The following is a 114,023-nucleotide window of genomic DNA, read 5'->3' on the forward strand; positions in this document are numbered from 1 at the left end:
ATCGTCGTGTCCCACGTACGTGTCATGGCCCCTCAGACTATGGCGATCAGTAGGTCAGCTGTCCCCGCAGACCATCCGCCACCGGGTCGCTCCGCGAGCCCATCCGCCACCGGGTCGCTCCGCGAGCCCATGGGCTTGCGGAGCGACCCGAGGACCGGTCCCGCATCGGAGCGCGGCAGAATGCCTCGCGAGGTCCTTCATTCGTGCCGTCATCTGCGGCTTCCCGGTCGACGCCGTCCGTGGGCTCGGCTGGTGGAGCGCGTTCGGCAGGAAGCGTGGCCGCAACCCCTGTCGGCTCGCGGGGGAAAGCCAGCAGTGGGGCGGGGTGGGTTGAACGATTCGGCGCGCCGAGCCCACCTGGCGCCATGCGCCGCTTCGTTGGCGCCGAATGTGCGCAGACACAACGCCGCCCCGCTCGACGTGGTGGGATCGGCAAGCGGGGCGACGTGTGCGCCAACGACTTTGTGCCTTGACGGGGCGCGAGAGGGGGTCTCCCGCCGCGGAGAAGGCATAAACCCCGGCGTGTCAAATGATTACCAAAGATTACAAGCCCGCTCGCCGTAACCGTGTGTTTCTTTGATGGTTGACTGCAACGGAGGTCGGTGGTCCGGACCGTGGGGGGACGGATCACCGACCATTCCAGATTGAGCGACACAGTGACGCCGAACAGGCCGGCGGAGGTTGGGAGTGACAGGCATGGCTCTTCTTGAGTCCAGGCGCTCGCGGTGGTTTGACTCCCGCCCAAGTTGTGACGAGCGAGTTCAGCTGGGTGAATCTCACGGAGAGCGCCCAGCCGCAAGTCAACCTCAATCCTGCAACCCGTCTAGTAACCCTTATGGGGTGCTGCCGTCGCCGTCGCCGTCGCCGTCGCCGTCGCCGTCGCCGTCGCCATCGCCGTCGTAGGTTGGTCAGTCCGGTCGCAGGCACGGGCCGAAGGCGGCTTCGGTCTCGAAGTGTTGCTCGGGTTAAGCGGCGCGTCGGCGGGTTGCGGGTGACCCGCCGACCCGGTCCGGCACGCATCGCCCGGCACCTGAGCTCGAGATCGCCGTCGCTGAAGAGATGCCCTCGACCGCTGACCACCCCCGCAACTCGGGTGCAGGCCTCACCTCAAGATCCGATCATGCTGATCAGTCCCGCGCAGGGGCGGGCCAGAGCGGTTTCTGGCAGACAGCCCGAGTGGTCGCGGCGTAGCAGTGGTGACGTCGTGCTTCGGGGAGCGCCAAGAAGGCGGCAGGACCCTCCGCCGACCCGATGCGGCGGGGGGTCTCCATGTCGAGGATGACGGGGACCCCGCCACGGCAATACTGCGTCCACCGCTGGCTCGTCAAGAGCCTGACATGGTGGACACTTGGCGTCATGAGGTCTGTCGAGCTCGGTAACTGACCCGCGATGTCCACCCACGACGACGAGTCCGGCCCGAGGCCCCAAGGGCCAGCAGGTCGCCGGACTCAGCTGCTTGAGCCGATCGTCATGACCGTGCTGATCGTTGCGGCGTTCTTGGCCGCCTTCATTTTGTTCGGGCGCTAGGCATCACGGGCGTTACGCGTCTCGAGTTCGTCAGCCGGTCGCCGTCGAGTGGAATGGTGCAGCGAGTGCGGCTCGCGACGGACTCGGCAGACCAGCTACTACCTAATGGCGGAGGACGGTCGCGACGCTGTGCTTACTGCCGATATCCCTGCTGGGCATTTAATGTGGACATGCGGCTTTCGGACCGATCAACACCTCGATGGTCTTGTCGGCAGGACGTCCAGTGACGCGGCACATCGAACTTCGATTGCCCGATAGGCGTTCAATCGGCCAACCTCTCGCGCTCCTGTGATGGATTGTGGGTGGTGGGGCGGATCTGAATTAGGAGCACGTCGCTCCCTGTTTAGGTTCCTGAGCTGCCGAAGAAGATCCAGCGGCGTCGCCGGACAGCGGCGTGCGGGACGGCAGCCAGTGGCGGGCTCTGATCGGAGCGAGGACACCGTGATCGACGGGTGTCGAGCTCGACCCGGATGCGCGGCGGTGACCCTCGCGGAGCGGAGCGACCCGGTGCGGGATCGTCACGCTCCGCGTGACGATCCGGCTGTGGTCACGCTCCGCGTGACGATGGGCTCGCGGGCGGTTCGAAGGGCGCCGGGACCGTCGCCTCAGAGTTCCTCGGTGGTGGCGTGCGGTGGTCGTTTGAGCAGGAGGGCCCGCGGGTCGTCGTTGGTGTTGGGCCGTGTCACGACGGCGAATCCGGCGCGTTCGAGGATGTGAGGCGACCTTGTGTTCGCCCGCTGCACTAACGCCGACTGTGGTGTGCAGGGCCATTGGGACGCGCAGATCTGCAGGGCAAGGTGGAGTATGCGGCTCGCGTGTCCGGCGGTGCCAAGCCGTGGGCGCCACCCAGTAGCCGATCTCCGTGGCGTCACAAGTAGGCGTTAGTGAGAGCGGACCGACCCGGACACCGTGGTCGTCGCGGCCGATGAACCAGTGTTCGGCAAGGCCGGCGCTCATCGCGTCGTCCCACCGTCGCTGCAGGCCGCGCTCGAGGTCGAGATGGCCCAGCGCCTGGGCTATGAGAAGGGCGACCCGCTCGGACGGGCGCTGCGCGAACCTGCGCAACGGCACCAGCACGAAGACGGTGCGGACCGAGGTCGGCGAGATCACCATCGACGTCCCGCGGGACCGGCTGGGCGCGTTCGAACCGCAGATTGTGGCCAAGCACCAGCGGCGCCTGGCCGGGTTCGACGAGGCTGTGATCTCGCTGTACGCCAAGGGTATGACCACCGGTGACATCGTCGCCCACCTTGAGGAGGTCTACGACACCGAGATTTCCCGCGACCTGGTCAGCCGGGTCACCGACCAGGTCTTGGTCGACATGCGGGAGTGGCAGGCCCGACCCCTGGACCCGGTCTATCCGGTGATCCTGATCGACGCGATCGTGCTCAAGGTCCGCGCCAACGCCGGCTCCGCCTCAGGCGCGGCAACGGTCGGCAACCGGCCGGTCTACGTGGCGATGGGCATCATCCTCGACGGGGAACGCGACATCCTGGACATGTGGGTCGGCCCCACGGGCGGCGAAGGAGCCAAACAGTGGCTGAACATGCTGACCGAGCTGAAGAACCGTGGAATCCTTGACGCATGCATCGTGTGCTGCGACGGCCTCAGGGGCCTGCCGGACGCGATCACCGCGACCTGGCCTATGGCGTCGGTGCAGACCTGCGTAGTGCACCTGGTCCGCAACACCCTGCGGTATGCCTCGAAGAAGTACTGGCCCACGATCATTAAGCAGCTGCGGAGCATCTACACCGCCCCGACGGTCGAGGCCGCCGAGGTGGCGTTCGAGGACTTCGCCGAGCAGTGGCAGCCGATCTACCCGGCAATGATCGAGATGTGGCGCCGCTCTTGGCCGGAGTTCACACCCTTCTTGGCGTTCCCGGTCGAGGTCCGCAAGATCATCTACACCACCAACGCCATCGAGTCCCTCAACGCCAGATTCCGGGCCGCGACCCGACGTCGTGGCCATTTCCCCGACGAGCAATCAGCGCTCAAGGTGCTCTACCTTGCCGCCCGGCAGCGCGAGAAGAACCGTCCCAACCCCTCGGGTCGGATCTCGGGCTGGAAGAGCGTGCTCAACGTCTTGTCCAAGACCCAGGCTTCCGCTCGGGATCGACGGTCAGTGCACAAGAGATGCGTGCGCTAGCCGCCGGACAGCCCCAGCAAAACCTGACCGATCGGCTCGTGGAAAGCATCACAGCGCACCGCCGGTGCCGCGGCGGTCCGATCAGCGGCAACCCAGGCGGGGGAGCGGGTACTCTGAGCGCGCCTCACACTCGCCTCTCCCAAGGCACAGAGGCGGGGCTGCCCGCAGTCAAATTGGGGTTGTGGGCAGCCCCTCAGCCACTCGCGCCGGCCCCCACCGATTAGGGCGCGGTGACTTTCGCAAACGACCACGGTTATCGACGAGATTCCGACACTGAGCCTTCAGCTCGTCCGATAGCGATCGCTAGGTATACCGCACGGAGAGCCTGCCACAGCGGGAGCGCGAACCGTGGCGACCGGGCCGGCAGGTCCGAGGAGTTCACACTGGCTTCATGCGGCACACTGCCGGCATGGCCGACCACATCTCGGACTCCCGCTGGCTGGCGCGGGCGGGTGTCGTGCTGGTCGCCATGGGCCTCGCGCTCGCGGCGTACGTCGCGTGGCAGGTCTGGGGCACCAACGTCGTTTCGCAGCGCATCCACCGCGACCTGGTCGAGGAGGTCGAGCGCACCTGGGCGCGCGACGGTGGTCGTTCGGCCCTGACGGCCGTCGACACCGATCGGGGTCGGGTGTCCGCGATCGTGCGCATCCCCCGATTCGGCGACGACTACGCCGTCCCCCTGCTCGAGGGGACCAGCGCCGACGTGCTGGCTGCGGGCTTCGGGCGTTTCACGAACGGCGCCGAGCCGGGCCGGAGGGGCAACTTCGCGGTGGCGGCCCACCGCGTCACCCACGGGGAGCCGTTGCGCGCGATGCCCGACCTCGAGCCCGGCGACGAGATCGTCGTGGAGACGCGTCGGTGGATCTTCACCTATGTCCTGGACACCGGCGGAGCCGACCTGACGGTGCCCTTCACCGCCGGGTGGGTGCTCGACGAGCTGCCGAAGAATCCCAGCGGCGGTCCGCAACCCGACCAGTCCTCCGGCCAGCGGCTGCTGACCCTGACCACCTGCTCGGAGCTGTTCCACACCGACGATCGGTCGGTCGCCTTCGGGCACCTGGAGTCACGCGAGACGGCCGCTCGCTAGGCAGCAGACCGGGGTTGACGAGGGCATCCCGACGGCCCGGACGTCGCCAACCGGCGGATCACGGTCATCGAGGACGCGATCACCAAGGGTGGCGCGGTCCGCGACGTTACGCGCACTCGCGCGAGCTGCGAGCTGCGGGCGGCGGGCGGCGGGCGGCGGGCGCGACGGTCGAGGTCGTGGTCTGTGCGATCGACCGGTCACCGGCGGGCGAGAACCCGCTCGCCGACGTCGACCTCGAGGTCCGCCTGGTGCTGACATGAGCGGACCTCGACGCCGCCAGTCGCTAGTCCGGGCGGCCGCTGACGCGCGACCTGCGCATCATCCACAACCCGAGGGCGAGCAGCAGCACGCTGAGCGCGGCGAGCGGCACCACGCCCGCGGGCAGGCCGGTGTCGGGGAGCACGCCGTCGTCGTCGGGCTGGGCCTGAGGGGTGTCGTCGTCCCCGTTGTCCCCGACATCGCCCTCCTCGGGCTGGCCGGCGACTTGCACGTCGACCACGTCCTGCACCTCGACCTCGCCCCCGCCCGGTGACGGGCTGGTGGCGACGGCCACGTTGCGGACGGTCCCCGTAGCGTCGTCGGCCAGGCGCGTGACAATCCTGACCACGCCGTCCTCGCCCGGTCGGAGCGTGGCGAAGACCGCGGTGACGCGCCGCTTCCGGGTGGTGAGGTCGGCTGCCCCCGTCGTGACGTCGGTTGAGAGGAGCACGAGCCGTCGCTCGAGCTCGTCGACGACCTCGACGTCGCGCGCCGTGGACGGACCGGCGTTCGCCACGGTGATCGTGAAGGTCACCTTCGAACCCGGCGCCGCCCTGCGGCTGGCGGCTGCCTTCGTGATGCTGAGGTCCACCTGTGGAGCGGCCTCTCCGACCACGGTCGCGACGTCGTTGGCCGGGGTCGAGTCGGTCGGCGACGCGACGCGCGCGGTGTTGGAGAGCTGCCCGGTAAAGTCCGCGTCCAGGGTGCCGCGGATCGTCACCACGCGCGTCTCGCCCGGCGCCAGCTGCCCGATGTCGCAGGTGACCTGGTTGCCGGTCGCGATGCGGCACACCTCGGGGCTGGTGCCGGACGTCGCCACCAGCCCGCCGACGGCGTCGTCGACGTCGTCGGTGAGCACCACGCTGCGCGCGGTCGACGGCCCGGTGTTGGCCACCCGGACCGTCCAGGACACCTCCTGGCCCGGCACGGGGCGCGCGGGGTCGAGGGTCTTGGTGACGCTGACGTCGGCCCGCGCACCGGTGTCGCCGCTGGTCGTGGCCTCGTTGTTGCCGGGCGTGGTGTCGGTCTCCGACTCCACCGAGGCCGTGTTGTCCACGGTGCCTGCGTGGTCGGGATCCAGGCGGCCCGTCAGCGTGATGGTGGCGGTGTTTGCGGGGCCGAGGTCGCCGAGCGCGCACGTCACCACGTTGCCGGCGGCGATCGTGCACGGGTTCGGCGTGGTCCCGGTGGTCGCCGTCAGGCCCGTGACGGCGTCGAGGACGTCGTCGGTGACCTCGACGGCGCGGGCCACCGACGGGCCTGCGTTGACGACACCGATCGTCCAGGTGACGTCCTGACCAGGGACGGGGACGGGCGGCACCATCGTCTTGGTGATCGACACGTCGGCCTCGGGCGTCGCCACGCCGCCGGTGCTCGAGGAGTTGTTGTCGGTGTCGGTGTCGTCGGTCGGCGACGCCACGGTGGCGGTGTTGTCCACCGGTCCCGTGTACCCCGCCGGTAGCCCGCCGCCGAGGGTGAGGGTCCGGGTCGTGCCGGGCCCGAGGTCCCCCAGCTCGCAGGTCACCTCGTTGTCGTCCGCGATCACGCACGGGTCGCTCGCGGTGAGGTCGGTGACGGCGTCGAGGACGTCGTCGGTGACCACGACGTCGCGGGCGACGGAGGGTCCGGCGTTGCCGACCACGAGCGTCCAGGTGACGGCCCGCCCGGGGACGGGGGCTGTCGGCACCATCGTCTTGGTGATCGACACGTCGGCCTGCGGGGTCGCCGTGCCGGACGTGCTGGCGGAGTTGTTGCCCGTCCGGTCGTCGACCGGGGACGACACCGTCGCGGTGTTGTCGAGGTCGCCGGTGAAGTCCGCCGGTAGCCGGCCGGTGATCGTCACCGTCAGGGTGGCGCCGACCGCCATCGTCGGCACAGGGCAGGTGACGACGTTGCCGCTCGCGACCGAGCAGGGCTCGGGCGACCGGTCGGAGGAGGCGCTGACCCCGGTGAGCGCGTCCGCGACGTCGTCGCGGACCACCACCCCCGTGGCGACCGAGGGTCCGGCGTTGGTGACGGTGAGGGTCCACGTCATCTCGGTGCCCGGGACGGGCACTGCCGGCGTCGCGGTCTTGGTGATCGAGAGGTCGGCGCTCGGCTCGGCCGTCCCCTGCGTCGCGGAGGAGTTGTTGGCCGTGTTGGTGTCCGTCGGTGAGGCGACGGTGGCGGTGTTGTCGACGTCGCCGGTGTATGCGGGCGGCACGCTGCCGGTGATCGTGACCGTGCGGGTCGCGTCCACTCCGCCGACGCCCACGTCACCGAGCTCGCACGTGACCGCGTTGCCCGCGCCGACCGTGCAGGGAGCGCTCGCGGTCACGTCGGTGAGGGCGTCGAGGACGTCGTCGGTGATCACGACGTCGCGGGCGACCGAGGGGCCGGCATTGGTGATCGTGACGGTCCAGGTGACGTCGGTGCCCGGTACCGGGTCGGCGGGTGTGGCCGTCTTGATGATCGACAGGTCCGCTCCGGGTGCGGTCGCGGGGTTGGCCGTCGCGGTGTTGTTCGCGGGCGTGCTGTCGGTGGGCGAGGAGACGGTGGCGGTGTTGTCCAGGTCGCCGGTGAAGTCGGCGGGCACCCCGCCGCCGAGCGTGATCACCACGCGCTCGCCGTCCCGGAGGTCGCCGAGTGCGCAGGTGACGTCGTTGCCGGCTGCGATCGTGCAGGGGTTCGGCGTCGCACCGGTCGTGGCCGTCAGCCCCGTGATCGCGTCATCGACGTCGTCGCGCACGATGACGTCGCGCGCCACCGACGGCCCGGTGTTCCCCACCACGATCGTCCAGGTGACGTCCTCGCCCGGCACGGGGTTGCTGGGCGCGACGACCTTGGTGACGCCGACGTTGGCGTCGGGGGCGGCCGTCCCGCTCACCGTCGCGGTGTTGTTGCCCGGTGTGGTGTCGGTGGGTGAGGTGACGGTGGCGGTGTTGTCGAGGTCGCCGGTGAAACCGGCGGGGAGTCCGCCGGTGAGGGTGATCGTGGTGCTGGTCCCGGGGGCGAGGTCGCCGAGGTCGCAGGTGACGTCGTTGCCGCCCGCCACGTCGCACCCGGGGCCGTCGGCCACGAGCCCGGTGACGGCGTCGTCCACGTCGTCGGAGACCTCGACGTCGCGGGCCACCGACGGCCCGTTGTTGGTGACCACGAGCGTGTAGGTCAGCGGCCGCCCGGGGACGGGCGGGTCGGGGGTCAATGACTTGGTGATCGACACGTCGGCACGTGGGGCGACCGTCGCGTCGGCGGTGGCGGTGTTGTTCGCCGGCGTGCTGTCGGTGACGGAGTCGACGAAGACGGTGTTGTCGAGGTCGCCGGTGAACCCGGCGGGCAGCCCGCCCGTGATCGTGACGACGACGCGCGACGCGGCCCCGGACGCGGCGAGGTCCCCGAAGGCGCACGAGACGTCGTTGCCGGACTCGATCGTGCAGGGGTCGGGCGTGACCCCGGTCGACACCTGCAGGTCGGTGAGCTCGTCGGCCAGGTCGTCCTCGAGCGTCACCCCGCGGGCCGCCGACGGCCCGTTGTTGGTCACGACCACCGTGTAGGTCACGTCCTCGCCGGGGACCGGGGCGATCGGCGACACGGACTTCGTGACGGATACGTCGGCCTGGGGGTCAGTGGAGCCGCTCGCGGTGGCGGTGTTGTTGCCCGGAGTGGTGTCGGTGGGCGAGCGCACCGTCGCGGTGTTGACGAGGTCACCGGTGAACCCGGGCGCCAGGGCGCCGCGGACGGTGATCGTGACCGGCTCGTCGGGCGCGAGGTCGCCCAGGTCGCAGTCGACCTGGTTGCCGGCGACGGTGCAGCGGTCGGCGGTCGGTGCGCTGGTCGCGGTGACCCCGGACAACGCATCGGGCACCGCGTCCGCGACCTCGACGCTGCGGGCGACCGAGGGGCCGCTGTTGCTCACGTCGAGGGTGTAGGTCACCTCCTGTCCCGGGACGGGACGCGTCGGGAAGACGGTCTTGGTGATGCCGACGTTGGCTCGGGGCCCGGTGGTGCTCGCGGCCGTGGCGGTGTTGTTCCCGGGCGTGTCGTCGGTCGGCGAGGTGACCGTGGCGGTGTTGTCGAGGTCGCCGGTGAAGCCCGCGGGCACGTCACCGCGGAGGGTGACGGTCACGCTCGATCCGGGAGCGAGGTCGCCGAGGTCGCAGGTGACGTCGTTGCCGGCGGCGATCGCGCAGGGCTCCGGCGTCGTACCGGTGGTGGCGGTGACCCCGGTGATGTCGTCCTCGACGTCGTCGGTGACCACCACGTCGCGGGCGATCGACGGCCCGTCATTGGTCACCACGACGGTCCAGGTGACCGGCTCGCCGGGCACCGGCGCGGACGGCGCGACGGCCTTGGTGATCGACACGTCGGCGTCGGCGGTCACCGCGGTGGTCACGGTCGACTCGTTGTTGGCGGCGTCGATGTCGATGGTGTCGGAGCTGATGCGGGCGGTGTTGGTGAGCGAGCCGGTGAACCCCGGCGCCACCGTCGCCTCGATGCTGCCGATGACTCGCTGGGGCAGGCCCGCGCGGAACACCGGACCGTCGCAGAACACCGTCGGGGCCGTCGGGTTGTCCGCCGTGCCGGGGTCCGTGGGTGGGCGGAGCTCGCAGGCGGCGGTGGCCGGCTGGCCCAGGAGGGTCGGCCGGTTGACGACGACGTCGACGAGTCCGGAGGGGAGCTGGTCGATGAACTGGGGGTCGAGGGCGTCGGACGGGCCGTTGTTGTAGGCCGACAGGGTGTAGGTGATCCGCTGCCCCGCCACGGGGGTCGGGTCGTCGATGGTCTTGACGATCTCGAGGTCGGTCTGGCGCACGATCCCCGTCGTCGCGGTGGCGGTGTCGTTGCCGGGGACAGGGTCCGTGGACGTGGTGGCGGCTCGCGCCGTGTTGGCCAGCGTCGAGCCGGTGTAGCCGGAGGCGAGCGTGCCGACGATGGTGATCACCCGCTGGCCCGGCACCCGGTCGCCGAGGTCGCAGGTGACGACCTGACCGGCGACCGAGCAGGGGGTGGCGGTGCCGTGGAACGCCGCGGTGATGGTGACGGCGTCCGGGAGCGTGTCGGTCACGACCACCCCGCGGGCCGTGGAGGGGCCGAGGTTGTTGACCACGATGCTCCACCCGACCTGCCGCCCCGGGACGAAGGTGTCGCTGTTGGCCAGCTTGGTCAGCTGCACGTCGGCCTCCGCGCCGATCGTGACGGTCGCGGTCGCGGCGTCGTTGCCGGGCGCCGGGTCGGCGGTCGCGGACGTCACGGTGGCGGTGTTGTCGCGTGCGCCGGCGGTCGCCCCCGGAGCGGTCGAGGCGGTGATGGTGACGGTCACCGGGGCGCCCGGTGCGACGTCGCCGAGGTCGCACTCGACCAGCTGTCCGGTGATCGCGCACGAGCCGGCGGTGGCGGTCGCGGCCGCCGGCACGATCCCGGCCGGCATCGTGTCGGTGAGGGTGACGTCGGCGGCGAGGGAGGGCCCGTTGTCCACGACCGTGAGCGTGTAGGTGACACCTTCTCCTGCGGAGATCCGGTCACGGGAGGCGGTCTTGGTGACGGTGAGGTCGGCGCTGGGCGCGACGTCGCTGGACAGCGTGCCGGAGTTGTTGCCCGGCGTGGTGTCGCTCGCGCTCGCGACCTCCGCGGTGTTGTCGAGAGGTGCCTGTCGCTCGGGGGCGACGAGCACCCGGATACGCGCGGTCGTCGTCGCGTCGACGGGAAGCAGCGCCCGCGTGCACGTCACGAGCTGGCCCGTGACGTCGCACGTACCGCCCTCGATCGTCGCCTCGAGCACGGTGAGGTCGGTGTCGAGCGTGTCGGTGACGACGACGTCCCGGGCGTCGGAGGGTCCGTCGTTGGTCACGGCGAGGAGGTAGGACGACTCCGCGCCCGGCACGAGGGTGGCGGGGTCGGACGTCTTCGCGATGCGCACGTCGGAGGACTCGGTCACGTCGGTCGAGCTGGTCGCCGTGTTGTTGCCGGGAGTGGGGTCGGGCGTGCTGGATGACACGCCGCCGGTGTTGGTCAGCGAGGTGCCGTCCGCCAGGCCGGAGGCGATGTCCGCGCGGACCGTCACCTCCACCGACGCACCGGAGGCTAGGTCGCCCACTGGGCACGTGACGAGGCCGTCGGCGGCCGTGCAGGTGACGCCGGCGGGGACGCTGGTGGACGAGGCGAACGTGACGCCGCTCGGGAGCGCGTCAGTGAGCACGAGGTTCGCGGCGGACGACGGCCCGTTGTTGGTGACGGTGAGGACCCAGCTCGCGCGGGCGCCCGCGTCGGCCTCGGCAGGGCCCGTCTTGGTGACGGACACGTCGGCGCGCGCGACGACGTCAGTGGAGGCGGTCGCCGAGTTGTTGCTCGGCGTGGGGTCGACGGGCGTGGTCGAGGTCACAGTGGCGGTGTTGCCCATCGGGCCGGTGGCGGCCCCCGGCGCGACGGTCCCGGTGACCGTGACGGTGAAGGACGCGCCACTGGCGAGGGTCGCGCTGGTGCAGGACACGGCGTTGCCGGTCGTCGCCGCGCAGCTCGCGCCATTGGTGGCCGTGGCGCTCACCCCGCTCACGCGTGCGGGGACCTGGTCGGTGACGGTCACGCCGGTGGCGTCGGACGGCCCGTTGTTGCGGGCGGTGATCGTGTAGGTGACCTGCTGCCCGGCCACGACGGGGTTGGGGGAGACGCTCTTGGCGAGAGACACGTCGGCCTGCGAGGTCGTCGGCAGGACGTAGGTCGCGGAGTTGTTGGCCGCCGTCGGGTCGGGGGTGGGAGAGGACACGGTGGCGGTGTTGGACGCCCCCCGGCCGCTCCCGTCGGCCGGCGTCTGTGCGCGCACGGTGATCGTCACGGTGTCGCCGACGGGGATGTCCCCGACGTCACAGGTCACGGTGCCAGAGGCGAAGCTGCAGGAGCCCTGCGTGCTCGACGAGCCGTTGTGGACGAGGGGAGCGGGGACCGGGTCGGACACCGTCACCGAGCGGGCGACCGACGGTCCGTTGTTGGTCACCACGAGCGTGTACGTCGCCTCCGCGCCGTCGGCGACGTCGTCGGCGGTCTTGGTGAGGGCGAGGTCGGCGCTAGTGGCGATCGGGTCGCTCGCGGTCGCCTGGTCGTTGCCCGGCGTGGGGTCGGTCGTCGAGGTCGAGGCCGCCGCGGTGTTGAGGAGTGTGCCGGTGGCGCCGGGTGCGAGCTGGCCGTCGATCCGCACCTGGACGGACTGGCCCGAGGGCAGCGACCCGAAGGCGCACGAGACGGTGCCGTCGGAGACCGTGCACGACCCGGCGTTGCTGGTGGCCGAGATCCCGGTGATGCTCGGCGGCAGCGGGTCGGCGAGCGTCACGGTCGCGGCGTCGGAAGGCCCGTTGTTGGTGACCGTCACGAGGTACTGCAGGGGGCGGCCCGCGACGACCGGGGTGACCGCCTGCTTGGCGACCGCGAGGTCCGCCCGACGCGCGGCCGGTGTGATGGTGGCGGACCCTGAGTTGTTGGCGGCGGTGGGGTCGGGGGTCCCCGAGGTGACCAGGGCGGTGTTGGTCAGAGGCGCGGTGCCGGCGTCGGACGGGACGCGGGCCACCACGGTGAAGGTCGCCGACTGGCCGGGGTCGAGGGCTCCGGCGGCGCACGAGACCTGGCTGCCGGTGACCGTGCAGGTGCCCTGGGGTCCGGTCGCGGAGCGCACCGCGAGCCCGGCCGGCAGGGTGTCGGTGACGGTGACGTCCACCGCGCGCGAGGCGCCGTTGTTGGTCGCGACGACCGTGTAGGTGACGTCCGTGCCCGGGACGGGGTTGGTGGGCGCCGCCGACTTGGTGAGCGCGAGGTCGGCCTGGCGCACGACCGTGCTGCTCGCGGATGCCGTGTTGTTGGCCGGGACGGGGTCGGAGGTCGTGGTGCTGATCGCCGCCACGTTGGTGATCGAGGTCGCCGAGGAGCCCGGTGGCACGCGGACGACGACGGGGACGGTGACGGTGGCGCCGTTGGCCATCGTGCCGAGGTCGCAGGTGAGGGTCTGGCCGCCCAGCGAGCACGAGCCGGAGGAGGGGTTGCTGGAGACGTAGGTGACGCCCGGGGAGAGCGGGTCGGAGATGCGCACGCCGGCGGCCGGGTTGGGCCCGTTGTTGGTGGCGGTCAGCGTGTAGGTGATCTGGTTGCCGGCGGCGACGGGCTCGGGGGAGGCGGTCTTGGTGAGGGCCACGTCGGCCTCGTCGGCGACCGGGGTGGTGACGGGCGCGGTGTTGTAGGAGTAGTCGCGCCCGATCGTCTCGGCGCGGTAGGCGAGCGAGGCCGTGTTCGACAGCGTCGTGCCGGCGGCCGCGGAGTCGACCCGCACCCGGAAGGTCACCGTCGTCGTCGCCGACGGGGCCAGGCGCCCGCCCGCCGTCGCGTTCGCGCCCGTGCCGGCCCGTACGCGCACGGTGCGGCTGGCGGCGACGTACTCGGCCTGGTCGTCGCCCGTCGCGTCGGTCTTGGTGCCCTGGTTGGCCCCGGCGGTCACGCGGACGGAGCCGGGCACGAAGGTGGTGTCGGCGGGGATCGGGTCGGTGATGACGGCGTTGGTGGCCGCGTCGTCGCCGATGTTGCTGAAGGTCATGGCGTACTCGAGGACGTCGCCCACCTTGGCCGGGCTGTTGCCGGAGAGGTTGGTGACGGACTTGGAGCCCTGGATGGTGGGTGCGTAGAGGTCGATCTGGGTCGTCAGCGCAGCGGGGTAGTAGAAGTCGCCGCTCGTGGCGAAGCGCAGGTTGGCCGAGGTTGCGCCGTTGGGCACCACGCCCGGGGCGTCGACGACCTTCGAGTCCTGGCTGAGGGTGTTCACCCAGCTCGGGTTGCGGTTGGTGATGTTGGAGCCGTTGGCGCTGATGCGGCTGGAGAAGAAGTTGGCCGACGGGCTGAGTGAGTCGGCAAGACGGGTCGAGTTGACCTGGAAGTAGTCACCGGTGATGCCGTAGTCGCCCTCATAGGTCACACCGCCGAACTTGGCACCGACCGCCCCCGACGGCGGGGCGAGGAAGCCGGAGATCGAGGTGTCGATGACGTCGTTATTGGTGACGGTGGCGTAGCCGCTGAACACCGTCAGGTCGCGCAGCGGAGCGCTGGGGTCCTCGACCGCCACGACGAGGCTCCAGCCGGCGTAGCGGTCCACGCCGGTCGCGGCTGCGATGTCGGCGCCCCAGTAGGTGCCGGCGCCCGCTCCCTGCACGATTGAGGTGACGTCGCGGTAGGCCGAGTAGTCGAGGTTTCCCGTCGTCTGGTTATCGATGCGGTCGGCGGCGAGCGTGGTGTAGGTGGAGGCGCCCGGCGCCCGGAACCTGATGTTGCCCGGCGTGCCGGCGGCGGCGGAGCCGCTGTTGCCGGCGTTGCGCGCGGCTCCCCAGAACAGACCGGCGTAGAGGACCCGGCCGCCGGTCGGGATCGTCAGGTTGGCCGACGACGACCGCGTGGTGCTCGCATCGGAGTCGACGTCGAGGTAGGTCATCGTGAAGTTGTTGTTGGAGGCGTTGCTGGCTCCGCTCTGGGCCTGCGTGCAGGCCGTGGCGGTGCCGCACGTCATCATCGTGTTGCCGGTGATCTGGATCGCCCCGTTGGTCTGCTGGGAGAAGACGGTGGTGAACGGGCGGATCACCGCGGCATCGGCCCTCACGGCCGGCACGACGACGGCGAGCGCGAGGCTGACCGCGACGAGCACGAGCGCGCTGCTGATGCGCACGGCGGAGTGGAGGGGGGAGCAGGCAGCCAGCATCGAGGGGTCCTCGTGGATACGGAGGAACCCGTCCCGGACGCCGCGATCTCCCCCACGAAGAACAGAGGCCGTCCGAGATGGACTCCTGCGGATGTGATGTTGTGAGCGGGCTCACGGTAAACCAGTGAACAGTCGTTTGGGGAGGCCTTGTCCCACCCTCGCTCGCCCGACGGGGGCCTCAGCCGAGGTCGCGACAGGATCGGCTCGCGGAGCGCGCCAGTGCAGGATCCGTTTGCGGCGATCCAGTCGACAAGTCCTCCGACCGTGGCCGTACGAAGTTCTGTACGGCGGTGCCTGGGTGGATCACAACAGCTTCGAGTAATCGGTTGGTAACACGTCGCCTGCCGCTCGTAGAGTCCGCACCATGAGTTTCTGTGCGAAGCCCTGGTTCGTCCGCTGACGGCGGCCGAACCCGACTGAGTTTCTCGTCCGCCGTCCTGGCCTATGCCGGGCGGCTACGCGTGCTGCCCGGCTCCCTGACGAGCTGAGAGAACACGCATGCTTCGCACTGACCCTTCTTCCCTTTCCTCCGACGCTCCTGCCTGGGTAACTCGCGGATTGCCTGCGGGTACCGCTGCCCACGTGCGCGCCGAGGGCATCGCTGTGTCCCTTGGTGAGCGCTCTGTCCTGGCCGGCGTCGACGTGACGGTCTCGAACGGCTCACGGTTGGCCGTGGTCGGCGAGAACGGCCGCGGCAAGACGACTCTGTTGCGCGTCCTGGCCGGCGATCTCTCGCCGGACGGGGGCGCGGTGACGCGCATCGGCACCCTGGCCCTCGTCGGGCAGACCCTCGACGTCGACAACGATCGCACCGTCGGGGACTTGCTCAAGGATGCCGTCGGCGACTCCCTAACCGCTCTTGACCGACTGGACGCCGCGACCGAGGCGCTGGCCGCCGGCGAGGCTGGAGCCGAGGACGCCTATGCGCAGGCCCTCGAGGTTGCCACGGTCCTCGACGCGTGGGACGCCGAACGACGTATCGACGTCGCTCTCGACGGGCTGGGCGCCTGCACCGACCGGAGTCGGCGACTGGCCACACTCTCGGTGGGGCAGCGCTATCGAGTGCGTCTGGCCGTCGTGCTCGGCTCGAGCACGGACCTGCTGCTGTTGGACGAGCCGACCAACCACCTGGACGCCGAGGCGCTTGCCTTCCTGACCCGACGACTCCGCGAACACCCCGGCGGACTGGCCGTGGTCAGTCACGACAGGGCACTTCTGCGCGAGGTCGCCACGACCTTCCTCGACCTGGACCCAAGCCGCGACGGTCTTCCCCGCGAGTACTCCGGCGGGTACGACGGCTGGGCCGAGGGCCGGCGCCGGGAGCGCGAGCGCTGGGAGCAGGAGCACGTAGCCCAGCAGACCGAGCGCGCCGAGCTCCAGCAGGCCGCGGAGGACGCACGCGGCCGTCTCCGCACCGGTTGGCGCCCGGACAAGGGGACGGGCAAGCACCAGCGAGCCACCCGCACCGCCGGGGTGGTGCAGGCCTTCAACCGCAGGGTGGAGGATCTCGAACGCCACCGCATCACCGTGCCCGAGCCCCCGCGGCACTTGTCCTGGCCAGATCGGCCCATCCGGGCCAATCGCCCAGTCCTCGACGGCCATGGGCTGGTCGTCGACGGTCGACTCGAATCCCCGGTCGACGTGTCGCTGACGAGCGGCGGCCGGCTGCTGCTCACCGGACCGAACGGCGCCGGCAAGTCCACTCTCCTCGCCGTACTGGCTGGTCAGGTCGAGCCGACACATGGACAGCTCCGCGTGCACCACGGAAACCGAGTGGCGCTGCTGTCGCAGGAGGCGCCCAGATGGAACCCGGACATTACCGCCTACGAGACCTACCGAGCGCACACGGACCGCTTCCAGGCACACGGAACGCCGGGGCAACCCCCGTCCCTGTCCGCCCTCGGGCTACTGGACGCGGCGACGCAGCGTGTCGCGGTCGGCCGGATGTCCCAAGGCCAGCAGCGCCGTCTGCACCTGGCGATGTGCCTGGCCGCGAAGCCCGACCTGCTGATGCTGGACGAACCGACGAACCACCTCTCGATCTCCCTCGTCGACGAGCTCACTCAGGCGCTGACAACAACCTCCTGCGTGGTAGTCGTCGCAACTCACGACCGGCAGATGCTCGCCGACCTTGCGACGTGGCCTCGTCTCGACCTGGGACAGCAGGAAGTCGACGACGCGTTCCCGAACGAACAGTGCGACGGGGGTTAGTCCGCAACGGGTCTGCGTGCCAGTCGACGTCGGGAGGCGCGAACCGTCCCGCAGGCCGAACCTCCTACGACCAACGCCGCTCCCCTTCAGCCGCGTGAGCATCCGGACGTCCCGATAGACCCGTCCGGAGGTAGTAGCCGGGACCGGGGCCTTCTACGGGAACCGTCAGCGGCCGGGTCGAAAGCTCGCGGCGACGGCCGGCGACCCAGCACCGGTGCGGGGTTTTTGGGACCCAAAGCGCGGCATAAGCCTGAATGGCTCAAATCTCAAGTGGCCCCTGATCTGCGTTTGCACAGGTCAGGGGCCACTTTTTTGTAGCGGGGGCAGGATTTGAACCTGCGACCTCTGGGTTATGAGCCCAGCGAGCTACCGAGCTGCTCCACCCCGCGTCGGTGAACAGAACATTACAGGGGTGATGGGCCGAGCCCAAATCGGGGTGCCCGACAGGGCTGGAAACCTGCAAGAACCGCGGCCGTACGACGCATCCGGACGGATCCGGGCGTCGTACGGCCGCAGTTCTCCAACCAGCTGAGGGGTCGCGAGCGGACCCCGATCAGCCCAGCTGGCGCACGGCCTGGTCGACGAGCCGGCGTCCCTGCTCCATCAGCCGGGCCCACCGCACCGTGTCGCCCTCGCGCTGCGCCTCGTCGGCCTCGGCGAACTTCTCCCTCGCCTGCTGCAGCAGCTCGGAGACGTTGGCCTCTCCCCCGGGTTCCTGGGTCGGCTGCGAGCCGGGTGACTGCGACGGCTCGCTGGTCGGCCCGTCGGTCGGGCTGGGCTCGTCCGTGGGCTCCGGGGACTGGTCCTGGTTCTGGTTCCGGCCGCCGTCGTCGGCGAGGATCAACGCGTCGGCGATCGCCCCGCGCAGGGTCTCCCCGATGCCGACGTTGCCTTCGTACGAGACCAGGACGAAGCGCAGGATCGGGAAGTTCGACTCGCCGTCGCGGCGGGTGTAGACCGGCTGGACGTACATGAACTCGTTGCCGATCGGCACGGTCAGCAGGTTGCCCGGCACGCGGTCGGCGTCACCGGTCGTGTAGGGCAGCAGCGACTCGCTGACGTCCTCGTTGGTGGCGAAGGTGTTGGCGATCTGCAGCGGTCCGCCCGTGGGCTCGTTGGGCAGCTGCAGCACCGAGACCTTGCCGTAGTCGTCAGTCGTCGCGTCGCTGTTGACCGCCATGTAGGCCGCGAGGTTGTTCTCCTTGTCGCGCGGCACGTAGACCGAGGTCAGCGACCACGTCTCGCCCTCGCCGGTGTCGGTGAACAGGCGGTAGGGCGGCTGCAGGCGCGTGGTGCGCTGCGGGTCGCTGGGCACCTCCCAGCGGCTCGACCCCTCGAACCACGCCGACGCCGAGGTCTCGTGGTAGCGCTGGAACTGGAAGCGCTGGGCCTTGAAGAGGTCCTCGGGGTAGCGCAGGTGCTCCTCGAGCGCCTCCGGGATGTCTTCCTTGGGCTGCACCGAGTCGGGGAAGACCTCCGCCCAGGCCTGGAGGATCGGGTCCTCCTGGTCCCACTCGTAGAGCGTCACCGTGCCGTCGTAGGCGTCGACCGTGGCCTTGACCGAGTTGCGAAGGTAGTTGATCTCGTCGGTCGGCAGGGTCTGGAAGCCGGTGTTCTCCTGCAGGGAGTCGTCGGTCATCTCCTCCAGCGACTCGCGCTGCGAGAGCGGGTACTTGTCGGTGACGGTGTAGCCGTCGAGGATCCACTGGATCCGCCCGTCGACGACGGCCGGGTAGGGGTCGGAGTCGACGGTCAGCCACGGGGCGACCTTCTCGACCATCTGGCGCGGGTTGCGGTCGTAGAGGATCTTCGAGTTCTCGTGCACGCGGCTCGACAGGATCAGGTTGGGCTCGCTGAACCGAACGGCGTAGAGCAGCTGGCTGAAGATGTTGCCGATCGGGACGCCTGCCTCGCCGTCGTACGTCGTCGCGACGTCCTCCTCGCTGCGGTCCCCACGCGGCAGGTCGAACTCCACCGGCGCGCCGCCCGGGCGCTGGCCGACGATGCTGTAGGTCGGGCTCTGCTCGCCGAAGTAGACCCGCGTCTCGTAGCCGTCCTCGCCGCCGACCCTCGACAGGGTGTCCTCGTCCTCCTCCGCACCCTCGGCCCACTGGATGCCGGTCTGCTGCGTGGAGTCGTCCTCGGGCCGCTGGTTGGCGAAGGCTGCGATCACGCCGTTGCCGTGCGTGTAGGCGGTGTGGAGGTTGGACCAGTTCTGGTCGTTCTCCGCGAGCCCGCTCTGGTCGAGCTCGCGCACGCCGAGCACCACGGCCCGGTCGGTGCCGTCGATCTCGTAGCGGTCGACGTCGAGCACGTTGGGCACCGAGTAGTAGGCACGGACCTGCTGCTGCTGCTCGAAGATCTCGCTGACGATCTGCGGGTCGACCAGCGGGATCCCATCGGTGAGGCCGTCGAGCGCCTCGAGCTCACCGTCGTCGGCGACGGCCGTGCCGCTCACGTTGCGTACGTCGATCTGGTCGAGCTGGTAGGCCGCGCGCGTCGCGTCGATGTTGGCCTTGATGTAGGGGCCCTCGCGGTCCGGCACGTTGGGGTTGACGCGGATCGCCTGGACGAGGGTCGGGACGATCAGGCCGAGGATGATCGCGGAGAGCGCGAAGAGGGCGACGCCGACCGACGGGAGCAGCCAGGTCCGCCGCCAGATGTTGGCCAGGAAGAGCAGCGCGCAGACGATCGCGATGCCGGCGAGGATCTCCTTGGCGGGCAGCACCGCCTTGTCGTCGGTGTAGCCCATGCCGGTGAAGATCGAACCCGAGTTGGTCACCAGGTCGAAGCGGTCGAGCCAGTAGTCGACCGCCTTGGCCAGCACGAAGAGCGCCAGCAGGGCCGAGACCTGGATCTGCGCGGCGCTGGTGAGCCGCTCACCGGGGCGGGCCGAGAGCCGGATGCCGCCGAAGAGGTAGTTCATCAGCAGCGAGGCGATGAGGCCCACGACGGCCAGGGCCATCACGAAGTCGACGATGTAGTGCCAGAACGGCAGGTCGAAGACGTAGAAGCCGACGTCCTTGTTGAAGTAGGGGTCGGTCGTGCCGAAGTCCTGGCTGTGCCGCCACAGGGAGTAGCTGCGCCACTGCCCCGACGCCGAGGCGCCGGCGAAGAGGCCCATCACCGCGGCCGCGCCGCCGATGACCCAGCCCATGCGGGGCGCCAGCAGCTGGCGGTAGCGGTCCATCCCGTCGTCGGGCATGCCCGGCATCCCGGGCCACAGGACGGGCCGGTAGCGGTAGGCCATCGCCATCGTCACCGCGACGACGGCGGCCATCAGCCCCGCGAAGACGAAGAAGAGGCCGACCCGGGTGAGGAGGAGGGTGGTGAAGACCTCCTGGTAGCCGACCGAGCCGAACCACAGCCGCTCGGTCCAGAAGGACGCGAAGGCGCTCAGCAGCATGAAGGCCAGGACGAGGACGATCGCGGTGATGACCAGCGCGCCCGGCCGGCGGGACGTGTTCGTGGGGCGCGCCCCGCCCGCGCCGCCCGGTCCGCCCGGCCGCTGGGGGCCGTCGGGTCCGGTGGGTCCGTTGGGTCGGTCGAAGGGATTGCTCATGGCCTCAGGGGTTCTCGTGGGGGTGGGGCTGGGTGTCGTGCGCGAGGTCGTGGAGGGGGTCGTGCAGCGTCGCGTGGAGGAGGTCGAGGAGCCCCGGGACGAGCTCGGTGCCGTTGACCACCGACTGCTCGTCGTCGTGGGCACGCAACCGCAGGGCGCAGTACGACGCACCGGCGCGCGTCACGCCGGCGACCATCCGCACCTCCTGGCGCTCGGGGTGCTCACGCGCGAACAGCTCGGCCGCCGTGGGGTCGTCGGGGATCTCGTCGTCGACCTCGGGGGGCAGCACCAGCCGCTCGATGACGGCGGCGCACCCGGTGACGCTGTCGGGCCACGCGATGGTCTGCAGCGCGTCCTCGAGGACCTGCCCGGGCGGCAGGCCGTCCTGCTCGATGGGCGTGAACGACCCGTCGTCGCCGGGACCGTCGATCGCCATCGCGGCCGCGAGCGCGGGCTCCTGGGCGACGAGCGTGGCGGTGTCGACGAGGGCGTAGAGCCGGGCCGGCTGGTCCCACCCGTCCTGGGCGACGTGCGCCTCGATCTCGAGGACGGCCGCGGCGAGGGCCGGGTCCTCGGGGAGCGCGTCGGGGGAACCCGGGTCGGGCACGGCGTCGGGGGTCGGGTCGGTGGGGCTGGTCATGAGGCGGTCTCCTCGCAGCTGGGGAGGTCGGCGTCGGGGTCGGCGACCCAGTCGTCGAGGGTCGTCACGGCACCGTCCATCGTCGTGGCCTTGGCCAGGCGCATGTCACCGGGGTCCACTCCCCCGATGCCGTCGCAGTTGTCGGCCGGGACGAGGAACAGCTCCGCGCCGGCGTCGCGGGCGGCGGCGATCTTCTGCTGGATCCCCCCGATCGGGCCGACCTTCCCGGCCGGCGTGATCGTGCCGGTGCCGGCGATGTCGGCACCGCCCGTCAGGGAGCCCGGGGTGAGCGTGTCGTAGATGGCCAGCGACATCATCAGTCCGGCGCTGGGTCCGCCGATGTTGTCGGCGATGTCGACGCTCACCTCGAACGGGAAGTCGAAGCCGATGCCGGGGGTGATGCCGATGCGCGGGTCGCCGTCGACGTCCTCGGGGGTCACGTCCACGGCGACCTCCTTCTTCCCACGGCGTACGACGAACTCGACCGGCTCGCCGGGGGCCGCGGCGTCGACGGCGTCGACGACGTCCTGGGCGTCGGTGACCGGCTTCCCGCCGGCCCGGAGGAGCACGTCGCGCACCTCGAGCCTGCCGTCGGCGGGCAGCCCGGGGGTCACGTCGAGGACCTCCACGATCGGGTCGACCTCCTCACCGAGCTGGGTGAGCGCGGCAGCGACCGCGGTGTCCTGGGAGGAGACCATGGCGGCATCCGACTGGCGGTCACTGGACTCGTCGGTCTCGTCGGGCGCGTAGATCGAGGAGCGCGGCCAGACGGCGGCGTCGGGGTCGAAGTAGGCGCGCAGGAGCTCGGGAAGGCTGACGTCCTCCTGCGGGGTGCTGACGTAGACGGTCGTCATCCGCAGCTCGCCGTCGTCGTAGAAGGCCTCGTGTCCGTTGACGCGGACGATCTCGTCGCCGTCGCTCTCGGCGAGTATGTCGACGGTCGGACCGGGGTAGTAGGTGACGTAGGGAAGCGGCACGAACGCGGCCGTCGCCCACAGCACGGCCAGGAGGCACAGTGCGAGCAGTCCCGCCCTGGTCCGCTGAGTCATGGGCGCAACTCTCTCAAACGACGGCAACTGCGCGGCGACAAGCCGTCGATCAGGAGGCGCGGCGGGTGGTGCCGTCGCCCGGTCCGGCACCGTGGCTGGGTCGGACGGCGATGCCGGTGCTGCGGTCGCGCGCCGGTGCCGACGTACGTCGCGTGCCCGCCGGCAGCTCCTTCGTGATCGCCCGGCCGAGACGCTCGACGGCGACGTCGCGGTCGACCTCGCCGCGGCCGTCGCGGCCCGCCCACGACACCCACGCCATCGCTGCCAGCGCGACGACGGCCGAGGGCACGAGCCACAGCAGGATCTCCACGCGACGAGCCTAGGGGCCGGCGCGGTCCGCGACGGGGAGGCCCTACGGCGTGCCGACCCACTCCTCGGTCCGGTCGTCGAAGACCTGGTGCTTCCAGATCGGCACCTCGGCCTTGAGCGTGTCGATGAGGGCCCGCGAGGCGGCGAAGGCGTCACCGCGGTGCGCCGCCGTGGTCGCGACGACGACCGCGAGGTCGCCGATGCGCAGCTCGCCCACCCGGTGCACCGCCGCCACTCCCCTGACGTCGTGGTCCTGCGCCACCTGGCGGCAGACGTCGCGGAGCCGGGCCAGGGCGGTCGGGTGCGCCGAGTAGTCGAGCGCCGTGACGCCCTTCCCGGAGTCGTGGTCACGCACCTGGCCCACGAAGAGGGTGAGGCCTCCGGCGCCGTCGTCACCGAGCGCGTCGAGGACCTCCGTGACGTCCAGCGGAGTGTCGCGGATGTCGACGAGGCGCACGGGGTCGGACGTGGGGTCGCTCACGCGGTCGAGTCTAGGGGTGCCGCGCTGCTGGGCGCGGTGAGTAACGTGGAGGCCATGAGTGACACCCCCGGAGGTCCCGGATCGTCCGGTCAGGGCCCCGACGACAACAACCCCTTCAAGGGCACGCCGTTCGAGCAGATCTTCTCGCAGATGGGCGGCTTCGGCCCCGGCGGCGGGATGCCCGACCTCAACGCGCTGATGGCCCAGATGCAGTCGCTGTTCGCGCCGCACGACGGCCCGGTCAACTGGGAGACGGTCACCGACCTCGCCCGCCGCGCCGCTGCGCAGGAGCCCGACCCGACGGTCAGCCCTGCCCAGTCGGGCGCCGTCGCCGACGCCGTACGCCTGGCCGACCACTGGCTCGACACGACGACCGGGTTTCCCTCGGGCGTCACCACCACCGCCGCGTGGTCGCGGGCGGAGTGGATCGTCGAGACGATCCCGGTGTGGAAGGTGCTGGTCGAGCCGATCGCCGGCTCCGCCACCCAGGCCCTGGGCCAGGCGATGCCCGAGGAGATGAAGCAGCTCGCCGGCCCCCTGATGGCCATGCTCGGCAAGGCCAGCGGCGCCATGGTCGCCTCCCAGGTCGGCAGCGGCCTCGGCGCGCTCGCCGGTGACGTCCTCAGCGCCTCCGACATCGGCCTGCCCCTGGGCCCGATCGGCAAGGCGGCCCTGCTCCCCACCAACGTCGCGGCCTTCGCCGAGGAGCTGCCCGACGTCTCCGCCGACGACGTGCTGCTCTACCTCGCGCTGCGCGAGGCCGCCCACCAGCGCCTCTTCGCCGGCGTGCCGTGGCTGCGCGACCACCTCATCGGGGCGGTCTCGGAGTACGGCGCCGGCATGGACTTCGACACCTCCGGGATGGAGTCCAAGCTGCGCGAGGTCGACATGACCAACCCCGAGGCGATGCAGGACGCCCTGGCGGGGGGGCTCTTCGACCCCGAGCCGTCGGCGGCCCAGAAGGCGGCGCTCGAGAAGCTCGAGGTGACCCTCGCGCTCGTGGAGGGCTGGGTCGACGAGGTCGTCAGCCAGGCCACCGCCGAGCGGATGCCGGCGGCCGCCAAGCTGCAGGAGACCGTACGCCGTCGGCGCGCCGCCGGCGGCCCGGCCGAGCAGACCTTCGCCACCCTCGTCGGGCTCGAGCTGCGGCCCCGCCGGCTGCGCGACGCCTCCACCCTGTGGGGCTCGCTGCGCACCCGTCAGGGCGCCGAGGCCCGCGACGGCGTCTGGATGTCGCCGCACCTGCTGCCCACCGCGAGCGACCTCGACGACCCGCTGGGCTTCCGCGAGGACTCCGTGACGCCCGGCGAGCTCTCCGAGGAGGAGTTCGACGCCGGCCTGCGCGACCTGCTCGACGGTGGCACCGACGGTGGCTCCGACGGCGGCTCCGACGGCGGCACCCGCCCGACCGAGTGACCCTTAGAGACGGGCGCGGGGCGCCCTCCTCAGGACAGGCCCTCCACGCGAGCGCGGTCGCGACGCTGTCGGACTGGGTCGCCCCGACGCCCGGGCAGGAGACGCTGCGCGAGCGCTACCTCGCCCACCTGGCGGCGCACCCCGACGGGCTGGCCAAGGCGTGCTTCCCCGACCACCTCACCGCGGGCGCTATCGTCGTGTCGCCCGACGGCGGCGCGGTGCTGCTCAACCACCACCGCAAGGCCGACGCGTGGCTGGCCTTCGGCGGGCACCTGGAGCCGGGTGACGCGTCGCTCGCCGACGGCGCCCGGCGCGAGCTGGTCGAGGAGTCGGGCCTGACGTCGTTCGCCTTCGACGAGGAGCCACTGTCCCTCGACTCCCACGCGGTCGAGTTCTGCTCCGACCGCGGCACCGTCCACCACCTCGACGTACGGTTCCTCGCCACGGCCGAGCCCGACGCGGCGCACGCGACGAGCGAGGAGTCGCTCGACGTGCGCTGGTGGCCCGTCGACGCGCTGCCGGTCACCTTCGACGACATGTACGCCCTCATCGACGCCGCCGTGGCGCGGGTGCGGGCGGCTCAGTCGTCGTCGAGTCAGTCGTCGTCGAGTCCGGGCGGCGGCTCCAGCCGCGCGGCCGCGGAGTAGCCCTCGAGGTAGCCCTTGGCCTTCTCCGCGCGGGGGTAGCGGTCGACCCAGGCCCAGAACGCGGGCGTGTGGCCCGCCTCGAGCAGATGGGCCAGCTCGTGGACCAGGACGTAGTCGACGACCCAGCCGGGCACCTTCTGCAGCCGGTCGCTGAGCCGGATGGTGCCCTCGCCCGGGGTGCAGGAGCCCCAGCGGGAGTTCTGGTTGGTCACCCAGCGCACCGAGGCCGGGATCGCCAGGCCCCCGAAGTAGAGGTCGTTGAGCTTGGCGGCACGGGCGACGAGGTCGTCGTCGGAGCGCAGCCGGCGCCGCTCCTGCCGCTCGATGCGGGCCACCATGTCGGCGACCCACGTCGCCTCGTCGCGCTTGCTCATGGTGGCCGGGATCAGCACGACGATGCGGTCGCCGTCACGATAGGCCGAGACCGTGCGACGTCGGCGGCGCGAGCGGCGCACCTCCACGTCGGGCGGGCTGGCCGGGCTGCTCATGTGCCGAACCTAACGCCCGCCACCCACACCGAGGGGTGGGCGCGCTGGCCGGAGCCGCACTCAGAGCCGGGCGGAGGCCCACTCGAGCAACCGGTCACGCTCCCAGGTCGTGACGATCCGGTCGGGGTCGATCCCGGCCTCGGTAGCCCGGACGGCGCCGTGGTCGAGCATGTCGAGCTGGCCGGGGGCGTGGGCGTCGGAGTCGATCGAGAACAGGCAGCCGAGGTCGCGGGCGAGCTCGAGCAGCTTCGTGGGCGGGTCGCGGCGCTCGGGCCGGGAGTTGATCTCGACCGCCACCCCCTCCTCCGCGCACGCGGTGAAGACCGCCCGCGCGTCGAACTGGCTCTGCGGTCGCACGCCCCGGTTGCCGGTCACCAGGCGGCCGGTGCAGTGGCCGAGGACGTTGGTGTGCGGGTTGCGGACCGCGGCGACCATCCGCTTCGTCATGGGGGCCGCGTCCATCCTGAGCTTGGAGTGGACGGACGCGACGCGGACGTCGAGGCGGCCGAGCATCTCCGGGGTCTGGTCGAGCGACCCGTCGTCGAGGATGTCCACCTCGATCCCCTTCAGCAGGGTGAACGAGCCGTCGAGGTGCTCGTTGACGGCGTCCACGACGCCGAGCTGTCGCGCCAGGCGCTCGGCGCTGAGCCCGTTGGCGACCCGCAGGCGCGGGCTGTGGTCGGTGAGCACGAGGTAGTCGTGCCCGAGCTCCATGGCCGTCATCGCCATCTCCTCGAGCGGCGACCCGCCGTCGGACCAGTCGGAGTGCGAGTGCAGGTCACCGCGGAGGCGGGCCCGCAGCTCCTCCCCGCCCTGCGCCAGGGGACCGGCGGTTTCCTCCAGCCTCACCAGGCGCTCGGGCACCACGCCGTTGCACGCGTCGGTGATGACGGCAGCCGTGCTGGGGCCGATGCCGGGCAGCTCGGTGAGGGTGCCCTCGGCGGCGCGGCGGCGTACCTCCTCCTCGGGCAGCGGCAGGATCGTGCGCGCCGCCTTGCGGAAGGCCTCGATCCGGCGGGTCTCCTCGCGCTGGCGCTCCATCAGGAACGCGATGCGCCGCAGCGTCGCCACGGGACCGCGGGCGGCGCCCGCCGTCGACTCCTCGCCCACTTCTTCTCCTCCACAGCCCCGACGCAGGTGAAACCGCTGGTCACCCGCACAGTACGGCGCCCGCGCCGGGCGTGTCGCGCACAGGGTCCTCCCCATCCCCGGCACCGTCCTCCACGGTCATCGGTCCGCGGTGCACACCGTCTCCACAGGTCTGTCCACAGGCGTGGACACCGAGCCGTTGACCCCGCACGCGGCCGGCCCTCGGTTTGCGCCCAGAAGGGCCCCACGGCTCCTCGACGCACGCTGGGGAAGGCAGGCGTCGGGGCTGCGGGGCCCCTTCTTCGTCCTCGTCCTCCCCACCCGTGCCGCTCAGTGGCCGCGGAACTGCGGCGCCCGCTTGTCCTTCGCGGCCGCGATGCCCTCCTGCAGGTCGGCGGTCGCGAGCGTCATCGGCTGGGCGAGGGCCTCCCACTGGAGCGCGGACTCGAAGTCGGCGTGGCCACCGTCGGCGAGCGCCACCTTGGTCAGCCGCGCCGCGATCGGCGCGGTGGCGGCGATGCCCGCGGCCGTCTCGAGCACCTCGTCGAGGAACGCCTCGGGACCGATGACACGGGAGACGAGACCGAGCCGCAGCGCCTCCTCGGCCTCCACGACGCGGCCGGTGAGCAGCAGGTCGCGCGCGTGGGCGGGGCCGACCACGTCGGGCAGCAGCCACGTGCCGGCCATCCCGGCGTGCATGCCGAGCTTGTTGAAGGGCACACCCATCTTGGCGCCGGCCGCGGCGTAGCGGATGTCGCAGGCGAGCGCGAGGCACAGCCCGGCCCCGATGGCGGCGCCGTTGACAGCGGCGATGGTGGGCACCTCGAGGCGCCGGATCGACAGCCAGGCGCGGTAGAACGGCAGCATCCGTGAGCGCAGGTGGTCGACGGTGGCGTCGGGCTCGCTGGCGATCCACGAGGTGTTGCCGCCGGAGCAGAAGGCGCTGCCCTCCCCCGTCACGACGACCGCGCGCACGGACCGGTCGGCGGCGAGATCGTCGATGGTCGCGACCCACGACGAGGTCATCTCGTCGCTCATCGCGTTGCGCATCGCGGGGTTGTCGAGGGTCAGCAGGACGACCCCCTCGGAGGGGCGCTCGAGGCGCAGGTGGGAACGGTCCGCAGAGGTGTCTGGCATGGCCCGAGGGTACTGAGCCGGCTGAGCGTGGAGGGACCCGGTTTCACGCTCAGCGCGTGTGGTGCGTGAGCGTGGCCCACGCGTGGCGTAGGGTCGCTGACGGAGCGCTGGCAACCGCCAGCTCACCCCGGCGGGCTTCCCCGAGAGACTTCCCCGCCGCGACGACCAAGGAAAACAAGCAAGGAGGCCGTCATGGCGGAGACCTGGAGCGGTGAGTTCTACTGCGTCAAGTGCAAGGAGAAGCGCGAGGCGGAGGGCGAGATCAAGGTCAACGACAAGGGCACCAAGATGGCCAAGGGCGTCTGCCCGGTCTGCGGCACCAACCTGAACCGCATCCTCGGCAAGGCCTGAGCCTCAGCTCTTGAGCTCATCGCAGCGGCGCCGCCCCGCGGGCGGCGCCGCTGCTGCATGTCCGGGGGCACGTCCGACGGCCGGGATGGCCTGTGGACGACGGCCCGCACCGCACTGGGCCGTGGCACGGTCGTGGAGTGCCTGCCCGCCCCGCCCCGTCGCCGTACGCCGCCGGCGTCCGCGCACAGCTCGACTGCCCTGACGCGTGGGCCGGCGCCGTCCTCGCGGCGCTGGCCGCCGCCGGTGTCGTCGTCGACCCGACTGCTCCGGTCGGCATCGCCGTGGCCCCCGGGCGACTGGTCTCGCCGGTCGTCGACGCCTGGTGCGTCGACTCGCTGCCCCACGTGCTGGTGGGCGTCCAGCCCTACGCCGTCGAGGTCGGCCCGTGGGTCGCCCCCGGTGTCGGGCCCTGCGCGCGGTGCGTGGCGGCCGGCGTGCTCGACGAGGGTGGCCCGGCCCCCGCGGGCGCGGTGCCCCGCCCGCTGCTGGCGCTGGCCGCCGGTGCGGTCGCCCGGGACCTCGGCGCGTGGTCGCGGGGCGAGCTGCCGCACACGTGGCTCACGTCGTGGCGCGTCGACCACGATCCGCTCCCCGCCGCACGGCGCTGGGAGCGTCATCCCTACTGCGGGTGCGCCTGGTTCGAGACCGCGACCGACACGGGCTGAGCCCGGCCGGCCCTCACCACCACTCGCTGTCGAGCTTGCTCTCCATCGCGCGCAGGTGGGTGCGGGAGCAGGTGTCGCAAAAGGCGCGCCGACGGCCGTTCTCGACCGCGGTCGTCCACGTGAGGGTCTCCCCCTCCGGAGCCTGGGTGCCGCAGAAGTCGCACGTCACGAGGTCGCTCACGTCTCGAGGTTACCCCGGCCCGCGCCGCGCGAGCTGGGCAGAAAAGCAGTGAGCCGGTACGTCGTCACGGTGACGACGTACCGGCTCACTGGGTGTGCTCACCCGCGATCAGGGCGAGATCCTCTCCTCGGCCAGGTCGGCCTCGGACCACGTCAGATCGCGCGAGCGAGGGCGAGACGCGCCTGCTGCGCGGCCTGCTCGGCCTTGCGGCTCATACGACGGGCCCGGGCCAGCTGGTGGCCGCGCCGCAGTTCTTGCGCCTCTCCCAGGCGCGCGGTCATTTGCGCGCGTGCGAGTTCTTCATGCATGAGATTCATGTCGTTGCGTCCATTTCGGTAGGTCTTCATCAGTGGTGGTTCCTTGTGGTTCCTCGGAGGTGGTGGAGCGGTGGCGCCTACGCGGCGGCCCCGTCCTTCTGGTTCTGGCCGGCCTGAGCGGCGACCTGTTCGGACTTGCGGGGCCGGCCTCGCGGCCGCTTGCGCGGGATCACCACGCCCTGGAGGAAGAGCTCGCCTCCCCAGACGCCCCACGGCTCACGCCGTTCGAGGGCTCCGTCGAGGCACAGCGCCTGCACGGGGCAGTCGATGCAGAGGGCCTTGGCCTGCTCCACGTCCGCGGGGGACTCGGCAAACCACAGCTCTGCGTCGTTGACGCGGCAGGGCAGCAACTCCTCATCCACTCCGGCAGCTGCGTCGTGCAGGGCTCCGAGCGGGGCCTGGGGCTCCGCCTGGGTCATGTCGGCAGCTCGGTTGCGGTCGAGAACGCTGATGGTCATGTGTTCACCTCCTTCTCGTTGACCTGATCGCGGTGGGTGACTCATGGGGACGTCACTGGGACAAACAGAAAGGCCGCGGATCCCGGGTGTCGGGTTCCGCGGCCTGGAGGCTGCCGATGCGAGTTCTCTCAACTCGTCGGTGGACTCCAGGCTGGAAGACCCGGGAAGACGCCCTTGACGCGCTCGATGGACACAGCGGTCCCCTGGAGCGCAGCTGCACCATCGACACCGAGGACGCGCACATCAGTGGCGCAGCGGTGGCCGGCAGCGGGCATGCCGAAGGACGGCGTCCAAGCCGTCATCGTCATCGTGTAGTTCTCCATGGGGGCCACCTCCTTCGGGGCGTCGGGCGCGGATCGTTGTCAGCGATCCCATGCGCGGGTTGTTGTGCAGGGAACGTTAGACCCCTCACATCGTCAGGGGCAAACCATTTAATGGGTATTACCGAGATTTCTTTTCGGCGTCCGTCCGGACGCCTCGCCGGGCCCGGTCAGGGGCTTGCCCCGGCCACCAGCGCGAGCACCTCGTCGCCGTACTTGGCGATCTTGCTCGGGCCGACGCCGCTGATCGCGCGCAGCCCCTTCTCGTCGGTGGGGACGTGCTCGGCGATGAGCTGAAGGGTCGCGTCGGTGAAGATGACGAACGCCGGCACGCTGTCCTCCGCGGAGCGGGCGAGGCGCCACTCGCGCAGCCGCTCGAAGAGCGCCTCGTCGTAGGAGGCCGGGCAGTCGGCGCAGCGACCGGTCTTCTTCTCCACCGACGTCGACAACGCCTTGCCGCACTCGCGGCAGTGCATCGCGGCGCGGTTGCGCCGGGTGCGCTCGCGGCGCTGCACGGACACGCCGGGCACGCCGTCGAGCAGCGGCGCGAGGAACGGCGAGCTGCCGCGGGTGGACCGGCCGCCCGGCTCCCGCGCGGTCGCCCACGACACGCTCAGCTCGTCGCGGGCGCGGGTCATCGCGACGTAGAGGAGGCGGCGCTCCTCCTCGATCTCGGCGGGCGTCTGCGCCTGCGAGATCGGCATCATCTTGTCGTGCATACCGGCCACGAAGACGGCGTCCCACTCCAGACCCTTGGCCGAGTGGATGGTCGCCAGGGTGACGGCGTCGGCCACCGGCGCGTGCTGTTCGCTGGCCCGGCGGTCGAGGTCGTCGACGAAGTCGCCGACACCCGCCTCGGGGCGCTCGCGGCCGAAGTCGGCGGCGAGGTCGACCAGCGCCTGCAGGGACTCCCACCGGTTGCGGACCTCTCCCCTGCCCTCGGGGGGCTCGGTGGAGTGGCCCATCTGCGACAGCACGGCCACGACGGCGTCCGACACCGGGCCCGACGCCTCGCCCGAGCGCGCGGCGCCCCGGACGAGGGTGATCGCCTGCCGCACCTCGGGGCGGTCGAAGAACCGCGCCGCACCGCGTACGACGTAGGGGAGGCCGCGAGCCGCCAGGGCCTCCTCGAAGCGCTCGGACTGCGCGTTGATGCGCAGCAGGACGGCCATCCGGCTGGCGGGCGTGCCGGAGGCCCGCAGGGCGGCGACGCGGTCGGCGACCGCCTCGGCCTCGGCGACCTCGTCGGTGGCCTCGCGCCAGGTGATGCGGGCGCCGGACGGCCGCTGGGCGACGAGGTCGACGCCCTTGCTGGGGGTGCCCTCGAGCAGCCGGTTGGCCGCGGAGACGACCTCCGGGGTGGACCTGTAGTTGCGGACCAGGTCGACGCTCGTGGCTGACGGGAAGCGTTGGGTGAACTCGCGGAGGTAGCGGGCGTCGGCGCCGGCGAACGAGTAGATCGTCTGGGCCGGGTCACCCACGACGCACAGCTCGTCGCGGCCGCCGAGCCACAGGTCGAGCAGGGCGTGCTGGAGGGGCGAGACGTCCTGGAACTCGTCGACGACGAACCACTTGTACTGCCGGCGGACCTGGGCGGCCACCGCCTCGTTGTCGGCGAGGAGACCGGCACCGAACAGGAGCACGTCCTCCATGTCCATCCGGCCCTGGCCGCGCTTGACCTCCTCGTAGGCGTCGAACGCGCGCGCGACCACCTCGGGGTCGAGGCCCGACACGGTGCGGCCGCGGGTGCGGGCGATCGCGGCATAGGTGTCGGGGCTGACGTTGGAGACCTTGGACCACTCGATCTCGCTGGCGAGGTCACGCAGCGTGGCCTGGTCGACGCCGAGCCGCTGGCGGCGCGCCGCGAGGGCGAGCATGCCGAGCTTGGACTCGACGAGCTCGGGGAGCTCGCGCTGGTGCACGCGTGGCCAGAAGAAGCGCAGCTGGCGCAGCGCGGCGGAGTGGAACGTGCGCGCCTGCACCCCGGGCGCCCCGAGGGCCCGCAGGCGTTCGCGCATCTCGCCGGCCGCACGGGTCGTGAAGGACAGGGCCAGCACCTCCGTCGGCGCGTAGACCCCCTGGGCGACGCCGTGCGCGATGCGGTGGGTGACCGCGCGCGTCTTGCCGGTGCCGGCGCCGGCGAGGACACGCACCGGTCCGCGCAGCGCCTCGGCGACCTGTCGCTGCTCGGGATCGAGCGCTTCGAGCAACGGAACAACTCCTGCGACGTCGTGGTTGGGACCAGTCGAGGGTGGCGACCACCCTCGCCGTTGAACCCTAGACGCCGGAGGGGACACTCCATCCCATGACCTTCACCATGTTCAGCACCCCGTGGTGCGGATACTGCCACCGCCTCAAGAGCCAGCTCGACCGCGAGGGCATCGAGTTCTCGATCGTCGACATCGAGCAGGAGCCGGAGGCCGCGTTCACCGTCGAGCAGGCCAACGGTGGCAACCAGACCGTCCCGACCCTGCTCTTCTCCGACGGCAGCACGCTGACGAACCCGTCGGTGGTGCAGGTCAAGGAGAAGCTGGCCGCGCTGTCGTGACGCTGGCGTGGAGCCGAGGCCGTCCCGGGGTTAGCCTGACGTCGTGTCACTGCTGAACTCGATCGACCGCGACCACGTCCTCACCGCGATGGAGACCTGGGACGCAGCGGGTGGGGCCAACTACATGCTGGTGCGCGGCGGCGTCTCGACGCACGTGCTGAGGCACCACGGCAAGGAGTACGACGCCGCGGCCATCGCCGGCATCGCCCACGGCCTCGCGACCGGGCGCACCCTCACCCCCGCCGACATCCCGGGCGGCTCGGCCGGGGCGAGCAAGCACCTCGTCCGGCTGGGCTTCGACGTCCGCGACGACTCGCCGCCGGCTCCGCAGCGGGTGCCGGGCACGCGCTCGACCACGCCTCGTGCGCCGCGGGCGACCACCCCGCGTGCGATGACCTCCCGCCCGCGGGTCGCCGCCAGCGACCGGGTCGACAAGCTGTGCCCGACCTGCTTCCTCGCGCTGCCCGCCACGGGCATCTGCGACAACTGCGCCTGACCGGCGTCGACGTCAGCCCCAGCCGGGGCCGTCGAGCGGGCGTCCGAACCAGGTCTCGATGAGCGACGAGGAGATCGAGATGCCGCGGGGCACGACGAGCTCCCCCGAGCGGCCGGCGGCCTCGAAGTCGCCGCGCGTCCACCACCGCGCCTCCTCGATCTCCGACCCGTCGACGTCGATGTCGGTCGTCGACGCGCGCCCGGTGAACCCCAGCATCAGGCTGGCCGGGAGCGGCCAGGGCTGGCTGCCGAAGTAGGACACCTCGCCCACCCGCACGCCGACCTCCTCGTGCACCTCACGGCGTACGGCGTCCTCGAGGGTCTCCCCCGGCTCGCAGAAGCCGGCGAGGGTGGACCAGCGTCCCGGGGGCCAGGCGGTGTTGCGGCCGAGCAGGATCGCCTCGTCGTCGCCCTCGCCGTGGGTGATCGCCATGATCACCGCCGGGTCGGTGCGGGGGAACTGGGCGCGGTCGCACTGCGTGCAGCGCAGCTCGTGACCGGCGGCGCGGCTGGCCAGGGAGCCGCCGCACCGCGGGCAGAAGCGCGTGGCGTGGTGCCACTCCGCCAGGCCGACGGCGTGCATCACCAGCGGCGCCTGCTGGGCCGTGCCGTCGGCGAGGAGGGTCAGCACCGAGCGCAGCGGCACCCACTCCTCCGCCTCGCCCGGCGCACGGTCGGGCGGCACGATGACGGCCACGTGGACCACGCCGTCGCGATCGCCCAGCAGGACGAGGGTGCCCTCGGGCGCCTCGTCGGGGCCGACCCACTGGACGGCTCCGTCGACCGGGCGGAGCCGGTTGCCGGCCACCACCAGGACACGGGTCGCCGGGTCGGACATCTGCTCGGCGAGCCACGCCTCGTCAGTGCGCCGCAGGCCCATCCGGTTGTGCGCGTGGAGGGAGAGGGCGACGTGCGGCAGGAGGCGTTCGGGACTCACCACGTCAGGCTAGCGCCGTACCTCTTTGACAATCATTCTCATCTGTGACGTGAATGATTCTCATGCTCACTGCGGCGTCCGTGTCCGTGTCCGTGTCCAGCCCTTGTCCCTAGGCTGGGCGCCGTGAGCACCCACATCGGCGCCCAGCCCGGCGACATCGCCCCCACCGTCCTGCTGCCCGGCGATCCCCTGCGGGCCAGGTGGATCGCCGAGACGTTCCTCGACGACGCGCGCTGCTACAGCGAGGTGCGCGGGATGTACGGCTTCACCGGCACGTGGAACGGCCACCCGGTCTCCGTGCAGGGCTCCGGGATGGGCCAGCCGTCGATGTCGATCTACGTGCACGAGCTCTTCAACGAGTACGACGTGCAGTCCATCGTCCGCGTCGGCTCGTGCGGCGCCGTCACCGACCGCGTCGGGGTGCGTGACGTCGTCATCGCCTCCGGTGCGTGCACCGACTCCTCGATGAACCGCATCGCCTTCCACGGCATCGACTACGCGCCGGTCGCCGACTTCGGCCTGCTGCGCGGCGCGGTCGAGGCCGCCGAGGCCCGCGAGGGCGGCTCGCCCTTCCACGTCGGCCTGATCTTCTCCAGCGACTCGTTCTACGCGGCCCGCCCCGAGCTGCTCGGCGAGATCGTGAAGTACGGCGTCCTGGCCGTCGAGATGGAGGCCAGCGCGCTCTACACCCTCGCCGCCAAGCACGGCCGCCGCGCGCTCGCGATCTGCACGGTCTCCGACCACATCGTCACCGGTGAGGAGACCACCTCCCAGGAGCGCGAGCAGACCTTCGGCGAGATGGTCGAGATCGCGCTGACCGCCGCCCTCCGCTGACGGCGTACGACGCTCCCGCGGGCGGTGGTCCACCGACCTTTTGCTCGCCAGGAACGTGGGTGGGCCACCGCTGCCCCGCGTGTCGACGTACGACGCGTCCGCTGGCGGTGGTCCACCCACCTTTTGCTTGCCGGGAACGTAGGTGGGCCACCGCTCGCCCGGCTGGCGGTGAGCCACGCAGGTTCCGCGGCGCCAGAAGCTGCCCCACGCACCGCTCGCCCGCGCGGCGGTGAGCCACGCACGTTCCGCGGTGGCAGAAGTTGCCTCACGCACCGCTCACCCCGCGTGTCGACGTACGACGCTCCCGCGAACGGTGGTCCACCCACACTTCGCTCGTCCGGAACGTAGGTGGGCCACCGCCGGCGCGGCTGGCGGTGAGCCACGCACGTTCCTCGGCGCCAGAACCTGCCTCACGCACCGCTCGCCCGGCTGGCGGTGAGCCACGCAGGTTCCGCGGCGCCAGAACCTGCCTCACGCACCGCGCTCGCCCGCGGGACGGCGGGTCAGACGTCGAGCAGCTTCTCGAGCTCGGCGCGGGCGGGCAGGTCGTCGAGGGGGACGGTGCGTCCGGAGCGGACGTAGTGGAAGGCGGCGCGGACCAGGTCGAGGGGCGTACCGGTGAGCTCGGACCAGGCGAGGCGGTAGAGCGCGAGCTGGAGGGGGTCGGACGTCTCGTGACGGCTGGTCTTCCAGTCGACGACGAGGAAACCGCCGTCCGGTTCGGCGTACACGGCGTCGATCCGGCCCCGGACGACCTGCCCGCCGAGGACGAGCGCGAAGGGTGCCTCGACGGCGTACGGCGCCCGGTCGCCGAAGGGGCCGTCCTCGAAGCGCTTCACGACCTCGCCGAGGTCGGCCTCGTCGTCGATGCCGGCGTCGGCCCGGCCGGGCAGCTCGTCGGGCTCGATCAGGGCCTGCTGGCCGAAGCGGTGCTCGATCCAGGCGTGGAACGCGGTGCCGAAACGGGCCGCGGGCGCGGGCGGCCGCGGCATGGGCCGGGCCAGGTCACGGGCGAACGCCTCCGGGTCCTCGCGCAGCCGCGCCAACGCGGTGACGGACAGGCTGCTGGGCAGCCGGAGCTCGACGGTCGTGGCGCGCTCGGCGCGGGCCTCGACCAGCAGCTGGGCCAGGTCGTCGTCCCACTCGGCGACGCGGGCGGCCTCGAGCATGTCGAGGCCCTCGTCGGGCGCGGTGGGGTCGACGGAGCGTACGAGCTCGGCGGCCGCGAGCCGCCGACGGGCCTCCTCACCGGTGCCGGGCACCGGCCACGGACGAGAGGTGTCGACGTCGTCGTTGGGGTTGGGCGACTTCGGCGGCGGCTTGTCGAGCCACCGCTCGACCGGCTGGCCCCACTCCTCGAGCTGGTCGCGCACCACCCGCTGGTAGTCCGACGGTCCGAACGGCGTCGAGCGCTGCCCCCAGACGTAGGACGTCACGCCCAGGTGGTGGGCGGCGCGGGTGTAGGCGACGTAGCCCAGCCGGAGCTCCTCCTCCGCGTCGTGGGCCTTGGTGGCGGCGCGGTAGGCGTCGAGGGCAGCCTTGTCGTGCCCGGCGAGCTGGGGCTGGTCGGCCCGGTCGCCGCGCAGCGGAGCCGGCAGCACGGCCGGGGACGAGGTCCACAGCGTGCGCGAGCGGTTGCTCGGGAAGCGGGTCTCCCCCACGCCGACGCAGAACACCGACGACCACTCGAGACCCTTCGCACGGTGGACCGTCAGCAGCTTCACGGAGTCGGCTGCGGTCGGGGTGGCGACGTCGAGGCCGTTGCCCTGGTCGTCCTCGGCGGTCAGGTAGGCCAGCAGCGCCGGCAGGGTCACGTCACCGTCGACGGACTGGAACTCCGCGACGGCCTTGACGAACAGGTCGAGGTTGTCACGGCGTGCGGCCGCTGCCTGCGACGTCGCAGAGGCGAGCTCCACGTCGACGCCGGTCGTGTCGATGATGCGGCGTACGACGTCGAGCAGCGGGTCGCCGACGTGGGCGCGCAGGCGGCGCAGCTCCACCGCCAGCAGGCCGAACCGGTCGAGCGCCTCCTCCGAGTAGGCCGCCTCGCCCGGCGACTCCACGGCGTCACTGAGCGCGGGGAGCTCGGAAGGGTCGACGCCGTCGGCGATCCGGAGCAGCTGGTCGGCGATCGACGCCGCCTCCTTGCGGCCCCGCACACCGGCGATCTCCGCCGCACGCTCGGCCAGCAGGCGAAGGTCGCGCGGGCCGATCGCCCAGCGCGGACCGGTCAGCAGCGTGAGCATCGAGGAGTTGGCCGTGACGTCGTGCATGAGCGTCAGCGTGGCGACCACCTCGGCCACCTCGGGCAGCCGCACCAGGCCCGACAGGCCGACGATCTCGACCGGGATCCCCGCGGCGGTGAGGGCGTCGTAGACCTCCTCGCCCTGGGCGTTGTCGCGGCTGAGCACCCCGATCTCGGCCCAGGCGGTGCCGGCGTCGTGGACCTGCTGCACCTCGGTCACGAGCCACCCGAGCTCGTCGGCCGAGCGCTCGAACACGTGTGCCTCGACGTGGCCGTCCTGGGCGTTGTCGGCCGCCCGCAGCCGGGCGACCTTGTCGCCGTAGGCGGCGAGCAGCGGCTCGGCGAGCCGGTTGGCGACGTCGAGGATGCGGCGGTCGGAGCGCCGGTTGACGGTCAGCGGCAACCGGCCCGGTGCGCCGTCGGCGGCCGGGAAGGTGTCGGCGAAGTTGAGGATGTTGGACACCGACGCACCGCGCCAGCCGTAGATCGCCTGGTTCGGGTCGCCCACCGCCATCACCGGGTGGCCGAGCCCGTGGTCGGGATCGGGCCCGGAGAAGAGCCGGGCGAGCATCGTGGCCTGGGCGACCGAGGTGTCCTGGTACTCGTCGAGCAGGACCACCTTGAAGCGCGCCCGCTCGAGCTCACCCACCTCGGGCTGCTCCTCGACCAGCCGGGCAGCGAGCGCGATCTGGTCGCCGAAGTCCATCAGCCCGAGGTCTGCCTTGAGCCGGCGGTAGCCGGTGACGAGCTGCAGCAGCTCGGCACGGCGGTCGATCGCGTTGATGGCCTTGGCCGGCGGATCGAGGTAGGTCTTGCGGGCCTTGCCGGCCTGCTCCTCGGCGAGGGCGCGCTCGAACCCGCCCCGGGCCTCCGCGTCGACACGGCGTACGTCGTCGGGGTCGACGAGGTGCTCGCTCATCGCGCCGTCGAGGGCGAGGAGGTTCTGGATGGCGGTCGCCGGGTGGTCGGTCAGCAGCTCGATGTGGCCGGTGAAGCGCTCGATCACCCGGGCGCCGAGCTGGTAGCGCGAGGCGTCGGAGACGACCCGGGTGTCGGGCTCGTGGCCGATCCGGAGCCCGTGGTCGGTCAGCAGGTTGGCGGCATAGGCGTGGTAGGTCGCGACCGTCGGCTCGAGGACGTCCTCCCCCTCGACCACCACGGACCGGTCGAGCAGGCCCGCGGCGCCCAGCGCGGCGGTGACCCGCTGGCGCAGCTCGGCCGCGGCCTTGGTGGTGAAGGTGAGGCCGAGGACCTCCTCGGGACGGACCTTGCCGGTCGCGACCAGCCACACCACGCGCTGCGCCATCAGCGTGGTCTTGCCGCTGCCGGCGCCCGCGACCACGACCGTGGGCCGCAGCGGCGAGGTGATCGCGGCCCACTGCTCGTCGCTGGCGGCGTGGGTGGCGCCCATGAGGGCGCGGAGGTCCTCGGGCGAGTCGAGGCGGACCGGTGCGGGGAGCTGACTCACTGGACGGTCACGCTCCCTGCGCCCCGGGCGGGGCAGATGGCCGTGAACGGGCAGTCGCGGCAGTGCGGACCGGTCGTGGCGGGGAAGGTCTCGGCGCGGACGAGGTCGGCCGCCCGGGCGAGGCCGGTGCGGAGCGTGAGGCGCTCGGGCCCGGCCTCGGCGTGGGGCGGCTGGGGCTGCACCTTGGCGCCCGCGGAGTCGTCGTCGATGCCGAGCTGCACCAGCTCGGCGCCGCCGGAGGCGACGGGCCGACCGGCGGACTCGTCCAGGGCCCCGGTGTCGACGGCGTACTGGTAGAGGGCGAGCTGCAGGTTGCCCGCGACGGACGGCCCGGTGGGAGCGCTGCGGGCGCTCTTGAAGTCGACGACGACCACCCGGCCGGCGTCGTCGATCTCGAGGCGGTCGGCGAAGCCGGTCAGCAGGACCGGGCGGCCGTCGACGTCGACGACGCTCTGGAAGCGCTGCTCGGCACCGAGGAACTCGCGCGGGTTGTCGAGGTGCCAGCGGACGAAGCGAGCGACGGCCTTGCGGATCCGGGCGAGCTCGCGCTGCCGCGACCACGGCGTGCGGAAGGCGAGCCGGTCCCACACGGCCTCGACCTCGGCCATCAGCGGCTCGACCTCGGCGGGCAGGTCGCCGGTGGCGACCCGCTCGGCGAGCGCGTGGAGGACCTGGCCGAGGTTGGCGGACTGGTGGACCGCGGAGACCCCGCCGGCCTCGCGCTCGAAGAACCACTGCGCGGGGCAGACGAGGATCGACTCGAGCATGCTGGCCGAGATCGGCACGGGCCGGTCGGGGTCGCGGATCGGCTGGACGGACCGGGTGGCGCTGCGGGTGCCCCACCACGTGGACGGGTCGGCGGCCGGCACGAGCGGGCGCCCGCCGACCTCCTCGGCGGCCAGCGCGGCGAGGCGTCGGGCGGCTGCCTCGCGCAGCGCGGGTGTGAGGTCGGGGTCGGCAGCCGTGCGCCGCAGCTCGGCCACGAGGCCGCCCAACGACAGGGGTCGCGGCGGCCGGCCGTCCTGGTGGTCGATCGTGACGCCGAGCTCCTCGAGGAACCGGGAGGGCTGCTCGCCGTCGTCGTCCGGGGACCGCACCGCGCTCACCACGAGACGACGACGGGCTCGGGTGCAGGCGACGTAGAACAGCCGACGCTCCTCCATGAGCAGCGCCCGGGTGGTCACGGGCGGGACGAGGTCGGGGTGTCCGGCGCCGTCGACCCCGATGCGGTCGGCGCCGAGCAGGGTCGTACGACGGCGCAGGTCGGGCCAGCCCTCCTGCTGCACGTGGGCGACCACGACCAGGTCCCACTCGAGCCCCTTGGAGCGGTGGGCGGTGAGGAGTCGGACCGCCGCGCCGCGCACGCCCTGCTCGGCGAGCGTGTCGGCGGGCAGCTGCTGGGCGACGACGCTGGCGAAGAAGGCGCCGACGCCGACGTGGTCGCGCTGGTCGACCGCACGCGAGGCGAGGTCGAAGAGCGCGACGATCGCGTCGAGGTCGCGGTGGGCCCGTCGGGTGCTCGCGCCTCCGACGTCGACCTGCCGGCGCAGCCGCTCGGGCCAGCCGGTGCCGGACCACAGGTGCCAGAGCACGTCCTCGACGCCTGCCCGCTCCTCCAGCATCCGCGCCGCTCCGCGCAGCAGCTCGGCGAGGGCGCCGGCCCGTTGGACGTCGGGGCCCTCGAGTCCGTCGAGGAACCCGGGCTCGACGACCGCGAGCCGCAGCAGCTCGCGCGACGTGCGCCGCACCGACGGGTCGGCGACCTCCTTCTCGCGCGTGCGGAGGCGGCGCACGAGGGCACGCAGGTCGGACGCGTCGAGCCCGCCGAGCGGTGACAGCAGCAGCGACTCGATGCGGCCCGGGTCGAGGAAGTCGGGAGAGTCGGGGTCGTCGTTGTCGAGGTTGACCACGGCACGCAGCCCGTCGAGGAGCGGCACGACCGCCGGGTCGCGGACCAGGGGGAGGTCGTCGGAGGCCACCTCGACGGGGACCCCGGCCGCGGCGAGGGCGCGCCGCAGCGGCGGGATGCTCGTGCGGCCGGAGCGGACCAGGACGGCCATCCGGTCCCAGGCGATGCCGTCCTCGAGGTGGGCGCGCCGCAGGAGGTCGGCGAGCCGCTCGGCCTCGGCACGCTCGGTGTCGTAGGTGACGACCTCGACCCGGCCGTCGCCCTGCGGACCGGGGACGGCCTCCGGAGACAGGAACGCGTCGCGGGCTTCCGGGGAGATGCTGCCGGTCAGCGTCAGCCGGCTCGCCACGCGACCGGCACCCAGCAGGATCCGCGACCCGAACCGCCGGGTGCGCTGCAGCACCACGACTGGGGCCGGCGCCCCGGCGCGGGTCGGGAAGCTCGCCGGGAAGTCGAGGATGCCGCGCACGTCGGCGCCGCGGAAGCCGTAGATGGACTGGTGCGGGTCGCCCACCACGGTGAGGTCACGCCCGTCGCCGGCCAGCGCTCTGAGTAGGGCGACCTGGCCGGGGTCGGTGTCCTGGTACTCATCCACGAAGACGTGCTGCCAGCGCGCCCGCAGCTCGTCGCGGTGGGTCTCGGCCTCGATCACGGCCCGCCGGATGAGGTCGGAGTAGTCGGTGGCGCCGAGGTTGTCGAGGACGGTGAGGTACTGCTCGAGGAAGAGGCCGGCGGCCACCAGCTCCGGGAGGTCGTGCTCGATGCCGAGGGCACGCAGTCCGGACGGGTCGAGGCCCTTCTCCCGGGCTCGCGCCAGGACGGCCTGCACCTCCCGGACGAAGCCCCGGGTGCCGGCGGCCCGGCGCAGCGGCTCGGGCCAGACGACCGACTCGGGGTTGTCGCGCAGCAGCTCGCGCAGCACCACGTCGGCCTCGGGAGCCGAGAGGAGCCGGATGGCTCCCTCGTAGAGCTCGGCCGGTGCGTACTTCCTCACCAGGGCGTAGGCGAAGGAGTGGAACGTCGAGCACGACGCCGCAGCGGTCGTGCGGGCGACGCGGGCGGTGACCCGGTCGCGCAGCTGCTCGGCGGCCTTGCGGGAGAAGGTGAGCGCGAGCACCGCGTCGGGCGAGGCGCCGCGCTGCTCGATGCGGTCGACGATGGCCTCGACCAGGGTCGTCGTCTTGCCGGTGCCGGGCCCGGCGAGCACGAGGAGGGGGCCCCCCGGGTGGTCGACGACGCGCTGCTGGTGCTCGTCGAGCTCGGGCACCACGACCGAGCGGTCGGGGGCCACCAGCCGGTAGCGGGTCGTCGTACTCACAGACCACACCCCATCACGCGGGACCGACAGTCGCCTGCCGGCCCCGCGCGAGGATGTGGAGGAAACCTCAGCCGAGGTCGACGATCGCGGCGACCGGGCCGCCGCCCTCGGGGCCCTGGTGGGCCGCGGAGACCGAGACGAAGACCGCCGGGTCGCCGGTGACGGCGGCGGTGACACCCCCGACGCACGACTTGATCTGGCGGTGCCAGTGCACGTCGGAGTCGTCGAGCATCGCGTTGCGACGGCCGCGGACCATGCCGTCCTGGCTGGCCTCGCACTTGAGGAAGACGTTGACCAGCTTGCCGTCGAGGTCGCTGGTGCGCGGGCGCTCGGGCAGGTCGAGGCCGGCGGAGCGGATCGCCTCCCAGATGCCGTCGGAGTCGAGCGCGTCCTCCATCACCGAGTGGCCGATGCGGTAGCGGCCGCCGACGCCCTTCGCGTTGCCGACGACGACGATCTGGGCCTGGTCGAGCTCGACGCCCGAGGAGCACGAGGCCACCGAGGAGTAGAGCTCGCGGTTGTGCATGACGTCGGCGTCGGTCGGCATCTCGATCTCGCCGAGCGCGACGGCGATGCCGAGGCCGGTGACGCCGTTGGAGAGGTCCATCGACTCGTGGGTGTGCTCGGTCCACACCTTCTTGCCGCGCGACTTGGCGTCGCGGATGGTGTGGATGGTCAGCAGCGGCGTCTTGGTCTGCACGTAGTGCACGTCGGCGGGGTCGGTGATCCCGGCGCGCTCCATCGCGACCTTCACGCCGGCGGCGACCTTCTCGATCATCGCCGTGTAGCCGATCTCCTCGGGCAGGATCGCCTCGCTCATCGCGAAGCCCGCGGTCAGGCGCATCTCCTCGCGCGACGGGTCGTCCTCGGGGACGTCGGTGGTCGCGAAGATCGTGGCGTGGGGGCTGATCACGCCGTCGGTGCCGCCCGACCACACGATCGGGATGCCCTTGACCTGCTCCGGGTCGGCGCCCTTGGCGACCAGCGCCTCGCGGAAGGCGCGGTCGGCGATGATCCGGGTGTAGTCGTTGACGCCGCCGTTGCCCTCGGTCTTGCCGATGATCGCGAAGACGCGGTCGGCCGCGATGACGCCGTCGTCGACGAGCTTGGTCAGCTCGGAGGCGTCGGCCACGGAGTGGATGGGAACCTTGCGGACCTCGATGGCGGAGGGCATGCGGTGCTTCCTTTCGTTGCGGTCAGGTGGGTACGACGACGGTGCCGGCGTCTCCGGCAACCGCGGCGGTGATCTGGTCGAGGCTGGTGATGACACCCGTGCCCCCGGTGGTCTCGACGAAGCGGCAGACCGCGTCGACCTTGGGCCCCATCGAGCCGGTCGCGAAGTGGCCGTCGGCGGCGTGGGCGCGCAGGTCCGCGACGGTGACCCGGCCGAGCGGCTCGGCGTCGGGCTCGCCCCAGCGGATCACCGCGTTGGGCACGTCGGTGGCGATGACCAGCACGTCGGCCCTGGTCGTGCGGGCGAGCAGGGCGGCGCCGAGGTCCTTGTCGATGACGGCCTCGACGCCGACGAGCGACCCGTCGGGACGGCGTACGTGCGGGATGCCGCCTCCGCCGTTGGCGACGACGACGAACCCGGCCTCGATGAGGGCCAGCGCGGCGGGGGCGTCGAGGATCTCCCGCGGCTCGGGCGAGGCGACGACGCGGCGCCAGCCCTTCTCACCGCGGTCCTCCCACTTCTCGCCGTGGTCGATGAGCACCCGGGCCTCCGCCTCCGGCAGGTGGCGTCCGATCGGCTTGGTGGGGTGGGTGAAGCCGTCGTCGTCGGCGTCGACGAGCGTGCGGGTCACCAGCGCGGCGCTGCGCCGGTCGATACCCCGAGCGGCGAGCTCGCGGTCGAGGGCGTCCATCAGGACGAAGCCGAGCGTGGCCTGCGTCTGGGCGCCGCACCAGTCGAGCGGGACCGGGGGTACGACGCTCGCGGCGAGCTCGTTCTTGACCAGCAGGTTGCCGACCTGGGGCCCGTTGCCGTGGGTGATGACGACGTCGTGGTCGTGCTCCAGGAGGCCGGCGACCGCAGCCATCGCGACCTGTGCCGCCTCGATCTGGTCCTCGGGGCGCGCCCGGCCGTCGGCGTTGGTCATGGCGTTGCCACCAAGTGCGAGCAGGACCCTCATGGCGCAAACCTAGTGTCGCCGCTCACACGGACCCCACGGCAGATTCGGCCAACGACTCGGCGATTCGCTGGCAAGTGTTGGTGCTCGGGACCGCCGACCTCAGGCCCAGGCGAAGTAGCGCAGGTAGACGTACGCCCAGGCGACCAGCAGCGTCATCACGGTGACCACGACGCCGTACCTGGTGAAGCCCCAGAAGCTGATCGGCTCCCCCGCCTTGGCCGCGATGCCGAGCACGACGACGTTGGCCCCCGCCGCGACGGCGGTGGCGTTGCCGCCGAGGTCGGCCCCGAACACGAAGGCCCACCACAGCGGGCTGTCCGCGCCCGAGGCCCCGGTGCCGGCGACCATCTCCTCGACGACGGGGACCGTCGCGGTGGTGTAGGGGATGTTGTCGACGAAGGCGCCGACGATCCCCGAACCGAAGAGCAGGGCGGTCGCACCGAGCAGCTGGCGCTCCCCCATGGCCTCGGCGGCCCACTCGCTGATCGCGCCGATGACGCCGACCTGCACGAGGGCCCCGACGAGCACGAAGAGCGCCATGAAGAAGGCGAGGGTCGCCCACTCCACCTCCTCGAGGAACTCCTCGGGCTCGGTGCGCGAGACCAGCACCATCGCGCCGGCGCCCATCATCGCGACCACCGAGGGGTCGAGGTGCATGACGGAGTGGAGGCTGAAGGCGACCATCACGAGGAACAGCACCACGAGCGAGCGGCGCAGCATCCTGACGTTGGTGATCGCGTCGACGGGGCGGAGGTCGTCGAGGCCGTGGACGTTGCCCATCACGGTCATGTCCTTGCGGAACAGCCAGCGCGCCATCAGCACGAAGAGGACGAGCAGGACGATCGTCAGCGGGAGCGAGTGGACGAGGAAGTCGGTGAAGGTCAGCCCGGCCCGGCTGGCGATGATGATGTTGGGCGGGTCCCCGATCAGCGTCGACATCCCCCCGATGTTCGAGGCCAGGATGAGGGAGATCAGGTACGGCGCCGAGGGCAGCTGGAGCCGCCGGCAGACCGACAGCGTGACCGGGGCGACCAGCAGCACGCACGTCACGTTGTCGAGGATCGGCGCGACGGCGGCGCCCACCAGGACCAGCAGCACGAGCAGCTTGTAGGGATGCCCGCCCGACTTCTTGGCCGCCCACAGCGCGAGGAACTCGAAGAGCCCGGTCTGCTTGAGCACGCCGACGATGATCATCATCCCGAAGAGCAGGAAGATCACGTTCCAGTCGACGCCGGTGCGCTCGTCGAAGAACGCCGTCCCCGCGTCGACGAGCCCGATGACGACCATGCCGGCCACGCCGCCGAGGGCGGCGGCCACGCGGTGGACGCGCTCGGTGGCGATGAGGGCGTAGGCGACGATGAAGACCGCCAGGGCCGCGGAGGTGAGGATCATGCGGCCCAGCTCGCGAGGCGGCCGTGGCGGCTGACCGACCGCAGCCGGTCCTCCACCTCGGTGACATGGCCGAGGGCTGCCACGACGAGGACCTGGTCGCCGGTGCGCAGCACCGTGCGGGCGTCGGGGACGATGACCTCCTTCCCGCGCGCCAGGATGGCGACGGCCGACCCGGTCGGCAGCCGCAGCTCGGCGACCTCGACGCCGGCCAGCCGGGAGGCGGGCTCGACCTCGAAGCGGAGCAGGACCGCGTCGAGCCGGTCGAGGGTCGCGAACCCGATCGAGACCTTGTGGACGAAGCTGCCCTTCTCCTGCCAGCGAGGCTGGCGTCCGCGCCCGATCGCGAGCCCGACGGCGAAGCCGATCGCCGAGGCGATGAGTGCGACCGACACCGCGACCTCGAGCAGGTAGGGGGTGGTGTTCATGCCGCGCCCCCGGTGAGCCGCGCCTCGACCTGGGTGACCGACAGCGCGGTGGCCTCGGTGCCGAACGGGAGCAAGCGGGTGAGCCGGCCGGGCCACCGGGTCGCGAGCGTCTCGAGGTCATCGACCAGCGATTCCACCTCGAGCTGCTCGACGGCACGCGCGACGGTGTCCTCTGCCAGCCGCGCCGCCTGCGTCGCCGGGACGTACGCCGAACCCGGCTCGACGTCGCGCATCACCACCGTCAGGTCGGCGAGGGCGACGACGTCGACGCCGTCGCTCGTGCGTGAGCGCACCACCAGCGGCAGGACGCACGGCTCGGTCGACACGCGCTCGAACCGCTCCAGCCCGGGCCAGCGGGTGACGAACCCGTTGCCGCGCACGCGCACGACCTCGCCCCGTCGCAGCACGAGGACGAGCTCCCCGGGTGCCACGCGGCGTACGCACGTCAGCGTGACGAACAGCAGCCCCGGCCCGACCACCACCAGCCACACCACCCACGCGGCGCCGGTGGGGTCGACGGCGGTGTTCTCGTCCGGCGGCGGCATGCCCCGAGTCTTCGCGGACCGGGCGGTCGCGACCATGGGTGCCCGACCCCATCTGGGACCGCGCCCCGGGATGGGAGGCTGGTCGGCATGCGTCTGCCCAGCCACCTCCCGCTGTTCTGGACGATCTGCCTGATCAACGGCGTCGTGCTCGTGGTCGCGGCGCTGCTGCTGCTCCTCTCCCCCGCCCGGGTCTCCGCCGACGCGGTGTCCTCGGAGTTCCTCGTCGTCGGCGTCGGGCTGGTGGTGATGATCCTGACCAACGCCCTCCTCATCCGCTGGGCGCTGGCGCCGCTGCACCGCCTGATCGCGCGGCTCGAGGACATCGAGCACCTCGAGCCGACCGAGCTCCCGGAGGAGGGAGCGGGCCCGGTGCTCGGCATCGCGCGCAGCGTCAACGGGCTCCTCGCCCGCCTCGCCGAGGAGCGGCGCTTGGGCGATGCCCGCGCCCTGGCTGCGCAGGAGGCCGAGCGCCACCGCATCGCCCAGGAGCTGCACGACGAGGTGGGACAGAGCCTGACGGTCGTCCTGCTCGGCCTCAAGCAGCTCGAGTCACAGGCCCCGGCGGCGCTGGTGCCCGAGCTGGCGGCCGTGCGGGAGAGTGCCCGCGCCGGCCTCGACGACGTACGCCGGGTGGCGCGCCGGCTGCGTCCCGGCGTGCTGGAGGACCTCGGCCTGGCGAGCGCGCTGGCCGCCCTGGCGACGGAGTTCGCCGACCGCAGCTCGGCGTCGGTGCGGCGCTCGTTCGCCCCCGGGCTGCCGGCACTGAGCCCGGAGGCCGAAGTGGTCGTCTACCGCGTGGCACAGGAGGCGTTGACCAACGCCGCCCGGCACGCCGACGCCCGCGCGGTCGAGCTGTCGCTGCAGCGGCTCGGCGCCCACGTCGTGCTCGAGGTCCGCGACGACGGTCGCGGCTTCACCGGCCTCTCCGAGGGCTCGGGCCTGATGGGCATGCGCGAGCGCGCCGCCCTCGTCCAGGCCGAGCTGTCGGTGATCAGCCAGCCGCGCCACGGCACCACCGTGCGGCTCAAGGTGCCCGTCGGCACGGCCGCGGAGGTCGTCGCATGATCCGGATCCTCCTCGCCGACGACCACACGCTGGTGCGCCGCGGCGTACGTCTCATCCTCGAGCAGGAGCCCGACCTGACCGTCGTCGCGGAGGCGGCCGACGGGGCCGAGGCCGTCGAGCGCGTGCGCGACACCGACGTCGACCTCGTCGTGCTCGACATCGCCATGCCGCGGATGACCGGCCTACAGGCGGCGGCCGAGATCGGCCGGCGGCGCAACCCGCCGAAGATCCTGATGCTCTCGATGCACGACAACGAGCAGTACTTCTTCGGTGCGCTGAAGGCCGGGGCGAGCGGGTACGTCCTCAAGTCCGTCGCCGACGAGGACCTCGTCGGCGCCTGCCGCGCGGCGATGCGCGGGGAGACCTTCCTCTACCCCGGCGCGGAGAGCACGCTCGTGCGCGACTACCTCGACCGGCTGCGGCGCGGGGAGCGGGTGCCGACGTCGGTGCTCACCGCCCGCGAGGACCAGGTGATCAAGCTGATCGCCGAGGGCCGCTCGTCCCGCGAGATCGCCAAGGAGCTGCACATCGCGCTCAAGACCGTCGAGGGCCACCGGGCCAACATCCTCGGCAAGCTCGGGATGCGCGACCGGGTCGAGCTGACGCGATACGCGATCCGGGCCGGGCTGATCGAGCCGTAGCCCCGACCGGCCGCACGTGCGACGGTCCGGACGCTCAGGGCAGGTTCCACCAGGTGTCGAGCCGCGCGACGGCAGGCGTCGTACGTCCCTCGCGGAGGACCCGGGCGAGCCGCAGGAGGTACGCCGCGATGCCGGCCGCGCCCTGCATCCAGCCGACGCCGGGCGGGAGGAGCGGGTCGTCGTTGCGGTGCTCGGTGAAGCGCCAGCACGCGCGGTCGGAGTCCACGACAGCCCGCTCGACCAACGCGTCGCCGAGGACCTGCGCGAAGGCCAGGTCGTCCTCGACCCCGAGCCGCTGCCAGGCGTCGAGGAACACCTCGCCCACGCCGGCGGTGCCGCAGCAGCGGCCGTCGTTGTCCCAGAAGCCCGGCCGCAGTCGCGCCGGGACGCCCGACGTGCGGATGCTGCGCAGGCAGCGGCGGTGCCACTGCGCAGGCGTCTCCCCCGCGACCGACCCGACGCCGGCGTGCTCGAGCGCGGTGAAGAGCAGGGAGGTGCCGGTCGGGCCGTGGCACCACGTCCAGGTGACCTCGTCCATGTCGGCCTGGCTCGGGATCACGTGCGGCACGACGAACCCGCCGTCGCTCGCGTCGCCCAGCGTGACGAGGTGCTCGGCCCCGCTGCGCGCGGCCTCGACGAGGTCGGGCCTGCCCAGCTCGGAGCCGGCCACCGCCAGCGAGGCGGCGATGCCGGCGAGGCCGTGGGACCAGTTGGGCATCTGCCGGTCGCGACGCTCGGGAGGCACGTCGTCGGCGAAGCGGCGCGGGAAGAACCGCCAGTTCGTGCCTGCCTCCGTCGGCTCCGCCTCTGCCAGCAGGATGCCCGCGGCCCTGGCCGCCAGCGCATCGGCACCCGGGACACCCTGCCGGTGCGCCCAGACCGCCCCGAGCAGGTTGCCGGCCGTGCCGAGCGTGACGTCGTTGATCCGCGTGTGCGGTGCGAACGGCGGCGACTCCAGCCACGGCTGCTCCCAGCCGTCGTCGGTGGCGAGCTCCGCGAGGCGGGCGACCGCCTCCTCGGCCCCGTCCGCCTCGAGCGCCGACAGGACACCGATGTCGCTGACCAGGCCGTCGAAGTAGGAGTACACCTCGGTCGTCGGGAGACCACGCCGGACCCGCTCGACGATCCCGTCGGCGAGCGCCTGCTCCTCGGCGGTCCACTCACGCGTCTCGCGGACCTCCGCGAGCACGTGCGCGAGGCCGCCGACGCCGCTGTGCATGCCGTCGCGGTCCTCGGGCGGCCCGCCGTCGTGGGCCCGACCATCGAAGCCCAGCGACACCGGGATCCACGGCCCATCGTCCCAGCTCACCTGGTCGAGGACCCAGCGCCACGCGGCCTCGCCCAGGTCGGCGTACGTCTCCGCGGTGGTCATCCGCTGATCATGGCACCGGCTCGTCAGCGACGGAGCAGTGCGTCGAGCACGCGCGTGCCCACCGGCAGCCCGTGGTCGTCGTAGTAGGCGAACATCGCCGACAGCCAGGGATGGGTGCCGGGGTCGGGCACCCGGCGCACCGGAACCCCTGCCTCGGCGGCCAGCTCCCGGACCGTGGCGACGCGGGTGGCGAGCTCGTACGTCGCCCCCATGTGACCGTCCTCGGTGAGGACGACGGCCGCGGCCCGGCCGAGGTCGGCGAGGTCGAGGAAGCCGAACGGCACGTCGGGCGAGTAGGGCAGGTCCAGCGGGCCGGTGAGATCGAGGTTCTGCAGGTAGGCGCCGGGCTGGAGGATCGTCCACTCCAGGCCGCTGCGCCGCACCAGGTCCTCGCTCATGGCCTTGCCGACGTGGTGCGGCATCGCGGGCGCGTAGGGCGAGGCGACGGAGTGGTGGACCACGCGGCCCACCCCCGCAGCGGTCAGGGCACGCAGCACGGTGGCGACGTACGCCGGCTCGTCGGGGTGGAGGTTCGGCGCGATGACGTACGCCGCCTCGCAGCCGGCCACGGCCGACGCGAGGTCCGCCCAGTCCGCGCGACCCAGCGGCCGCGCCTCGGCACCCCGCTCGGCGAGCGCCGAGCAGACCGCCCGCCCCGTCTTGCCATGACCGCCGAGGACCGCGACCCGCCTCATCGACACGACCCGCTCAGACCCGGTCCACCTCGGCGAAGGCCGCACCGTCGGCCAGCGACGAGTAGCCCGGACCACGGTCGAAGAACGCGTCGTCGTCCTTGCTCCAGGCCGCGCGTCCGGCGCGCTCGGTCGAAGTCGCCGCCGCGTCGAAGCCCAGGTCACCGGCATCGGCCGAGCCGGTCAGCACCACGCCGTAGTCGCGCAGCGCGGCCTCGGCCGAGACCTTGCGCCACACGACGTCGCGCACGACGAGCTCGGGGTCGCGGGCCAGCGGGTCGCCCCAGCCGCCGCCACCCGTCGTACGGATCCGGACGACCTGTCCGGCCCGGATCACCTCGGCGTCGGCGAGGGCGTCGACCTCGCGCTCATCGGGGCCGCCCGGGTCGATGACGACCTGGAAGGGTGCACCGGCCTTGCCGCCGCGCACGCCCCAGCAGGCCAGGATCGAGCGGTCGGCGATGGACATGAAGTGCGCGTCCTTGAGCATCCGGATCTGCTTCTCGTAGCCGAGGCCGCCGCGGTACTCCCCCGCGCCGCCGGAGTCGACCGCGAGGCCGAGGCGCTCGACGATGAACGGGAAGCGCGACTCGGTGAACTCGGTCGGCAGGTTGCGGGAGTCCGGCACCACGTGGATGGTGTCCTCGCCGTCGGCGTAGTAGCGCCCGCCCGAGCCGCCGCCGAGCACCTCGCGCATGAGGTAGTCGTTGCCCTCGAGGTCCTTGCCGTAGACGCCGGTGTAGCGGATCGTCTCCTGGTCGGCCGGCATCTTGCCGTCGACGGCCTTGGCGACCACACCGGCGAGGACGCCGAGCAGCCGCAGGATCACGAACGTCCGGGCGTTGGTCGGGCCCGGGTGGATCGGCGTGAGCAGCGTGCCCTTCTCGGGGAAGCGCATCTCGATCAGCGGCACGATGCCCTCGTTGACGTCGAGCTCGGCCATCCGCTCGGGGGTGTCGGCGAGGTTGCGCAGGATCGGCGCGAGCCACTTCTTGAGGAAGTTGCCGCCGACGTAGTCGCCGCAGTGGTTGATCGGGCCCTTGGCCTGCGCGCTGGTGCCGGTGAAGTCGATGATCAGCCGCGGTCCGGCGGGGCGACCGTTCTCCGGGTCGGCCGGGGCGTCGCTCACCTTGGTGAGAGTGATCCGCTGGGTGTGCAGCTGCGGCTCGTCGACGCCGTCGTGCTCGGCGTAGTCCTCCCAGACATAGGTGCCGTCGGGAATCTTGGAGAGGATCTCGCGCCGGTAGGTCTCGGTGGTCGCGTCGAGGATCGCGTCGAAGGAGGTCTCGATCGCCTCCCGGCCGTAGCGCTCGAACAGCTCGCTGAGGCGTCGCGCGCCCATCAGGCACGCCGAGCACTCGGCGTCGAGGTCGGCGGCCAGGCTGTCGGGCATCCGCGAGTTGCGCGTCATGATCCGCAGCGCCGCCTTGTTGGGCACGCCCGCGTCCCACAGCTTGATCGGCGGGACCGCGAGGCCCTCCTCGTAGACGCTCGTCGCGCCGCTCGGCATCGAGCCGGGGCACGCCCCGCCGATGTCGTCGTGGTGGCCGAAGGCCTGCACGAACGCGACGACCTCGCCCTCGTGGAAGACCGGCACGGTGACGCACAGGTCGGGGAGGTGCCCGATGCCGCCCTCGGACTCGTAGACGTCGTTGTGGAAGAACACGTCGCCCTCGCGCATCTCCTCCAGCGGGAAGTCGCGCACGATCGGGTGCACGAGCGCGCTGTAGGACCGGCCGGTGAGCTTGCGCAGCTGGCGGTCGTGGATGCCGGCGCGGAAGTCGTGGGCGTCGCGGATCATCGGCGAGCGGCTGGTGCGACCGATCGCGGTCTCGACCTCCATCTCGACGCTGGCCAGGGTGCCCTGGACGATCTCGACGAGGATCGGGTCGACGCTCGAGCCCTCGGGCGTGAGGCGCCCGCCGTGGTCGTACGCCGTGGGCAGGCCGGCCGGGTTGACCGGCTTGGCGGTGACGTAGGCCGGGTCCACGGGGCGGGTGCTGACGTCGGTGCTCATCGGCCCGACTCCTTCCGGATCACGAGGTTGGCCCAGTCGTCGACCACGACCTCGAAGCCGGGGTGGACGGGGATGGTGGAGCCGAACTCCTCCACGATGGCCGGGCCGGTGAAGGTGTCGCCGGCGCCGAGGTCGGTGCGCCAGATGACCGGGGTGTCGACGTAGCCCTGCTCGGGGTCGAAGCACACCGGACGCCGTCCGCGCACCGCACGGTCCTCGACGGCGCCCTCGGCCTTGTCGAGGGTCGGGATCTCCGGACGCGTGATCGGTCCGATGCCGGTCACGCGGAGGTTGACCCACTCGACCTGCTGGGTGGCGTCGCCGCGGAAGTCGTAGCCGTAGAGCTGGCGGTGCTCGGCGTGGAAGATGTCGGCGACCTGCGCGACGTACGCGTCGTCGACGACGCCCTCGGGTGCGGCGACGCGCACCTCGTAGGCCTGGCCGACGTAGCGCACGTCGATGGTGCGGTGGAACTGGTGCTGGTCCTCGGTGAAGCCCTCCTTGCCGAGCGCCTCGCGGGCCCGGTCGGTGAGGGTGTCGAGGATCGTCTGGACGACCCCGTGGTCGAGCGCGGACTCCTTGGCCACGTGGGTCTGCACGTAGTCGTTCTTCACGTCCACGGTCAGCAGGCCGAAGGCGCTCACGTTGCCCGGGTTGGGGGGTACGACGACGCCCGCGAGGTCGAGGATGTCGACGAGCCGGCAGGCCAGCAGCGAGCCGGAGCCGCCGAAGGTCGTCAGCATGAAGTCGCGGACGTCGAGCCCGCGCTTGACGCTGACCTGGCGCAGCGCGTTGGCCTGGTTCCAGGCCGAGATCTCCAGGATGCCCGTGGCGCAGCGCTCGAAGTCGAGGCCGAGCTGGTCGGCGAGGTCGGCGATGCCGGCCCTGGCCGCCTCCACGTCGAGGGGGATCTCGCCGCCGAGGAGGTGGGGTGGGATGCGGCCGAGGGTGACGTGGGCGTCGGTGATGGTGGGCTGGGTGCCGCCCTTGGCGTAGCAGAGGGGGCCCGGGTCGGCGCCGGCCGAGTGCGGGCCGACCTTGAGCGTGCCCTCGGGCGAGAGCCAGGCGATCGAGCCGCCGCCCGCGCCGACGGTGACCACGTCGATCATCGGGATCTTGCTCGGGTAGGCGCCGACGGTGCCCTCGGTGGTGAGGGTCGGCTCGCCGTCGAGGACGACGGACACGTCGGTCGACGTGCCGCCGCCGTCGCAGGTGAGGATCTTGGGGAAGCCGGCGACCTTCGCGATCAGCGCGGCTCCCAGGGCACCGGCGGCCGGGCCGGAGAGCACCGTGGTGATCGGCTGGTGCACGACCTCGTCGGCCGACAGCACGCCGCCGTTCGACTTCATCACGTAGAACGGGATCGTCGCCCCGCCCGTGAAGCCGTGGAGCCGGTCGGAGATGTTGGTGACGTAGCGCGAGACGTTGGGCTTCACCGCCGCGTCGACGAGGGTGGTCATCGAGCGCTCGTACTCGCGGTACTCGCGGAGCACCTCGCTCGAGATGGAGACGACGGCCTCGGGGTGCTCGCGGCGCAGGATCTCGCGCAGCCGCAGCTCGTGCTCGTCGTTGGCGTAGGCGTGGAGCAGGCAGACGCCGATCGTGGTGATCCCCTGGTCCTTGAACCAGCGGGCCGCGGCGACGGCCTGGTCCTCGTCGAAGGGCCGGATCTCGGCACCGGTGAAGTCGAGGCGGCCACCCACGGTGCGGACGCGGTCGGCCGGCACGATGCGGTCGGGCTTGACCCAGAAGTAGGAGTTGCCGTAGCCGTCCGGCACCGACTGGCGGGCGATCTCGAGCATGAACTCGTAGCCCTCGGTCGTGATGAAGCCGAGCGCCTCGACCTTGCCCTCGAGCAGCTTGTTGGTCGCCACGGTGGTGCCGTGCGAGACGGCGGTGATGTCGCCTCCGTCGGCGCCGACGATGCCGAGGATCTTCTCGATGCCGGCGATGAAGCCGTCGGCGGGGTTGCCGGGCGTGCTGGGTGTCTTGGTGGTGAGCAGCTCACCCGAGTCCTCGTCGAAGGCGACGACGTCGGTGAACGTGCCTCCCGTGTCGATGCCGATCCTGATCCGCCGTGCGCTCATGGGGATGATTCAACCGATGGGGCCACGGCGGTGACCACGGCAGAGTTTGCCGACGGATCAACGATTCCTCGGCAAGACCTGTGGCGTGGAAGGCTGGAGGGACAGTCCCGAAGCACAGGCGAAGGGCCCTCGACGGTATGAGCGTCAAGGGCCCTTCTGATGAGGATCGGGTCGCCGAAACGTCCAGATCCTCGGAGGTGACCGGTCGTGTGATGCTTCCGGTCGATCGCTCCTCCTCCGCCGTCCCAGACACCCCATCACCTGGTGCCTGCGACGTTCCCCGGCGCACCGGTTCGCGTCGTACGGACTCGTCGTCGGAGCCATCCCGCCTCCCCTTGCGGGGCTGCGTAGGACCAGTTCTACGCCCGGGAGGACCGGGGCGACAAGGGCCTTTCGGCCCCATCCCGCCCTCCGGCTCGACCGTCCTAGGAGGCGAGCAGCTCCTCGACCGCGGCCGCGACCTCGAGCAGCCGGCGATCGGCGCCGTGGCGGGCGACGAGCTGCACGCCGACGGGCAGGCCGTCGGCGGTGCGACCGGCCGGGACGGAGATCGCGGGGCACCCGGTGACGGTGATGAAGTAGGCCGAGCGCATCCAGGCGAGGTAGTCGGGCATCTCCTGCCCGTTGATCGTCTCGGGGAACTCCTGCTCCACCGGGAACGGCGGCACCTGCGAGGTCGGGAGCAGGAGCACGTCGTGGTCGCCGAAGAACAGCCGCATCGTCTCCGAGAGCGACGTGCGCTGGGTGTAGGCGCGGGCCACGTCGGCGCCGGTCAGTGGCTCGCCGGCACGGATGTTGGCCTCCAGCGACGCCTTGAACGACGTCGGGTGCTCGGCGAGCAGCCGTCCGAGCTTGGCCTGGAAGTGCCAGGCCCGCAGCGTGCGGAAGGTGTCGTCGGCCAGGGCGAGGTCGGGGTGGGCCTCGGCCACCGACGCACCCGCGTCGGAGAGCCGCGCCGCGGTCGCGCGTACGACGTCCGCGACCTCGTGGTCGACGACCAGCGCGCCGCCGAGGTCGACCGAGCACGCGACCCGCAGCCCGGCGAGCGGGGCCGGGGTCAGCGGCGGCGCGAAGGACGGGCCCGGGTCGCCCAGCGCCTGGGGCGCCCGTGGGTCGGGACCGGCGATCACCGACAGCAGCAGCGCCAGGTCACCGACGTTGCGAGCCATCGGGCCGCCGACGGACGTGCTCTCCCACTGGTTGTAGAGCGGCCACTCCGGCACCCGGCCGAGCGAGGGCCGCATGCCGACGACGCCGCAGAACGACGCCGGGTTGCGCAGCGAGCCGCCCATGTCGGAGCCGTCGGCCAGCGGCACCATGCCCGAGGCCAGCGCGGACGCCGCTCCCCCGCTGGACCCTCCCGCCGAGCGCGACGGGTCGACCGGGTTGCGGGTGACGCCGAAGACCGTGTTGAAGGTGTGGGAGCCGGCCGCGAACTCCGGCACGTTGGTCTTGCCGACGAAGACAGCGCCGGCCGCGCGGACGCGCTCGACGAGGAGCACGTCGTGGTCGGCCACGGCGTCGGCGAAGATCGGCGAGCCGTAGGTCGTGCGCCAGCCCTTGAGCGCGTGGGTGTCCTTCACCGCGAAGGGCAGCCCGTGCAACGGGCCGACCTCCTCGCCCGAGGCCTGCGCCTGGTCGGCGACGGCCGCCCAGGCCCGGGCGCGCTCGGCGTCGAGGGAGACGATCGCGTTGAGCTCGGGGTTGCGCTCCTCGATCCGGTCGAGGTGCAGCTCGAGGAGCTCGGTTGCCGAGATCTCACCGGCCCGTACGGCGGCAGCCTGGGCGCGCGCGGTGGAGTCGACCGTCAGGTCGCTCACCGGCGGCGTCCGAAGATCCCGCCGACCACGACGCCCAGGACGACGAGGCCGGCGCCGACGGCGACGCCCGTGAGGAAGTCCTGGCGCGAGGCGACCGCGGGCGCAGCGGCCGGGGCGGTGAAGACCTGACCCGCGGCGGGAGCGCCGGCGGGCACGGCCTCCCCGGGCGCGGCGGCGGTCGGGGCCACGGCCACCGGGCCGCCCGCGATCGCGGCGTCGACGTTGCCGAAGAACTCCCCGGCCATCCGGCGCGACACGCTCGTGAGCATCCGCTGGCCGACGCCGCCGATCATCCCGCCGACGGTCGCGTCGGCGTCGTACGACACCTTGGTGGTCGCACCCTCGGGCACGAAGCGGACGTTGACCGTGGCGCCGATGGTGCCGGGGGCGCCGGCACCGTCGAGCTTCATCACCAGGGACTCGTGCTCGACCAGGTCCGTCAGCTCGCACGATCCGGCGTAGGTGCCCTTGATCGAGGCGACGCCCGCGGTGACGGTCATCGCGTAGGCGTTGTCACCGGTCGCCTCCAGCCGCTCGCAGCCCGGGATGGTGCGCACGAGCACCGCCGGGTCGAGCAGTGCGTCCCACGCCTGCTCGACGGGCGCGGCCAGCGTGTTCTCTCCGGTGAACTTCATGTCGGGTCTTCTCCTTCGTGCTCGGTATCTAGGGACGATTTGGTAGGAGAAGGGTGGTTCCGACCTACCAGATCGTCCCTAGATACCAGTGGGTGCGGGGCTGGAAGCGAGGTCGGGTCGGGGTTCGTCGGCGTGCTCGAGGCGCAGGGCGAAGAGCTCGGACGGGGAGATCGGCATCGACGTGATCGGGATGCCCTCGGCGTCCTCGATGGCCGCGGCGAAGACGGCGGCGGACGGGATGACGCCCGCCTCGCCGGCGCCCTTGATGCCGAGGGGGTTGAGCGGGGACGGCGTCTCGAGGTGGTCGATGTCGATCGACGTCGGGACCTCGGTGGCGTAGGGCATGAGGAAGTCCATGAACGACGCGTTGAGCAGCTGGCCCGACTCGTCGTAGGCCATCCGCTCGTAGAGCGCACCGCCCACGCCCTGCGCGACGCCGCCGTGGATCTGGCCCTCGACGATCATCGGGTTGATCAGGTGGCCGCAGTCGTGGACGACGGCGTACTTGAGGATCGTGATCTCCGCGGTGTCGGGGTCGGTCTCGACGATGACGGCGTGCATGCCGTTGGCGAAGGTCGATCGCGGCGGCGAGTAGAAGTCCTTGCCCTCCAGGCCCGGCTCGTCGCCCTCGGCGACCGGCGGCTTGCCGGGGTCGCCGACGGAGAACTGCGTGGCGGCCTTGGACGCCTCGTCGAAGGCGTAGCGCAACGGGTTGGAGAGGACGGCGACGGTGCCGAGGTCGATGCTCGTGTCGGTGCCGCGCACCGACACGACGCCGTCCGCGATCTCGAGGTCGTCCTCGGACGCCTCGAGCGCCTCGGCGGCGATCCGCAGCGCCTTCTCCTTCGCCCGCAGCGCGGCGAGGTGGACGGCCGAGCCGCTCATCACCGCTGCGCGGGAGGCGAAGGTGCCGACCGAGTAGGGCATCTTGCGGGTGTCACCGGTGACCACCTCGACGTCCTCGAAGCGCACGCCGAGGGTGTCGGCGACGATCTGTGCGAACGCGGTCTGGTGGCCCTGGCCCTGCGTGGTCAGGCCGATCGAGGCCTTGACCTTGCCGGAGGTCTCGATGTGCACGTGGGCGCCCTCGTAGGGGCCCACCCCCGTGCCCTCGACGTAGCAGGCCAGGCCGATGCCGACCCTGCGGCCCTGCGCCGCCATCTCGGCGCGGAAGTCCTCGAACTCGTCCCAGCCGACGAGCTCCTTGAGCTTGGCCAGCGAGGCCGGGTAGTCGCCGGAGTCGTAGGTCAGCTCGCGCCCGTCCTGGAAGACCAGCCCGTGCTCGTAGGGGAACTCGTCGGGCTGGATGAAGTTGGCCGAGCGGACCTCGGTGCGGTCCTTGCCGAGGTAGGCCGCGATCGCGTCCATGGTCCGCTCCATGACGAAGCAGCCCTGGGGTCGGCCGGCGCCGCGGTAGGGCGTGACGATCACCGTGTTGGTGTAGAGCGACTCGAAGGCGACGCGGTAGTTCTGCGGCTTGTAGGGCCCGAGCAGCTGCGTCGAGGTGATGATCGGGACGATCAGGCCGTAGGGCGTGTAGGCGCCGTGGTCGTGCCAGAACTCGACGTTGAGCCCGAGCACGCGGCCCTCGTCGTCGAAGCCGACCTCGACCTGGTGCTGCTGGGCGCGCTCGTGCGCGGAGGAGATGAAGTGCTCGCGGCGGTCCTCGGTGAACTTCACCGGACGGCCGAGCGTCTTCGCGGCGAGCGGGACGAGCAGCTCCTCGGGCCACGGGTGCACGACCTTGACGCCGAAGCCGCCGCCGACGTCGGGGGTGATCACGTCGACCTTGGCGAGGTCGAGGCCGAGCTTGGCGGCGACGCAGCCGCGCACACCGGTCGACGTCTGGGTCGAGGACCACACCGTGAGGCGGGACGTGTCGGGGTCCCACCGGGCCACCGTGCCGCGCCCCTCCATCGGCGTACAGGCGGAGCGCTCGACGTCGAGCTCGAGGGCCAGGGTGTGGGGCGCCTTCGCGATGGCCGCGCGGGCGTCGCCGTTCTCCTGCACCATCCGTGCGGCGACGTTGTCGGGTACGTCGTCGTGGACGGTGCGCTCGGCCGCGCGGGCGGCGGCGATGCCGACCACGGGCGGGAGGTGGTCGTAGTCGACGCGGATCCGTGAGACGGCGTCCTCGGCGACGTAGCGGTCGACGGCGACGACGAAGGCGATCGCCTCGCCGACGTAGTTGACCTCGTCCCTGGCCAGCGCGTACTGCGTACGACCGTGCGTGAGGGTCGGGTGCGGGATCAGCAGTGGCAGCGGCTCGGCCATCGCGTCGGTCAGGTCGTCGTAGGTCCACACGGCCACGACGCCCTCGACGTCGAGCACGCCGGAGACGTCGATGTCGACGATGCGGGCGTGGGCGTGGGGCGAGCGCAGCACCGCGGCGTGCAGCAGCCGCGGGTCGTCGGTCAGCAGGTCGTCGACGTAGCGCCCCTGGCCGCGCAGGAAGCGCTGGTCCTCCACGCGCGGCACCTTGGCGCCGAACATCTTGGTGGTCATGCGTCACCCCGCTCGCGCTGGATCTCGCTGGCCCGCAGCACCGACTTCACGATGTTCTGGTAGCCCGTGCACCGACAGAGGTTGCCGGCGATCATCTCCCGCGCCTCGTCCTCGGTCGGGTCGGGCGTCTCGCGCAGGCCGGCGGTGATCGTGGTCAGGAAGCCCGGCGTGCAGAAGCCGCACTGCAGACCGTGGCAGTCCGAGAACGCCTGCTGCACCGGGCTCAACCGGCCCTGCGCGGACCCGTCGTCCTCGGTGAGTCCCTCGACGGTGGTGATCTCGGCGTCGACCGCAGAGACGGCGAACATCAGGCACGAGCGCATCGGCGTGCCGTCGACCAGCACCGTGCAGGCACCGCACACGCCGTGCTCGCAGCCGACGTGCGTGCCGGTGAGCCCGCAGTCGTGGCGCAGGGCGTCGGACAGCAGCCGCCGCGCCGGCACCTGCACCTCGTGGACGGAGCCGTTCACGTGCAGGCGTACGTCGTGGAGCTGTTCGGTGGTCACGGGTGGGTCGCCTCTCCTGCCCGCGAGCGGGCGTGGTCGGTCGCGGCCGCCAGGACGCGGGGCGCCAACACCTTCACGAGGTGGGCGCGGTAGGCGGCGGTGGCATGGATGTCCTCGGCCGGGTCGAGCTCGGCGAGGGCCTTCGCGGCGGGGTCGTCGAGCGCGTCGGTGACGTCGACGACGACGGGGACGTCGCTCACCGACACGAAGCCGACCCGGGCGCGGGTGACGGTCTCACCGTCGGTCTCGACATGAGCGGCCACGCCGACGAGGGCGTAGTCGCCGTGCCGGCGGGCGATCTCCTGGAAGGCGACGCCGGCGCTGGGTGCGAGACCCGGGAAGAACGCCTCGACCGCGACCTCGTCGTGGGCGAGGGTCGACTCGAGCGGGCCGATGAACAGCTCCGCCGCCGGGATCGTACGACGACCGCGCACCGACGCGACGTCGACCGATCCCTCCAGCAGTCGGAGCACCATCGGCATCTCGGCCGCGGCGTCGGCGTGCACGATCGAGCCGACGGTGGTGCCGCGGTTGCGGATGGTCGGGTGCGCGACGTGGCGCAGGGCCATGCCGAGCAGCGGCTGGGACCTCTCTGCCTCGGCCGAGGCGAGCACCTCGGCGTGCCGGGCGAGGGCACCCACCCGGACCCCGTCCTCGGCCACGCGGACGTGGCCGAGGTCGGGCAGGGCGTTGATGTCGACGAGCATCGAGGGTGCGGCGAGGCGCATGGACAGCAGCGGGACGAGCGACTGACCACCGGCCAGCACCTTCGCCCCCTGCTCCCCCGCGAGCGCCGCGAGGGCTTCCTCGAGGGTGGACGGTCGCAGGTAGGCGAAGGGTGCGGGCTTCATCGCTTGTGCGTGCCTCCGGAGGCTGCGTCGTCGACGCCCTCGTCGTAGTCGGGGTGGCTGAGGTTGCGGGTGACGGTGCCGGAGCTGTCAGCGCCGCGGCCCTTGACCATGTGGAAGAAGACGATGACCAGGATCGTGCCGAGGGCGATGCCACCGAGCTCGAAGTTGTCACCGAAGGTGAGCGTCACGCCGCCGATGCCGGCGATGATGCCAGCCGACAGGCCCACCATGTTGACGGGGTTGCCGAAGTCGATGTTGTTCTCGACCCAGATCTTGGCTCCCACCAGACCGATCATTCCGTAGAGCACAACCGTGATGCCGCCGAGGACGCCGCCCGGGGTCGCGTTGACCACCGCGCCGAACTTCGGGCACAGGCCGAGCAGGATCGCCACCAGGGCAGCGACGTAGTAGGCGGCCGAGGAGTAGACCCGCGTCGCGCCCATGACGCCGATGTTCTCGGCGTACGTCGTGGTCGGCGAGCCGCCGAACGCGCTGGCGAAGGCGGTCGCGAGGCCGTCGGCGCCGATCGCGCGGCCCATGTAGGGGTCGAGGTCCTCGCCGGTCATCTCGGCGACGGCCTTGACGTGGCCGGTGTTCTCCGCGACGAGCGCGATGACGCCGGGCAGGACGAGCAGGATCGCGGTGAGCGAGAAAGACGGGCCGTGCACGACCGAGACGCCGTCGGCGAGGGTGCCGCTCGGCAGGCCGATCCAGTTGGCCGCCTCGACACCGGCCCACGACACGCGGTCGTGCTCGGTGGCCTCGGTGGCGCCGCCCAGCACGGACGTGATGGGCCCGAAGATCATGTCGGCGAACCACGACAGCAGGTAGCCGAAGACGAGGGCGAGGAAGACCGCGATGCGCGACCAGAAGCCAGGCAGCGCCACGGCCGCGAACACCATGAAGGCCGCCGTGGCGAGCGCGATCCACTGGTCCTGGGGCCAGTAGATGCCGGCGACGACGGGAGCGAGGTTGAAGCCGATCAGCATGACGACCGCGCCGGTGACGGCGGGCGGCAGGATGCGGTGGATCAGCTGGGCGCCGGCGAAGTGCACGAGCACGCCGACCGCGGCGAGCACGAGACCGCCGACGAGGATCGCGCCGGTGACGTAGGACGAGTCGTTGCCCTCGTCGAGCGCCCGGATCGCCGCGACCGAGGCCACGAACGACGCGCTGGTCCCGAGGTAGCTGGGCACCCGGTTCTGCACGATCAGCAGGAACAGGATGGTGCAGAAGCCCGAGAACATGATGGCGAGGTTGGCGTCGAGCCCCATCACCAGGGGGAAGACGAAGGTGGCGCCGAACATGGCGACCACGTGCTGGGCACCGAGCCCGATCGTCTTGCCCCACGGCAGGCGCTGCATCGGCAGCACCGCTTGCCCGGGAGCGGGATCGACCACTTCCCACTTGAACATCGACATGTGCAGGCCTCCAGATTCGACGGGGTGGTTACCCGAGAAGCCACAAACTAGTGCGGTCCATCTCACACCCTCACTGGCGACATCTGCCGAAGGAACGCCGAGTTCGCTGACAAGTTCTCGGGCGGGTCGACTCGCTGTCTACCCTGCGGGGCATGGGTCTCCCCCTCATCGTCGACGCCTGGCCGGCCGGATCCGTGCCCACCGAGCGGCTGCTGCTGCGCGCTCCCGAGGCCCGCGACCGCGAGGAGTTCCTCGACCTCGGCTCCGACCCGGTGGTCAACCACCACCTCGGCGGCGGGCAGGACCGCGCCACGCTCGACGACACCCTCCCCGAGGTGCCGGCGGACCGGCCGGCGCAGTACGTGCTGGAGCGCGACGGACGGTTCCTGGGCTGGATCGGGCTGAGCCGTCGGGAGGTGGACCGGCCCGGCCGGGCGGTCGGCGAGCACCCCCTCGAGCTCAGCTACGTGCTCCCCGTGCACGCCTGGGGGCGCGGGTACGCCGCCGAGGCGTGCGCGGCGCTGCTCGCCCTGGCGGACCGTCGGCTCGGTGAGCCCGTCGTGCTGTGCACCCAGGTGGCCAACACGCGCTCGCGGGCGCTGGCCGAGCGGCTGGGCTTCGGCGAGGCCGAGCGGTTCGAGGAGTTCGGAGCCGTCCAGTGGTTCGGCGTACGCCATCCGGGGCAGGTCCCCTCACCACTATCGGTCATCTCGGCGTCCTGACCCCGCCCACGGGCCCTGTCGCGCCTAGCGTCACGGCCGCGTCGTCTCGGGCCTCCTGACGCACGACCCCCCAAGGAGATGAGCGATGAAGAGGATCCTGGCAACGATCATCGTGGCCCTCGCGACCGTGGGAGCGACCGGCACGGCCGCGTCCGCAGGCGAGATCACGGGCACCGGCAACCCGACGCCGATCAACGGCTACAACGCGAACTCGATCTGCGCGTTCTCGGGCCTGGACGACATGGACTTCGAGGCACCCGTGCAACCCGGTGTGGTGCAGAACTGGGGCTCGATCCCCAAGGAGATCCGCGACTTCCTGGCCACCATCGGCGAGCACCCCGGCACCGCGTGCAACGGCAGCAGGAACGGCACGAAGGGCTGAGCGAGCTCCTCCGGTCGACGAGGAACGGGGAGCGCCGGCCTGCCCTGGGCGAGCCGGCGCTCCCCGATCCCGGCCCTCACCCTCGGCGGAGGATGTCGCGCAGCACCTGCGGGTAGTTCGTGATGATGCCGTCGACGTCCCAGTTGATCGCCCGGCGCATGTCCTGGCCGGCGTTCACCGTCCACACGTGGGCCTCCATGCCCTGGGCGTGGATCTGGTCGACGGTGGCCTCGTCGATCGCACCGAGCGCGGGGTTCACCTGCTCCGCCCAGGTCGCGGCAGCGGCGATGTCGACGGGGGTCGGCCTGCTCCCGTAGAGCAGCCCGACGGTGACGTCGGGCGCCCGGTCCTTGTAGGCCCGCAGCCACGGGTGGTTGAAGGACTGCACGACGACCCGGTCCCGCTGCAGCGCCCGGTTGAAGACCGGGAGCGAGCGCAGCTCCTTGTCGAGGTCGATCTCGATGCCGGGGTAGAGCTCGGGAGCCTTGGGCTCGAGGAGCATGCCGGCCCGGTCCCCGACCGCTCCGACCCACTCGGCCAGCGTGGGCACCCGCTCCCCCGCGAACTCGGGCGCGAACCAGGAGCCGGCATCGAGCTGCTTGATCTCGGCGAGCGTGAAGTCGCGGACGTTCCACGGCGCACGCTCCGGGAAGACCTGCTCGACGTCGGTCGTCCGCGCGAGCGTGACGTCGTGCATGATCACCAGCTCGCCGTCCGAGGTGCGCTGGATGTCGTTCTCGACCACGTCGGACTTCTGCGCGATCGCCAGCCGGACCGCGGCGAGCGTGTTCTCCGGAGCGGCTCCGGACGACCCGCGGTGGGCCACGACGTCGATCGCCGGGGCCGGTGCAGCCGACGCGCTGGGCGTCGACAGCGCCACGACGGCGCCGAGCAGGACGGTGGTGAGGGCTGGAACGGACAGGACTCGCGCGGTACGGCGCATCTGGATCTCCCGAGAGTGTCAGGGCCCCGCCGGTCGACCGGGCCTCCCCGCACCGTGGTCGGCCGAGGCCAACGCACGGTGACGAGCGGCCCAACCCGTCTCGACGACTCCCCGACCGGCTCGGGACGGGGCTCAGCCGACGATCTCCAGCGCCCGGAGGGCGACGGCGACGTCGAGGCGAAGGTGCGGGTCGGTGGCCACGGGGCCGAGGATCCGCTGCAGCTTGCCGACGCGGTAGCGCATCGTGTTGTAGTGGAAGAACTGGGCGCGCGCGGCCTCGGCGACGTTGAAGTTGGTGTCGAGGAGGACCTGCAGCGTCTCGCGGAGGTCGGCGGCCTCGGGGGTGCGCTCGGCGAGCGGGCCGAGCACGTCGGCGGCGAACGCCGTCAGCTCGGAGCCGTCCGGCACGAGGGCGAGCAGCCGGTGCAGCCCGAGCTGGTCGAAGCGGGTCACCGAGCTCCCGCCGTGCACGCGCCGGCCGATCTCGACGGCGCGCTGGGCCTGGCGGAAGGCCTCGGGCAGGTCGCCCAGCCCGTGCGAGACCCGGCTGACGCCGGCCGAGAACGCGATCCGGCCGCCGCCACGGTCGCCGCGCACGGCGGCGATGATCCGGTCGACGCCGACGTGGGCGTCAGCGGGGTCGCCGGACGGGTCGACCGGCACCAGGGTCACCACCTCGCGGCTGAACGCGACCGACGCGATCGTGGGGTCGACCGTCGCCGAGACCTGGCGCCACGCGTGGGCGAACCTGTCCTGCCAGGCCCGCCGGTCCTCCGGGTCGGGGCCGAGGGCGGCCATCGCGTCGGGGTCGAGCACCGCGACCACCACCATCACCGGGCGGCCGAGGTGCCAGCCGAACGCCTGGGCGTGCTCGGCGACGTACTCCTCCTCGCCGGCCCGGCCGAGGAACACGTCGCGCAGGAAGTCGCCGCGGTACTTGTTCTCCACCGCCGTGATCGCCTCCACGCGCGTCACGAGCAGCGCCGCCACGATCGCGGCGCGCTCCAGCGCCTGCACGTCGGAGGAGTGGATCCGGCCGTCGGGGCGCAGCGCCACCAGCCGCGCGAGGTCGACGCCGGCGGCGACCACGCGGCGCAGCAGCGCCTCGCCCGTCCCCACCGCGGTGCCCTCGGGGTCGATGCGCTCGACGCGCAGGCGTCCGGTCGGGTCGAGCAGCTCGGCACCCGCCAGGGCCTCGCGCTGCGCGTCGTCGAGGTGGGCCGCGCGCTCCCGGCCGTCGGTCGAGGTGAAGACCACGCCACAGCCGAGGGCGTCGCCGACGGCCTGCGCGATCGCGGCGAGGTCGCCTCCCTCCAGCACGATGTGGGTCAGGGCCGTGTGGAGGGCGTCCGCGCGCTCGAGCGCGGCGACGGCCTCCGGGTCGCTTATCAAGTCTTGGCCCACATTCACCCCTTGGTCCGACAAGTTCTCACATTCGCGAGTGTCCCACGAGCCGTTAGCGTCTGGGGAGTGATGTCCGGACCGATACCCGTTGCGGCGCCGCAACGGGTGCACGACCGGCTCCGCGAGGCGTCCGACGGCCCCCGTGAGGTCGTCCACGCGAGCAGCACCGCCGTGTACGTCGACCTCGACGGCTGGTGCCTCGGGCTGGTGTCGGCGGCGGCGACCCGCGTGCCCTGCGCGCTCTGGTCGACGCTGCCCGACCTCGGGGTCCTCGATCCGGTGGTGCGGATGCACCGCGGGGACCTGGTCGTCGGCGACCGCCCGGTGCGGGTCACCCGCCTCGTCGACCCGCGCGTGTCCCGCGTGGGTCGTCACGACCAGGACGCGTCGAGGCGACCGCACCCCGTGACGGCCGGGCTCGACCTCCCGGCCGACGGCCGGTTCGCACCGGCCCACCTCGACCGGCTCCTGGGGCGCGGCCCCGGGCTCACCCCGCTCGGCGACGACGTGCTGGCCGGATGGCTCACGACCCGCGCCGCGCTCGGCCGGCCGGACGACGTGCTGTCCGCGGCCGTCCGCCGACGCCTGGGCGTCACCACCCTGCTGTCGGCCACGCTGCTCGACTGCGCGATCCGTGGCGAGGCACTGCCCCAGCTCGCCGCCTGGCTCGCCACCCCCACTGACGCCACCGCCGACGCGCTCCTCGCCGTCGGCGCCACCTCGGGCGCCGGCCTCCTCGCCGGCGCCGGGCTCGCCCTGACATCGATCGAGCACCACACCACACCCCGGAGGGTTGTCGCATGAAGGACCACGTCGAGCTCAGGAGCGGCGCGTACGCCGACTCGGTCACGCTGCTGCAGGTGAGCCGGGCCGTCCAGGCGGCCCCCGGCGTCGTCGCCGCGCAGGTCGCGATGGCGACGGGCCTCAACCTCGAGGTGCTCGAGGGCATGGGCTTCGCCGTGCCCGCCTCCTCCCCCAACGACATGGTCGTCGCGCTCCGCCTCGACGACGACGCCGACGTCTCCTCCGCACTGGCCGCCGTCGACGCGGCACTGGCGCCCACCCGGCCGACGGCCGGGGACACGACGGTGGCCCCGCCGCGCACCACGGCGAGCGCGCTGCGTCGTACGGGTGCCGACGCCCTCGCCCTCGTCTCGGTGCCCGGTGCCAGCGCGACCGTCGAGGCGATGGACGCGCTGGAGGCCGGACGCGACGTCATGGTCTTCAGCGACAACGTGCCGGTGGCCGAGGAGGTCGCCCTGAAGCAGTACGCCGCCTCGAGCGGCGCGCTCGTCATGGGACCCGACTGCGGCACCGCGGTCGTCGACGGCGTCGGGCTGGGGTTCGCCAACGCGGTGCGTCCCGGCCGGGTCGGCATCGTCGCCGCCTCCGGCACCGGCTGCCAGCAGCTCCTCGCGCTGCTCCACCACGCCGGCGCGACCTCTGAGGGCGTCGGCGTGCGCCACGCGCTCGGCGTGGGCGGTCGCGACCTGTCGGCGGCCGTCGGCGGCCTCGCGACCCGTGAGGCCCTGCGCCGGCTCGACGCCGACCCCGACGTCGACCTGGTCGTCGTGGTGTCCAAGCCGCCGGCGCCCGAGGTGGCCGAGGCGCTCGTCCGCGACAGCGAGGCGCTCGGCACCCCCGTCGAGCTGGGCCTGCTGGGCCGCGGCCAGCGCGACCTCACCGCGGTCGCGGAGGCCGTGCTGGAGCGGCTGGGCCACACGCCGCCGGAGTGGCCGGTCGACGGCGCGGACAACACGGGTCCCGCCACCGGGCCGCTGCTGCGCGGGCTGTTCGTCGGCGGCACGCTCTGCGACGAGTCGATGCTCCTGGCGACCGACGCCCTGGGTCCGATCCGCAGCAACATCCCGCTGTCCGACGACCTCGCCCTGGGTGACGACCTCCACGCCGACACCCACACGATGGTCGACTTCGGCGACGACGCCCTGACCCAGGGGCGGGCGCACCCGATGATCGACCCGACGCTGCGCAACGAGCAGCTCGCCCGCGCCGCCGCGGACCCCGCCACCGGCGTGATCCTGCTCGACCTCGTCCTCGGCCACGGGGCCGAGCCGGACCCGGCCGCCCTCCTGGCGCCCGTCATCGAGGCGGCGAGGAAGGACCGGCAGGTCCCGGTGATCGTCAGCCTCGTCGGCACCGACCTGGACCCGCAGGGCCGCGACGCCCAGCGGGACGCCCTCGTCGCCGCCGGCGCCGAGGTCCACCTCTCCAACGCGTCGGCCACCCGCCGCGCGGTCCAGCTGATCGAAGGAGCCCGCCAGTGAGCGCCACCACCCCCACGGTCGTCACCTGCGGCGCCGACATGTTCGCCGACGCCGTGGCCGGGCAGGCCGTCGACGTCGAGCGCGTCGACTGGCGACCGCCGATGCCCGGCACGGAGTCCGACCTCGCGACGGTCGCCATCGACGCGCGCCGGGCCGACGCCAACCGCCGGGCGGTCGAGGCGATGCTCGGCGTCACGGCCCACCTCGTCGACGTCGCACCCGCCTCCGAGGTGCTCGGCCTCGAGAAGGGCCAGTTCCTGCATGCCGGTCCGCCGATCGAGTGGGCGCGGACCTCGGGCCCGCTGCGGGGCGCGCTCATGGGCGGCGCCGCGCTCGAGGGGCTGGTCGACGACCCCGAGGACGCCGCCGCCCTCTTCGAGTCGGGCAGCTCGGTCAGCCTCGAGCCGTGCCACCACCGCAGCGCGGTCGGCCCGATGGCCGGTGTCGTCACGCCGTCGATGTGGATGTGGGTGCTCGAGGACCGCGCGACCGGTCGCCGGACGTACTGCTCCCTCAACGAGGGGCTCGGCAAGGTGCTGCGCTACGGCGCCTACTCCCCCGAGGTCCTCACCCGCCTGCGCTGGATGGGCGACGTCCTCGGCCCGCTGCTGCAGGCCGCCGTGCGCGGCACGGAGGAGGCCATTGACGTCACCGGCATCCTCACCCAGATGCTGCAGATGGGCGACGAGGCGCACAACCGCAACCGCGCCGGCACGCTGATGCTGCTGCGCGACCTCTCCCCCGCGATGGTCACGGCCGGGTTCGGGAGCAAGGACGTCTCCGACGTGCTGCGCTTCGTCGGCGGCAACGACCACTTCTTCCTCAACCTGGCGATGCCTGCGTGCAAGCTGGCCCTCGACGCCGGCCGCGACGTCCCGGGCTCGACGATGGTCGTCGCGATGGCCCGCAACGGCACCGACTTCGGCATCCAGGTCTCCGGCACCGGCGACGAGTGGTTCACCGGTCCGGCGCAGGTCGCCGAGGGCCTCTTCCTCGGCGACTACGGCCCGGACGACGCCAACCCCGACATCGGCGACTCCGCGATCACCGAGACCGCCGGCATCGGTGGCTTCGCGATGGCGACCGCCCCGGCGATCGTCCGCCTGGTCGGCGGCTCGGTCCCCGACGCGCTCGCGACCACCCGCCGGATGCACGAGATCACGCTCGCGGAAAACCCCCGCTGGTCGGTGCCCGTGCTGGAGTTCCAGGGAACGCCCACCGGCATCGACGTCACGAAGGTGTGCCGGACGGGGATCCTGCCGCAGATCAACACCGGCATGGCCGGCGCGGTCGCCGGCGTCGGGCAGGTCGGCGCCGGGCTCGTCACGCCGCCCGCGGAGATCTTCCCGAAGGCGCTCGCGGCCCTCGCCGCCCGGGCAGCGACAGACTGACGGTCAGGCCGGGGAGGCCGGCCGCTCGTTGTAGACGCCGGCCGGCTCCTGGCCGGTGAGCCCGGCGATCGCGCCCATGATCCGGTCGGTCAGCTCGCGGCGCGCACGACCGCTGGGTACGCCGTCGTACTCCCCCGCGACCGTGATGGGCTCGCCGATGCGCACGGTGACGTCGACCTTGCCGAGCCGCGGCCGGCTGGCGCCGACGGGCTGGATGTCCTCGGTGCCCAGCAGGCCGACCGGCACGACCGGGCAGCCCGCGGTCAGGGCGAGGTGGGCGACGCCGGTGCGGCCGCGGTAGATGCGGCCGTCGCGCGAGCGGGTGCCCTCCGGGTAGATGCCGAACGCCTCGCCGCGCCGCAGCACCTCGAGCGCGGTGTCGAGGCTGGCGATCGCGGCCTTGGTGTCGTCGCGGTCGACGGGCAGCATGCCCAGGCCCTCGAACCACGCCCGCGTCAGCGTGCCCCTCACCCCGGTGCCGGTGAAGTAGTCGGACTTGGCGAGGAAGACGACCTTGCGCGGCACGACGACCGGGATGACGACGCTGTCGAAGAAGGACAGGTGGTTGCTGGCCACGATGACGGGTCCGGTGGACGGCAGGTGGTGCAGCCCCTCGACCACCGGGCGCCACACGGCACGGGCGAGCGGGGGGATGACGCCGTGCGCGACCGTGTAGAGCATGGCGGTCATTCTGCCCCGAGGCGCGGCGACCAGAACGCCCGTGTCAGATCCACGGCCCCGCCGGGCCGCAGCGGGGTGCCCTCCTCGAGGTAGGCCTGCCGGGCCTCCTCGCCGTGCGAGGGCGGCAGGGAGCCGTCGGCGCGGACCACGCGCCACCACGGCACGCCGCCGCCCTGGGCGGCGAGCACCGACCCGACCAGGCGCGGACCGCCCCGCCCAAGCCGCTCACCGACGACGTCCGCGATGGCCCCGTACGTCGTCGCCCGACCGCGCGGGACCGACTCGGCGCACTGCAGCACGAGCTCGGCGTAGAGCTCGCGCTCCTCCGCGGTCGTCATGACGGCTCCGGTCGGACCAGGCGGGCGGTGACGAGGAGCAGGGCGACGGTGGTCGCGGCAGCCGTGAGCCACAGCCACGACGGCGCCAGCCCCGGGTCCAGGCCGCGGACGGCGAGCCAGGCGACCGGCAGCGGGACGAGCGCCAGCACGCCGCGGGCGAGCCACAGCCGCGCCAGACGCGGGTCGACGGTGAGCGTCGACGGACCGTACGACGCCACGGTCGCGGCGAGGTGCGCGACGACGAGCAGCACGCCGACCACCAGCAGCCGCCAGTCGACGACGTCGCGCACCGCCCACCAGCCGCCGACGAGCACGAGCGGGGCGACGCCCACGGGGTGGTCGGGGAGCCACGCCCACGCCGCTGCGGACACCACGACCCCGACGACCACCCACCCGTGCGGGACCTGCGGCAGCGCGAGCGCCAGCGCGGCGCAGGGCAGCACGAGCAGCAGCGCGCGCAGCGCGACGACGGGCACGGTGACCCCGGGACGCAGCAGGCGCATCACGTGCGCACCTTCGGCACCCGCTCGCGGCGCGCCAGCTGGTGGAGCACCGTGTCGAGCGTGCCGGGTCCTCGCCACGGCACGACGGGCGTCCCGAGCGCGGCCAGGTGGGCCAACCGGTCGTCGCGCTCGATCCGCCGCATCCGCGCGGCCAGGGTGGGCAGGGCGAGCCGGTCGGCACCCTCGGGGGCGTCCAGCGCGTCGCCGAGCGTGTCGATGACCACCACCGACGCTCCCCGGCGCTGCAGGCTGGCCGTCGCGGTGACGAGCGGCGTGAACAGCATGGGCGACAGGACGTGGACCACGCTGCCGGCGCCGGCCCCGAGGTCGAGCCGCTCCGGGGCGGTGCTGCGCGCCCCCGCCCGCACCCGGGCGAGCGTGCCGTGCAGCCGCTGGAGGTGGCGCGGACCGGACCCGAGCGGCACCCGCGCGGCGTCGCCGGCCACGACGAGCAGGCCGACCCGGTCGCCGGTGCGCACGTGGTGCTCGGCCAGCGCGGCTGCGGCGCGGACGGTCTGGTCGAGGGTGCTCGCGGCGCCGTCGATGCCGCCGGAGACCCCGATGTCGCGCAGGCCGTCGACGACGAGCCACACGCCCGCGTCCTGCTCCGCGCGGGTGGTGATGACGTGGAGCTCGCCGGTGCGCAGCGACACCGGCCAGGTGATGCGCTTGAGGCGGTCGCCGGCGGCGAAGCGGCGGATGCCCTCGAGCTCGGTGCCGCTGCCCACCCGCCGGGACCGGTGCCGCCCGACCAGACCGTCGGGCTGGGGCACCTCTGCGCGGGTGTCGTACGGCGCCCGCTGCGGCAGCACGACGAGGCCGTTCTCGGGGAGGTCGACCGGACCCCAGCGCCATCCGGCCCACGCGCTGGTCAGGGCGACCCGTTCGGCGCCGACCGCGCGCCGGCCCCACCGGCGCGGGCTGAACTCGAGGCCGGGCAGGCCGTCGGCGACGAGCGAGCCCGCCGCCCCGTAGGTGGGGGAGGTGGCGACGTGGGCGGTCCGCGCGCCGACCCGCGTGACGTGCTCGACCCCGGTGAGGTCGTCGACGTCGAGGCGCGAGGTCGTGCCCTGCCCCTCGTGGAGGCGGCGGTGGTCGATGCGGGCCACGATCCGCGGGGCCTGCCGCGGTCGCGACGCGAGCCCGACCGCGGCCAGGACGACGAAGGGGGCGGCCAGCACCACCAGCACCTCCTGGCCCAGCACGATCCCGCCGGCGATGCCGCCGAGGGCGAGCAGGCAGGCCCGGACGAGCGCGGGGGTCGGCCGCCAGGAGGTCACCGGTGCGGCTCCAGGGTGCGCGGCGCCGCCACGGACGACAGGACCGCGTCGACGACGCGCGCGCCGGACGCCTGCGTCATCCAGAGGTCGGGCTTGACCGTGATGCGGTGCGCCAGCACGGCGCGCGCGACCACCTTGACGTCCTCCGGCACGACGAAGTCGCGCCCCCGGATCGCCGCCCACGCGCGGGCGGTGAGCACCAGGCCGAGGCTGCCGCGCGGCGAGGCGCCGGTCAGCACGTCGGCGTGGTCGCGGGTCGCCGTCACGAGCGCGACGCAGTAGCGGGCGACCGACTCGTCCACGACGACCTGCTCGACTGCGGCCTGCACGGCGGCCAGGCCGCTCGCGTCGGAGACCTGCGCGACGTCGACCTCCTCACGCTGCCGGTCGAGGCGGCGACGGAGCACGTCGTACTCCTCCGACGCGCTGGGGTAGCCGAAGCCGACGCGGAGCAGGAAGCGGTCGAGCTGGGCCTCGGGCAGCGGGTAGGTGCCCTCGTACTCCACCGGGTTGGCGGTGGCCAGGACGTGGAACGGGCTGGGCAGCGCGTGGGTCTGGCCCTCGACGGTCACCTGCCCCTCCTGCATCGCCTCGAGCAGCGCGGCCTGCGTCTTCGGCGGGGTGCGGTTGATCTCGTCGGCCAGCAGGAGGCCGGCGAAGACCGGCCCGGCGCGGAAGTCGAACTCGGCGCGCCGCTGGTCGTAGACGTAGGACCCGGTGAGGTCGGCCGGCAGCAGGTCGGGGGTGAACTGCGCGCGGGAGAACTCCAGCCCGAGCGCCCGGGCGAAGGACCGGGCCGCGAGGGTCTTGCCGAGGCCGGGGAAGTCCTCCAGCAGCACGTGGCCCTTGGCCAGGATGCCGGCGAGGACGAGGGCCAGCACCTCGCGCTTGCCCACCACCGCGCGGCCCACCTCGTCGAGGACCCGTTCGGCGAAGTCCGCCACCTGGGTCGGGTCGGTGCGGGGATCAGTGTGCGTCACGGACGTCCTCGATTCGGGTCAGGATGCGGTCGATGTCGGCCGGGGAGAGCCGGGAGGCGTCGGCGAGCTCGTGTTCGAGCGCGTAGGCGAGGTCGGGGTCGCGTTCGCGCGCGAGGGCGACCAGTCGGCGCGCCAGGGCATCGGAGGGCTGGTCGGCCTGCTGGTGGCTGGAGAGCACGCGCAGGTCGGAGGTGGCCTCGTCGACGCGGTCCGGCGGCGCCGGCAGACCCTGCTGCCACTGCGCGGCGGGTACGTCGACGGTGTCGAGGACGAGGAACGCCAGCGTCAGCACGACGACCGACCACACGACGTACGGCAGAGGGCGCGGGTCCATGTCGAGCAGGACCGTGACGACGTAGCCGACGGCCGCCAGGGCGACGCCGCCGGCCAGTCGGCCGCGCCACCGCGCGGGGAGGTCGATCATGTCCGGACCCCCAGGCTCTGCCTGATGCCGGCCAGGGCGGCGAGCGCCTCGGAGCGGTGGTCCTCGGTGACCGCATGGTCGGAGAACCGGGCCTCGCGGTAGAGCTCGGCGAGCCGGTTCACCGGGCCGGCGTCTGCGTCGGCGAGGTCGAGGATGCGCAGCGCGTACTCCGACGACGTCTCCGACATGCGGCGCTCCACCCCCGCCCGCTCGCCCTGGACCTCGAAGCGGTGCCAGGCGGCGACGATGGCGTTGCGGGGGTCGCCCTCGCGCAGCAGCGTGTCCTGCTCGACGGCGTCCGCGGCCACCTGCTCCGCGACCCGGACCGGCTCGTCGAGCACGGCGAAGCCGATGTCCTCGCGCTCCTCGGTGCGGATGCGACGCGCCCGGACCTCCCGCAGGACGGCCGCGAGGAGCCACAGCAGGATCGCGGCGATCCCGGCGGCCATCGTCGCGAGCAGGACCCACATGAGGACCTTGGTCCACAGCGGCGGTGGCCGCTCGACGATCTCCTCCCCGCCCTCGGCGAACTCCAGGGGCGGGTCGCAGTAGGGCCGCTCGGCGACGTCGTCCGGGATCTCGACGGTGGTCGTGCCGTCGGCGTTCGTGGTCACCGGCAGCGGGATGCACGTCGGGGTGGTGGCGGTGGCCGGGCGCGGCCCCGGGCCGGTGAAGACCTCGTCGGGACCGAGCAGCGTCGCCCACGCGACCAGGACCATCAGCAGGCAGCTGCCGGCCACGGCGACGACGGCGCGCAGGCCGGGCGGCCAGTTCCCGAACGCACGCATGGCGCGACCCTAGGCGACGGGGTCACGCCATGCGAGGACGCGTGCGGGGTGGGACCGGGTGGGACTCAGTACGCCGGCTGGCTGGGGTCGACCTGGCTGACCCACGCGACCACGCCGCCGCCGACGTGCACGGCGTCGGCGTAGCCGGCGCCCTTGACGATGGCGAGCACCTCGGCCGAGCGGACGCCCGACTTGCAGTGCAGGACGATCGGCTTGTCGCTGGGCAGGTCGCCGAGGGCGTTGCCGTTGAGGAACTCGCCCTTGGGGACGAGGCGCGCGCCCGGGATGCGGTTGATCTCAAACTCGTTGGGCTCGCGGACGTCGATGAGGTCGAAGTCGCGGGTGCCCTCCTCGCGCTCCTTGAGCATCGCCTCGAGCTGGGTGACCGAGATGGTCGAGCCGGCGGCGGCCTCGGCGGCCTCGTCGGAGACGGCGCCGCAGAAGGCGTCGTAGTCGATGAGGCCGGTCACGGTCGGGTTCTCGCCGCACAGAGCGCAGCTGGGGTCCTTGCGGACCTTGAGCTTGCGCCACTCCAGCTCGAGGGCGTCGTAGATGACGAGCTTGCCGATGGCCGGGTCACCGATGCCGGTGATCAGCTTGATCGCCTCGTTGACCTGGATGGAGCCGATGCTCGCGCACAGCACGCCCAGCACGCCGCCCTCGGCGCAGCTCGGGACCATGCCCGGCGGCGGGGGCTCGGGGTAGAGGCAGCGGTAGCACGGCGCGTCGTCGGTCAGGGTCGGGGCGAAGACGGACGCCTGGCCGTCGAAGCGGTAGATCGAGCCCCAGACGTAGGGGATCTTCAGGAAGTAGGCGGCGTCGTTGACCATGTAGCGGGTCGCGAAGTTGTCGGTGCCGTCGACGATCAGGTCGTAGCCCTCGAAGACCTGGAGCACGTTGTCGTTGTCAAGGCGCTCGTCGTGCACGACGACCTCGACGTAGGGGTTCACCTCGGCGATCGACTCCCGGGCGGACTCGGCCTTGGAGCGGCCGATGTCGGACATCCCGTGGATGATCTGGCGCTGCAGGTTGGACTCGTCGACCTCGTCGAACTCCGCGATCCCGAGCGTGCCGACGCCCGCCGCGGCGAGATACAGCAGGGCGGGCGAGCCGAGGCCGCCGGCGCCGATGACGAGCACCTTGGCGTTCTTCAGCCGCTTCTGTCCCGCCATGCCCACGTCGGGGATGATCAGGTGACGGCTGTAGCGGCGCACCTCGTCGGTGGTGAGCTCGGCGGCCGGCTCGACAAGCGCAGGCACTGCTTGCTGGGACACGTCTTCTCCTTGACTCGGGTGTCGGTGCAACAGCACCGCCGTCGTCCATGTTCCCCGCGGGCCCCTGACGCGCCTGTCCGGTCCCGCGATGCGGACGCGGGCGCGCTGGCTGCCGACACCGCAGCATCTTCGGCCCCCGGGGTGGATTCAGAAGATTTTCCTTGCCACCGGGCGCCCCCTGCTGTGGAGTGACCCGTTGGTGACTCGTTCTGACCACCTCCGGGTGGCCCGTGCGGGTCATGTGCACCACCATCCCCCACCTCTCGGACCACGGAGAACTCCCTGTGAAGAAGACAACCCTGCCCGGCCTGATGGCCGGAACCGCGTGCCTGGCCCTGGGCCTCGCCGCCCTCCCCGCGGCTGCGGTTCCCTCCGACGGCGCCCCGGCGTCGTCGGAGCAGGTCCGCGCCAAGCCCGACAACCGGACGTCCCCGCAGATCAGGAAGCAGGCGCGCCTCAAGGCGAAGGCCCGCGCGATGGTCGAGAACGGCTCCGCGAAGGCACGCACCCTGGCCGACGGCAGCCAGGTCGTCGAGGTCGCCGAGGGCGAGTTCGTCGAGCTCGGCGAGACCGGCACCGACAAGATCTGGACGATCCTGTCGGAGTTCGGCACGCAGGGCACGAAGAAGCTCGGTCTCACGCCCGGTCCCGCCCACAACGAGATCCCGAAGCCCGACCGCCTGAAGGACAACTCCACCACGTGGGAGCCCGACTACGGCAAGGCCTACTACGACGAGCTCTTCAACGGCTCGGGCGAGTCGATGAAGAACTTCTACGAGGCGCAGTCCAACGGCGCCTACAGCGTCGACATGATCACCGAGGACTGGGTCACCGTCCCGGGCAACGCGTCGACGTACGGCGACAACGCGGTCGAGGACGACGGCGGCGCGTGGTCCTTCATCAACGACACGGCCGACGCCTGGGCGACCTCGTCCGGCAAGAGCACCGCGGAGCTCAACGACTACCTGTCGCAGTTCGACGTGTGGGACCGCTACGACTTCGACGAGGACGGCAACTTCGACGAGGCCGACGGCTACATCGACCGCTTCCAGGCCGTCCACGCCGGCGAGGGCGAGGAGGCCGGCGCCGACCCCGACGCCATCTGGTCCCACCGCTGGTACGCCTACCCGACGACCGCCGGCTCCGAGGGCCCGTCCGTCGACGGCAAGCCCAACCTCAACGGCGGCGCGCGGATCGGCGACTCGAACTACTTCATCGGTGACTACACGGTCGAGCCCGAGAACGGCGGCCTCGGCGTCTTCGCGCACGAGTACGGCCACGACCTCGGCCTGCCCGACTTCTACGACACCAACGGTGGCGACAACGGCACCTCGTTCTGGACCACCATGTCCTCGGGCTCCTGGCTCGGCCACGGTGGCGCCGACGAGGGCATCGGCACCCAGCCCGGCAGCTTCGGGCCGGAGGAGAAGCTCTTCCTCGGCTGGCTGAAGTACGCCGAGGTGGACAAGGGCGCCGGCACGCAGGGCATCCCGCTCAGCCCGTCGGAGAAGCAGGTCGACGGCGCCTACCAGGCCGTCAAGGTGAACCTCAAGGACGTCACCACCACCCGGGCCCAGGTCGACATCCCCGGTGGTGACTACGCCTGGTGGTCCGGTCGCGGCGACGACCTGCGCAACACGCTGACCCGTGACGTGGCGAAGGCAGGCTCCGTCACCGTCACGGCCGACGCCTGGTACCAGATCGAGAAGGGCTACGACTTCCTCTACGGCCAGTACTCCGTCGACGACGGCGAGACCTGGACGACCGTCGGGCAGCCGCTCACCGGCGACAAGGCGCGTTGGGGCGGCCTCCGCTTCTCCTACAAGCCGGGCGGCAAGGCCTCGAAGTTCCGGTTCCGCTACGCCACGGACGGCGGCGTGAACGAGACGGGCGCCTTCCTGGACAACATCGCCGTCAAGGCCGACAAGACGACGTTCACCGACGATGTCGAGACCGAGGCGACGCCGGCGTGGGTCGCCAAGGGCTGGAGGCGCTCGACCGGCACGGAGACGCTGACCGACAACCGCTACTACCTCATCGAGAACAGGCAGTACGTCGGCTACGACGCCACCCTGGCGCAGGGCCCGTACAACTTCTCCGAGGCCGTCACCCGGCCCAACTGGGTGGAGTTCTTCACGTTCCAGGACGGCATGCTCGTGTGGCTCGTCGACCCGACCGCGGCCGACAACAACACCTCGGTGCACCCGGGCTCCGGGTACGCCCTGCCGGTCGACGCGACGCCGAACTCGTTCACCTACAGCGACCGCACGAGCCCGACCAACCGGCGTGAGCCGTTCGACGCCACCTTCGGCCTCGACGTCATCGACCGGACGTGCCTGCACAAGCAGGTGGCCGCCGACAACGCTGACGGCTACACGACGCTGGAGACCTGCTCGGGCGGCGTCCCCCAGCAGGCGACCTTCGACGACACGCTGGTCTCGACGTACTACGACGAGGCCGACAACCCGCAGAACTCGGTGAAGGTCGCCGGGGAGGGCGTGAAGGCGACCGTCAGGAGCGTGGACGGCACCAGCCGCAACATGCTCGTCGACGTCACCTACTGAGCGACACCACGACACGCGAGGAGGGGCCCCGGGACACCCGGGGTCCCTCCTCGCACGTCCGGCTGCCGATAGGCTCGCCGTGGCCTACCCGGCAGTACCTTCCGGCCGCACGGCCATCGCCCCTCGGCAACACCCCCCGGCAAGCAGGAGCACGACGTGACCGCAGGCAGCACCGACACCACGTCCGACGGCGTCAACCCCCGACCGCGCGGCGGCCGGATGCCGCGGCGCGAGCGTCGCGTGCAGCTGCTCGAGTCCGCGCTCGAGGTCTTCGTGGCGCAGGGCTACCACGCTGCCGCGATGGACGACATCGCCGACCGGGCCGGGGTGTCCAAGCCGGTGCTCTACCAGCACTTCCCGGGCAAGCTCGACCTCTACCTCGCCCTGCTCGACACCTCGTGCGACCTGATCATCGACAACTGCCGCGAAGCGCTCGCCTCCACCAACGACAACCGGGACCGCGTCACGGCGACGATGAAGGTCTTCTACAGCTACGTCGCGTCCGAGGAGGGCGCGTTCCGGCTGGTCTTCGAGTCCGACCTCACCAGCGAGCCCGACGTGCGCGAGCGCGTGGACCGGGTGACCACCGAGTGCGCGTCGATGATCGCCGACGTGATCCGCACCGACACCGGCCTGCCCGACGAGGCCTCGGAGCTGCTCGCGGTGTCGCTGGTGGGAATGGCCCAGGTGTCCGCGCGGTTCTGGCTCGCGGGCGGCGGGCAGATCGCCCAGGACGACGCCGCCGACCTCATCGCCGGCCTGGCCTGGCGCGGCATCCGGGGCTACCCGATGACCGACGACCACTGACCGGTGACCACTGACCCGGCATCATCAAGACGTACCCCCAACCCCTGAGCTGAGGAGCAACATCGTGGAGGTCAAGATCGGCGTGCAGCACGCGCAGCGCGAGCTGGTGCTCGACACCGACAGCACGCCCGAGGACATCGAGGCCCGCCTGACCGAGGCGCTGGGCGGCAACGGCGTGCTCCGGCTCGCCGACACCAAGGGCCGCTCGGTCGTCGTGCCTGCCGACAAGATCGCCTACATCGAGCTCGGTTCCCCGACCGCCAGCACCGTCGGCTTCCGCTGACGCCTCACCACCCGGGGTGATGACACCCCCTCCCTAGGGGCGCGCGGTGATTGATACCGGGTCCTGTGGGGAACATGATGGAGAAGCCGGCACACACTGCCGGCACTACCGTCACGAGCTCGTGGCAAAGAAAGGTGGCCCATCATGGTCGTAGATCTCATCGTCCTCCTCATCATCGGCGCGATCATCGGACTGCTCGGCAAGCTCGTCGCACCGGGCGACAAGGACAACATCCCCATCTGGCTCACGATCCTCTGCGGCATCGGCGGCGTGCTGCTGGGCTACTGGATCTACTCCCTCTTCGGCGGCGACGGCTCGGGCGGCATCGACTGGGTCCGCTGGATCGTCGCGATCCTGACGGCGGCCGTCCTGGTCGTCATCGCCTCGACGGTGACCGGCCGCAACACCGGCAGCCGCTCGCGGCTCTGATAGACCCGCACGACAGCACGAGGCCCCGCATCCGACGGATGCGGGGCCTCGTCACGTCCCGGCGGACGCGAGCGGGCGACCCGCCTCAGGCCTCCAGCCCGAGCTCGGCCATCCGGGCCGCGTGCAGCTCGGTCAGCCGGGTGAACATGCGACCCAGCGCGGCCAGGTCGAGGCCCGGGCGGTCCACTCCCCCGGCCAGCAGCGCCGTGAGGGAGTCGCGGTCGCCGGCGACGCGCTGCGCCTGGGTGAGGGCCTCCCCCATCAGCCGACGGCCCCACAGCGCCAGTCGGCCGCCCAGGCGGTGGTCCTCGGCGATCCCGGTGCGTACGCGCTCGACGATGAACGCCGTCTGCCCGGTGTCCTCGAGCGAGCTGATGATGACCTCGCGGGTCTCGGCGTCGAGGTAGGCCGCGATCTCACGGTAGAAGTCGGCGGCGAGCCCGTCCCCGACGTAGGCCTTGATCAGGCCCTCGTAGTAGTCCGAGGGCGCCGTGTGGGCGTGGAAGCTGTCGAAGCTGGGGCGGAAGGCCTGCATGGCCTCGGCCGGGTCGGCGCCGAGCTGCTCGAGCCGCTCGACCAGCTTCTGCAGGTGCCCGAACTCGGCGGTGGCCATCGCGCCGATCGCGATCTTGTCGTCGATCCCGGGCGCCATCTTGGCGTCCTCGACGAGGCGCTCGAACGCCGACAGCTCGCCGTAGGCGATGGCCCCGAGGAGGTCGACTGCGGCACGGCGGTAGTCCTCGTCGGGCGATTCCGTCATGTTCGCAGCCTAGCGATAGCATCATGGTGACCGAGCCGCCGACGCATCAGCCGGTGGCCGCCTGTATGTGCGCGGTCGGCACTTGCCCGCAGGGGCTCTCGAGTGGGCTGACCGCATACGCGTGGGACAACCCGACTCATCAGAGAGCGACACTTCGTGACCACCTTCCGTGAACTGGGCGTGCTGCCCGAGATCTGCGACGCGCTCGACCGCGCCGGCATCACCACCCCCTTCGCCATCCAGGAGATGACCCTCTCGGTCGCCCTGCTCGGCACCGACCTCATCGGCCAGGCCCGCACGGGCACCGGCAAGACCCTCGCCTTCGGCATCCCGGTGATGCAGCGCTCGATCGCGCCGTCCAACCCGGCCTACGCCGACCTGCCCCAGGGCAAGCCGCAGGCCCTCATCGTGGCCCCGACCCGCGAGCTCGCGCTCCAGGTGTCCAACGACCTGAGCCTGGCCAGCAAGGACATGGGCCTGCGCGTCCTCACCGTCTACGGCGGCGTCGGCTACGAGCCGCAGCTCGAGGCCCTCGACGCCGGCGTCGACATCGTCGTCGGCACGCCGGGCCGCCTCATCGACCTGGCCAACCGCCGAGCGCTGGACCTCTCCCACGTGCACGCCCTCGTCCTCGACGAGGCCGACGAGATGCTCGACCTCGGCTTCCTGCCCGACGTCATCACGCTGATCTCCAAGACGCCGGAGACCCGCCAGACGATGCTGTTCTCGGCCACGATGCCGGCCGCCATCGTGTCGCTCGCCCGCATCCACATGCGCCACCCGATGAACATCCGCGCCGAGTCGTCCTACGACACCACGATGGTGCCGGCCACCGCGCAGTTCATCTACCAGGCCCACGACCTGGACAAGCCCGAGATCATCGGCCGGATCCTCCAGGCCGAGGACGCCGAGAAGATCATCGTGTTCACCCGCACCAAGCGCCAGGCGCAGAGGGTGGCCGACGACCTGGCCGAGCGCGGCTTCAGCGCCTCGCCGCTGCACGGCGACATGGCCCAGGTCGCGCGCGAGAAGGCGCTGGCGAAGTTCCGCGAGGACAAGATCCGCGTCCTCGTCGCCACCGACGTCGCCGCCCGCGGCATCGACGTGCGCGGCGTCTCCCACGTCATCAACTACACCTGCCCCGAGGACGACAAGACCTACGTCCACCGCATCGGCCGCACCGGCCGCGCGGGCGCCTCGGGCATCGCGATCACCTTCGTCGACTGGGCGGACCTGCACCGCTGGAAGATGATCAACAAGACGCTCGACCTGCCCTTCCCCGACCCGCAGGAGACCTACTCCACCTCCGAGCACCTCTTCCACGACCAGGGCATCCCGGCCGGCACCAAGGGCCGGATCGTCGACCCCGCCCCAGTCGAGAAGAAGGAGCGCGCGCCGCGCGAGCGTCGTTCGGGCTCGGACCGCTCCGGCTCCGGCCGGTCGGACCGCTCCGACTCCGCGTCGGGCTCCACATCGGGCGAGAAGTCGGGCTCCACGTCGGGCGACGCCCCGCGCCGCCGCAACCGCAACCGTCGACGCACCCGCGGCGGTCAGTCGGTCGAGACCCCCCAGACCTGACCTCCGCCTGACCAGCCGGCCTCCGGGTCACCCCTTCGCGCGAGCGGGCTTCTTCGCCACCTTCTTCTTGGGGCGGGAGGCCCGCTCGACCAGGTTCTGGGCGACCTCGCGGTAGGCGATGGCGCCCTTGCTGCTGCGGCTGGTGGCGAGGATCGACCGGCCGGCGGCCGGGGCCTCGGCGAACTTGATGGTCTTGGGGATCGGAGGCTCGACGACCTCGAGGTCGTAGGTCTCGCTGATCGTCTCCAGCACCGTGCGGGCGTGGTTGGTGCGGCCGTCGTAGAGGGTGGGCAGCACGCCCCACACCTCGAGGCCGCGGTTGGTGAAGCGGCGTACGTCGTGGACCGTGTCGAGCAGCTGCCCGACGCCCCGGTGCGACAGGGTCTCGCACTGCAGCGGCACGAGCACGCCGTCGGCGGCGGTCAGCGCGGCGACGGTCAGCACGCCGAGCGAGGGCGGGCAGTCGAGCAGCACCCAGTCGTAGGCCCCCACCTCGGAGTCCTCGAGGTCCTCGGCGAGCTGCTCGAGCGCACCCTTGATGACGTGCTCGCGGCCGGTGCGGGTGAGCAGGTCGGCCTCCGCACGGGCGAGCTCGATGGTCGCCGGCAGCACGTCGACGCCCTCGTCGGTCTCCAGGATGACGTCGATCGGGTCGACGCCCTGGGTCAGCACGTGGTGCACCGAGACCTCGAGGTCCTCCGGGTCGATGCCGAGGGAGAAGGTCAGGCAGGCCTGCGGGTCGAGGTCGACCAGCAGCACCCGGTGCCCGAGCTCGGCCAGCGCGGCACCGATCGAGGCGACGGACGTGGTCTTGGCGACCCCGCCCTTCTGGTTGGCGACGGCCAGCGTGACGGGGGCCGCTCCCCGGCTCTTGGTGCTCATTGCGGGCAATTGTGCCGGACCGGGTCGCATCGTCACCGGGTGTCCTGAAATGCTGGCCCGATGAGCACTGCACTGATCACCGGGGCCACCGCCGGCATCGGTCACGAGTACGCCGTCCAGCTCGCCGCCCGCGGCGACGACCTCGTCCTCGTGGCGCGCGACTCCACCCGCCTCGAGCAGGTGGCCGAGGACCTGCGCCGCGCCCACCGGGTCGAGGTCGAGGTGCTGGTCGCCGACCTGACCGACCGCGCACAGCTCGCCACGGTCGAGGCACGCCTCGCCGACCGCGACCGACCGGTCGACCTGCTCGTCAACAACGCCGGCTTCGGGCTCAAGCAGCGCTTCCTCGACAACACCGCGGACGACGAGACGGCCATGCTGGAGGTCCTGGTCACCGCCGTGCTGCGGCTGAGCCATGCCGCCCTCGGTGCGATGGCCGAGCGTGGCCACGGCGGCATCATCAACGTCTCGAGCGTCGCCGCCTTCCTCCCGCGCGGCACCTACTCCGCGTCGAAGGCGTGGGTGAACAGCTTCAGCGAGTGGGCCCACCTGGAGTACGCGTCGCGCGGGGTGAAGGTGATGGCACTGTGCCCGGGCTTCACCAAGACCGAGTTCCACCAGCGGATGCAGGTCAGGCGCGGCGAGGGCTTCATGTGGCTCGACGCCGACTTCCTCGTGCGTGAGTCGCTGAAGGACTTCGACAAGGGCCGCACGTACTCGATCCCCGGTGCGCAGTACAAGACGATCAGGCTGCTCACCACCGCCATCCCCAACCGCGTGCTTCGGCTCACGCAGGGCATGGGTCGCCGGTGACGGTGCGGATCGTCCCGCCCGCGGTCGCCGACGCCGAGGCACTGACCGACCTCCACCTCGACGTCTGGGAGGAGGCGTACGCCGACCTGATGCCGGCGTCCGTGTTCGCCGAGCGCCGAGCGCGCCGTGCCGATCGGGTGGCGAGCTGGAGCGGCATCATCGGCGACGGCTCGAGCGACAACCTGCTCGCGTGGGCGCCCGACCACCGGCTGCTCGGCTTCTCCAGCACCGGCCGCGGCCGCGACCCCGACGACGCCCTGCCGCCGCTCGAGGTGATGGCGCTCTACGTCCGGGCGTCGTCGTACGGCACCGGGCTCGGGCACGCGCTCCTCGACGCGGCGATCGGCGACTCCGCGGCCTACCTCTGGGTCCTCGACGGCAACGCCCGCGCGATCGGCTTCTACGAGCGCCACGGGTTCGCCTTCGACGGCACCACGAAGCGTGAGGACGTCGGGCTCGAGCGGCGGATGGTGCGCGGCTGACGCGGGTGGTCCTCAGCCAGCGCGCTCGGACGGCAACCCCACAGTGGCTGGTCGTGCTGACGTCATGAGGATCGCCGGTTCGAACCCCGCATTCTCATGACCTCCCGGGCGGGAACTCCCCCGGCGGGGCCGGTCAGCGTTGCTCGTCGACCGGGACAGGACCCAGTGTCGCGAGCCACGCCTCGAGGTCGCGAGGGCGCCGGAAGAGCAGCACGTCGGGGCCGTCGGGCGAGGCGGCCCAGGCCCGCATGCGGGTGCGCTTGCGGGCGAAGGAGCGGAAGTGCCACACGAGGATCGAGTCGCGCCGCACGATGGCCCGCCACGTCTCGACGTTGCCGTTGCAGCGGGGTTCCTTCGTGATCGCGCCGGAGACCGTACGCCGCACCAGCCGGCCGAGCGAGAGCCAGCGGGGGTAGTCGAGGCCGACCACCAGCTCGGCGCGCGGGAGCACCAGGTCGAGCCAGGCGCCGTACGCCGAGTCGAGGAGCCACCGCTCCCCCGCGACGACCTCGCCGATCTGCTCCCGCTGGACCGACGTGTCGACCGCCACCCACCCGGGCAGCCAGGTCAGCTCGTCGACCAGGGTCACCGGGTGGCCGCTGCGGGCGCCGATGGCGAGGGCGGCGGTCGACTTGCCGCTCCCCGTGACGCCGTAGACGAGGACGCGGTCGGGCAATGCACCCACCGGCTCAGCCACCGGGCCGGTCGCCCGCGAGCGCGAGGAGCCGCTCGTAGTGCTCCGGGTCGGTCGTGTTGACGCCGAGGTCGTGGTCGACCTTGCCGAGGCCGTGGTGGTCGCTGCTGCCGGTCACCACGAGGTCGAGGTCGGTGGCGATGCCGCGCAGCTCGGCGCGGTCGGCGGCGGAGTGGTCCTGGTGGTCGACCTCGATCCCGGCGAGACCGAGGTCCTTCAGCTCGGCGAGGTCCTCCGCCGACAGCACCGACCGGCTGCCGCGCCCCCACGGGTGCGCGATCACCGCGACGCCTCCGGCGGCGACCACGAGAGGGATCATCTCCTCCAGCGCGGACGCGTAGCGGTTGACGTAGCCCGGCTGCCCGGGGCTCAGGAGGGTCGCGAACGCCTCGGTCCGGTCACGCACCACGCCGAGCCGCGCGAGCGCGTCGGCGACGTGCGGACGGCCCGCGGCCACCGACCCGCCCGACTCGCGGCGTACGTCGTCCTCAGAGATGTCGATGCCGTGGGCGCGGAGGGCGCCGACGATCGCGGGAGTGCGGGCGGTGCGCCCCTCCAGGATCCGGTCGAGCTCGAGCGCGAGCGCCGGGTGCGTCGGGTCGGGGAGGTAGCCGAGCAGGTGCACGCCGCGGTGCCCGTAGCGGGTGCTGATCTCCAGGCCCGGCACCAGCGTGATGCCGACCTCGTCGGCCACCTCCTGCGCCTCCGTCCAGCCCGACATCGCGTCGTGGTCGGTGAGCGCCACGACGTCGAGGCCGGCCGCCGCGGCCTCGCGGACCAGGTCACCGGGGGTGTCGGTGCCGTCGCTCGCCGAGGAGTGGGTGTGGAGGTCGATCCGCACGTCAGCTGTTCCAGCTCAGCAGGGCCGGGTGCTCGCGCTCGTAGCCGAGCACCGAGACGGTCGCTGTGTCGAGCTTGAAGAACCGACCCTCGGACGCGGTCTGCTCCAGCCATCGGGCGGTGAGGACGCGGAGCGAGTGGCCGTGGGCGAAGACGAGCGAGCGGTCGTGCTCGCGCGTGCGCCGCACCACGCGGTCCAGCCGCGCCGACACCTCGTCGGCGGTCTCCCCACCGGGGGTGGGGTGCGTCCAGACCGTCCAGCCGGGCACGTCCTCGCGGATCTCCGGGGTGGTCACGCCCTCGTAGTCGCCGTAGGCCCACTCCACGAGGTCCTCGTCCACCTCCGCGGTGGGGAAGCCGGCCAGCTCGGCCGTACGACGCGCGCGTCGGCGCGGGCTGGTCAGGACCAGGTCGAACTCCACCTCGGCCAGCCGGGGCGCCAGCGCCCTGGCCGCCTCCTCACCGGACTCGGTGAGCACGAGGTCGGTGACCGAGGTGTGCCGGCCGTCGCGGCTCCACTCGGTCTCGCCGTGCCGGACCACCCAGAGCTCGGGACCTGTGCTGGACATGTCCGCGAGTCTGCCACGGGCGCCGGGCCGGGCTGCCACCATGCTGGGCATGACGACGGTCGACCTCCGCCGCGCCCGGTGGGCGATCGCTGCCGCGTTCGCGGTGCAGGGCCTGGTGTTCATCAGCCTCACCACGCGGCTGCCGCGCTTCCAGGAACGCTGGGACCTCGGCGAGCTCGAGCTCTCGGGCGTGCTGCTGATGATGGTGCTGCTCGCCGGGGTGGGCTCGCTCGTCGCCGAGCGGCTCGCCCCGCGCCTCGACAGCGCCGCGGTCCTGCGCGCGGGCCTGCTGGTGGTGGCGGTCTCGGTCGCGACGGCCGTCCTCGCCCCGACGACCGCGGTCTTCGTGCTCGGCCTGGCGGCGTACGGCGTCGGCCTCGGTCTCGTCGACGCGACGGGCAACATGCAGGCGGTCGCCCTGGAGCACCGGTGGGGTCGCGTCGTGCTCCCCTCGTGCCACGGGGCCTGGACGCTCGGCGGCGTCGTCGGCGCGGTCGCGACCCTGGCCACCGGGGACGTCCCGTGGCCGGCGGTGGCGCTGGTCGCCCTCTTCCCGCTCGCGGCGACCGTGGCGCCGTACCTCCCCCGCGACCACGGCGCGGCGGCCACCAGCACCGAGACCGACGTGCCGTGGCGGGCGATCGTGACGGTCGGCCTCGCGCTCGTCGTCTTCTACACCGTCGACACCGCCGCGGCCACCTGGGGACCGGTCTACCTCGACGACGAGTTCGACACCCCGGAGGGCCTGGTCGCCCTGGCCACGCTCCCCTACCTGGTGGCCAGCGGGATCGTCCGGATCGCCGGCGACCGCCTGACCGAGCGGGTCGGCGCGGTGCGCCTGCTCCGGATCGGGGCGGGCATCGCCCTCGTCGCACTCACGGTCGTGGTCGCGGCGCCGTCGTGGCCGGTCGCCGTCCTGGGCTTCACGCTCCTCGGCTGCGGCGTGGCGGTGGTGGCTCCGCTGAGCTTCTCGGCCGCGGCGGCGCTGGCCGGCCGCGACGCCGACCCGGCGACGCGACGGGCACGGGTGGACGCCGTGGTGGCGCGGTTCAACCAGTTCAACTACGCCGGTGCGCTGCTCGGCGCCGTGATGACGGGAGTCGTCGGCTCCAGCTCGCTGAGGATCGGCTTCGCCGTGCCGCTCGTGCTGGTGGTGTCCCTCTTCTGGCTGGCCAAGGCGTTCGCGCCGGCGGACGAGGTGCCCGCCGGCGCGCGCCGGTGACGGTGCCCGACCTCAGGCGCCACCGCCGCCGGCCTTGCGGCGGTGCATCGGCTTGGCGACGTTCTTGTCGTTGATCTCCGAGCCGTGGGCCTTCTCCCGGGAGCCTGCCGTGTCGTCGGGGTGGTCGTGGCCCTTCTTGCGATCGAGGGCCTCCCGCATCTTCGCCTTGATGTCGGCGTTGGGGTCCTGATCGGCCATGAGGTCCTCCTGGGTCGATGAACGGTCGGAACCCCCACCCTGCCAAAGCCGACAAGCCGGGTCGAGCGGTTAACCCTTGCGGAGCACGTCGATCCGCGCGCCGAGCTTGCCGATCGTCCGGTAGACCTGCCAGCGGCAGTCGCCCACCATCACGTCGTACGCCGCGTCGCCGAACTCGGCGCGGTAGCGCGCGGGCTCGCGCAGCAGCCGCGCCAGGTGCAGGAGCGCGCGGCCCCCGCTGCCGTCGTGCTCCTGCGACCACTCGCCCCACTCGCTGGACAGGTCGATGCTGTCCACCACCTCCAGCCCCGACCGGGCGATCGCGTCGTCGATCACGCGAGGCTCGGCGGAGGAGGGCACCACCCCCATGACGTCGAAGAGCTGCTCGGCCTCCTCGTCCCCGAGCAGCTCGGTCGCCACGGCCTGGAACGCGACGACGTGGCCGCCCGGGCGGAGCACGCGGGCGAACTCGGCGAAGGCGTCGTCGGGGTGCTCGACGTGGACCATCACGTCGCGGCACCAGACCAGGTCGAGCGAGGCGTCGGCCACCGGCACGTGCGTGGCGGTGCCGCGCTCGAACGCGAGGCGCGAGGCGATGTCGGGCACGAGGTCGCGACGGGTGGCCCGGGCGAGGTCGAGGTGGCGCTGCACCGGGTCGATGCCGAGCACGCGGAAGCCGAAGTGGGTCGCGAGCCGGACGGCGTGGGTGCCCTCGCCGCAGCCGACGTCGACGGCCCTGCTGTCGGGACGCAGGTCGAGCTCGCGCACCACCTGCAGCAGCACCGACGGGTCCCGCGGTGCGAGGCTCTCGTCGAGGCGCGCCGCGAAGTCCGCCTCGAGTCGCGGGTAGGTGTCGTAGAAGAAGTCGGGGTCCCAGGCCACGGATCGAGTCTGCCGCCCTCCAGTAGGGTCACCGCCATGGCTCGCCGCGTGTTCGTCCACGTCGGCACGGCGAAGTCCGGCACCTCGTTCCTGCAGGACCTGTGGTGGCGGCACCGCGACGAGCTGCGCGGTCGCGGTCTGCTGCTGCCGGGCCGGCGTCGCGACCACTTCGCCGCCGCCGCCCTCGTCAAGGGGATGACCGCCGTCGTCGAGACGTTCACCCCGCACGAGCGCGACGCGTGGCACCGGCAGGTCGAGGAGACCCGGGCGTGGCCGGGCGACGTGCTGCTCACCAACGAGCACTTCTCCGACTCGCCCGCCGGGTCGGCCGCCGCCGCGCTCGCCGACCTCGCGGGCGCCGCCGACGAGGTGCACGTGGTCGTCACGGCCCGCGACCTGGGCCGGGTGCTGCCGTCGGCGTGGCAGCAGCGGGTCAAGATGGGCGCCCGCCAGCGCTACCGCCGTTTCCTCGCCACGGTGCGACGCGACGAGGACGACCAGAAGTTCTGGCGCTACCAGGACGTGCCGGCGATCCTCGCGCTCTGGTCGGCCGGCCTCCCCGCCGGGCGCGCCCACCTCGTCGTCGTACCAGCCCCGGACGCGCCGCGCGAGGAGCTGTGGCTGCGGACCGCCTCGGTCCTCGGCGTCGACGTGACCGGCCTCGACACCGAGGCCCGTCGGGCCAACGACTCCCTCGGCCTCGTCGAGGCCGAGCTCCTGCGCCGGGTCAACGAGCTCCTCCCCCGCGCCGAGCGGTCCCCGGAGCTCACCCGCCACGTGAAGGGGACGTTCGTCCCCGAGTCGCTGGTCGGCTGCGCGCCGCGTGAGTCCTTCGTCCTCCCCGCCCGGCACCACCCCTGGGTGCTGGAGCGGTCGGCGGCGATCGTCGCCGACCTGCGCGCCGGCTCGTACGACGTCGTGGGCGACCTCGACGACCTGCTGCCGGCGCCGCCCCGCGACGGACGCACCCCCGACGACGCGACCGACGAGGAGCTGCTCGCCGCGGCCCGGACGGTGCTGTCCCGGCTGGGCGTCGCCCCGGTGGACAGCCTCGACGCCGCCCTGGCCGCGGTCGCGGACGACCTGCTCGCGCGTCAGCGCGGGACGAGCGCCCAGTAGTCCAGGTCGAGCAGGACGCCGTCGGCGTGCTTCCCGTCCTCGCCGCGCAGGGTCATCGACTCATCTCGGCCCTTGGTGGCGACCAGCCGCAGGCGGAGTGCGCCGACGCCCGGCGCGTCGAGCTCGGCGGTGTCGAGCACCTCCGACCAGGCGTGGACCGTGTCACCGGCGTGGGCAGGTGCGACGTGCGCGCCGGCGTTGATCGCCGCGACCAGCTGGGCGTTGGCGAGGCCGTTGAAGGACAGCGCCCGCGCCAGGGAGATCACGTGGCCGCCATAGACCAGACGCCGGCCGTCGGGTCGGGCGTCGGCGTTGAAGTGCACCTTGGCGGTGTTCTGCCACAGGCGGGTGGCCATCATGTGCTCGGCGTCGGTGAGCGTCACCCCGTCGACGTGGTCGATCCGCTCCCCCACCGCGTAGTCGCCGAGCCGGTGCGGCTCACCGGCGGCCACGACGTCGTACGACGAGAAGTCGAGGCCGGCGGGCACCACCAGGTCCTCGGGGGCGACGGCCGGGGCCAGGGTCGGTACGACGGTCTCCGGCGCCGGTGACCCGGCGGAGCGCTTGTGGACCATCACCCACCGCGCCCAGTCGATCGCGACCTCGCCGCGCTGGTTGGTCGCGGTCGAGCGCACCCACACCACGCCCGTGCGGCCGTTGGAGTTCTCCTTGAGCCCGATGACCTCCGAGCGGGTGCGCAGCGTGTCGCCCGGCACCACCGGCCGGTGGAAGCGGCACTCGGCGTAGCCGAGGTTGGCCACGGCGTTGAGCGACACGTCCGGGACGGTCTTGCCGAAGGCGACGTGGAAGCCGACCAGCTCCTCCACCGGGTGGGGCGCGAGGCCGACCGACGCAGCGAACTCCGCCGACGACGGGACCGCGAAGCGCGTCGGGTAGATCGCGCCGTAGAGCGCCCGGTCGCCCTCGGTGACCGTGCGCGGGGTGGCGTGCTCGATGACCTGACCGACGGTGAAGTCCTCGAAGAAGTTGCCAGCGTTGGTCTTGCCGGGAGCAGTCATGGCGCTCATCGTGCCGCACCCCCGCCGGATCCGGCGGGGGCGGTCACGTGGGATCCGTCACGCGCAGCGACCGCCTCAAAGAGGTCGCGCGTCGACCTCGACGCAGCTGCCCCCGCGGGCGGAGCTGGCCTCGATCGCGGCCAGCACCCGCTGGACGGCGAGGCCGTCCTCGAAGGACGGCGTCGGCGCCCGACCCGCCGCGAGCGCGGCGAGGAAGTCGGCGGCCTGGTTGGTGAAGGTGGCGTCCCACCCGAGCACGTGCCCGGGCGGCCACCAGCCGTCGATGTAGGGGTCGTCCTGCTCGGTCACGAGCTGGCGGGTGAAGCTGTCGGCGCCGTCGAGGCACACGTCGAGGTGGTTGAGCGACTCGAGGTCGAAGCGCAGGGCTCCCTCGCTGCCGTAGACCTCGATGCCGAGGGCGTTCTTGCGGGCGGTCGCCATGCGGGTCACCTCGAGGCTGACCACGGCGCCGCCGTCGGTGCGCAGGGTGCCCCACGCGGCGTCGTCGACGGTGACCTCCTCGGGGCCGTCCGCGCCGGTGCGCTGCCCCACGAAGGTGTGGGTCGTCGCGTTGACGGCGGTGACCTCCTGGCCGAGGAGGAAGCGCACCTGGTCGACGGCGTGCGAGGCGAGGTCGCCCAGCGCGCCCGAGCCGGCCAGCTCACGGCGCAGCCGCCAGGTCATCGGCGCCGCGGCGTCGGCCAGCCAGTCCTGCAGGTAGGAGACGCGCACCTGCCGCACCTCGCCGAGGCGACCCTCGGCGACGTGGCGGCGGGCCAGCGCCAGCGCGGGCACGCGGCGGTAGTTGAAGCCCACCATCGAGTGCACGCCGCGCTCGCGGGCGGCCTGGGCGGTGGCCACCATCTTCTCCGCCTCGGCCATGGTGTTGGCCAGCGGCTTCTCGGCGATGACGTGCTTGCCGGCCTCGAGCGCAGCGATCGCGACCTCGGCGTGCAGGTGCCCGGGGACGCAGACGTCGACGATGTCGATGTCGTCCCGCTCGAGCACGGCGCGCCAGTCGGTGGCCGACTCGGCCCAGCCGTACTGTCCCGCGGCGGCCGCCACGGCGTCCGCGTCACGACCGACCATGACCTGCCGGCGTACGCCAGGAGCACCGGGGCGGAGAGCCGCGACGTTGCGCCATGCGTGGGAGTGGGCCTTTCCCATGAAGGCGTAGCCGATGACGGCGACTCCCGGGGACCCGGCGGCGCCCGATGCGCTGGGTGTGCTGGTCACGTACTTCTCCTGACTTGCGGTGACGGTCGCTCAGGCGAGCGACCGGAGGAAGGACAAGCCGTCTCGGGCGAGCTCGTCCTGGGTGGGTGCCAGCGGACGCCAGATGGAGGCGGCCGTGGCGATGGAGGCATTGTCGGCGGTGAAGCTCTCGATGACGAGGGGACCGTCGTAGCCCACCTCGTCGAGCGCCGACACCAGGGCCGGCCAGTCCGTCTGGTCGCCGCCCGGTGCGCCCCGGTCGCTGCCGCAGACCTGGACGTGTGCCAGGTGCTGGCCTGCGGCTCGGACCGCGTCCGCGCTGGAGCGCTCCTCGATGTTGAGGTGGTAGCTGTCGAGGGCCAGGCCGAGGCCCTCGCCGAGCAACGACTCGAGGGCGGTGAGGGCCTGATCGACGGTGTTGACCAGGGAGGTCTCGTAACGGTTGAGGGGCTCGATCCCGAGCCGTACGCCCTGCGCGACCGCGTGGTCGACGACCGGGGCGAGGTGCGTGCGGAGGTCGTCGTACGCCGCCTGCCGCTGGTCGGCGTCCATCCGCCAGACCCGGCCGGTGGAGGCGTAGAACGGCCCGCACACCGCGCGCGCGCCGACGCCGGCAGCGAAGTCGATGCAGGCCCGCAGGTAGTCCTGGGTGTCGCTCACGCAGGAGGCGTCGACGAGGTCGCGACCCGGGGCCATCGCCCCCACGACGCAGGGGGTCAGGCCGGTCTCGGCGAGCACGTCGGACACCACGGGGACGGTGAGGTCCCCGGCGTTCTCGAGCGGCAGCTCGACGGCGTCGAAGCCCATGCCTGCGATCCGTCGCAGCAGGTCGGCCACGCCCGCGTCGGTGAGCGGGGAGGTCCAGACCCACGTGTTGACGCCGATCTCTCGCATGGGCCGTCCTTCCGGGTGACGTGTGTGCTGGGTGTGCGTGCTGGGTGTGCGTGCCGGGTGTGGGTGGTGCGGGGACGGGTGTCGGTGGGCCGGGCGCGAGCCCGGCCCACCGACGGGTGGATCAGATCATGATCGGATCCGTCTCAGGACCGGATCAGGGGATCTGGCGCTCCTGCCAGACCTCGGGGTAGCCGACGAGGTCCTCGCCACCGAACTTGGCGTAGTGGCCGTCGGGCATGCCGTCGTTGGCCTCGAGGTAGTCGGCGCGCTCGTCCTCGGTGATCGGGGTCTGCGGGAGCACCCACTCCTTCGGGACCTCCTCGCCGGCGAAGATCTTCTCGAGCGCGAGGAGCGGCGTGCGCCACTGGAAGTTGGAGTAGACGGGCGCCAGGCCGGTCAGCCCGGTCTCCTCCCACTTGCGCAGGAAGGTCATCTCGTCCTCACCGGTCATGACCGGGTAGTCGGCGCCGAAGTCCTCGAAGGCCTCGATCGCGGCAGCCGCGCCGTCACCGGCGTCCATCCAGACGCCCTGGACCTCGCCCTTGCCGAGCTCGTCGGTGATGATCTTCTTGATCTCGGTCGGGTCGGCTCCGGTGAAGTAGTCGACCGCCTCGATGCCGTTCTCGTCGAAGAGCTTCTCGGCGGCGGCCCAGCGCTGCTCGAGCACGTCGACGCCGGGCAGGATGCGCAGCGCGACGACCTTGTCGCCCTCCTCGAGGTTGTCGATGAGGAACTCGGCGGTGTCGATGCCCCACGCGAAGCCACCGATCGGGTGGATGAAGGTGGTGGCGCAGTCGGTCTCCACACCGCGGTCGAAGACCACGACGGGCTTGCCGGTCTCGCAGGCACGCTCGACCGCGTCGGTCATCGCGGCGGTGGAGTTGGGCGAGATGATGAAGGCGTCGCAGTTGCCCTCGGAGATGAAGTAGTCGATGTCGGCGATCTGGGTGTTGTCGTCGTCGCCGGCGTCACGGGTCTCCATCTCGGAGATGACGCCCTTGTCCTGCATCTCCTTGAGCTGCTGGTTCATGGTGATCCAGCCGGTCTGGCGCCACGGGTTCGAGATCGAGGCGTTGGCGAAGCACGCCTTCATCTCACCGTTGGCCTTGTACTCCGACGTGTCGGTCATCTCGCCGTCGATGTACTGGAGGTAGGGCTTCTCGGGGTCGCCCTCGAAGGTCGCCGAGCGCTGCTCGTACTGCTCGTCGTAGACGGCCTGGTCGAACCATTCCTGCTCGTCGCCCGAGCCCTCCTCCGAGGCCTCCGGGGACTCGGACGTCTCCGAGCTCTCGTCGGTGCCCGTCGTGGAGTCCGTCGGGTCCTCGGTGCTGCACGAGGTGGCGAACACCCCGAGCAGCAGGGCCGAGGCCACTGCGATCGGCGCGCGGTGCATCTTGTGGCGCATCAGTTTTCTCCTGTTTCAGTGCCCGGGTGGGCAGTGGTGGGTGATGGTGCAGGTGCGGCTGGAACTGACCGAGAAGGGGGACGACGGCCCAGGTTCCACGCGCGGGCCGCCGCGGCGACGGCGACGATGATGATCACGCCCTGGACCGTGTTCCTCCAGGTGGACTCGACCTCCTGGAAGTTGAGGAAGGAGAAGAGCAGCTCGAGCGCGAAGGCGCCCGCGGCGGCCGAGAGCACCCAGCCGCGTCCGCCGCCGAGCACGACCCCGCCGAGCACGACGGCCGTGATCGCCTGGAACTCGTAGCCGGCGCCGACCGAGGGGTGCACGCCGGCGTAGCCGACGAGCAGGATGCCGGCGATGGTGGCCGAGACCGAGGAGAGGATGAACGCCCGCGTCTTGACCCACCAGACCTTGGCGCCGGCGAGGCCGGCGGCGTCGGGGTTGTCGCCGGCGGCGATCAGCGTGCGACCGAACGGCGAGCGCATCAGCCAGACGCTGGCGGCGGCGACCAGCACGAGGATGATGACCGAGTAGGGCAGCACGTCGAGGACGGGCACGTTCTCGATGCCACCACGCCCGATCTCGCGGAACGTGTCGACCGGGTTGCCGGTGGCCGCGCCGCCGGTCAGGTACCTCACCAGGCCGCCGAGCGCGAGCATCGTGCCCAGCGTGACGATGAAGCTCGGCACCTGCAGGATCGTGGTGCCCAGTCCGTTCACGATGCCGACGACCACGCCGATGAGCAGCATGAGCGCGATGGCCGGGAGCACCCGGCTCTCGTCGTCGCCGATGTAGTTGCCCGCGATGACGACCTGGGTCGCGATGACCGCCCCCATGGAGAGGTCGAACTCGCCGGCGACGATCACGTAGTACTGGCCCATCGCGGCGATGGCGATCGGCGCGGTGCGGCCGATGAAGCGGATCAGCTGCGGGGGCTCGCCGAACGAGGGGTTGACCCACACCACGGCGATGAAGAGGACCGCGAGCAGGATGAACACCGCCCCGCCCGGGGTCAGCGCGCCACGGAGGACTCGCTGCGGGAGCGATCCCTCGGTGAGCGGCAGCGTGCGGCCGGTCGTGGAGGCCTCCGGCTGGGAAGCCGCGGGGCTGGAGGTCGCGGTGCTCATGCGGTCCCCTCCTTCATGGTCGATCCGGGCAACGAGCTCCGGCTACCGCTGCCGAAGCGCGGTGGGCGGCGTACGACGCTGCGGCGGGCGTAGACGGCGACGGCCAGCACGATCACCAGGCCGCGGATGAAGTCCTTGAGGAACGGGTTGACCTGCATGACGCCCATGACGCTGTCGAGGACCGCGAAGATCGCGACGCCGCCCATGGTGCCGACCACGCTGCCCTTGCCGCCGGCGAGCAGCGTGCCACCGAGCACGACCGCGGCGATGGACAGCAGGTCGTAGCGGCCCTGCGACCCGATCGTCGGCGACCCGACGCCGGTGCGCGAGAGCAGGAGCAGGGCGGCGAGGCCGACCAGCACCGAGCAGAGCACGTGGGCCGAGACCACCGGCAGCACGGTGCGCACGCCCGACATGCGGGCGACGTCGCGGTTGCCGCCGATGGCGTAGACGTGGTGGCCCAGCCGGGTGTAGCGGAGCATGAGCGTCACCAGGACCGCGCAGGCCAGCAGGACGAGGAACGAGGTGGGGATCCACCCGGCGATCCCGCTGCGACCCAGCAGCCTCAGGTCGGGCGCCGCGGAGCCGTGGCTGCCCTGGTAGTTGGTGGCGAGGTAGCCGCTGACGATCAGTCCGACGCCGAGGCTGGCGATGAAGCCGTGCACGTGCAGGACGCTGACCAGCAGCCCCATCACGAGGCCGACCACCGCGCAGACCACGAGGGTGTTGAAGACCGCGGCAGGGATGTTGCCGTCGAGCCCCTGCATGCCGCCGGCCGCGATCACCGTCGCGAGGCTGACCACGTAGGGCACCGAGAGGTCCAGGCTGCCCACCAGGATGACGAGGGTCTGGCCGATCGCGATCAGCCCGAGCACGCTCATCGCGGTGAGGACGGCCCAGATGTTGCCCTGGCTGAAGAAGTTGCGGCCCTCGAGGGCGGTGAGCACCGCCGAGACGATCACGACGCCGACGAGCACCAGGTAGATCAGTGCGGTCGAGTCGAGCTGGCGGGCCCGGCGCGGCCGCGCGGCGCGCCGACTACGTACGGAGTCGCGGGACTCCGTGCTGGTGGCCGCGCCGGGGGTGTGCGCCGGATCGGGCGTCCTGTCGGTGGTGGCGCTCATGCTGCTTCCTCGCTCGCTGCTCCGGTGGCCATCGCCAGCACGGCTTCCTCGCTCGCACCCGCCGGGAGCTCGCCGGCGAGCCGGCCGTCGCGCATCACGAGGATGCGGTCGGACATGCCGATCACCTCGGGGAGCTCACTGGAGACCATCAGCACGGCCACGCCCTGGCGGGTCAGCTCGCGCATCAGCTCGTACACCCGGTGCTTGGCGCCGACGTCGATGCCGCGGGTCGGCTCGTCCATCAGCACCGCGAGCGGGTCGATGCTCAGCCAGCGGGCCAGCACGACCTTCTGCTGGTTGCCGCCGGACAGGAACTGGACCTCCTGGCCCATGCTGTGGGCGGCGACGTCGAGACCGGACAGCACGCCCGGCATGTCGCGCCGCGCCGCGCCGGTGCGCCGCGGGAACACCGCGCGGACCACACCGAGGGAGTTGTCGAGGATCGACTGGTTGAGCGCGAGGCCCTTGGCCTTGCGGTCCTCGGTGATGAAGGCGAGCCGGGCGCGCACGCCCTGGCGGGGGCTGCTGACCTCGAGCGGCGAGCCGTCGAGGGCGATGCTGCCCCGCGAGACGGGGTGCACGCCGAAGACGGTCTCGAGCAGCTCGGTGCGCCCCGAGCCCTGCAGCCCGGCGATGCCGACGATCTCGCCGGCGCGGACCTCGAGGGAGACGTCGTCGACGTAGCCGTTGCCGACGCCGGACAGCGCGAGCCGCACGTCGCCGACGGAGACGTCAGCGGGCTTCTTGGGGAAGTACGTCGTCAGCGAGCGGCCCACCATCAGGCGCACGAGCTCGGCCTCGGAGAGCTCGGCGGCCGGCCGGGTGGCCACGTGCTGGCCGTCCTTGAGGATCGTGATCGTCGTGCAGAGGTCGAAGATCTCCTTCAACCGGTGCGAGACGTAGACGATCGCGACGCCGCGGTCGGTGAGGCGACGGATGATCGAGTAGAGGAGCTCCACCTCGTGGTCGGCCAGCGCCGCCGTCGGCTCGTCCATCTGGATCACCTTGGCGTCGAAGCTCACGGCCTTGGCGATCTCGACGACCTGCTGCTCGGCGACCGAGAGGTTGCGCACGAGGGTGCCGGCCCTGAGGCCGGACACGCCGAGGCCGGTCAGCAGCTCCTCGGTGTCGCGTCGCATCCGCCCGGTGTCCACCGGACCGAACCGGCCGAAGCGCCGCGGCTCGCGGCCGAGCCAGATGTTCTCGGCGATGGTGCGCTCGAGGAGGAGGTTGAACTCCTGGAAGACGGTGGACACGCCGGCGCGCTGCGCCTGGACGGGGTGGCTGAACGAGACCTTCTCGCCTCCGACCACGATCGTGCCGCGGTCGGGGGTGTGGACGCCGGCGAGCATCTTCATCAGCGTCGACTTGCCGGCGCCGTTCTCGCCGACGAGGCCGTGGACCTCGCCCGCGCGCAGGGTCAGGTCCAGTCCGTCGAGGACGGTGTTGCCGAAGAAGCTCTTGGTCATCCCGGTCGCGACGAGGGCGTTCTCGACCGGGTTGTTCGGTGGGTTGATCGGGGGCACGGCGACACTGTGGCACGCGTCACTGGCTTTTGTCGAGAACCTGCCAAAAGTGTTACCTCTAGCGTGCAAAGTCATGCATGTGCTTGACTCCGCTCGTGCGCACCGGTGAGCTTTTCGATCTCCTCCGTGACGGAAGGCCCTGGACCCGTGCCCAGCTGGCCGAGGCGACGGGACTCGCCCGGTCGACGATCACGGCCCGGATCGACACCCTGATGCGGCTCGGCCTCGTCGCCCCCTTCGGCGGCGCCCGGTCGACCGGCGGCCGTCCGCCCGCGCTGTTCGCGCTCAATCCCACGGCCAAGCTCGTCGTGGGCGTCGACGTCGGCGCGACCCACGCACGGGCCGCGCTGACCGACCTCAACGGGTCCATCCTCGGCGAGCTCGACGCCCAGATCGCCGTCGCGGACGGCCCCGAGGCCGTGCTGTCGTGGGTGGTGGAGTCGGTGCGCGACCTCCTCGAGGCGAGCGAGCGCCCGGACACCGACCTCGCCGCCATCGGGATCGGCCTCCCCGGCCCCGTCGAGCACTCCACCGGGCGCCCGATCAACCCGCCGATCATGCCGGGCTGGGACCGCTTCGACGTGCCCGCCTACCTCCAGGAGAAGTACGACGTCCCGGTGCTGGTCGACAACGACGTCAACATCATGGCGCTCGGCGAGCGACGCGGTCACCTGCGCGACGTCGACGACCTGGTGCTGATCAAGGTCGCCACCGGCATCGGCGCGGGCATCGTCTCCGGGGGCATCCTGCAGCGCGGCGCCCAGGGCACCGCCGGCGACCTCGGCCACGTCCGGGTGCCCGGCGCCGACGACGTACCGTGCCGGTGCGGCAACTCCGGCTGCCTCGAGGCCGTCGCGGCCGGCCCCGCGCTCGCAGCGGCGGTGCGCGCCCAGGGCGAGCAGGCCGAGACGGGCGGCGACGTGGTCGAGCTGGTCCGCTCGGGCAGCCGGGTCGCGATGGGCGTCGTGCGCCAGGCCGGGCGCGACATCGGCGAGGTCGTCGCCACGATGGTCAACCTGATCAACCCGTCGGTGGTCGTCATCGGCGGCCAGGTCGCGGGCGCCGGCGAGCACCTGCTGGCCGGGATCCGCGAGTCGGTCTACCACCGGTCGCTGCCGCTGGCGACCGAGCACCTGCGCATCGTGACCTCGCGCGCGGGCGGCGAGGCGGCCGTGCTGGGCGCCTCCGCGCTCGCGATCGAGCACGTCCTCTCCCCCGACGTCGTCGAGGCGGCCAGCGAGGCGCTGGCCGCGGCCGATGCGGCGGCCGAGGCGGCCCGCGCCCGCTGACCGTGCTTCTGACCGGGCTGCCGGCCCGGCTCAGCGCAGCTGGTAGTCCTTGAGCAGGCTCCGGCCGATGATCATCTTCTGGATGTCGGAGGTGCCCTCGCCGATGAGCATGAACTTGACCTCGCGCATCAGGCGCTCGATCTCGTACTCCTTGGAGTATCCGTAGCCGCCGTGGATGCGGAACGCGTCCTCGACGACCTCGTTGGCGTACTCGCTCGCGACCATCTTGGCCATGCCGGCCTCGACGTCCATCCGCTGGCCGGTGTCCTTGAGCCGGGCGGCCTTGACCATCATCGTGTGGGCGACCTCGACCTTGGTGGCCATCTCGGCCAGGCGGAACAGCACCGCCTGGTGCTCGGCGATCGCCTTGCCGAAGGTCTTGCGCTGCTGGGCGTAGGCGATGGCGAGCTCGAAGCCGCGCCACGCCAGACCGCACGCCCGGGCTGCGACGTTGACGCGCCCGACCTCGACGCCGTCCATCATCTGGAAGAAGCCCTTGCCCGGCTCGCCGCCGAGGACCTGGTCGGCCGAGATCTGGTGTCCCTCGAGGATCAGCTCGGTCGTCTCGACGCCCTTGTAGCCCATCTTGTCGATCTTGCCCGGCACGGTGACGCCCTGGGCGGTCTCGCCGAACCCGGCCTCCTTCTCCACCAGGAAGGTCGTCATGTTCTTGTAGACGCTCTCGGCGCCCTCGTCGGTCTTCGTCAGCACCGCGACGAGCGTGGAGGTGGCGCCGTTGGTCAGCCACATCTTCTGACCGGTGATCGAGTACGACCCGTCGTCCGCGCGAGTGGCCTTGGTGGAGACCGCCGACACGTCCGAGCCGAGACCCGGCTCGGACATCGAGAACGCGCCGCGCACCTCACCGGTCGCCATCCGCGGGAGGTACTTCCGCTTCTGCTCGTCGGTGCCGTGCTGGATGAGCATGTAGGCCACGATGAAGTGGGTGTTGATCACGCCGGACACGCTCATCCACCCGCGCGCGATCTCCTCGACCACCAGCGCGTACGTCAGCAGCGACTCCCCCAGCCCGCCGAACTCCTCCGGGATGGTCAGCCCGAACACGCCGAGCTCCTTCAGCCCCTCGATGATCTCGGTCGGGTACTCGTCCGCGTGCTCGAGCTCCTGCGCCACCGGGATGATCTGCTCGTCCACGAACTGGCGCACAGCCTTCAGGATCTCGGTCTGGTCCTCGGAGAGGCCGTCGGTCTGGCAGAGGCGGGGCATGTGGTGGCTCCTGGGCGCTCGCGGCTGGATCGCTCGGAGTCTAGGTGTCGACCGAACACCGGGGGCAGGGTCCCGAGCCGAGACAGTCGTCACACCGTCGGACCGTCAGGCACGCGTGAGAGAGTGGAGCGCATGCGAGCCACACGAACGATCGGACCAGCCCTCGGAGCCTCCCTCGTCCTGCTCCTCGCAGCGTGCGGGGAGGACACCCCCGACACCGGCGTCGACCCCTCGGCGGCGGAGACGTCCTCCTCGGAGTCGCCCACCGAGACGCCGACCGAGACGCCCAGCGCCGCCCCGGTGGAGCCCGTGGACTTCGGCACCGAGCCGGCTGTCGCGCCGCGCTACAAGAAGGCCGCGCTGCGCGCGACCAGCGACGACCTCATCACCATGGTCCCCTCGACCCTCCCCGAGGGCTGGACCACCGTGGGCGGCGGCTACCAGCCCGACCCGCAGTGGTGGCGCATGGAGTTCACCGCACCGACCGGCGACGTGGTCCTCGACCAGATGCCCGGCACGAGCGACGACGCCCTGGCCGACCAGCCCGGCCTGACGGCCGCCGACGACGTCGACCTCTCCGACTGGGGCACCGGCGCGTGGTCGGCGTGGGACCACGAGGGCGCGACCGTCCTGGCCTACGACCTCAAGGGCAGCACCGTGGTGCTGCAGGGCCCCGACGTGGAGACCGTCCGCGGGCTCGCCGAGACCCTCCTGCCGGCCGACGAGGCCGGCGAGCAGGAGGGCTGACCTCAGGTCAGTCGTTCTCCCAGGTCGGGCCCGCGCCCTTGAGGCGGTCGGGCTCGACCGTGACCATCGGGCCGACACCGACGCGGCGGCCGTTGACGGTCTTCCAGGACGAGTACGTCGTGGTGTAGGCGTCGCGACTGTAGGGCTTCTGCCACATGAGGTTGAAGTTCTTCATGTAGTCGCGCACGTTGCCGCGTCCGTGCATGCTGAACAGGATCTCGTCCTGGGGGGTGCCGAGGCTGGACCAGTTGGTCGAGCCGGTCCACACCATGCTGCTGTCGACGTTGCCCTTGTAGGAGCCCTTGAGCACGAAGTACTTGTGGTGCGTGTAGCGCTCGATGTTCTCCGGCATGTTGTCGATCTCGGGGTCGCCGGTCGGGACGTCGTCCTTGAGGTTGAACCCCGTCGAGCGCAGCGGCACGCGACCGCGCGCGGTCGAGGCCCCGATGTGCTGCTTGGTGCGGAAGCCCATGAGGCCGTAGTTGACCCGCAGGTTGCAGCCCTGCGCGTAGAGGTCGCGCAGCTTGTCCGCGATGTAGTTGCCGCGCTTGCCGCGCATCGAGTGCATCGACAGCGCGAGCTGGGTACGGCGCTGCGCACCCGCCGCGTCGGTGTAGACGCACTGGATGTTGTTGAGGATGTCGAGGACGGCGTCGTTGGACGGCGTCGTGTAGCGGGGGAAGACGATGTTGTAGTACTTCTGCTGGTCGCCCGCGGGGCAGTTGAGGCCCGCCTCGCAGAACGCGTAGGTCGCCCGGCGCTTGTCCCAGTCGGGACGCATGTCGTTGAACAGGGCGATGTACTGGTCGTAGAGCGTCGTCTTGCCGACCGTCGTCCACAGGTCGTTCCACTGCCAGCGCACGGCGTTGAGCGTCATGTTGTAGGAGCCGAGCATGACGACGTCGCGGTTCTTGCCGGTGCGGCTGAACAGGTAGAACTTGCTGTGCAGGTTGTTGTACTCGTTCTCGTCGGCCCGGCAACCGGACGTGCACCGCTTGAGGAAGCTCTTCTTCTTGGTGTTGTGGCCCAGCACCCTCTGGATCCGGACCTGCGCGTTGGGCACGAGGTGGTCGTTGAGCAGGACCCGCACCTTGACCCCGCGCTTCCGCGCGCGGATCAGCTCGTCGGCGAAGACCTGACGGTCGAGCGAGTAGGCCGAGATGGTGATCTTCTCGCCCTTGGGCGTGTTGCGGATCGCACGCAGCACGTGGCGCTCGATGACGTAGCGGTCCTTCTCCACCATCGGGTTGTTGAACTTCGCCCCGGTGGGGACCTTCCACTTCTTGTTGGGCTTGCCGGGCTTGCGCGCGGCGGGCGCCGTCAGGGGCGCCGACGCGGCGGCAGCGGCGCCCGAGGTCGGGGCCGAGGCAGCAGCCGAGGCAGCGGCGGTGGCACCGGAGGTGGACGCGGCCAGGGAGGCCAGCAGCCCACAGGCGGCGAGAAGGGCAACGAACTTGGAACGCACAAAGACTCCTACGTGGCACACTCGAGGCGCCCGGATCAGAGATTCCCCCGACGTGGCGGCACATCACCTGTGCTCGCGCGGACGTCCGCCACGATATCAGCGACGAGTCGCGCGGCCGATTCGAGAAGCTCGTCCGCGGTGACCGTGTCGGGCTCGCGGCCCGGAGCGCTCCCGGCGTCCGCGACCAGGTCGGAGAGGTCCCCCAGCACGTGGAAGCCGCGATCGGCGATCAGCGCCGTGGCCGCGCGGTCGAGCTCGGCGAACCGCACCCGGTGGTGCTCCGGCAGCCCGCCGCGCTCGCGCGGCTGGCGAGCGAGCAGGTCCTCGGCGAGGTAGCCACGGATCCACACGCCGCGCTCCTGGGCCGAGTAGGGCGGGAGGTGCTTGTTGACCAGCCGGAGGGTCTCGATCTGGACGATCCCGAGGGCGGGGTTCACCGCGTCGGCAGGCGCCTCGTAGGCGTCGGGGTCGACGCCGAGCACCTCGGCGAAGTGCCGCCAGTGCAGGTCGCGCGGCTGGCCGGCCCCGGGCATCACCAGGACGTGCACCTGCTCGGCGGGCAGGTCGGGGGTCCAGCGCTCGAGGACCCCGGCCAGGTCCCAGGTGCGCATGCTGAACTCGGGCCCGCCCGCGGCCTTGCCGGCCATCACCGCGTCGAGGTCGACGGTGCTGCCGTTCTTCACCGACTCCTGCCACCCGGCCGACACGACACTGGCCGCGTCGCGGGCGGTGACGACGAGGTGCACCTCCGCGCCGGTGAAGTCGGCGATCGCCCGGGAGGCCTGCTCGGCGCTGGCGCCACAGAGGAACTCGTGGGTGATCAGCACGTCCCCGGGCTGCGCGGCGGCCTGGTCGACGAGCCGCTGCCACGCCCCGGGGGCGTCCGGGTGACGTCGCGCGAGCCGGGGCCGCTCCTGCAGGTCGAGGGCTGCCCAGAGGTGCTCACGGTGGCCGAAGCCCGGGAGGAAGACACCCGCTGACCGCAGGCGGTCGCGGTTGGCCCAGACGACCTGCTGCAGGTACGTCGTACCGGTCTTGGGCAGGCCGACGTGGAGGAACACCCGGCGTGGCCCACCGTGGTCGCGCGGACCAGGGCTCAAGAGAAGTCCTCGCGGTACTTCCCGAGCAGCTCCTCCAGCTTCTCCTCGTCGCGCGCGGCGACCGGCAGCAGCAGCTCGGTCACGACGTCGGTGAGCTCGGCCAGGCGCACGTTGAGGGCGCGGTTCTCCTGGACGGCCTCCTCGAGCGCGGCGACGCGCTTCTCGAGGTCGCTGCCGGTCTCGGGGCTCGGGGTGCCCCCCCGGTTGCCCCACAGGTTGGGGAGTCCGAACATGTCTGCTGCCACCTCACGCGTTCCAGTCGATGATCATGCGGCACACCTGCGAGCTGCCGGGCGCGTCGGAGACGTGCTCGCGGACCTGCTCCAGGATCCGTCCGCCGGACTCCTCCACCTCGGCCGCGACGATCGCGGGATCGAGGGGCTTGCGGGCGCCGGTGCGGCGAGCGTAGCCGTCGCGCCCCTTCTCGCTGAGGAACTGCAGGTGCAGGGTGCCGGTGGTCCCGGCCAGCACCATGCGGGCCGAGCGCAGCATGTTGAGGCGACCGCGGCGACCGAGCCGCTCGACGACGTGGACGCAGCCGACCGCGCGGGGGCCGGGCATGCGGGCGATCCAGGCGGGCACGGCGAGGACGTGACGCAGCTCGAGGAGGTTGAAGAGCTGGAAGGTCACGCGCGGGTCGTCGGCGCGGCGCTGCGCCTCGGCGTCGTAGGCGTAGGGCTGGAAGTCGAGCCCGATCGCGGTCACGCCGCGGTCGGCGAACCAGGCGACGTCGGTGCCGCGTCCGCAGCCGATGTCGACGTACGTCGCGAGGTCGGGGTGGCGCGCGGCGACCGCCTCGGCGACGGCCGAGACCGACGCGGCGTGGTGCGCGGTGCGCTTGTGGTAGGCGTGCCAGCCGGCGCGGCCGGTGCGCATCCCGCGGAACCAGCCGTTGAACAGCTCGATCGTGCTGGCGGGCGTGGTGAACTTGTAGGCCGGGTCGGGAACCCGCCAGTGGGGGCCGTAGGTGGCGGTGAGGAAGCGGTCGGCGTCGGCCGGCACGGGGAACTCGCGTCCCTCGAGCGAGGCCGTCCCGAGCGGGTAGATCCACTCGCGCTCGAACGGCACGGCGATCTCCCCCATGAGGTAGAGCTTGCCGGCGCGCATGAACCCGCCGAACACGTCGAGACCGCGGTCGAGGCCGTCGCTCTCGAGGACGTGCACCTTGAGCGCGATCGCGCTGTAGCGGGTGACGCGGTAGCCCATGTCGGTGAGGGCGCGCTGGATCCGGAAGGACTCGCGGATCACGTCGACCGGGTGGTCGTGGCGGCTGACGTAGCCCAGGTCCGCGTCGCTGTCGTGGCCGATCAGGCCACCGTCGCGGATCGCGCCGAGCGCCGTGCCGTAGGCGAGGAAGGCGTCGAGCCCGGCCCGGTGCAGCGCGCCGAGCACCTCCTCGATCGCGTCGAGCAGCGGCTCGACCTGGGCGGCGTCGCGGGTGTCGAAGGTCTCCACCAGCTTGAGCGACTTGTCGAGGGCGAGCGGACGACCGGCGGGGTTGACGACGGCGATCCGGTCGGGACGCTCACCGAACTGCACCGTGCGGGAGAAGAGGACGGTGTCGGTGCCGGGGTCGCTGAGGGTCACGTCGGTGACGCCGTCGAGGAACGGGCGCAGCGGCTTGGGCCACTGCAGGCTGATCCCGTCGTCGCCCGTCTCGCCGTCGCGCAGCAGCCAGAAGGACCAGATGCGGCGGCCGTCGAAGGCCACGTCGACCAGCTGCTCACCGGCGGCTGCGACGAGCAGGCCCGTGGCGTCGATCCGGAGGACCTCCAGCGCGTCGGGACGCCGCAACTGGCTCAGGGACCTCACGCGGCGGACTATACCGAGCACCCGGCGCGTGGCTGCGGCGCCTACTGGCCGTCGGTCGATCCGTCGGTCCCGTCGGTCGATCCGTCGGTCCCGTCGTCGCCGGTGAGCGTGGCGGTGGCGTTGACCATCCCGTGGTCGGACGCCTGGCCCGTGCCGGTGACGGCGTAGCCGGCGAACGCGACTCCGGTGGAGCCGAAGATCCAGTCGACCTGCATGCTGGGCGGCGGCGCACAGCCGCCGGCCGAGCTGCCGCCGGCGGCGGCGGTGAAGACGCCGCCGGCGGTGAAGCGGCAGAAGATCTCGGCGCGCTCGTTGTAGTCGCCGGTGGCGATGACCGGGGTGCCGTCGGCCTGGTGGAGCTCGGTCAGGTGGGCGACCTCGATGGCGGCCGCCTCGGCCCGCCAGCGGGCGTTGTTGCCCAGCCTCGGCGTGTCGGCCGGGTTGTGGAAGTTGGCGAACCAGGCCCGGCGACCGGTGCTGATCGACTCCAGCAGCACGACGGGCATCGCGATCCGGCTACCGCCGGCGTAGGGGATCGAGAGCGTGTGCGCCTCGACGAGGGTGAACATGTCGGAGCGCCACGCGATGTTGAAACGCACCGACTTGTTGCCCAGCGACATCCCCGGGTAGAGCGAGTACTCCCCCGCCCGCGAGGTGAACATGCCGTACTGGCTCTCCTCGAACTCCTGGAACCCGACGACGTCGATGCCGTTGCTGCGCAGCTGAGCGATGGTCATGTCCATGCGCGGGCCGGCGTCGGGCCAGCCCGGCTTGTTGCCCCCCGGCCCGGTGTGGGAGTCACCCAGCACGTTGTAGCTCGCGACCTGGAGCTCGAACGGCTGCGTGCGCTGCTCGACCACCTCGACCTGCCGGGAGACGCGGGACGCGAGCCGCCGCTGGGCGGCACGGAAGCGGCGTACGGACGCCTCGAGCTGCTCGGGCTTCGGGTGCTTCGGCTCGGCCCCGGCCGAGCCGGACCGCTGCCCCTGGCCGCCGTCGTCGGCACCCGCGCCCGACTCGCCCGCCCCACCGGACTCCTCGGACGACTCCGCCTCGTCGGACGCGTCGGAGGCTGCCGTGGCCTGCGAGGCGCCCGTCCGGTCGGTGGCCACGTCGTCGACCGACGAGTCCGACCAGAACGACGCCCACACCACGGCGGCGACGATCGCGAGCACGAGGAAGGGAGCCCACAGCTCGACGCGCGAGCGGCGCGGGCTGCTCGTGGTCTCGGGGTCCTTGTGGTTCACGGCCACCTTCTGCGTGGGGTGAGCCGACGGCCCCGGCGGACGGCGCCACGCCGGACGTGGGCGGCTCGGAGCCGCAAGCCTAACCGGGCGCCGTCGCCGCGCACCAACCTTCGCGGATCAGGACCCGGGGACCAGCAGCGGGTCGAAGACCTGGAACCGCTGCTCGGGGTCCATCGATGACCCCGGCACCGGCGGGACGCCCAGCGTGCGCGTGACCAGGTTGGTCAGGTCCCCGACCCGGATCGGCTGCGCGCCGGAGTAGTTGAGCTGCTGCCGGCCGGGCGAGGTGAAGGACGGGTTGAGGGCGTAGAGGTCGCTCGCGGCCGGGACACCCGGACCGGTCACCCACATCGGGACCTTGTAGCTCTTGGCCCAGGTCCGCGACGAGCCGCGCGACTTCTGCGCGCCACCGGTGCCGGTGACGATCATGAGCGTCGTGCCGTTCATCGCCGGAGACTTCGCGATGCTGCGACGGATGCCGGCCACCTTCTGGAACGCCTTGCGGACCGCCTTCTCGTAGGCGGCACCCTTGAAGCCGTCGTCGAGACCGGTCTTCAGGACCCCGGACAGCTCGATGACGCTCAGCTCCGCAGGCTTGCGCTCGATCGTCTCGCGCCACCAGCCGACGCTCCTGGCGTCGTCGCGCATGATCTTGAACCGGTCGATCTTGGCGGTGCCGTCGTCGACGCCGTAGGGGTCCTTGCCGCCGCTCTTGCGGTTCCAGCTGCGGAGGACGAGCTGGTTCTCCTTGCGGCTCGAGGCGAACATGGTCCGCCCGGAGTTGTTGTGCGCGAGGTCGAAGAGGCTGGAGACGTACTGGCCCGCCGAGTCGTGGACCGCCGCAGGCAGCGTCTTCTTGGAGCCGACGCCGTGGCCACCGGCCTTGGGGAAGACTCGACGTCCGCTGAGCAGCGACATCAGGTTCGCGTCGGCCTGGGTGCTCTCGGTGGCCGTGCGCGCGTTGGTGGTCGAGGCACCGTTGCTGGCCATGCGCGTGGCCTCGCCCGGCGCCTTCGAGCCGCCCGCGATGGCCGAGGTCAGCCCGGGGACGGCCACGACCACGACGTGGTCGACGCCGTTGGGCGCGGAGGCCGGCACGACGGCGTTGGCGTAGTAGAGGGGGTGGTCGCTGGTCTTCGAGACGTAGTCGTTCCACAGGCGGGTGTAGCCGTTGAAGAAGACGTCCTGCGTGCCCATGATCCAGTCGATCGCGCCCCCGGCGGGCGGCTTGCACGTGCTGCCGTCGACGTAGCCGCCGCTGGCGGCCCACATGCCGGAGCCGGGCGCGACCTTGCAGTAGTAGCTGCCGCGCTCGTTCTTGTCACCGAGCGAGATGAACGGCGCGTCGGGGTAGGCGGCGCGCAGCTCCTTGACGAGCGCGACCTCCATCGCGAAGCCCGTGTCGCGGTAGGACTGGGCCGGACCGCGGACGTCGGCAGGGTTGTGGGTGTTGAAGAACCACACGCGGCGACCCGTGCCGACGTTCTGCAGCAGCACGGCCGGCATGCGGCTCGGCACTCCGTCGAAGTAGGGGATCGGGATGGTGCGCGCCTCGAGGAGCGTCCAGGTGTCGGTGCGCCACCCGATCGAGTTGACCGAGGGTCCGGCCGGGTTGTTGAGACCCGGGTAGGTCTGCCACGAGGTGCCCATCAGCTCGCCGAAGCGGGCCGCCTGCGGCGGCTGGAACTCCTGGAAGCCGACGACGTCGAGGGCGTTCTGCTGGAGCAGGCCCACCACGCGGTCCATGCGGACGGTGCCCGACTCCCAGCCCTTCCGCTTCCCGCCGGGGGCGGTGTGGTCGGCGCCGAGCACGTTGAAGTTGGCCACCCGGAACGAGGTGGCCGGAGTCGTCTGCGCCGTGTCTGCCGCGCGGGCCGCGACGGCCGCGGCGGCGGGCTGCACCGTAGCCGCCGACGCCGCCGCCGTGCCGGCGTCGGGAGCGGCAGGGGCCACGAGCAGGGCCGTGGCGAGCGTCAGGGTGACGGCGCCGAGGCGTCGGAGGGCGGACGGGCGCGAGGAAGCAGTGCCGGACATGGAAGGGGCCTCACAGAGGTCGGGGAAGTGGCGTCGTCGAGGTGACCCGACCGTGACCACTCACCACACGTGCTGGACGTGTCGGCCCGGGCCCGATCGATGTGACAGAAGTGACTCGTGCGACGCTAGAGTACACCACCCCTTCGGCGCGGAGGCGGATCGAGCGCGGCACCGGCACGCTACCGTTGCCGCCGTGAGCAACACCCCGACCCGCGTCTTCGTGGCCCGGCTCGTCGGGCTGCCGATCTTCGACCCCCAGGGCGACCAGGTGGCCAAGGTGCGCGACCTGGTCGTCGCGCTCCGCACCGAGACGAGCCAGCCGCGTGTCCTCGGCATGGTCGCCGAGGTCTTCGGCCGACGCCGGATCTTCGTGCCGATGACGCGCATCACCGCCATCGACAGCGGCCAGGTGCACACGACCGGCCTGCTCAACATGCGTCGCTTCGAGCAGCGCTCGACCGAGACGCTCGTGATGGGCCAGATGCTCGACCGGACGGTCACGATCAAGGACCCCGCCAAGGAGGGTGGCGTCACGGGCGTCGTCTACGACGTCGCGATGGAGCAGGCCCGCAACCGCGACTGGGTGCTCTCCCGCGTGGCGGTGCAGGAGCCGAGCAAGGGCTTCCGGCGCCGCGGGCAGACCCACGTCGTCGAGTGGCGCGACGTCACCGGGCTCACCCGGCACGAGCCGACCCAGGGGGCCACCCACCTCATCGCGGCGCTCAACGACATGCGCCCGGCCGACGCGGCCAACATGATCCACGACCTCCCGCCGGAGCGACGTTCGGCCGTCGTCGCGGCCCTCGACGACGAGCGGCTCGCCGACGTGCTCGAGGAGCTCCCCGAGGAGGACCAGGTCGAGATCCTCGAGCACCTCGACTCCGAGCGCGCCGCCGACGTGCTGGAGGAGATGTCGGCCGACGACGCCGCCGACCTGATCGCCGACCTCAACCCCGAGACGGCCGCGACCCTGCTGGGGCTGATGGAGCCCGACGAGGCCGAGGACGTGCGGCGTCTGATGTCGTACGCCGACGACACCGCCGGCGCGATGATGACGCCCGAGCCGGTGATCCTCTCCCCCGACGCGACCATCGCCGACGCCCTCGCGCACGTGCGCAACCCCGAGCTCACCCCGGCCCTGGCGGCGCTCGTCTACGTCTGCCGCCAGCCCCTGGAGACCCCTACCGGGCGGTTGCTGGGTGCGGCCCACATCCAGCGACTCCTGCGCGAGCCCCCCTCGACCCTGGTCGCCGCCGCGCTCGACGAGTCGATGGACCCGCTGCGTGCCGACGCCTCGATGGACGAGGTGGCCGCCCACCTCGCGACCTACAACCTGGTCGCCGCACCCGTCGTGGACGACGAGGGCCGGCTCATCGGCGCGGTCACCGTCGACGACCTCCTCGACCACATGCTCCCCGAGGGCTGGCGCGACCGGGCGCCGCGCCCGGGTCCGATCGCCGGCCCCGGCAGTGGAGGGGGTGGCCGATGAGCGACAACCGCCGCACCCGGCTCGACACCCCACGCGACACCCGTCGCCAGCTCGTGCGCCGCCCGTCCTACGACTCCGACGCGTTCGGCTCGTTCGCCGAGCAGTTCGCCCGCTTCATGGGCACCGCGAAGTTCCTCATCTACATGACGCTCTTCGTCATCGTCTGGATGGCGTGGAACACCCTCGCGCCGGCCGACCTGCGCTTCGACGAGTTCCCGTTCATCTTCCTGACCCTCATGCTCAGCCTGCAGGCGTCGTACGCCGCCCCGCTGATCCTGCTGGCGCAGAACCGGCAGGAGCAGCGCGACAAGGTCGTCGCCGAGCAGGACCGCCAGGCCAACGCCCGGGCCCACGCCGACATGGAGTTCCTGGCTCGCGAGGTCGCCTCGCTGCGGATGGCGGTCGGCGAGGTCGCCACCCGCGACTTCCTCCGCTCCGAGCTGCGCGGGCTCCTCGGGGACATCGAGGACCTCTCGCGCCGCGAGCCCGAGGACGAGCCGACACCGTGAGCCCTCGGGGCGGCTCGTAGACTTCTCGATCATGAGCACCCCCACGCAGCAGCAGGTGATGGACGCCCTGGCGACCGTCGACGACCCCGAGATCAAGCGCCCGATCACGGACCTGGGGATGGTCGACTCCGTCGAGGTCGCCGAGGACGGCTCCGTCGCGGTCCACGTGCTGCTGACCGTGGCGGGGTGCCCGCTCAAGGACACGATCAACCGCGACGTCACCGCGGCCGTCTCGAAGGTCCCCGGCGTCGCGTCGGTCGACCTCACCCTCGGCGTGATGACCGCCGAGCAGCGCGCCGGCCTCAAGGAGATCCTCAGCGACGGGCGCGCCCAGCGCGAGATCCCCTTCTCCCAGCCCGGCTCGCTCACCAAGGTCTACGCGATCGCGAGCGGCAAGGGCGGCGTCGGCAAGTCGTCGGTCACGGTCAACCTCGCGCTGTCGCTCGCCGCGCAGGGCCTCAAGGTGGGCATCGTCGACGCCGACATCTACGGCCACTCGGTGCCGGCGATGCTCGGCATCGCCGACGCACGGCCCACCCAGGTCGACGACCTGATCATGCCCGTGCCCACGCCCAGCGGCGTCTCGGTGATCTCCATCGGCATGCTCAAGCCGCGCCGCGACCAGGTTGTCGCCTGGCGCGGCCCGATGCTCGACCGCGCCCTCGTGCAGATGCTGGCCGACGTCTACTGGGGCGACCTCGACGCCCTGCTGCTCGACCTGCCCCCGGGCACCGGCGACGTCGCCATCTCGCTCGGCCAGCACCTGCCCAGCGCGGAGGTCGTGGTCGTCACGACGCCGCAGGAGGCGGCGGCCGAGGTGGCCGAGCGGGCCGGAACGATGGCCTCGATGATGCACCAGCGCGTCGTCGGCGTGATCGAGAACATGAGCTACCTCCCCTGCCCGCACTGCCCGCCCGAGGACGACCACCGCCTCGAGGTCTTCGGCAGCGGCGGCGGCGCCCGCGTGGCGGCGACGCTGTCGGGCCGGTTCGGCTACGACGTACCGGTCCTGGCGCAGATCCCGCTCGACATCTCGCTGCGCGAGGGGGGTGACGTCGGCAAGCCCATCGTGGAGGCCGACCCGTCCGCCCTCGCCGCGCGTGAGCTCGCCCGGGTCGCCCAGACGCTGTCGGGTCGCGGCCGGGGGCTCGCGGGCATGCAGCTCGGGCTCACGCCGTCCAGCAAGTTCTGACCACGTCCGACCACCGCTCCGGGCAGGCAGTAGGTTCTGGGACATGTTCGACGTCGGGCTCCTCGAGCTGGCCGTGATCGCCCTCGTGGCGGTCGTCGTGCTGGGTCCGGACAAGCTGCCCGACCTCGCCCGCCAGGCGGCCCAGCTGCTCCACCGGGCGCGCGGGCTCGCGACCAACGCCCGCGACGAGCTCCGCAACGAGCTCGGCCCGGAGTACTCCGACCTCCAGCTCCGCGACCTCGACCCCCGCACGATCGTGCGCAAGCACATCACCGAGGCGATGGCCGAGGTCGACCGCGAGCAAGCCGAGGCGGCCCAGCAGTCCGCGCTTCCCGAGGGCCACGTCCCGCCCTACGACGTCGAGGCGACCTGACCACCCCGCCCGACCTGCTAGTCGTCGCGGCTCTGCACGGCGACCAGCGCGGCGTAGGGCACGAGGAAGACCTCGCCCGAGGCGGCGCGCCCCTCGAGGAAGTCCGCCCCGACGCGGACGACGTACGCCTCGTGGCGGGTGCCGTCGGCCAAGTGCAGGAGGCAGCGCGCCTCCGCGTCCGCGAGCCGGCGCAGCGCGGCCCGCAGGCCGAGGCGGTCGACCGGTGACCAGGCGAGCTCGGGCACCGAGCGCTCGCTCGCACCCCGTACGCCGGTGACAGCCCGGAGCGGCACGACCCAGTCCTGACGCGTCCCGCTGAGCAGGCACCACTCCTCCCCCACCCGCGCCAGACGGCCCTCGACCCGTCCCAGGTGCGGGAGGTCGAGCGACACGTCCTGCCCGCGGGAGGCCATCAGCCGGCTGGCGAGGGTGACGGTGGCGTACTCCGTGCGCGCCCGGTCGGCGAGCTCGGCCTCGCGGTCCGCCTCCCACGCGGCCGCGGCCTGGCCCTCGAGGTCGTCGAGCAGCGCGAACAGGTCGTGCTCCCAGGACATGGGCCGAGCCTAGCCATTCTCGCGACAGCTGTGGAGAAGCCGTTGACATCACCCGCGAACGTTCGTTGAATGAGGCAAACACACGCAAACGAAAGGATCGCGTGATGTCTCGGGGGATCACTCGCACGGCGCGGCCGTACGCCGTCTGGCTGGGGGTGACGGGCGCGGCCGCGGCCGCGGCGTCGTCCGTGCCCGACGCGTGGCGCGCGACCGCGAGCGCCTCGGCCTCCGAGCGCACGGTCGACGTGCTGGTCGCCGGCTGCGCCACGCTGCTGGCGCTGTCGCTGGCCTGGCTCTGGCTGGTCACCTCGGTGACGGTGGCCGAGCTCGTGGCGGGCCGGGCACCCCGTGGCGGAGGTGCCACGCGGCGCCTGGTGCTGCTCGCGTGCGGCGCCGCCGTGGTCGCGGGCACGGCCCTCCCGGCGCAGGCCGCCGGCGGCGACGGCGCGGAGCTGCTCGTCGGGCTCCCGCTGCCCGAGCGCGCGGTCGCACCGGCCACCGACCCCGCGACCCACGCGGCCGCCGACACGCCCACCACCCCGGTCTCGCACCCGACGACGGGCGACGCCTACGTGGTCCGAGCAGGTGACTCGCTGTGGTCCATCGCCCGCGCGCACCCGGCACGGGGTGTCGGCGTCGAGGCCCGCTGGCGCGAGATCTGGCGTCTCAACCACGAGGTCGTCGGCGACGACCCCGATCTGATCCACCCGGGCCAGGCGCTCCGCCTGCCCGCCACCGACGCGGACACGGACACCGACACGGACGGAGAACGACGATGAGCACACCTGACACCACCGACGCCGAGGTCATCGTGCTGCGGCCGAGCGGCGGCATGGCCAGCGTCCAGGGGGCACTCGCCCTGGACCTGACGCCGCGCACCGCTCCCCCGCGGCCGCGGTTGCGGAGCACCCGCGCGAGCGACCTGGCCGACCTCGAACGCGCCTCCCGGGAGCAGGTGGACGCCTTCGTCGGCCGCTACCTGCAGGCCGCGGTCGAGATCGCCGCCGGCGACCGACCGGTCGCCCAGCTGCTGCGCCACACGGTCCCGGGGGTCTACGACGCGCTGGCCGGGCGCGCCCGCGCGGTCGCCGCGGCGGGCGGCCTCACGCCGGGCCGGGTCCGGGGACCCAACCCGGCGCGGCCGGTCGTGGTCGGCGTACGCACCGCCCTGATCCGCAGTGACGCGGTCGAGGCGAGCGCGCACGTGCGCTACGGCCGTCGCTCACGCGCCGTCGCCGCGCGGTTCGAGGTCGTGCGCGACC

97 protein-coding genes and 1 tRNA gene (1 of these 98 running past the window's edge) are annotated in these 114,023 nt (G+C 72.1%); 34 read left to right on the top strand and 64 right to left on the bottom strand.

Annotation, left to right across the window (positions count from 1 at the left end; all coding sequences use genetic code 11):
* The first annotated feature begins 2,545 nt into the window (after nt 1-2,545).
* Nucleotides 2,546-3,673 carry an IS256 family transposase gene (locus Q1B24_RS00005; protein WP_299921849.1) on the top strand — a complete coding sequence of 376 codons (1,128 nt, stop codon included), beginning with the start codon at nt 2,546-2,548 and terminating at the stop codon, nt 3,671-3,673.
* 391 nt (nt 3,674-4,064) lie between these two features.
* Complete coding sequence (locus Q1B24_RS00010) at nt 4,065-4,760, top strand: class E sortase (RefSeq protein WP_299921851.1); 696 nt, start codon at nt 4,065-4,067, stop codon at nt 4,758-4,760.
* A gap of 283 nt (nt 4,761-5,043) precedes the next feature.
* Here Q1B24_RS00010 and Q1B24_RS00015 read toward each other — a convergent pair whose 3' ends face one another.
* Nucleotides 5,044-14,715 carry a hypothetical protein gene (locus Q1B24_RS00015; RefSeq protein ID WP_299921853.1) on the bottom strand — a complete coding sequence of 3,224 codons (9,672 nt, stop codon included), beginning with the start codon at nt 14,713-14,715 and terminating at the stop codon, nt 5,044-5,046.
* Between the two features lie 582 nt (nt 14,716-15,297).
* On the opposite strand from Q1B24_RS00015, the gene Q1B24_RS00020 reads away from it, so the two are divergent.
* A complete protein-coding gene (locus Q1B24_RS00020; RefSeq protein WP_299921855.1) occupies nt 15,298-16,926 on the top strand; it encodes an ABC-F family ATP-binding cassette domain-containing protein in 1,629 nt (542 codons plus the stop codon).
* Between the two features lie 315 nt (nt 16,927-17,241).
* Here the strand turns inward: Q1B24_RS00020 and Q1B24_RS00025 are convergent.
* The 6 genes from Q1B24_RS00025 to Q1B24_RS00050 all read right to left on the bottom strand — a co-directional run bounded on the left by Q1B24_RS00025 (nt 17,242) and on the right by Q1B24_RS00050 (nt 22,967).
* Nucleotides 17,242-17,315: transfer RNA gene (locus Q1B24_RS00025), tRNA-Met, on the bottom strand.
* Between the two features lie 164 nt (nt 17,316-17,479).
* Entirely contained in the window at nt 17,480-20,488 is a 3,009-nt protein-coding gene (locus tag Q1B24_RS00030) for a UPF0182 family protein (protein WP_299921857.1), read from the bottom strand.
* A 4-nt stretch (nt 20,489-20,492) separates the two neighbouring features.
* Entirely contained in the window at nt 20,493-21,128 is a 636-nt protein-coding gene (locus tag Q1B24_RS00035) for a PPA1309 family protein (RefSeq protein ID WP_299921859.1), read from the bottom strand.
* Nucleotides 21,125-22,177: a S16 family serine protease gene (locus tag Q1B24_RS00040; protein ID WP_299921862.1), complete on the bottom strand. Its 1,053-nt coding sequence runs from the start codon at nt 22,175-22,177 to the stop codon at nt 21,125-21,127. Before Q1B24_RS00040 ends, Q1B24_RS00035 begins: the two co-directional genes overlap by 4 nt.
* A gap of 49 nt (nt 22,178-22,226) precedes the next feature.
* Nucleotides 22,227-22,487, bottom strand: a complete 261-nt coding sequence (locus Q1B24_RS00045; RefSeq protein ID WP_299921864.1) for a hypothetical protein — start codon at nt 22,485-22,487, stop codon at nt 22,227-22,229.
* A gap of 42 nt (nt 22,488-22,529) precedes the next feature.
* Nucleotides 22,530-22,967, bottom strand: coding sequence for a molybdenum cofactor biosynthesis protein MoaE (locus Q1B24_RS00050; RefSeq protein ID WP_299921866.1), 438 nt, complete (start codon nt 22,965-22,967; stop codon nt 22,530-22,532).
* 54 nt (nt 22,968-23,021) lie between these two features.
* Between Q1B24_RS00050 and Q1B24_RS00055 the strand changes: the two genes are divergently transcribed.
* Together Q1B24_RS00055 and Q1B24_RS00060 are read left to right on the top strand one after the other, a co-directional pair.
* Nucleotides 23,022-24,383, top strand: a complete 1,362-nt coding sequence (locus Q1B24_RS00055; protein WP_299921869.1) for a zinc-dependent metalloprotease — start codon at nt 23,022-23,024, stop codon at nt 24,381-24,383.
* Complete coding sequence (locus tag Q1B24_RS00060) at nt 24,380-25,030, top strand: NUDIX domain-containing protein (RefSeq protein ID WP_299921871.1); 651 nt, start codon at nt 24,380-24,382, stop codon at nt 25,028-25,030. Before Q1B24_RS00055 ends, Q1B24_RS00060 begins: the two co-directional genes overlap by 4 nt.
* Here the strand turns inward: Q1B24_RS00060 and Q1B24_RS00065 are convergent.
* The 3 genes from Q1B24_RS00065 to Q1B24_RS00075 all read right to left on the bottom strand — a co-directional run bounded on the left by Q1B24_RS00065 (nt 24,979) and on the right by Q1B24_RS00075 (nt 27,744).
* Complete coding sequence (locus tag Q1B24_RS00065) at nt 24,979-25,518, bottom strand: M48 family metallopeptidase (protein WP_299921873.1); 540 nt, start codon at nt 25,516-25,518, stop codon at nt 24,979-24,981. The genes Q1B24_RS00060 and Q1B24_RS00065 overlap by 52 nt on opposite strands.
* A gap of 60 nt (nt 25,519-25,578) precedes the next feature.
* Nucleotides 25,579-26,628, bottom strand: coding sequence for a PHP domain-containing protein (locus Q1B24_RS00070; RefSeq protein WP_299921875.1), 1,050 nt, complete (start codon nt 26,626-26,628; stop codon nt 25,579-25,581).
* A gap of 309 nt (nt 26,629-26,937) precedes the next feature.
* Complete coding sequence (locus tag Q1B24_RS00075) at nt 26,938-27,744, bottom strand: enoyl-CoA hydratase-related protein (RefSeq protein ID WP_299921877.1); 807 nt, start codon at nt 27,742-27,744, stop codon at nt 26,938-26,940.
* A gap of 192 nt (nt 27,745-27,936) precedes the next feature.
* Between Q1B24_RS00075 and Q1B24_RS00080 the strand changes: the two genes are divergently transcribed.
* Both Q1B24_RS00080 and Q1B24_RS00085 read left to right on the top strand, forming a co-directional pair.
* On the top strand, nt 27,937-28,095 hold the full coding sequence (locus Q1B24_RS00080) for a DUF5679 domain-containing protein (RefSeq protein ID WP_090969683.1): 159 nt from the start codon (nt 27,937-27,939) through the stop codon (nt 28,093-28,095).
* Between the two features lie 137 nt (nt 28,096-28,232).
* Nucleotides 28,233-28,760, top strand: a complete 528-nt coding sequence (locus Q1B24_RS00085; protein ID WP_299921879.1) for a hypothetical protein — start codon at nt 28,233-28,235, stop codon at nt 28,758-28,760.
* Between the two features lie 13 nt (nt 28,761-28,773).
* On the opposite strand, the gene Q1B24_RS00090 is transcribed toward Q1B24_RS00085, so the two are convergent.
* The 4 genes from Q1B24_RS00090 to Q1B24_RS00105 form a co-directional block, all read right to left on the bottom strand.
* Entirely contained in the window at nt 28,774-28,941 is a 168-nt protein-coding gene (locus Q1B24_RS00090; RefSeq protein ID WP_268110325.1) for a hypothetical protein, read from the bottom strand.
* A gap of 152 nt (nt 28,942-29,093) precedes the next feature.
* Complete coding sequence (locus Q1B24_RS00095) at nt 29,094-29,288, bottom strand: hypothetical protein (RefSeq protein ID WP_299921885.1); 195 nt, start codon at nt 29,286-29,288, stop codon at nt 29,094-29,096.
* A 47-nt stretch (nt 29,289-29,335) separates the two neighbouring features.
* Nucleotides 29,336-29,677 (bottom strand): WhiB family transcriptional regulator, encoded by a 342-nt coding sequence (locus tag Q1B24_RS00100; protein WP_299923179.1) that lies wholly within the window; start codon nt 29,675-29,677, stop codon nt 29,336-29,338.
* A gap of 529 nt (nt 29,678-30,206) precedes the next feature.
* Nucleotides 30,207-32,246, bottom strand: a complete 2,040-nt coding sequence (locus tag Q1B24_RS00105; RefSeq protein WP_299921887.1) for an ATP-dependent DNA helicase UvrD2 — start codon at nt 32,244-32,246, stop codon at nt 30,207-30,209.
* A gap of 95 nt (nt 32,247-32,341) precedes the next feature.
* Here Q1B24_RS00105 and Q1B24_RS00110 point away from each other — a divergent pair, with 95 nt between their 5' ends.
* Entirely contained in the window at nt 32,342-32,584 is a 243-nt protein-coding gene (locus tag Q1B24_RS00110; RefSeq protein WP_299921889.1) for a mycoredoxin, read from the top strand.
* A 43-nt stretch (nt 32,585-32,627) separates the two neighbouring features.
* Nucleotides 32,628-33,080 (top strand): hypothetical protein, encoded by a 453-nt coding sequence (locus tag Q1B24_RS00115; RefSeq protein ID WP_299921891.1) that lies wholly within the window; start codon nt 32,628-32,630, stop codon nt 33,078-33,080.
* Between the two features lie 12 nt (nt 33,081-33,092).
* Here the strand turns inward: Q1B24_RS00115 and nudC are convergent, their stop codons facing one another.
* On the bottom strand, nt 33,093-34,016 hold the full coding sequence (gene nudC / locus Q1B24_RS00120; RefSeq protein ID WP_299921893.1) for an NAD(+) diphosphatase: 924 nt from the start codon (nt 34,014-34,016) through the stop codon (nt 33,093-33,095).
* A 123-nt stretch (nt 34,017-34,139) separates the two neighbouring features.
* On the opposite strand from nudC, the gene deoD reads away from it, so the two are divergent.
* Nucleotides 34,140-34,850, top strand: a complete 711-nt coding sequence (gene deoD, locus Q1B24_RS00125; RefSeq protein WP_299921895.1) for a purine-nucleoside phosphorylase — start codon at nt 34,140-34,142, stop codon at nt 34,848-34,850.
* A gap of 503 nt (nt 34,851-35,353) precedes the next feature.
* On the opposite strand, the gene Q1B24_RS00130 is transcribed toward deoD, so the two are convergent.
* The 7 genes from Q1B24_RS00130 to Q1B24_RS00160 form a co-directional block, all read right to left on the bottom strand.
* Complete coding sequence (locus tag Q1B24_RS00130; RefSeq protein ID WP_299921897.1) at nt 35,354-38,563, bottom strand: ATP-dependent DNA helicase; 3,210 nt, start codon at nt 38,561-38,563, stop codon at nt 35,354-35,356.
* Entirely contained in the window at nt 38,560-41,790 is a 3,231-nt protein-coding gene (locus Q1B24_RS00135; protein WP_299921899.1) for an ATP-dependent DNA helicase, read from the bottom strand. The genes Q1B24_RS00130 and Q1B24_RS00135 overlap by 4 nt, the downstream gene beginning before the upstream one ends.
* A 67-nt stretch (nt 41,791-41,857) precedes the next feature.
* Entirely contained in the window at nt 41,858-42,964 is a 1,107-nt protein-coding gene (locus Q1B24_RS00140; RefSeq protein WP_299921901.1) for a ring-opening amidohydrolase, read from the bottom strand.
* A 22-nt stretch (nt 42,965-42,986) separates the two neighbouring features.
* Nucleotides 42,987-43,922: a carbamate kinase gene (gene arcC, locus Q1B24_RS00145; protein ID WP_299921903.1), complete on the bottom strand. Its 936-nt coding sequence runs from the start codon at nt 43,920-43,922 to the stop codon at nt 42,987-42,989.
* A 99-nt stretch (nt 43,923-44,021) separates the two neighbouring features.
* A complete protein-coding gene (locus tag Q1B24_RS00150) occupies nt 44,022-45,314 on the bottom strand; it encodes an ArsB/NhaD family transporter (protein ID WP_366916397.1) in 1,293 nt (430 codons plus the stop codon).
* A complete protein-coding gene (locus Q1B24_RS00155; protein ID WP_299921905.1) occupies nt 45,311-45,739 on the bottom strand; it encodes a TrkA C-terminal domain-containing protein in 429 nt (142 codons plus the stop codon). The genes Q1B24_RS00150 and Q1B24_RS00155 overlap by 4 nt, the downstream gene beginning before the upstream one ends.
* On the bottom strand, nt 45,736-46,284 hold the full coding sequence (locus Q1B24_RS00160) for an SPFH domain-containing protein (RefSeq protein WP_299921907.1): 549 nt from the start codon (nt 46,282-46,284) through the stop codon (nt 45,736-45,738). The genes Q1B24_RS00155 and Q1B24_RS00160 overlap by 4 nt, the downstream gene beginning before the upstream one ends.
* An 87-nt stretch (nt 46,285-46,371) precedes the next feature.
* Between Q1B24_RS00160 and Q1B24_RS00165 the strand changes: the two genes are divergently transcribed.
* Together Q1B24_RS00165 and Q1B24_RS00170 are read left to right on the top strand one after the other, a co-directional pair.
* Nucleotides 46,372-47,349 carry a sensor histidine kinase gene (locus Q1B24_RS00165; protein ID WP_299921910.1) on the top strand — a complete coding sequence of 326 codons (978 nt, stop codon included), beginning with the start codon at nt 46,372-46,374 and terminating at the stop codon, nt 47,347-47,349.
* Nucleotides 47,346-47,990, top strand: a complete 645-nt coding sequence (locus Q1B24_RS00170) for a response regulator transcription factor (protein ID WP_299921912.1) — start codon at nt 47,346-47,348, stop codon at nt 47,988-47,990. The genes Q1B24_RS00165 and Q1B24_RS00170 overlap by 4 nt, the downstream gene beginning before the upstream one ends.
* Before the next feature lie 34 nt (nt 47,991-48,024).
* Here the strand turns inward: Q1B24_RS00170 and Q1B24_RS00175 are convergent, their stop codons facing one another.
* The 10 genes from Q1B24_RS00175 to Q1B24_RS00220 form a co-directional block, all read right to left on the bottom strand.
* Nucleotides 48,025-49,362 (bottom strand): lanthionine synthetase LanC family protein, encoded by a 1,338-nt coding sequence (locus tag Q1B24_RS00175; protein ID WP_299921914.1) that lies wholly within the window; start codon nt 49,360-49,362, stop codon nt 48,025-48,027.
* Nucleotides 49,363-49,385: 23 nt separating this feature from the next.
* Nucleotides 49,386-50,057, bottom strand: a complete 672-nt coding sequence (locus Q1B24_RS00180; RefSeq protein WP_299921916.1) for an NAD(P)H-binding protein — start codon at nt 50,055-50,057, stop codon at nt 49,386-49,388.
* Between the two features lie 13 nt (nt 50,058-50,070).
* Nucleotides 50,071-52,071, bottom strand: a complete 2,001-nt coding sequence (locus tag Q1B24_RS00185; protein WP_299921918.1) for a hydantoinase B/oxoprolinase family protein — start codon at nt 52,069-52,071, stop codon at nt 50,071-50,073.
* Nucleotides 52,068-54,158 carry a hydantoinase/oxoprolinase family protein gene (locus Q1B24_RS00190; RefSeq protein ID WP_299921920.1) on the bottom strand — a complete coding sequence of 697 codons (2,091 nt, stop codon included), beginning with the start codon at nt 54,156-54,158 and terminating at the stop codon, nt 52,068-52,070. The genes Q1B24_RS00185 and Q1B24_RS00190 overlap by 4 nt, the downstream gene beginning before the upstream one ends.
* A gap of 425 nt (nt 54,159-54,583) precedes the next feature.
* Nucleotides 54,584-55,978: an amidase gene (locus Q1B24_RS00195; protein ID WP_299921922.1), complete on the bottom strand. Its 1,395-nt coding sequence runs from the start codon at nt 55,976-55,978 to the stop codon at nt 54,584-54,586.
* The gene (locus tag Q1B24_RS00200) at nt 55,975-56,613 is read right to left on the bottom strand and encodes a carbon monoxide dehydrogenase subunit G (protein ID WP_299921924.1); all 639 of its coding nucleotides are present in this window, start codon (nt 56,611-56,613) and stop codon (nt 55,975-55,977) included. The genes Q1B24_RS00195 and Q1B24_RS00200 overlap by 4 nt, the downstream gene beginning before the upstream one ends.
* Before the next feature lie 78 nt (nt 56,614-56,691).
* Entirely contained in the window at nt 56,692-59,118 is a 2,427-nt protein-coding gene (gene cutA, locus Q1B24_RS00205) for an aerobic carbon-monoxide dehydrogenase large subunit (protein ID WP_299921926.1), read from the bottom strand.
* Complete coding sequence (locus Q1B24_RS00210) at nt 59,115-59,624, bottom strand: (2Fe-2S)-binding protein (protein ID WP_299921928.1); 510 nt, start codon at nt 59,622-59,624, stop codon at nt 59,115-59,117. The genes cutA and Q1B24_RS00210 overlap by 4 nt, the downstream gene beginning before the upstream one ends.
* A complete protein-coding gene (locus tag Q1B24_RS00215; protein WP_299921930.1) occupies nt 59,621-60,475 on the bottom strand; it encodes an FAD binding domain-containing protein in 855 nt (284 codons plus the stop codon). Before Q1B24_RS00215 ends, Q1B24_RS00210 begins: the two co-directional genes overlap by 4 nt.
* Nucleotides 60,472-61,896, bottom strand: a complete 1,425-nt coding sequence (locus Q1B24_RS00220) for a solute carrier family 23 protein (protein ID WP_299921933.1) — start codon at nt 61,894-61,896, stop codon at nt 60,472-60,474. Before Q1B24_RS00220 ends, Q1B24_RS00215 begins: the two co-directional genes overlap by 4 nt.
* A gap of 152 nt (nt 61,897-62,048) precedes the next feature.
* On the opposite strand from Q1B24_RS00220, the gene Q1B24_RS00225 reads away from it, so the two are divergent.
* Nucleotides 62,049-62,618 carry a GNAT family N-acetyltransferase gene (locus Q1B24_RS00225; RefSeq protein ID WP_299921935.1) on the top strand — a complete coding sequence of 190 codons (570 nt, stop codon included), beginning with the start codon at nt 62,049-62,051 and terminating at the stop codon, nt 62,616-62,618.
* Nucleotides 62,619-62,703: 85 nt separating this feature from the next.
* On the top strand, nt 62,704-63,000 hold the full coding sequence (locus Q1B24_RS00230) for a hypothetical protein (protein WP_299921937.1): 297 nt from the start codon (nt 62,704-62,706) through the stop codon (nt 62,998-63,000).
* A gap of 76 nt (nt 63,001-63,076) precedes the next feature.
* Here Q1B24_RS00230 and Q1B24_RS00235 read toward each other — a convergent pair whose 3' ends face one another.
* The gene (locus Q1B24_RS00235) at nt 63,077-63,943 is read right to left on the bottom strand and encodes a glycerophosphodiester phosphodiesterase family protein (protein WP_299921939.1); all 867 of its coding nucleotides are present in this window, start codon (nt 63,941-63,943) and stop codon (nt 63,077-63,079) included.
* Nucleotides 63,944-64,075: 132 nt separating this feature from the next.
* Nucleotides 64,076-65,335, bottom strand: a complete 1,260-nt coding sequence (locus Q1B24_RS00240; RefSeq protein WP_299921941.1) for a helix-turn-helix domain-containing protein — start codon at nt 65,333-65,335, stop codon at nt 64,076-64,078.
* A gap of 81 nt (nt 65,336-65,416) precedes the next feature.
* On the opposite strand from Q1B24_RS00240, the gene Q1B24_RS00245 reads away from it, so the two are divergent.
* From Q1B24_RS00245 to Q1B24_RS00255, 3 genes are read left to right on the top strand one after another with little or no spacing between them, the layout of a single operon-like run.
* Nucleotides 65,417-66,151 (top strand): DUF2877 domain-containing protein, encoded by a 735-nt coding sequence (locus Q1B24_RS00245; protein ID WP_299923183.1) that lies wholly within the window; start codon nt 65,417-65,419, stop codon nt 66,149-66,151.
* The gene (locus tag Q1B24_RS00250) at nt 66,148-67,632 is read left to right on the top strand and encodes an FdrA family protein (RefSeq protein WP_299921943.1); all 1,485 of its coding nucleotides are present in this window, start codon (nt 66,148-66,150) and stop codon (nt 67,630-67,632) included. Before Q1B24_RS00245 ends, Q1B24_RS00250 begins: the two co-directional genes overlap by 4 nt.
* Nucleotides 67,629-69,023 (top strand): DUF1116 domain-containing protein, encoded by a 1,395-nt coding sequence (locus tag Q1B24_RS00255; protein ID WP_299921945.1) that lies wholly within the window; start codon nt 67,629-67,631, stop codon nt 69,021-69,023. Before Q1B24_RS00250 ends, Q1B24_RS00255 begins: the two co-directional genes overlap by 4 nt.
* A gap of 3 nt (nt 69,024-69,026) precedes the next feature.
* Here Q1B24_RS00255 and Q1B24_RS00260 read toward each other — a convergent pair whose 3' ends face one another.
* The 8 genes from Q1B24_RS00260 to moeZ form a co-directional block, all read right to left on the bottom strand.
* Entirely contained in the window at nt 69,027-69,704 is a 678-nt protein-coding gene (locus Q1B24_RS00260) for a lysophospholipid acyltransferase family protein (RefSeq protein WP_299921947.1), read from the bottom strand.
* A 5-nt stretch (nt 69,705-69,709) separates the two neighbouring features.
* The gene (locus tag Q1B24_RS00265) at nt 69,710-70,042 is read right to left on the bottom strand and encodes an MGMT family protein (protein WP_299921949.1); all 333 of its coding nucleotides are present in this window, start codon (nt 70,040-70,042) and stop codon (nt 69,710-69,712) included.
* A complete protein-coding gene (locus Q1B24_RS00270; protein ID WP_299921951.1) occupies nt 70,039-70,548 on the bottom strand; it encodes a hypothetical protein in 510 nt (169 codons plus the stop codon). The genes Q1B24_RS00265 and Q1B24_RS00270 overlap by 4 nt, the downstream gene beginning before the upstream one ends.
* A complete protein-coding gene (locus tag Q1B24_RS00275) occupies nt 70,545-71,825 on the bottom strand; it encodes a DUF58 domain-containing protein (RefSeq protein WP_299921953.1) in 1,281 nt (426 codons plus the stop codon). Before Q1B24_RS00275 ends, Q1B24_RS00270 begins: the two co-directional genes overlap by 4 nt.
* Complete coding sequence (locus tag Q1B24_RS00280; protein ID WP_299921955.1) at nt 71,822-72,805, bottom strand: MoxR family ATPase; 984 nt, start codon at nt 72,803-72,805, stop codon at nt 71,822-71,824. The genes Q1B24_RS00275 and Q1B24_RS00280 overlap by 4 nt, the downstream gene beginning before the upstream one ends.
* Nucleotides 72,792-73,229, bottom strand: a complete 438-nt coding sequence (locus Q1B24_RS00285) for a hypothetical protein (RefSeq protein WP_299921957.1) — start codon at nt 73,227-73,229, stop codon at nt 72,792-72,794. The genes Q1B24_RS00280 and Q1B24_RS00285 overlap by 14 nt, the downstream gene beginning before the upstream one ends.
* On the bottom strand, nt 73,226-74,017 hold the full coding sequence (locus tag Q1B24_RS00290) for a DUF4129 domain-containing protein (protein WP_299921959.1): 792 nt from the start codon (nt 74,015-74,017) through the stop codon (nt 73,226-73,228). Before Q1B24_RS00290 ends, Q1B24_RS00285 begins: the two co-directional genes overlap by 4 nt.
* A 65-nt stretch (nt 74,018-74,082) precedes the next feature.
* Complete coding sequence (gene moeZ / locus Q1B24_RS00295; RefSeq protein ID WP_299921961.1) at nt 74,083-75,291, bottom strand: adenylyltransferase/sulfurtransferase MoeZ; 1,209 nt, start codon at nt 75,289-75,291, stop codon at nt 74,083-74,085.
* A gap of 284 nt (nt 75,292-75,575) precedes the next feature.
* Between moeZ and Q1B24_RS00300 the strand changes: the two genes are divergently transcribed.
* From Q1B24_RS00300 to Q1B24_RS00315, 4 genes are all read left to right on the top strand, one after another.
* Complete coding sequence (locus tag Q1B24_RS00300; RefSeq protein WP_299921963.1) at nt 75,576-77,855, top strand: immune inhibitor A domain-containing protein; 2,280 nt, start codon at nt 75,576-75,578, stop codon at nt 77,853-77,855.
* A gap of 219 nt (nt 77,856-78,074) precedes the next feature.
* Nucleotides 78,075-78,662, top strand: coding sequence for a TetR/AcrR family transcriptional regulator (locus tag Q1B24_RS00305; protein WP_299923185.1), 588 nt, complete (start codon nt 78,075-78,077; stop codon nt 78,660-78,662).
* 64 nt (nt 78,663-78,726) lie between these two features.
* Nucleotides 78,727-78,945 carry a DUF3107 domain-containing protein gene (locus Q1B24_RS00310; protein ID WP_299921965.1) on the top strand — a complete coding sequence of 73 codons (219 nt, stop codon included), beginning with the start codon at nt 78,727-78,729 and terminating at the stop codon, nt 78,943-78,945.
* Between the two features lie 144 nt (nt 78,946-79,089).
* Complete coding sequence (locus Q1B24_RS00315) at nt 79,090-79,374, top strand: GlsB/YeaQ/YmgE family stress response membrane protein (RefSeq protein ID WP_299921967.1); 285 nt, start codon at nt 79,090-79,092, stop codon at nt 79,372-79,374.
* Nucleotides 79,375-79,459: 85 nt separating this feature from the next.
* Here Q1B24_RS00315 and Q1B24_RS00320 read toward each other — a convergent pair whose 3' ends face one another.
* A complete protein-coding gene (locus Q1B24_RS00320; protein WP_299921969.1) occupies nt 79,460-80,134 on the bottom strand; it encodes a ferritin-like fold-containing protein in 675 nt (224 codons plus the stop codon).
* A gap of 156 nt (nt 80,135-80,290) precedes the next feature.
* Between Q1B24_RS00320 and Q1B24_RS00325 the strand changes: the two genes are divergently transcribed.
* Nucleotides 80,291-81,712, top strand: a complete 1,422-nt coding sequence (locus Q1B24_RS00325) for a DEAD/DEAH box helicase (protein ID WP_299921971.1) — start codon at nt 80,291-80,293, stop codon at nt 81,710-81,712.
* A 27-nt stretch (nt 81,713-81,739) separates the two neighbouring features.
* Here Q1B24_RS00325 and Q1B24_RS00330 read toward each other — a convergent pair whose 3' ends face one another.
* Nucleotides 81,740-82,594, bottom strand: coding sequence for a ParA family protein (locus Q1B24_RS00330; protein ID WP_299921973.1), 855 nt, complete (start codon nt 82,592-82,594; stop codon nt 81,740-81,742).
* Nucleotides 82,595-82,654: 60 nt separating this feature from the next.
* Between Q1B24_RS00330 and Q1B24_RS00335 the strand changes: the two genes are divergently transcribed.
* Both Q1B24_RS00335 and Q1B24_RS00340 read left to right on the top strand, forming a co-directional pair.
* On the top strand, nt 82,655-83,407 hold the full coding sequence (locus tag Q1B24_RS00335; protein WP_299921975.1) for an SDR family oxidoreductase: 753 nt from the start codon (nt 82,655-82,657) through the stop codon (nt 83,405-83,407).
* Complete coding sequence (locus Q1B24_RS00340; protein WP_366916398.1) at nt 83,404-83,889, top strand: GNAT family N-acetyltransferase; 486 nt, start codon at nt 83,404-83,406, stop codon at nt 83,887-83,889. The genes Q1B24_RS00335 and Q1B24_RS00340 overlap by 4 nt, the downstream gene beginning before the upstream one ends.
* A 133-nt stretch (nt 83,890-84,022) precedes the next feature.
* On the opposite strand, the gene Q1B24_RS00345 is transcribed toward Q1B24_RS00340, so the two are convergent.
* Genes Q1B24_RS00345 through Q1B24_RS00355 form a run of 3 tightly spaced genes read right to left on the bottom strand, consistent with a single transcriptional unit; the run spans nt 84,023 to nt 85,992 of the window.
* The gene (locus Q1B24_RS00345) at nt 84,023-84,574 is read right to left on the bottom strand and encodes an adenylate kinase (protein WP_299921977.1); all 552 of its coding nucleotides are present in this window, start codon (nt 84,572-84,574) and stop codon (nt 84,023-84,025) included.
* A gap of 4 nt (nt 84,575-84,578) precedes the next feature.
* Nucleotides 84,579-85,424, bottom strand: a complete 846-nt coding sequence (locus Q1B24_RS00350) for a PHP domain-containing protein (protein ID WP_299921980.1) — start codon at nt 85,422-85,424, stop codon at nt 84,579-84,581.
* A gap of 1 nt (nt 85,425) precedes the next feature.
* Nucleotides 85,426-85,992, bottom strand: coding sequence for a histidine phosphatase family protein (locus Q1B24_RS00355; protein ID WP_299921982.1), 567 nt, complete (start codon nt 85,990-85,992; stop codon nt 85,426-85,428).
* A 49-nt stretch (nt 85,993-86,041) separates the two neighbouring features.
* On the opposite strand from Q1B24_RS00355, the gene Q1B24_RS00360 reads away from it, so the two are divergent.
* A complete protein-coding gene (locus Q1B24_RS00360; RefSeq protein WP_299921984.1) occupies nt 86,042-87,214 on the top strand; it encodes an MFS transporter in 1,173 nt (390 codons plus the stop codon).
* Between the two features lie 12 nt (nt 87,215-87,226).
* On the opposite strand, the gene Q1B24_RS00365 is transcribed toward Q1B24_RS00360, so the two are convergent.
* Nucleotides 87,227-87,412 (bottom strand): DUF5302 family protein, encoded by a 186-nt coding sequence (locus Q1B24_RS00365; RefSeq protein WP_299921987.1) that lies wholly within the window; start codon nt 87,410-87,412, stop codon nt 87,227-87,229.
* A gap of 69 nt (nt 87,413-87,481) precedes the next feature.
* Nucleotides 87,482-88,294: a class I SAM-dependent methyltransferase gene (locus Q1B24_RS00370; RefSeq protein ID WP_299921989.1), complete on the bottom strand. Its 813-nt coding sequence runs from the start codon at nt 88,292-88,294 to the stop codon at nt 87,482-87,484.
* A 36-nt stretch (nt 88,295-88,330) separates the two neighbouring features.
* Here Q1B24_RS00370 and Q1B24_RS00375 point away from each other — a divergent pair, with 36 nt between their 5' ends.
* Nucleotides 88,331-89,413, top strand: a complete 1,083-nt coding sequence (locus Q1B24_RS00375) for a hypothetical protein (RefSeq protein WP_299921991.1) — start codon at nt 88,331-88,333, stop codon at nt 89,411-89,413.
* Here the strand turns inward: Q1B24_RS00375 and Q1B24_RS00380 are convergent.
* The 7 genes from Q1B24_RS00380 to Q1B24_RS00410 all read right to left on the bottom strand — a co-directional run bounded on the left by Q1B24_RS00380 (nt 89,389) and on the right by Q1B24_RS00410 (nt 97,723).
* A complete protein-coding gene (locus Q1B24_RS00380; RefSeq protein ID WP_299921993.1) occupies nt 89,389-90,432 on the bottom strand; it encodes a MaoC family dehydratase in 1,044 nt (347 codons plus the stop codon). The two genes, Q1B24_RS00375 and Q1B24_RS00380, sit on opposite strands and share 25 nt — an antisense overlap.
* A gap of 75 nt (nt 90,433-90,507) precedes the next feature.
* Complete coding sequence (locus Q1B24_RS00385) at nt 90,508-91,668, bottom strand: Gfo/Idh/MocA family oxidoreductase (RefSeq protein WP_299921997.1); 1,161 nt, start codon at nt 91,666-91,668, stop codon at nt 90,508-90,510.
* Nucleotides 91,669-91,698: 30 nt separating this feature from the next.
* Nucleotides 91,699-92,541 carry a sugar phosphate isomerase/epimerase family protein gene (locus Q1B24_RS00390; RefSeq protein ID WP_299921999.1) on the bottom strand — a complete coding sequence of 281 codons (843 nt, stop codon included), beginning with the start codon at nt 92,539-92,541 and terminating at the stop codon, nt 91,699-91,701.
* Between the two features lie 154 nt (nt 92,542-92,695).
* Nucleotides 92,696-93,946 carry a substrate-binding domain-containing protein gene (locus tag Q1B24_RS00395; RefSeq protein WP_299922001.1) on the bottom strand — a complete coding sequence of 417 codons (1,251 nt, stop codon included), beginning with the start codon at nt 93,944-93,946 and terminating at the stop codon, nt 92,696-92,698.
* Entirely contained in the window at nt 93,946-95,073 is a 1,128-nt protein-coding gene (locus tag Q1B24_RS00400) for an ABC transporter permease (RefSeq protein ID WP_299922002.1), read from the bottom strand. The genes Q1B24_RS00395 and Q1B24_RS00400 overlap by 1 nt, the downstream gene beginning before the upstream one ends.
* Nucleotides 95,070-96,197, bottom strand: a complete 1,128-nt coding sequence (locus Q1B24_RS00405) for an ABC transporter permease (protein WP_299922004.1) — start codon at nt 96,195-96,197, stop codon at nt 95,070-95,072. The genes Q1B24_RS00400 and Q1B24_RS00405 overlap by 4 nt, the downstream gene beginning before the upstream one ends.
* Complete coding sequence (locus Q1B24_RS00410; RefSeq protein WP_299922006.1) at nt 96,194-97,723, bottom strand: sugar ABC transporter ATP-binding protein; 1,530 nt, start codon at nt 97,721-97,723, stop codon at nt 96,194-96,196. Before Q1B24_RS00410 ends, Q1B24_RS00405 begins: the two co-directional genes overlap by 4 nt.
* Nucleotides 97,724-97,818: 95 nt before the next feature.
* On the opposite strand from Q1B24_RS00410, the gene Q1B24_RS00415 reads away from it, so the two are divergent.
* A complete protein-coding gene (locus Q1B24_RS00415) occupies nt 97,819-99,012 on the top strand; it encodes an ROK family transcriptional regulator (protein WP_299922008.1) in 1,194 nt (397 codons plus the stop codon).
* Between the two features lie 30 nt (nt 99,013-99,042).
* On the opposite strand, the gene Q1B24_RS00420 is transcribed toward Q1B24_RS00415, so the two are convergent.
* The gene (locus Q1B24_RS00420) at nt 99,043-100,239 is read right to left on the bottom strand and encodes an acyl-CoA dehydrogenase family protein (RefSeq protein ID WP_299922010.1); all 1,197 of its coding nucleotides are present in this window, start codon (nt 100,237-100,239) and stop codon (nt 99,043-99,045) included.
* A 132-nt stretch (nt 100,240-100,371) separates the two neighbouring features.
* Between Q1B24_RS00420 and Q1B24_RS00425 the strand changes: the two genes are divergently transcribed.
* Complete coding sequence (locus Q1B24_RS00425) at nt 100,372-100,986, top strand: hypothetical protein (RefSeq protein WP_299922012.1); 615 nt, start codon at nt 100,372-100,374, stop codon at nt 100,984-100,986.
* Between the two features lie 7 nt (nt 100,987-100,993).
* Here Q1B24_RS00425 and Q1B24_RS00430 read toward each other — a convergent pair whose 3' ends face one another.
* The 6 genes from Q1B24_RS00430 to Q1B24_RS00455 all read right to left on the bottom strand — a co-directional run bounded on the left by Q1B24_RS00430 (nt 100,994) and on the right by Q1B24_RS00455 (nt 108,644).
* Entirely contained in the window at nt 100,994-102,451 is a 1,458-nt protein-coding gene (locus Q1B24_RS00430) for a phospholipase D-like domain-containing protein (RefSeq protein ID WP_299922014.1), read from the bottom strand.
* A 35-nt stretch (nt 102,452-102,486) separates the two neighbouring features.
* Nucleotides 102,487-103,551 (bottom strand): hypothetical protein, encoded by a 1,065-nt coding sequence (locus tag Q1B24_RS00435; protein WP_299922016.1) that lies wholly within the window; start codon nt 103,549-103,551, stop codon nt 102,487-102,489.
* Nucleotides 103,548-103,784 (bottom strand): DUF6752 domain-containing protein, encoded by a 237-nt coding sequence (locus tag Q1B24_RS00440; protein WP_299922019.1) that lies wholly within the window; start codon nt 103,782-103,784, stop codon nt 103,548-103,550. Before Q1B24_RS00440 ends, Q1B24_RS00435 begins: the two co-directional genes overlap by 4 nt.
* A gap of 13 nt (nt 103,785-103,797) precedes the next feature.
* Complete coding sequence (locus Q1B24_RS00445) at nt 103,798-105,363, bottom strand: hypothetical protein (RefSeq protein WP_299922022.1); 1,566 nt, start codon at nt 105,361-105,363, stop codon at nt 103,798-103,800.
* 41 nt (nt 105,364-105,404) lie between these two features.
* Nucleotides 105,405-106,610 (bottom strand): endonuclease/exonuclease/phosphatase family protein, encoded by a 1,206-nt coding sequence (locus tag Q1B24_RS00450; RefSeq protein WP_299922024.1) that lies wholly within the window; start codon nt 106,608-106,610, stop codon nt 105,405-105,407.
* A gap of 117 nt (nt 106,611-106,727) precedes the next feature.
* A complete protein-coding gene (locus Q1B24_RS00455; protein ID WP_299922026.1) occupies nt 106,728-108,644 on the bottom strand; it encodes an endonuclease/exonuclease/phosphatase family protein in 1,917 nt (638 codons plus the stop codon).
* Nucleotides 108,645-108,837: 193 nt separating this feature from the next.
* Between Q1B24_RS00455 and Q1B24_RS00460 the strand changes: the two genes are divergently transcribed.
* The 4 genes from Q1B24_RS00460 to Q1B24_RS00475 are packed head-to-tail and all read left to right on the top strand — an operon-like array spanning nt 108,838 to nt 112,207.
* Nucleotides 108,838-110,133: a CBS domain-containing protein gene (locus Q1B24_RS00460; protein ID WP_299922028.1), complete on the top strand. Its 1,296-nt coding sequence runs from the start codon at nt 108,838-108,840 to the stop codon at nt 110,131-110,133.
* A complete protein-coding gene (locus tag Q1B24_RS00465) occupies nt 110,130-110,642 on the top strand; it encodes a DUF1003 domain-containing protein (RefSeq protein ID WP_299922030.1) in 513 nt (170 codons plus the stop codon). Before Q1B24_RS00460 ends, Q1B24_RS00465 begins: the two co-directional genes overlap by 4 nt.
* Before the next feature lie 31 nt (nt 110,643-110,673).
* Nucleotides 110,674-111,834 carry an Mrp/NBP35 family ATP-binding protein gene (locus tag Q1B24_RS00470; protein ID WP_299922032.1) on the top strand — a complete coding sequence of 387 codons (1,161 nt, stop codon included), beginning with the start codon at nt 110,674-110,676 and terminating at the stop codon, nt 111,832-111,834.
* Nucleotides 111,835-111,877: 43 nt separating this feature from the next.
* Complete coding sequence (locus tag Q1B24_RS00475; RefSeq protein ID WP_299922035.1) at nt 111,878-112,207, top strand: sec-independent translocase; 330 nt, start codon at nt 111,878-111,880, stop codon at nt 112,205-112,207.
* Between the two features lie 17 nt (nt 112,208-112,224).
* Here the strand turns inward: Q1B24_RS00475 and Q1B24_RS00480 are convergent, their stop codons facing one another.
* Nucleotides 112,225-112,761: a hypothetical protein gene (locus Q1B24_RS00480; protein WP_299922037.1), complete on the bottom strand. Its 537-nt coding sequence runs from the start codon at nt 112,759-112,761 to the stop codon at nt 112,225-112,227.
* A gap of 104 nt (nt 112,762-112,865) precedes the next feature.
* Between Q1B24_RS00480 and Q1B24_RS00485 the strand changes: the two genes are divergently transcribed.
* Both Q1B24_RS00485 and Q1B24_RS00490 read left to right on the top strand, forming a co-directional pair.
* The gene (locus tag Q1B24_RS00485; RefSeq protein ID WP_299922039.1) at nt 112,866-113,540 is read left to right on the top strand and encodes a LysM domain-containing protein; all 675 of its coding nucleotides are present in this window, start codon (nt 112,866-112,868) and stop codon (nt 113,538-113,540) included.
* Nucleotides 113,537-114,023: the 5' portion of an Rv3235 family protein gene (locus Q1B24_RS00490; RefSeq protein WP_299922041.1), read on the top strand. 32 nt of this gene lie beyond the right edge of the window; the window shows 487 of its 519 coding nt (coding positions 1-487); the start codon lies at nt 113,537-113,539; the stop codon falls past the right edge of the window. Before Q1B24_RS00485 ends, Q1B24_RS00490 begins: the two co-directional genes overlap by 4 nt.

It is taken from the genome of uncultured Nocardioides sp. (genome assembly GCF_947488025.1).
Classification (GTDB): Bacteria; Actinomycetota; Actinomycetes; order Propionibacteriales; family Nocardioidaceae; genus Nocardioides.

Excerpts from the sequence above, each read along its gene's own strand:
- Q1B24_RS00005 (WP_299921849.1), top strand. The coding sequence starts at position 2,546 with ATGAGAAGGGCGACCCGCTCGGACGGGCGCTGCGCGAACCTGCGCAAC.
- Q1B24_RS00010 (WP_299921851.1), top strand. The coding sequence starts at position 4,065 with ATGCGGCACACTGCCGGCATGGCCGACCACATCTCGGACTCCCGCTGG.
- Q1B24_RS00015 (WP_299921853.1), bottom strand. The coding sequence starts at position 14,715 with ATGCTGGCTGCCTGCTCCCCCCTCCACTCCGCCGTGCGCATCAGCAGC.
- Q1B24_RS00030 (WP_299921857.1), bottom strand. The coding sequence starts at position 20,488 with ATGAGCAATCCCTTCGACCGACCCAACGGACCCACCGGACCCGACGGC.
- Q1B24_RS00035 (WP_299921859.1), bottom strand. The coding sequence starts at position 21,128 with ATGACCAGCCCCACCGACCCGACCCCCGACGCCGTGCCCGACCCGGGT.
- Q1B24_RS00040 (WP_299921862.1), bottom strand. The coding sequence starts at position 22,177 with ATGACTCAGCGGACCAGGGCGGGACTGCTCGCACTGTGCCTCCTGGCC.
- Q1B24_RS00055 (WP_299921869.1), top strand. The coding sequence starts at position 23,022 with ATGAGTGACACCCCCGGAGGTCCCGGATCGTCCGGTCAGGGCCCCGAC.
- Q1B24_RS00065 (WP_299921873.1), bottom strand. The coding sequence starts at position 25,518 with ATGAGCAGCCCGGCCAGCCCGCCCGACGTGGAGGTGCGCCGCTCGCGC.
- Q1B24_RS00075 (WP_299921877.1), bottom strand. The coding sequence starts at position 27,744 with ATGCCAGACACCTCTGCGGACCGTTCCCACCTGCGCCTCGAGCGCCCC.
- Q1B24_RS00080 (WP_090969683.1), top strand. The coding sequence starts at position 27,937 with ATGGCGGAGACCTGGAGCGGTGAGTTCTACTGCGTCAAGTGCAAGGAG.
- Q1B24_RS00095 (WP_299921885.1), bottom strand. The coding sequence starts at position 29,288 with ATGAAGACCTACCGAAATGGACGCAACGACATGAATCTCATGCATGAA.
- Q1B24_RS00100 (WP_299923179.1), bottom strand. The coding sequence starts at position 29,677 with ATGACCCAGGCGGAGCCCCAGGCCCCGCTCGGAGCCCTGCACGACGCA.
- Q1B24_RS00110 (WP_299921889.1), top strand. The coding sequence starts at position 32,342 with ATGACCTTCACCATGTTCAGCACCCCGTGGTGCGGATACTGCCACCGC.
- Q1B24_RS00140 (WP_299921901.1), bottom strand. The coding sequence starts at position 42,964 with ATGCCCTCCGCCATCGAGGTCCGCAAGGTTCCCATCCACTCCGTGGCC.
- arcC (WP_299921903.1), bottom strand. The coding sequence starts at position 43,922 with ATGAGGGTCCTGCTCGCACTTGGTGGCAACGCCATGACCAACGCCGAC.
- Q1B24_RS00150 (WP_366916397.1), bottom strand. The coding sequence starts at position 45,314 with ATGATCCTCACCTCCGCGGCCCTGGCGGTCTTCATCGTCGCCTACGCC.
- Q1B24_RS00155 (WP_299921905.1), bottom strand. The coding sequence starts at position 45,739 with ATGAACACCACCCCCTACCTGCTCGAGGTCGCGGTGTCGGTCGCACTC.
- Q1B24_RS00160 (WP_299921907.1), bottom strand. The coding sequence starts at position 46,284 with ATGCCGCCGCCGGACGAGAACACCGCCGTCGACCCCACCGGCGCCGCG.
- Q1B24_RS00165 (WP_299921910.1), top strand. The coding sequence starts at position 46,372 with ATGCGTCTGCCCAGCCACCTCCCGCTGTTCTGGACGATCTGCCTGATC.
- Q1B24_RS00170 (WP_299921912.1), top strand. The coding sequence starts at position 47,346 with ATGATCCGGATCCTCCTCGCCGACGACCACACGCTGGTGCGCCGCGGC.
- Q1B24_RS00175 (WP_299921914.1), bottom strand. The coding sequence starts at position 49,362 with ATGACCACCGCGGAGACGTACGCCGACCTGGGCGAGGCCGCGTGGCGC.
- Q1B24_RS00180 (WP_299921916.1), bottom strand. The coding sequence starts at position 50,057 with ATGAGGCGGGTCGCGGTCCTCGGCGGTCATGGCAAGACGGGGCGGGCG.
- Q1B24_RS00185 (WP_299921918.1), bottom strand. The coding sequence starts at position 52,071 with ATGAGCACCGACGTCAGCACCCGCCCCGTGGACCCGGCCTACGTCACC.
- Q1B24_RS00190 (WP_299921920.1), bottom strand. The coding sequence starts at position 54,158 with ATGAGCGCACGGCGGATCAGGATCGGCATCGACACGGGAGGCACGTTC.
- Q1B24_RS00200 (WP_299921924.1), bottom strand. The coding sequence starts at position 56,613 with ATGAAGTTCACCGGAGAGAACACGCTGGCCGCGCCCGTCGAGCAGGCG.
- cutA (WP_299921926.1), bottom strand. The coding sequence starts at position 59,118 with ATGACCACCAAGATGTTCGGCGCCAAGGTGCCGCGCGTGGAGGACCAG.
- Q1B24_RS00215 (WP_299921930.1), bottom strand. The coding sequence starts at position 60,475 with ATGAAGCCCGCACCCTTCGCCTACCTGCGACCGTCCACCCTCGAGGAA.
- Q1B24_RS00220 (WP_299921933.1), bottom strand. The coding sequence starts at position 61,896 with ATGTCGATGTTCAAGTGGGAAGTGGTCGATCCCGCTCCCGGGCAAGCG.
- Q1B24_RS00225 (WP_299921935.1), top strand. The coding sequence starts at position 62,049 with ATGGGTCTCCCCCTCATCGTCGACGCCTGGCCGGCCGGATCCGTGCCC.
- Q1B24_RS00230 (WP_299921937.1), top strand. The coding sequence starts at position 62,704 with ATGAAGAGGATCCTGGCAACGATCATCGTGGCCCTCGCGACCGTGGGA.
- Q1B24_RS00235 (WP_299921939.1), bottom strand. The coding sequence starts at position 63,943 with ATGCGCCGTACCGCGCGAGTCCTGTCCGTTCCAGCCCTCACCACCGTC.
- Q1B24_RS00245 (WP_299923183.1), top strand. The coding sequence starts at position 65,417 with ATGTCCGGACCGATACCCGTTGCGGCGCCGCAACGGGTGCACGACCGG.
- Q1B24_RS00250 (WP_299921943.1), top strand. The coding sequence starts at position 66,148 with ATGAAGGACCACGTCGAGCTCAGGAGCGGCGCGTACGCCGACTCGGTC.
- Q1B24_RS00260 (WP_299921947.1), bottom strand. The coding sequence starts at position 69,704 with ATGCTCTACACGGTCGCGCACGGCGTCATCCCCCCGCTCGCCCGTGCC.
- Q1B24_RS00265 (WP_299921949.1), bottom strand. The coding sequence starts at position 70,042 with ATGACGACCGCGGAGGAGCGCGAGCTCTACGCCGAGCTCGTGCTGCAG.
- Q1B24_RS00285 (WP_299921957.1), bottom strand. The coding sequence starts at position 73,229 with ATGATCGACCTCCCCGCGCGGTGGCGCGGCCGACTGGCCGGCGGCGTC.
- Q1B24_RS00290 (WP_299921959.1), bottom strand. The coding sequence starts at position 74,017 with ATGCGTGCGTTCGGGAACTGGCCGCCCGGCCTGCGCGCCGTCGTCGCC.
- Q1B24_RS00305 (WP_299923185.1), top strand. The coding sequence starts at position 78,075 with ATGCCGCGGCGCGAGCGTCGCGTGCAGCTGCTCGAGTCCGCGCTCGAG.
- Q1B24_RS00315 (WP_299921967.1), top strand. The coding sequence starts at position 79,090 with ATGGTCGTAGATCTCATCGTCCTCCTCATCATCGGCGCGATCATCGGA.
- Q1B24_RS00320 (WP_299921969.1), bottom strand. The coding sequence starts at position 80,134 with ATGACGGAATCGCCCGACGAGGACTACCGCCGTGCCGCAGTCGACCTC.
- Q1B24_RS00330 (WP_299921973.1), bottom strand. The coding sequence starts at position 82,594 with ATGAGCACCAAGAGCCGGGGAGCGGCCCCCGTCACGCTGGCCGTCGCC.
- Q1B24_RS00335 (WP_299921975.1), top strand. The coding sequence starts at position 82,655 with ATGAGCACTGCACTGATCACCGGGGCCACCGCCGGCATCGGTCACGAG.
- Q1B24_RS00355 (WP_299921982.1), bottom strand. The coding sequence starts at position 85,992 with ATGTCCAGCACAGGTCCCGAGCTCTGGGTGGTCCGGCACGGCGAGACC.
- Q1B24_RS00360 (WP_299921984.1), top strand. The coding sequence starts at position 86,042 with ATGACGACGGTCGACCTCCGCCGCGCCCGGTGGGCGATCGCTGCCGCG.
- Q1B24_RS00365 (WP_299921987.1), bottom strand. The coding sequence starts at position 87,412 with ATGGCCGATCAGGACCCCAACGCCGACATCAAGGCGAAGATGCGGGAG.
- Q1B24_RS00375 (WP_299921991.1), top strand. The coding sequence starts at position 88,331 with ATGGCTCGCCGCGTGTTCGTCCACGTCGGCACGGCGAAGTCCGGCACC.
- Q1B24_RS00380 (WP_299921993.1), bottom strand. The coding sequence starts at position 90,432 with ATGACTGCTCCCGGCAAGACCAACGCTGGCAACTTCTTCGAGGACTTC.
- Q1B24_RS00390 (WP_299921999.1), bottom strand. The coding sequence starts at position 92,541 with ATGCGAGAGATCGGCGTCAACACGTGGGTCTGGACCTCCCCGCTCACC.
- Q1B24_RS00395 (WP_299922001.1), bottom strand. The coding sequence starts at position 93,946 with ATGCGCCACAAGATGCACCGCGCGCCGATCGCAGTGGCCTCGGCCCTG.
- Q1B24_RS00400 (WP_299922002.1), bottom strand. The coding sequence starts at position 95,073 with ATGAGCACCGCGACCTCCAGCCCCGCGGCTTCCCAGCCGGAGGCCTCC.
- Q1B24_RS00405 (WP_299922004.1), bottom strand. The coding sequence starts at position 96,197 with ATGAGCGCCACCACCGACAGGACGCCCGATCCGGCGCACACCCCCGGC.
- Q1B24_RS00420 (WP_299922010.1), bottom strand. The coding sequence starts at position 100,239 with ATGCCCCGCCTCTGCCAGACCGACGGCCTCTCCGAGGACCAGACCGAG.
- Q1B24_RS00425 (WP_299922012.1), top strand. The coding sequence starts at position 100,372 with ATGCGAGCCACACGAACGATCGGACCAGCCCTCGGAGCCTCCCTCGTC.
- Q1B24_RS00440 (WP_299922019.1), bottom strand. The coding sequence starts at position 103,784 with ATGTTCGGACTCCCCAACCTGTGGGGCAACCGGGGGGGCACCCCGAGC.
- Q1B24_RS00455 (WP_299922026.1), bottom strand. The coding sequence starts at position 108,644 with ATGTCCGGCACTGCTTCCTCGCGCCCGTCCGCCCTCCGACGCCTCGGC.
- Q1B24_RS00465 (WP_299922030.1), top strand. The coding sequence starts at position 110,130 with ATGAGCGACAACCGCCGCACCCGGCTCGACACCCCACGCGACACCCGT.
- Q1B24_RS00470 (WP_299922032.1), top strand. The coding sequence starts at position 110,674 with ATGAGCACCCCCACGCAGCAGCAGGTGATGGACGCCCTGGCGACCGTC.
- Q1B24_RS00475 (WP_299922035.1), top strand. The coding sequence starts at position 111,878 with ATGTTCGACGTCGGGCTCCTCGAGCTGGCCGTGATCGCCCTCGTGGCG.
- Q1B24_RS00480 (WP_299922037.1), bottom strand. The coding sequence starts at position 112,761 with ATGTCCTGGGAGCACGACCTGTTCGCGCTGCTCGACGACCTCGAGGGC.
- Q1B24_RS00485 (WP_299922039.1), top strand. The coding sequence starts at position 112,866 with ATGTCTCGGGGGATCACTCGCACGGCGCGGCCGTACGCCGTCTGGCTG.